Source organism: Streptomyces sp. NPDC086554, assembly GCF_040686095.1.
Lineage (GTDB): Bacteria > Actinomycetota > Actinomycetes > Streptomycetales > Streptomycetaceae > Streptomyces.
On the sequence record NZ_JBFBJK010000014.1, the window covers coordinates 1 to 111678 of the forward strand.

The window sequence follows — 111678 nt, forward strand, 5'->3', positions numbered from 1 at the left end:
GCGCCCACATCACCCACACCCACTCCTGCCCCCCTTACCCCCGTCGCCTCGCCCCGACCGAGAAGTCGGGGCGAGGCGACGGGCTTGTGGTGTCACAGCGGACGGTGTGGCGCTGGCTGGCGGTGGCCGGCCAGTCGGGGCGCACCGAACCTGTTGCGCGGCAAGGCGGGTTCGTGTTCACGGATGAGTGGTGGGCCCGTCTCGAACAGCTGGGTGGGAATGTCGCGGAGTGGCACCGCCAGCTGACCCGGGACCAAAGCCCTGCTGTGCTGGGGCGGTTGCCGTCGTTGGCGACGATGCACCGGGCCCTACGTGAACACCTGCGGGCGGGCCGGGGATGACCCCGCTTCGGTGTCGTCATGACGTTGTGTCACCGTGACGCCACAAGCGTGACACCACAAGCCCGTCGCCTCGCCCCGACTTCTCGGTCGGGGCGAGGCGACGGGCTTCAGGCGCTCAGGAGTGGTTGTCGTTCATGTCGCCGACCGAAAAGTCCACGGACCCGTTTCCGTTGTCATCACCGATCGGTGCCAGCTGGCTCTGGCCGGCTGCGGTCGTGCCGGCCGCCGCGGTGGCGGTGGCTGCCGAGCCCAGCAGAGCGAGCGCGGCCAGGCCGAGAGCGGTGACGGAAAGACGGATGCGCATTTTTCCTCCAGTTGAGAGAGCGGTTGATCTCTCTAAGTACGATTGCCGGGCATACCGTTCGCCGCAAAGATTAGAGATCCATTCGGGTGGCGGGGCGGGGTGTCGGCCCGCAGTTCCTTGACATCGGGCCTGAAGACCACTCGTGAGCCGGGGTGGCTGAGCCGCCCGGGCTGCTTTGGTCCCACGTCGGCGTGCAGCAGGCTGTGGTCCGAGTAGTGGGAGGGACGCACACCGTGCTCGAGCCGGTCGAAGCCCCGCAGAAAGATGTAGTCGAACTTGGTGTGCCAATCGGTGGTCGTCTCGCAGATGCCGGTGGCCGAGGGACCGCACTCGGGGTCCACGTCCGTGGCCAGGCCCCACATCCCGGTGAGCTCGGGGGCATCCGGCACCGCGTTGAAGTCGCCAAGAACGATCGAGCGGTCGTGCCGGGCGACCTCCTTCGCGAGTACGCCGACCTGTTCCGCCCGGACCGCTTCCTGGTGTCGATGGGCCAGGTGCGTGTTGAAGACCCGGACGGGCCGGCCGTCCACGAGGGTGGTCACGGCCATGTACCCGCGATCCTCGGAGCCGCCGTCGGGGTATTCCACGCTCGCACGGTCCGTCATCGGTGCCGCCGAGAGGACCGCCTGGCCAAAGCCCCCCGGGCTCCACGGCAGTCCCCCGCAGCGGCCCCAGTCGCGCAGCACCGACCCGTACTCGACGTGGTAGACCAGCCCGTACTGGTACTGCAGGTGATCCCGGATCCTCTCGACGTCCCGCACGCACGCTTCCTGCAGGCCGACGACCTGCGGCGCGTACGTGGCGATCTCCGCCGCCCGGCCGACGTTCTGCCCGCTTCCGTTGCAGGGATTGCAGATGTTCCACGTCATGACCCGGTTCGGCACGACCTCTTCGGGGGCGCCGGCCGGCAGCGGCTTGGCCGTGTGGGCACCGTTGGGTGCACTGGGGCCGAGGAGCGCCGCGCAGGTCACGATCACGGCGCCCGAGAGTAACCGCGCCCCGGTTCCGCTCACCATCGCCTCCTCCAAGAACCACTGTCATGATCCTGCCATCGATCACTCGACCGCGGCACCGGCCAACGCCCAGACCGGGAACCTCTCGCAGAAGGCGTGCCACAAGCTGAAGTAGGCGGCATACGAAAAAGGGGCCCGCCGTCCACCGGACAGCGAGCCCCCTTTCGTACACGGACGCGGGTCAGCCGGACCCCACAAAGATGACGAGCATCAGCCAGACGACCGGAGCCGTCGGCAGCAGGGAGTCGAGGCGGTCCATGATGCCGCCGTGGCCCGGGAGCAGCGTGCCCATGTCCTTGATCCCGAGGTCCCGCTTGATCATCGACTCGCCCAGGTCGCCGAGCGTCGCGCTCGCGGCGACCGCGAAGCCGATGAGCAGCCCCTGCCACCAAGTGCCGCCGTCGATCAGGAACTCCATGCACAGCGCGCCGGCCGCCATCGCGAACGTCACGGCGCCGACCAGGCCCTCGCGGGTCTTGCCGGGGCTGATGCGCGGCGCCAGCTTGTGCTTGCCGAAGCGCCAGCCGATCGCGTACGCCCCGGTGTCGCTGACCACGGTCAGGAGCAGGAACGTGAGTACCCGCTGCGGGCCGTCGTCCGCGGTGAGCATCAGCGCCACGAACGTGGCGAGGAACGGGACGTAGAACGCGGCGAAGACGCCCGCGGTGACGTCCTTCAGATAGCCCTCGGGCGGTTCGGTCATCCGCCAGACGAGCACCGCGAGCGCGGTGAGCGCCATCGCGACCCAGGCGCCCTCGGCCCCGCGGACGTATCCGGCGACGACCATCGCAGCGCCGCCCACCGCGAGCGGCACGAGCGGCGCCTTGATGCCCTTGCGCTCCTCGAGCCGCGAGGTGAGCTCCCAGAGGCCGACCACCACGGCGACCGCTATGACCCCGATGAACACGGCCTTCACGATGAAGAGCGACGCGACGATCACCGCGCCGAGCCCCACACCGACTCCTATGGCCGCCCCTAGGTCACGGCCCGCGCTCTTCTTCTGCTGCGCCTGAGGCGCACGAGGCGCTTCGGGGGCGGGCTGTGGTGCGTTGGGCATGGGCTCCTGGGGTACATCAGGCACGTCGGGCACGATGGGCATGGGCTGCGTCTCTGCTGGATACAGGGCGTCATGCGCATCGTACGCGGGACCTGCCGGGGCAGCCCCTTGAGCAGGGCCCTGGTCGGGCGGCCCCCAGTACCCGGCTCTGGGAGGCGCCCCCCAGGAAGACTCGTTCACGGATCGGATTCCTCAGTCCTCAGACCCGAGCACTCAGACCTCGAGCAGCTCGGCTTCCTTGTGCTTGAGCAGCTCGTCCACCTGGGCGACGTACTTCGCGGTGGTGTCGTCGAGCTCCTTCTCCGCGCGACGGCCCTCGTCCTCGCCGATGTCGCCGTCCTTGATCGCCTTGTCGATCGCTTCCTTGGCCTTGCGGCGGATGGAGCGGATCGAGATCTTGGAGTCCTCGGCCTTGGTCTTGGCGACCTTGATGTACTCCTTGCGGCGGTCCTGCGTCAGCTCCGGGAAGGTCACCCGGATGATGTTGCCGTCATTGCTCGGGTTGACGCCGAGGTCGGAGTCGCGGATCGCCTGCTCGATGTTGCGCAGCGCGCTCTTGTCGAACGGGGTCACCACGGCCATCCGCGGCTCGGGCACCGAGAACGAGGCCAGCTGATTGATCGGCGTCAGGGCGCCGTAGTAGTCGGCCACGATCTTGTTGAACATCGCCGGGTGCGCACGGCCTGTGCGAATCGCGGCGAAGTCCTCCTTGGCGACCACGACGGCCTTCTCCATCTTCTCCTCGGCCTCGAGGAGGGTCTCTTCGATCACCACTTGCTCCTGCGTTTGTGAGTGGGCTGGGGGCGCCCCCACACGGTGAAGTAGGGGGAGTCCATGGGGCGTCGGCTGCGTCGCGTCTCTTTCCCTGCACCGTGTCCGACCGGCAGGGCTTTGTCCATCCCTCGGGGGACGTGCCTGGGTCAGACCCGGGTGCCGTGGTCACCCACGAGTGTGCCGATCTTCTCACCCTTGACGGCACGGGCGATATTGCCTGCGGAGAGCAACTCGAAGACGAGGATGGGCAGCTTGTTGTCCCGGCACAGCGTGATCGCGGTCATGTCGGCGACCTTCAGGTCGCGGGTGATGACCTCGCCGTAGCCGAGCGCGTCGTACTTCACCGCGTCGGGGTTGGTCTTCGGGTCGGAGTCGTAGACCCCGTCGACGCCGTTCTTGCCCATGAGCAGGGCCTCGGCGTCGATCTCCAGGGCGCGCTGCGCGGCCGTGGTGTCGGTGGAGAAGTACGGCATACCCATGCCGGCGCCGAAGATGACGACACGGCCCTTCTCCAGGTGCCTTACGGCGCGCAGCGGGATGTACGGCTCCGCGACCTGCCCCATCGTGATGGCGGTCTGCACGCGGCAGTCGATGCCTTCCTTCTCCAGGAAGTCCTGTAGGGCAAGGCAGTTCATGACCGTGCCGAGCATGCCCATGTAGTCGGAGCGGGCCCGGTCCATGCCGCGCTGCTGCAGCTCGGCGCCGCGGAAGAAGTTGCCGCCGCCGATGACGGCCGCGATCTGGGCTCCGTCACGTACGACGGCCGCGATCTCCTTGGCGATCGCGTGCACGACATCGGGGTCGACGCCAAGGCCGCCCCCGCCGGCGAATGCCTCGCCGGAGAGCTTCAGCAGGAAACGACCGGCGACTTTGCCGTCGTCACTCTTTGTGTCGGCCTTGGTGGTCATGGAGTTCTCGCTTCTTTTTGCTCGGCGCACATACGAAGAAGGCCACTGCCGGTGGGGTGTTGTTCGCATCCCATGCTCGGCAATGGCCTCCTCGTCAGATCTGCGGTCGTACGTCGCGTACTGCGTGCGGTACGCGGGCGACCGCTGTCGACCCTAGCGGGGTCTACCGTCGATCGCGGTACGGACTCAGATGCCGACCTTGATGCGCGAGAAGCGCTTCAGGGTGACACCGGCCTCGTCCAGAACCTTCTGAACGGACTTCTTGTTGTCGAGCGCGTACGGCTGACCGAGGAGGGTGGCCTCCTTGAAGAAGCCGTTGACGCGACCCTCGACGATCTTGGGCAGCGCGGCCTCGGGCTTGCCCTCGGCGCGGGTGGTCTCCTCGGCGACGCGGCGCTCGGACTCGACGACCTCGGCCGGGACGTCCTCGCGGGAGAGGTACTTCGGCGCGAAGGCGGCGATGTGCTGGGCGATGCCCTTGGCCAGGTCGGCGTCGGCCTTGTCCAGCTCGACCAGGACACCGATCTGCGGGGGCAGGTCGGGCATGGTGCGGTGCATGTACGCGGTGACGAAGGCGCCCGAGAACTGCGCGAAGCGGTCCAGGACGATCTTCTCGCCGAGGTTGGCGTTGGCCTCGTCGACGTACGCCTGGACGGTCTTGCCGGCCTCGATCTCGGACGCGAGCAGCGCCTCGATGTCGGCGGGGGACGTCTTGGCGATGTGCGCGGCCAGCGAGTTCGCGACGGCCTGGAACTTCTCGCCCTTGGCGACGAAGTCCGTCTCGCACTTCAGCTCGACGATGACGCCGGAGGTGTTGTCGTCGGCGATGAGGGAGACGACGGCGCCGTTCTCGGCGGAGCGGCCCTCGCGCTTGGCGACGCCCTTCTGGCCCTTGATGCGCAGGGCTTCGACGGCCTTGTCGACGCTGCCGTCGGCCTCGTCGAGCGCCTTCTTGCAGTCCATCATGCCGGCGCCCGTGAGCTCGCGGAGCTTCTTGACGTCAGCGGCGGTGTAGTTCGCCATGATCCTGAAATTCTCTCTCGAAGTCTGAAAGATCTACGGGTGAACGGCGGGGGCCGGACCGGCCCCCGCCGTCAACTACCGAACCTGTGAAGGTCAGGCCTGCTCGGCGTCCGCGGCCGGGGCCTCGGCGGCCGCCTCGGCGACGGGGGCCTCGGCCTGCTCGGCGTCGGCGACCTTCTCCGTCTCGGCAGAGGTCTGGACCTCGGCCTCGGCGGCCTTCTCGTCCTTCTTGTCACCCTCGAGCAGGTCGCGCTCCCACTCGGCGAGCGGCTCGCCCTGGGCCTTCTCGCCCGGCTTCGAGTCACCGGTGGCGACACCGGAACGGGCGATGAGGCCCTCGGCGACGGCGTCGGCGATCACGCGGGTGAGCAGCGTGACGGAGCGGATCGCGTCGTCGTTGCCCGGGATCTTGTAGTCGACCTCGTCGGGGTCACAGTTCGTGTCGAGGATCGCGACGACCGGGATGTTGAGCTTCCGGGCCTCGCCGACAGCGATGTGCTCCTTCTTGGTGTCCACGATCCAGACGGCGCTGGGCACCTTGGACATCTCGCGGATACCGCCGAGGGTCTTCTCCAGCTTGGCCTTCTCGCGGGAGAGGACGAGCAGCTCCTTCTTGGTGAGGCCGGACGCGGCCACATCCTCGAAGTCGATCTGCTCGAGCTCCTTCAGGCGCTGCAGGCGCTTGTAGACGGTCGAGAAGTTGGTGAGCATGCCGCCCAGCCAGCGCTGGTTGACGTAGGGCATGCCGACGCGGGTGGCCTGCTCTGCGATGGCCTCCTGCGCCTGCTTCTTCGTGCCGACGAACATGACCGTGCCGCCGTGGGCGACGGTCTCCTTGACGAACTCGTAGGCGCGGTCGATGTACGACAGCGACTGGAGCAGGTCGATGATGTAGATGCCGTTGCGCTCCGTGAAGATGAAGCGCTTCATCTTCGGGTTCCAACGACGGGTCTGGTGACCGAAGTGGACGCCGCTTTCCAGCAGCTCCCGCATCGTGACGACGGCCATGGCCGTACTCCTTGGTGTTCTCGGTTGTGCCGCGTCCGCCGGACGGCGGTCGCGCCTGACGCCCGCGATGCGCCGTGCCGCAAAGGACCGAGAGGCGCTGGCACCTGGCTTTTCATGGCCTGGTGTCGGGGCGTGCGAAGTCGACCCGGTGACCCGGATCGCCACAAGAAGTGTACGGGACCCGCGAGGTAGCGGGTGACGCCGCTGTCCACAACCGGCTGGTCGTCCACAGATCCGGTCCAAGATCCCTGCGGAGGGGCCCGGCGCGGGACGGTTCTCGTATGTCTCACATGCGACGAGAGATGCGCCTGGCGGCGCTGGTGGTGGTACTGATCACGGCGGCGGTGCTCCCTGCTGCGGCCCGGGAGCCGGTGCCGAGGGTGGGCGGCACCTGGCCCGTGGGAGTGCGACCTTTGATCGTACGGGGCTGGGAGCCCCCGGCGACCGCGTACGGCCGTGGCCACCGGGGCGTGGACCTCGCCGCACCCCCGGGCGCACCGGTCCACGCGGCCGCCCCCGGAACGGTGGCCTTCGCCGGGCGGGTGGCGGGCCGTGGCGTGATCTCGGTGGACCTGACCGGCACGGGCGATCCACCACTGCGTACGACCTATGAACCCGTGCGGGCAGAGGTCAGGAAGGGCGACTCCATCGCCATGGGCGCCCCTCTGGGCACCCTGGAACTCCCCACCGGCCACTGCCGACCAAGTTGCCTTCACTGGGGGCTGCGCAGAGGGAAGACCTACCTGAACCCACTGACGCTGCTGCCACCGTGGCTACTGCGCAGGGCTCCTTCACGGCTGTTGCCGGTGACGGGGGTGCCACTTTCGCCGACGCCGCCCCCGTTGCGGGCAGGCGCTCCGCACGGCGACATCCCACCCAGGCCGTCCCCGTTGCGGGCAGGCGTTCCACACGCCGACACCCCACCCAGGCCGCACGCGTTGTGGGCAGGCGTTCCGCAGGGCGAGTGGGGTCTCCCCCTGCTCGAGCGAAGCCGAGAGCTTGGAGTGGGGTCTCCCCTGCTCGAGCGGAGCCGAGAGCTTGGGGAAGGGTGGGCACAACGCCCCGCTGCCGGGTGCCGACCGGCGAGGCCTCAGCCCCGAACGCCCCGCAGGGCCATGGCAACGGCCGCCTCGGTAATGGCCGACGGATCCTCCGCGGCCCCCAGCTCGATCCGCCGGACAGCCGCGTCCACCACGCCCTGGAGCAGCATCGCCGCAAGGCGAGGCTCCGCATGGCCCAGCGAGGCCAGAGCCTCGCCGATCATCGTGACAAGCCCTCCGTGCGCAGCACGGATCTTCTCCCGCGCCCCGGCGTCCAGCTCGGCCGCGGAGATCGCGACAACGGCCCGGTGCCTCCGGTCCCCGACCAGATCCAGCTGCCTCCGCACATACGCCTCGACCTTGCCCTCGGCCGACTCCGCCCGCTCCATCGCCGCCGAAACCTCCGCCGCCCAGACGGGAAAGTCGACCTCGCAGAGCTCTTCGACAACCGCGGCCCGCGACCGGAAGTACTCGTACACGGAGGACCGGGCGAGCCCGGTGCGCTCGGCGAGGGCGGGGAAGGTCAGCGCCTCCGTACCGCCTTCGGACAGCAGGGACCGCGCGGCGTCCAGGAGGGCGCCGCGCTGCATCGACCGGTGCTCGGCCACAGAGGCCGCTCGAATCCTTGGCACACGTCCACTCTACGGACGCGATCGCCGACACGGGAGTCCATCCGCCCCGGAGAGCCCGCTGCCCGCCCCGCGCGACGCAGCCGACGGCAGGACCGATTCAGCGTGCTCAGCGGCCGAAACTCGCCAGCTTCGCCCGCAGCTGGAGCACGGACTTCGTATGGATCTGGCTGACCCGGCTCTCCGTCACGCCGAGCACATTGCCGATCTCGGCGAGCGTGAGCCCCTCGTAGTAGTAGAGCGTGACGACGGTCTTCTCGCGCTCCGGCAACGTATTGATCGCCCGCGCGAGAAGGCGCCGCAGCTCTCGGTCCTCCGCGACCTCGACGGGGTTGTCTGCAGCGGTGTCCTCGAGCGTGTCCATCAGGCTCAGCCGGTTGCCGCCCTCGCCGCCCACATGCAGCAGCTCTTCGAGGGCCACCACGTTCGCCAGCGACAACTGGCTGAAAACCGCGTGCAGTTCCTCCAGCGCAATCCCCATCTCATGGGCGACCTCGTTCTCCGACGGCGTACGCCGCAACTGCGCCTCGAGCGTGGCGTAGGCCCGCTCGACATTGCGCGCCTTCTGCCGCACGGACCGGGGAATCCAGTCCAGCGCCCGGAGTTCGTCGATCATCGCGCCACGGATCCGGGTGATCGCATACGTCTCGAACTTGATGGACCGCTCGATGTCGAACTTCTCGATCGCGTCGATGAGCCCGAACACCCCGGACGAGACGAAGTCCGCCTGCTCGACATTGGGCGGAAGGCCGACACTCACCCGGCCCGCGACGTACTTCACCAGGGGTGAGTAGTGCAGGATCAGTTGCTCGCGCAGCCGGCCGTCCCCCGTCTCCTTGTACGACCGCCACAGCTCGTCCAGCGACGAGGGTGCGGGGGGCCGCTCCCGCTCGCCGCTACGGGCGGCGGGGGGAACTGCCGCCCGGTCGGACCCTGAGGTGTGCTGGGGCATTCGTCGCCTTGAGCCGTTCTGCCGTGTACTGGTTGAGTCGCTCGGACCCGTGAGGTGAACGTGCGTGAAGTGAATGAGGTTGTCCGTCTGGTCGCCTGTGAGTGTCCGTCCGCGCCGGAATCCTTGTGAGCGTAGCGTGACTGGAGTGTCGCAGTGCGCGAAGAGTAGGGGATCGCGCGTACGCAGATACGTTCCGCTTGACGCCCCGGAGAGTCCCCCTCATCGCAATGCGTGACGACCCCGGAGCGCCAACTGCGTGAATTCCCAAGGCCATCGAGGGTTCATCCGGACGGCCGAACACGTTCCGTCACGATCCCCCTCCCTTCGAGAAGACCGACACAATCGCCTGGCGTGTCAACTGCCAACCATCGCCGTGTCGTTCGACGAACCCCAGTGAGCGCAACTCGTACAGCCGACCGACAACCTCGTCCACCGCCGTGCCCGCGCCCAGCGCGATCTCCCGCGCCGCCGCGCTCCCCCGGGCGGGCAGCGCGGCCAGGACGCGCGCGGCCTGCGGGGCGAGCAGATCGCGCGGCACCACGGGGCCGCGCCGCTGCGGCGCCACGTCGCCCATGTCCCCCACCAGCTCGACGACTTCCGCGGCGTCGGTCACCAGAACACCCTCGCCGCGCAGGAGTTCATGCACCCCCGCCGAGAGGCCGCTGGTGGCGGGTCCCGGCACCCCCATCGTGTGGCGGCCCAGCTCCTGGGCGCAGCGCGCCGTGACGAGCGCGCCGCTGCGGTACGCCGCCTCGACGACGACGCTGCCCCGGGTGAGCGCGGCGATCACCCGGTTCCGGAGAATGAACCTGCTCGGCGTCGGATGATCCCCGGGCGGCAACTCCCCGACCACAAGGCCCTGTTCCGCGATCCGCCCGATCAACTCGGCATGCCCGCGCGGATAGGGCCGGTCCACCCCGCACGCGAGCACTGCCACCGTGGCACCGCCCGCGCCGAGCGCACCCCGATGCGCCGCACCGTCCACCCCGTAGGCCCCGCCCGAGACGACGACCCAGCCCCGCTCGGCGAGCCCCGCGCCGAGGCCGGCCGCCATGTGTGCGCCGTACTCCGTGCAGGCCCGCGCGCCCACCACGGCCACCGAACGCAGCGCCCATATCCGCAGGCTGGGCCGCCCCCGCACCCAGAGCCCGACCGGTCTGGCGTCCCCGAGGTCGTCCAACTGCACGGGCCACTCCGCCTCCCCCGGACAGACGAACCGCACCCCTGCGTCCTGTGCCACCGCCAGGTCCCGCGCCGGTCTCGCCCGCTCGGCGCGGGCCCGCAGCCCTTCCCACCGCGCCGGTGTCACACCGTCAAGACGCTCCTCCCCCTCCTCCTCGACGAGCCGCCGCACCACTTCGATGGCCCCGGCCTCCCGCAGCCACCGCCCACCCACCTCGTCCCCCGGTTCAAGAATCCGGGTCAGGGCGGCCCTGGCCAGACGCTCCTCGTCCGAGGCGGATCCGGACGTCATGTCAGCGCCCCGATCGCCATCGGTACGCCCCGCGACACCCCCGTACGCAGCTGCAGCGCCAGGCCCACGTCCTGTGCGCAGGGCCGGTCGCGGCCCCCGAGGTCCGCGACGGTCCAGGCGACCCGCAGCACACGGTCGAGCCCCCGGGCGGTCAGGAAGCCGCGCTCCAGGTCCACTTCGGCCGCGTCCAGGGCGCCCGGCTCGGCGGGCCACCGCGTCCGCAGCGCGTGTCCGGGGACCTCGCTGTTCGTCCGCCAGCCGGTGCCGACGAGCCGGGCCGCCGCTCTCTCCCTGGCGGTGCGCACCCGGTCCGCGACGGTCTGTGTGGAGTCGCCCCGCGTGCCGTACCCGGACAGTTCGGATCGCGTGACGGGCTCCACCTCGACCTTCAGGTCGATCCGGTCGAGCAGCGGCCCCGACAGCCGCGCCTGGTAGCGGCGGACCGCGGCCGCCGGGCATTCGCAGCCGTCGCCCAGCAGGGTGTGCCTGCCGCACGGACAAGGGTTGGCCGCAAGGACCATCAGGAACTTCGCGGGCAGCCGCACCACCCCCGCGCTGCGGGCGATCACCACATGGCCCGCTTCGAGGGGCTGACGCAGGGAATCCAGCGTCTGGCTGCTGAATTCCGGCGCCTCGTCGAGGAAGAGCACCCCACGGTGAGCCAACGACACCGCCCCCGGCCGTGCGATCCCCTTGCCGCCGCCCACCAGCGACTGCATCGTCGCGGAGTGGTGCGGCGCGCAGTACGGCGCGATGTCCACCAGCGGCTTGCCCGGTGGCAGCATGCCCGCCACCGAGTGGACGGCGGTCACCTCCAGGGACTCCTCGCGGGTGAGCCGGGGCAGGATCGCAGGCAGCCGCTCGGCGAGCATCGTCTTCCCGGCGCCCGGCGGCCCCTGCAGGAAGAGGTGGTGCGCCCCCGCTGCCGCCACCTCCACGGCGGTCCGTGCCGACACCTGGCCGACCACGTCCGCCAGGTCCAGCGCATGGGCGTCTTCAAAGCCGCCGCTGAGCCCCGTCCCGACCCCCGTTCCGGGCACGCAGAGCCCGGCGAGCAGTGGGTCGGGACGCCCCGGCTCGTCCGGCTCCTCCTCCGGCACCGGCTCATCGGTCAGCACGGCGATGAGCTGCCGCAGGCTGCGCACCCCGAGCACCGAGATGCCCGGCACCAGCGCCGCCTCGGCCGCCGTGCAGTCCGGGACGACGACCTGCTCATAGCCCGCGTCGGCCGCCGCGAGGACCGCCGGCAGCACCCCGCGCACCGGCCGCACCCGCCCGTCGAGCCCCAGCTCGCCGATCATCACGATGTCGGCGAGCACCCGGGGATCGATCCGCTCCGCGGCCCCGAGCACGGCACAGGCCACGGCCAGGTCGAATCCACTGCCACCCTTCGGCACCGACGCCGGGCTGAGCCCCACCGTGAGCTTCTTCTGGGGCCACTCACCCCCCGAGTTCACCACCGCGGCCCTGACGCGGTCCTTGCTCTCCGTCAGGCTCTTGTCGGGGAGCCCGACCAGTGTGAACGCCGCGACGCCGGGCTCCAGATCGGCCTGCACCTCGACGACCACGCCCTCGACGCCCACCAGCGCCACGGAACAGGTACGCGCGAATCCCATCAGGCCACCCCCCGCGCGTGCTCCACGACAGGGGCGCCACGCCGCGGGATGAGCACGCCGACGAGGTCGATCCGGACTCCGCCCGACGGTGGGCCGCCGCGCTCCTCGATCCAGCGCTCGGCCAGGCGCCGCAGCCGCTCCGCCTTGGCGCGGCCCACGGCTTCCATCGGATGCTGATAGATCGCCGAGCCCGCCAGGCCCGCCCTGCGCGTCTTGACCTCACAGACGACGAGCGCATCGCCGTCCATGGCCACGATGTCGATCTCGCCGGTCCTGCCGCCACGCCAGTTGCGCTCCAGAACCGTCATTCCGGCTTCACCGAGCCGCCGCGCGGCCAGTTCTTCGCCGTACCGCCCGAGTGCCCCCCGTGCGTTCATGTCGGCACCACCTCCGACACCCACATTGAGGCCCGGTCCCGAGCCTTGTGGATCTTGGTGGACGACTCACGCGTTGTGGATAACCCGCTCACTCGATGCGGTGAACCCAGAGCCGGTCAGAGCCGGTCACACGGGCCCGGGGCGGGGCGACCTCAGCCGCCCGGCAGCTCGAGATCGCTCTTGTTGAGCTCCTCGATGTTTACGTCCTTGAACGTGAGCACCCGCACCTGCTTCACGAAACGTGCGGGCCTGTACATGTCCCACACCCAGGCATCCGCCATGGACACCTCGAAAAAGACCTCACCCTGGACCGAGTGCACCTGCATCTCGTAGTCATTGGTGAGGTAGAAGCGCCGTTCGGTCTCGATCACATATTTGAACAGACCGACGACATCGCGGTACTCCCGGTAGAGCTTCAGCTCCATCTCGGTCTCGTACTTCTCGAGGTCCTCGGCGCTCATGGCATGTTCCCCTTCAGCCTTGCGTCCCCCTATTGTGCGTCAGCCCCCTGAGCCCCTACACGATTTCCGTGTCGAGGATCTCGGGCCTGCCCGGAGGACCCTCGTCGAGCAGCCTGCGAAGCAGCTCGGCGAGCCTGGTCGGATACACCGTCTCATGTGCCTCGGTCAGTTCCTGGCACGTCCACCAACGCGCTCCGGCCACACTCCGCTGTTCAAGCTCCGTCAACCCTGTGGCCCTGGTCGCCGTCTGTGACGTACGAGCCAGGAAGTACCGCTCGTCCTGGTCCCAGCGCCGTCCGGCGAAGGGAAAGGAGCAGATCCGCTGCCACAGGGCGGGGCCGAGCTCGACCTCGGTGATGCCCGTCTCTTCCATCAGTTCACGCAGCGCGGCCTGTTCATGCGTCTCGTCGCCCTCCAGACCGCCGCCGGGCGTGAACCACCAGTCGTCGGCCGGATTCCCCGGCTCGTGCCCGTGCAGCAGCAGGATCCGGTCCTGCGGGTCAAGCAGCACGACCCGGGCGACCTTGCGCGGCGGCCGCGCCGTCCGCTCAGCCGACATGGGCCGCCTCTTCCGAACGGCCACGGCTGCGCGCCCGCCCGCGGCCAAGCCGCTTGGCCACCGGCCCGTATGCGGCGCCGCCCAGGACGAGGACCGCACCGGACACCACGGCGATCACCATCAGCCGCAGCGGGCCCGGATCGGAGATGCCGCCCGACATGTCCGCGAAGCCGTCGGGGCGCTCCAGCATCCCGAACTTGCCCATCGGCCAGGCCACCGCGTCGACCCGCCCCTCCACCGCGCCGCGCGGCACGGAGCCGCGGTTGGAGTCGCCCAGGTGCACGCTGGAGTCCAGGGAGCCGCTGCGCTCGTCGCCGAGCAGGAAGAGATGGCCCTTGGGCACGGTCGTGGCGGGGATCCCGGTGGCCGCGGCCCCCTTGCCGTCCGGGAGATACGGTTCTGCGACCTGCTTGCCGTTGACCATCAGCTTGCCGTCCGTGCAGCAGGAGATCCGGTCGCCGCCGACACCGACCACGCGCTTGACCATCGGCAGGTCGCCCCAGCTCGCCTGCCGGAAGACGACGACGTCACCGCGGCGCACCTCGCTCCCGTCGATCCGCTGTGCGAGGACCCGGTCACCCGCGCCGATCGTCGGCGTCATCGACCCGGTGGGCACGGTGTAGGGCTGGTAGACGACGGCGCCCCACACGAAGCCGCCGAGGAAGAGCACACAGCCGAGGGCCACGGCCAGTCCCGACAGCACGCTGCCGAGCCGCCCGCGGCCCTCGTCCGTACGTTGTGTCCTGCTCATCCCAGTGCTCCCCCATGTCGGAGACGACCTCGCGCCCCTACGAACAGGAGCACGGAAGATCAGCGATCTGGGACGGCACCCTACCCGGCGGTACCTCCGCCAGAAACCCTCGCGCTGCCAGCGGCGGCCGCCGTGAGACGGCGCCTGCGCCACAGCACGACCGGCACGGCACCCGCGAGCCCGAGGGCACCCGGTGCGGCGCTCAGCGCGGCGCTGATGCCCGGCTGGTCGAAGGTGTCCGGCTTGGGCAGCGTCGCCCAGCGGGTGGGCGGCCAGGCGATCACGATGGCACGGCCCACGACGTTGTCCACGGGGACGGCGCCGCCGCCCGGCTGGTTCTGGTGGTAGCGGGAGTCCAGCGAGTTCTGCCGGTGGTCGCCCATGACCCAGATCTTGCCCGCGGGCACGGTGACCTTGAACTGGCCGCCCTGGTCGTCGACGCTGCACGGGGTGTTGCCCTCGAAGACGTACGGCTCGTTCAGCGCCTTGCCGTTGACCTTCACCGGCCCTGTGCCCTTGCACTCCACCGTGTCGCCGCCGACCCCGATGACCCGCTTGATCAGGTCCTTCTCGTCGGCGGACGGCATCAGGCCGACCCAGCCGAGAACCCGCTGGATCGCGTTCGGGTCGGGGGTCGGTTCGCCGTCGAGCCAGTGACCGGGGTCCCTGAAGACGACGACCTCGCCGCGCTCGGGCTCCGAGCCGAACCACGGTGTCAGCTTGTCGACCAGGACCCGGTCGCCCTGCTGCAGGGTGTTCTGCATCGAGTCCGAGGGGATCGAGAACGCCTGCACCAGGAAGGTCTTGATCACCAGCGCCAGGATCAGCGCGATGCCGATGAGGAGCGGCAGCTCCTTCCAGAAGGAGCGGGGTTTCTTGGCTCCCTTGGCCGGCTTCCCGGCCGGATCGCCGGGTGCGGGCTTGTCGCCCGCGGTCTCACTTCCGGGGTTCACGCCGTCCGCTGCGGCCTCGACCTCCGGCTCGTCTGATCGCCCTGGCTGTTCCTCGGGCCCACCGTGTCCGGACCGTGTGCCGACCGCCACATCCCCCACATCCACTCCTCAGTCCGTGCCGCTGCCTGCCCCATATGCGATGCAGGCCCACCACTCCCATAACGAGCGGGAGTTCCGCAGGGGTCGGGAGTCCGGTCAATCCGTATCGATCGCCAGGAACCACCCTATGCGACGGTCCGAGGGCCACGTCCGATCCCGCAGGCGCGTCGGGCACCGACGCGTATGTCTCCGGCTCCTCCAGCTTGCGCCAGTGGTCGAAGGGCCAGGCGATGACGAGTGCGCGCCCGACCACGCTCTCCTCGGAGACGGTGCCGCTGAACTTCTCTGTGCGGTGGAAGCGGGAGTCCGCCGAGTCCGAGCGGTGGTCTCCCATGACGAAGAGACGCCCCTCGGGGACCTTCACCTCGAACTCGAAGGACGACGGCTCGTCCTTGTCCTCGGGGTGGATGTACGGCTCGGTGAGCGGCACCCCGTTGACGGTGACCTTGCCGTCCTTGTCACAGCACTTCACGGTGTCGCCACCGACGCCGACCACGCGCTTAATGAGGTCCCGTTCGTTGTCGGAGGGCAGCAGACCGATGAAGGTCAGGCCCTCCTTGATCTGCTTGACGCCTACGGGGTCGTCCTTCTTCTTGCCCTTCTCGTCCTCGAGCCAGCCCCCGGGGTCCTCGAAGACGACGACGTCGCCGCGCTCCGGCTTGGCGCCGAACCACGGGGTGAGCTTGTCGACGAGTACCCGGTCGCCGATCTTGATCGTCTGCTCCATCGAGCCCGACGGGATCACGAAGGCCTGCACCAGGAAGGTCTTCAGGACCAGGGCTATGAGGAGCGCGACGCCTATGAGGAGAGGTATCTCCTTGATCGCCGAGCGCTGCCTGCGCCGCTTGACCTTCTTGGCCAGCTTGCGCCGCTCGGCCCTTCCGGGCAGTACGGGGCCGCTGGTGGGCCGGGATCCGGTGGGCAGCCGGGTGTCGGCCCGGTGGCTGGCGCGTGTGCGTCCGCGGTTACCCATGCGCGCCGCCTGGTGCCGGCACGCGCGCGTAGCCGCCGGGACGCTCCAGGGAGGTCCAGCGTCCGATGGGCCAGGCGATCCAGTCCGCTCTGCCGATGACGGAGTCGACGGGGATCATTCCGCCACCGGGCTGCCCCAAGTGGTCGCGGGAGTCACGGGAGTCGCTGCGGTGGTCCCCGAGAAGGAACAGACTGTCCTCGGGTACGACGACGTCGAAGGGCACCTTGGAGGGGGCGTCCCCCGGATACAGGTACGGCTCGTCGACGGGTTCGCCGTTCACCTTGATCCTCCCCCGCTTGTCGCAGCAGACCACGCGGTCTCCCCCCACTCCTGCGACCCGCTTGATGTAGTCGGCATCTCCGAAGTAGCCGCTGCCGTCGAAGACGACAGCGTCACCCCGCTGCGGCTCGGAACCGAAACGGTACGCCAACTTGTTGACGAGTACCCGGTCTCCGACCCGGAACGCGGGCTCCATCGAGCGGCTGGGGATCTGGAACGGCTGCACCACAAAGGCACTGACGAGCAGCAGGAACACCGTGCAGATCAGCAGCGTGAGGGTGGCTCTGCCGCCGGGCAGCCGGGCGACGAACGACATAAAAACGGAGCGCGACCGTTCCTCCGCCCCCGCGGACTCCCCGACGCGCTCGGCGTCCTGGGAATCGGTGGGTGGGGAGGAGCGGTCGCGCTCCGTGTGCTGTGCTTCGGTGTCCATCGGAGCCAGATGCTATCCGGCTCCGATGTGAACCAGCGCGCTAGCTCAGCTGTCGCGCTTCTCCTTGATCTTCGCGGCCTTGCCGCGCAGGTCACGGAGGTAGTACAGCTTCGCGCGACGCACGTCACCGCGGGTGACGAGCTCGATCTTCTCGACGATCGGGGTGTGCACCGGGAAGGTGCGCTCGACGCCGACGGAGAAGGAGACCTTGCGGACCGTGAAGGTCTCGCGCACGCCGGCACCCTGGCGACGGATGACTACGCCCTTGAACTGCTGCACACGGGAGCGGTTGCCCTCGATGACGCGCACGTGGACGTTGACGGTGTCGCCCGGACGGAAGGCCGGGACGTCGGTGCGCAGCGAAGCGCTGTCGACGGAGTCGAGCAGGTTAGCCATGATCGTCTGCTTTCTTCACTGATGCCACAGGTCATCAGCGGGATATTCGTGATGAGGATTCGATAGCTGATCGCGTCGGGCGGGCGTCTGGACCATCCCCGCGTGGGCGGGGAGCAAGCTGTGGTCGTTCCCCCTGTGGCAGGGGCGCACGCTGGACGTACAGCAGCGGCCTATTCTTCCACGGCCTCGGGGTGTCGCCCAAATCGGCCGTCGGGACCGGGCCGCCAGCCCAGGATGCTGAGCATTTCGCGGTCCTTCTTGTCGAAGGCCGCGGGGTCGCAACGCTCGATCAGATCAGGCCTGTTGCGGGTCGTGCGGCGCAGCGCCTCGTCCCTGCGCCAGCGCGCGATCTTGCCGTGGTGGCCGCTGAGCAGCACGTCCGGGATGCCCTGGCCGCGCCACTCGGGGGGCTTCGTGTAGACGGGCCCTTCGAGGAGGTTCGCCATGGCGCCGGGGGCGAAGGAGTCGTCGCGGTGGGACTCGGCGTTGCCCAGGACGCCGGGCAGCAGCCGGGCCACGGCCTCGGTGACGACCAGGACGGCCGCCTCGCCGCCCGCGAGGACGTAGTCGCCGATCGAGACCTCGTAGACGGGCATCCGGGTCGCGTACTCGTCGATGACGCGGCGGTCGATGCCCTCGTAGCGCGCGGGCGTGAAGACCAGCCAGGGCCGCTCGGAGAGCTCGACGGCCAGTTCCTGGGTGAAGGGGCGCCCGCTGGGCGTGGGGACGACCAGGACGGGGCCGTGGGCGCCCGCCTCGTACCCGTCGGCGAGCGCGTCGTCGAGGGCCGCGCCCCAGGGCTCGGTCTTCATGACCATGCCGGGGCCGCCGCCGTAGGGGGTGTCGTCGACCGTGTTGTGCCGGTCGTACGTCCACTCCCTGAGGTCGTGCACGTTCACGTCGAGCTGTCCACGCGCGCGTGCCTTGCCGACGAGGGAGACGTTCAGGGGTTCCAGGTACTCGGGGAAGATCGTGACGACGTCGAGCCGCATCAGGCGTCGCCCTCCGGGGCGGCCTCGGCGTCCCGCGCCGAAGCGATCTCCGCGCGGTCGTCGATCAAGCCGGGCGGCGGGTCGATGATCGCCCGCTGCTCCTCCAGGTCGATCTCGGTGACGATCTCCTCCACGAAGGGGATCATCACCTCGCTGCCGTCGGGCCGCTCGACGATGAAGAGGTCCTGCGAGGGCAGGTGCGAGATCTCGGTGATCCGGCCGACCTCGAGCCCTTCCTTGGTGACGACGTCGAGGTCCATCAGCTGGTGGTCGTAGTACTCGTCCTCGTCCTCCGGAAGCTCCTCCGGATCGACCTCGGCGATCAGCAGCGTGTTGCGCAGCGCCTCGGCGCCCGTGCGGTCGCGTACGCCCTCGAAGCGCAGCAGCAGACGGCCGCTGTGCACCCGGCCGGTCTCGATGGTCAGCGGCCCCGTGGAAGCGGGGTCGGTGGCGAGGACGGCGCCGGGCCCGAGCCGCAGTTCCGGCTCGTCCGTGCGCACCTCGACGGTGACCTCACCCTTGATGCCGTGGGCGCGGCCGATCCGCGCGACTACCAGCTGCACTGCTCTCTCTCCTGTCGTGTGCCCACGGCGTTCCTCCGTCGGCGGCTACAAACGACTACGGGCCGGGGAAGGCCCAGAAGCCCTCCCCGGCCCGTGCCGGTGCTGCGTGCGGTTCAGTGAACCTGGTCCACGTCGACGAGGTCGACGCGGACACCGCGGCCGCCGATGGCGCCCACGACGGTCCGCAGAGCCCGCGCGGTGCGGCCGTTGCGGCCGATCACCTTGCCGAGGTCATCGGGGTGCACCCGGACCTCCAGAACGCGCCCACGGCGCAGGTTGCGCGAGGCGACCTGCACGTCGTCGGGGTTGTCGACGATGCCCTTCACGAGGTGCTCGAGAGCCTCCTCGAGCATGCTCAGGCCTCGGTCGACTCGGTGGACGTGGCCTTCTCGGCCTCGTCCGCCTTCTTGTCAGCCTTCTTGGCCTTCTGGGTGATGGCCTCACCCTTGGCGTCGTCGCCCTCGAGGCCCTTGGTGAAGGCCTCGAACGCGGCGCGCTTGTCCTTGGGCTCGGCGACGAGCAGCGGCGCCGGGGCCGGCAGGCCCTTGTGCTTCTGCCAGTCACCGGTGAGCTTCAGGATCGCCATGACCGGCTCGGTCGGCTGAGCGCCGACGGAGAGCCAGTACTGCGCGCGCTCCGAGTCGACCTCGATGCGCGAGGGGTTCTGCACCGGGTGGTACAGGCCGATCTCCTCGATGGCCCGGCCGTCACGGCGGGTACGGGAGTCGGCGACGACGATGCGGTAGTGAGGCGAACGGATCTTGCCCAGACGCTTCAGCTTGATCTTGACTGCCACTGGAGTGGTGTCTCCTGGTCTTGACGTGGTTGGGCACAACGAGATGCCACGTGGGGTTGCGGTACTCGGGGTGCCCGATGGACGCGTCAGCCGGAGGCGAGAGGGTTCCTATGCGGCTGTCGAGTACAGCTAGCCATTGTGCCATACGCCTCCGGGGCGACCGAACCTGGTCGGCCGTCCCGGTCCAGCTCAGTCGCGTCAGCCGGCGGCGGCGCCGACCACTTCCGGGATGCGGAAGGGCTTGCCGCAGCCGCCGCAGACGATGGGCGCCTGGGCGAGCACCGACGGGACCACGCGCACGTTGCGCCCGCAGTCGCAGACCGCCTTGACGCGGACTCCGCCTCCGGAGGAGCCGTGCCGGGCGGCCGGGCCGCGGAAGCTGCGCGCCGTGTCGGCGGCCGTCGCCGCGGTGTGCGCCTTGAGGGCACGCTGCAGGCGCTCGATCGTCGGGCGGTAGCGCTTGCGCGCCTCGGGGTTGAGCGTGACCAGCGAGAAGCCGCTGCTCGGGTGCGGCTCCTCGGGATGGTCGAGGCCCAGCTCCTCGGCGACCGCGAGGAATCTGCGGTTGTGATAGCGGCCCGCACGTGAGGTGTCGCGTACGCCGCGTGACGCGGCGATGCCATGGACTGCCTCATGGAGCAGTCGCTCGAAGGAGAGCTCGGCGCCGCAGGCGGACGACGATTCTCCGATCAGGGATTCGGGCGCGGCAAGATCTGGCAGCTCGGGGTGGTGCCGCTGAATGTCGGCCCACGCCTGTGCCAGCTCTGCGGCGAGAACAGGTGGTGTCGTGCTCACGTCGTGAACAACGAGCCGGGGTGCCCAGGGGTTCCATTCCGGGGCATCCCAAATATTTTGCACGTACCCGTCAGTTGCCATTGATGCGTCCGGACGAGGGCGGGTGCGCTGATCTGCGGAGAAGCCTCGCAGCTCACAACAAGCTGGTACGTAGTAGCGCGTACGCCCCGGCGCGTAGAACAGATCCGCACGCCGGGGCTGTTGTCGCCCCTGGGGGCGTACGAGCCGGAAGCGTGCGCTCAGTAGGCGCGGGCCACGACAGCGACGTTACCGGGCGCGTCATCGGCGTCCGGCACCGCCCCGTCCTCCGCGACCAGACACCGTACGGAGACGGAGTGCTCGGCGAGTTCGGCCTCGCCCTGCGGACCGAGCGCGGCCCACGGGATGCGGGCCCAGCCTCCGGCGGCAGCGGCCTCCACGGCCTGGTCGACGGTGGTGACGTCCGAGGTGCGGGACTCGCGGCGCTCACGGGCCTGGGCCAGGAGCAGCTTCTGGTCCTCTTCGAGGACGGTGGGCAGCAGCGCGGTCAGGGCGTCGATCGCGACCGGTTCCTTGCCGCCGGCGATGCGGCGGGCCACCATCGCCGTGCCGTTCTCCAGGTCGCGCGGGCCGACCTCGACGCGGACCGGCACCCCCTTGAGCTCCCAGTCGACGGCGCGGCGCCCGAAGGGCGTGTCCGTGCGGTCGTCGACCTGGACGCGCATGCCCGCCGCCTTGAGGCGGTCGCCGATCTCACGGACGTTGGCGAGCACCGCGTCGTCGCCCTTGATGGCGAGGACGACCACCTGGACGGGCGCCAGGCGGGGCGGCACCCGCAGGCCGTTGTCGTCGCCGTGCATCATCACCAGGGCGCCGACCATCCGTGTCGTACTGCCCCAGGAGGTCTGCCAGACGAGCTCCTGCTTGCCTTCCTTGGACAGGTACCGGGTGTGGAAGGCCTTGGCGAAGTTCTGGCCGAGCTCGTGGCTCGTGCCCAGCTGGAGGGCCTTCCCGTCGCCCATCATGCCTTCGAGGGTGAGCGTGTTGATGGCGCCTGCGAAGCGCTCCTGGGCGGTCTTGCGGCCCAGGACGAAGTCCATCGCCAGGACCTCGCGCATGAAGTCCCCGTAGACGTGCTCGTGGATGCGGGCGGCGAAGTCGCGTGCTTCCTCCTGCGTCGCGTGGGCGGTGTGGCCCTCCTGCCAGAGGAACTCCGACGTGCGCAGGAAGAGCCGGGGCCGCAGCTCCCAACGGACCACGTTCGCCCACTGGTTGATCAGGAGCGGCAGGTCGCGGTAGCTCTGCACCCACTTGGAGAAGTACTCGTTGACGATCGTCTCGGAGGTGGGGCGGACGACGACCGGCTCCTCCAGCTCCTTGCCGCCGCCATGCGTGACGACGGCCAGTTCGGGGGCGAAGCCCTCGACGTGCTGGGCCTCCCGGGTCAGGTACGACTGGGGGATGAAGAGCGGGAAGTACGCGTTCTGGGTACCCGTCTCCTTGATGCGGGCGTCCATGTCCTGCTGCATGCGCTCCCACAGGCCGTAGCCGTACGGTCGGATCACCATGGTGCCGCGCACCGGCCCGTTGTCGGCCAGCTCGGCCTTGTTGATCAGATCCTGGTACCAGCGCGGAAAGTCTTCCGCCCGGGGCGTGAGAACGGGTGCTTTGGCCATGGCGCGCATGGTACGGCGGAGCCTCCCGGAGGGCGCGGAATTTACGGCTCCAGGGGGCGCACGACGGTGGCACGCAAGCATTGCCACACAACCCCTGGACGCAACGACGGATGCGGAGTTCTCTGGCATACGGGGGGAGTGCGAGCGCACTGCACGGGGGCGGACGAACCGTTGGAATACGACACTCCAGTAACTCTCGGCGGATTGGGGCGCTTTCGATGACACCTACACTCGCGCAGCCGCGCCGTCCCCGCGCGAGCACGACCCCCCGCGTGGACCGGTGCGCACGCGCGCGTGACTGGGCGGAGATCCAGGAACGGATGCTGGTTCCGCTCTATGAAGCGGTGTACGAACGACTCGAAGTGGGCGGCGAAACCCGGCTCCTCGGCCTCGGCTGCGGCTCCGGACTCGCCCTCCTGATGGCCGCCTCACGCGGCGCGGCCGTCACCGGGGTCGACCCGTCCGCGCCCGAGCGGCTCGCCCTCGCGCGCGAACGCCTGCTGCCCGACGCGGCCTTGGGCACACGCCCGCAGGGCGACACCCGCCTCGTCGAGGGCGGCCCCGCCGACGTGTCGGGGCCTGACGTGCCCGCGTACAACCTGGTGACCGCGTTCCAGCCGATCGGCTGTATGGCGGGCGACTCCGAGGGCCTCTCCGCCCTCCTGGAGGCCGCCGCGCCGCTCGCCGGGCACGGCACGCCCGTGGTGCTGGCCGGCTGGGGTCCGCCGGAGCGCTGCACGACCTCTTCGGTACTGAAGGTGGCGACCAAGCTCGCCGACCCTCTCCGTAGTACGGGGAGTTGGCGCCCCGCGCTCCGGGACGACCTGGAGGAGGTGGCCCAGCGGGCCGGGCTCAGGCCGGATGGTTCGGGCCGTGTCGCGTGCCCCTTCGGGTACGCGGACACCGAGAGCGCGGTCCGCGGCCTGCTGTCGACGGGCCTGTTCGACGCGGCGGTGGGCGCGACCGATCAGGCGCAGGTCGAGAAGGAAGTGACGGAGGCGCTGCATCCGCATCAGCGGCGGGACGGGACGGTGTGGATGCCCAATGTGTTCCGGTACCTGATCGCGCGTACGCCCTAGCCCAGAGCGTCCTGGAGCCGCTCGAGGAGGACCCTGGCCGCAGGGCCCGCCGGTCCGTCCGTGCGCCAGGCGAGCGCGATCCGGCCACGCGGCCGCGGCTCCGTGATCTCCAGGGTACGCAGCCCGTACGCGGCTGCCGTACGGGGCTCCAGCGCCGGGAGCACGGCCACGCCAAGACCGCGGACGACGAGTTGTACGAGCACCTGCGGCGCCGCCGCCTCGAAGGCGATGCGGGGCCGCACGCCGGCCTGCGCGCAGGCGCGGTCGAGCACCCCGCGAAGGCCGGTGCCCCGCGGCAGACTGATCAGCGGCCTGTCCCGGAGCTCCGCCAGCGGAACAGTCGTACGGCCCTCGGGGGTGAGCAGCGGGTCGCCCGGGAGCACGACGGCGACCAGGGGTTCGTCGATCACGAGCCGGAGGGAGACACCCGGCGGCGGCTCCTCGTCCGCCAGGCCGAGCAGGGCGATGTCGAGTTCCCCGCGGCGCAGCGCGGCGAGCATCCGGTCCGAGGTGTCCTCGGTGAGGGCGATCTCGACATCCGGGTGGGCATCGTGGAAGTCGGCGAGCACGGAGACCACGTCGAACTCGTGGGTGGCCGCGCCGGACACGAGGCCGACCGTGACCTGGCCGCGCAGCAGTCCGGTGAACGCGTCCGCGGTGTGCCGCATCCCCTCGGCGGCGGCGAGCGCGGCCCGCGCGAAGGGCAGAACGGCCGCCCCCACCTCCGTGAGGGTCACCGCACGTCCCGAGCGGTCCAGGAGGGGCTGCCCGAGCTCTCGCTCCAGTTGCCGGATCTGGGCGCTCACCCCCGGCTGGGCCAGATGCAGACGGGCCGCGGCGCGGGTGAAGTTGGCCTCCTCGACCACGGCCACGAAGTACTGCAGCTGCCGGAGTTCCATAACTGAGCATGCTAGCCGCGAGAAGATCCAGCTCTTGGACTTCTGGCGGAACGCTCGCGACCCTGGAGGCGTGGACATCAGAACCGCCATCGCCGCCGAACGCCGAGACCTCGCCGACCTGCTCGACGACCTGCCGTCACCGCGCTGGGACGCGCCGACCCTGTGCGCGGGGTGGCGGGTGCGGGAGGTCGCGGCGCACATGTCGCTGGGTTTCCGGTACTCGCTCCCCAGGACCCTGGCCGAGCTCGTCAAGGCGCGCGGCAGCCTGCACCAGATGACCGACCGCTGCGCCCGCAAGGACGCCGCCGCCTTCTCCACCCGGCAGCTCGCCGCGTTCCTCAGGGACAACGCGGAGCACCCCTGGCAGCCGCCCACCGCCGGGATCGAGGGGGCTCTGGGGCACGACGTGGTCCACGGCCTCGACATCTCGGTCGCCCTGGGGCTCGACCGCAGGGTGCCCCTGGACCGCGTACGCATCCTTCTTAAGAAGGTCACGCCCAAGAGCACCAAGTTCTTCGGGGCGGACGTCGGAGGGGTCGAACTGCGCGCCGACGACCTCGACTGGAGCTACGGCAGCGGCACTCCGCTGACCGGCGCCGCGCAGGACCTTCTGCTGGTCCTGTACGGCAGGAAGCTCCCCCCGGGCCATCTCCGGGGAGAGCTCGAGTCCCGCTTCGCCACCGAGCAGGCCTAGTCGGCGTCCTTGGTGAGCCGTGTGATGCCGGCGACCCGGTAGGCGGCCGCCTCCTCCAGGGTCTCGTTCGCGAGCAGTGCCTCGGCCAGGGCGTCCAATTGGTCGCGGTGGTCCCGGAGTTGGCGGCACGCGCTCTCGTAGCACTCGTCGACGATGCGGCGCATCTCGTGGTCGATCACGTCGAGGGTGCCCGGGGCCGCCGCGAGTCCGTAGGGCTGCTGGCTGTCGTTCGGCAGGGCCGAAAGACGCCCCACGCGCTCGCTCATGCCCCAGCGGGCGACCATGCCGCGGGCGATGTTGGTGACCTGTTCGAGGTCGCTCTCGGCGCCCGTCGTGATGACACCGAAGACGACGTACTCGGCCGCCATGCCGCCCAGCGCACCCACGATGCGGCCGCGCAGATACTTCTCCGTGTACGCGTACTTGTCGGCGTCCGGGGTCGACAGGGTGACGCCGAGGGCGCGTCCCCGGGGCACGATCGTGATCTTCCGTACCGGGTCGGCGCCCGGCTGCAGCATGCCGAGGAGCGCGTGGCCGCTCTCGTGGAACGCCGTGCGCCGCCGCTCCTCGTCGGGCATGACCAGCGGCCGCTCGGCGCCCAGCTGCACCTTCTCCAAGGCCTCGGAGAGGTCGGCATTGGTGACCTTCTTCTGCTTGCGCTTGACGGCGAGCAGGGCGGCTTCGTTGGCGAGGTTGGCGAGCTCCGCACCGGTCATCCCCGGTGTCGTACGGGCGACTTGAGCGAGGTCGGCGTCGTCCGCCAGCGGGATGTCACGGGTGTGGATCTTGAGGATGGCCTCGCGGCCGCCGCGGTCGGGCGGGCTGACCGTGACGACCCGGTCGAAGCGGCCCGGCCGGGTCAGGGCGGGGTCGAGGATGTCGGCACGGTTGGTGGCCGCGAGGACGATCACGCCCTCGGAGCCCGAGAAACCATCCATCTCGGTGAGGATCTGGTTCAGCGTCTGCTCGCGCTCGTCGTGACCGCCCATGCCGCTGCCGCCGCCGCGCGCCCGCCCGATGGTGTCGATCTCGTCGATGAAGATGATGGACGGCGCTACCTTCCGGGCCTCGGCGAAGAGTTCGCGTACGCGCGATGCGCCGACGCCCACGATCATCTCGATGAACTCCGAGGCGGACGCCGAGAAGAAGGGCACCCCTGCCTCACCGGCCACGGCCCGCGCGAGGAGCGTCTTGCCCGTGCCCGGAAGACCCGCGAGCAGCACGCCGCGCGGCATCTTCGCGCCCATGGTGCGATAGGCCTCGGGGTTCTTCAGGAAGTCGACGACATCGCTGAGCTCGCCCTCGACCTCGTCGATGCCCGCCACGTCGTCGAAGGTGGTGCGCTTCTCGCCGGCCTCGAGCTCCACAGGCTTCGGCGGCGCCTTCCGCCCGAGCATGCCGCCCGCGCCGCCCATGCCCGAGCGCATGCGCCGCGCGATGAAGATCCACAGGACGACGAGCAGCAGCATCGGTGCGAGCGAGATGAGCAGGTTCGAAAGGAAGCTGCGCTCCTGGACGACGGGCTCGGCGGTGACGGTGACGTCGTGCTCGGTCAGCTCGTCCCAGAGCTTGTCGTCGGCGAAGGCGGGCCGCTGGGTGGTGAATTTGGTGTACTTCCCCTTCTCGTCGCCCGGCTTCTCCTGCTCCTTCTTGAGCTGACCCTGGATCGCATCGCCCTTGGCGTAGATCTTTGTGACGTTCCCGGAGTCGACCTGCTTGCTGAACTCCGTGTACGAGATCGTCGGCTCGTCGCCCTCGTTGAAGAAGGAGAGGACGAGGTTGGCGATGAGATAGACGATGAGCGCGGTGAGGATGAGCCCGCCCCACCCGCCCGGCATCTTCTTCTTGGGCGGCGGCTTGGGCTCGGGCGGGGGCGCGCCCTCGGAGCGCCAAGGCTTGTCGGGCGCCCGGCGCGGCGGCACAGGGTTGCTCATATCCGGACGTTACGACACAAACAGGGGCCGGGCACCCGCTCCGAAAACGCCTGAGGCGCCCCTCTCCGAAGAGGGGCGCCTCAGGCGGCGTACGACATACGAGGCGTCAGCCCATGAACTTCTTGAACTCGTCCGGAAGCTCGAAGTCCTTGCCCTGCTGTCCCGCGGGGAGACCGAAGGCGCCGCCCTCCTGAGCCGCCTGCTCGCGGCGGGCCGCGTCCTCCAGCTCCTGCTGCTTGCGCTTCATCGGGTTGCCGGAGCGCTGCTTGCCCTTGGCCTGCTTCTGCTTCTTCTTCTGCTTGCCGGCGCCGCCACCCATGCCCGGCATCCCTGGCATGCCCGGCATTCCGCCGCCCTGGGCCATCCGCGACATCATCTTGCGCGCCTCGAAGAACCGCTCGACCAGGTTCTTGACGGCGCTGACCTCGACGCCGGAACCCTTGGCGATACGGGCCCGACGCGAGCCGTTGATGATCGTCGCGTCCTGCCGCTCGGCGGGCGTCATGGACTTGATGATCGCGGCGGTCCGGTCGACGTCCCGCTCATCCAGATTGTTGATCTGGTCCTTGATCTGCCCCATGCCGGGCATCATGCCGAGCAGCTTGCTGATGCTGCCCATCTTCCTGACCTGCTCCATCTGGGCCAGGAAGTCGTCGAGCGTGAAGTCCTTGCCCTTGCTGCTCGCCAGCTTGGAGGCCATCTTCTCGGCCTCTTGCTGCGAGAAGGTCTGCTCGGCCTTCTCGATGAGCGTGAGCATGTCGCCCATGCCGAGGATGCGGGACGCCATGCGGTCCGGGTGGAACGCGTCGAAGTCGTCCAGCTTCTCGCCGTTCGAGGCGAACATGATCTGGCGACCCGTGACCTGCGCGATCGACAGCGCGGCACCACCACGGGCGTCACCGTCGAGCTTCGAGAGCACGACACCGTCGAAGCCGACGCCGTCGCGGAAGGCCTCCGCCGTGTTGACGGCGTCCTGGCCGATCATCGCGTCGACGACGAAGAGGACCTCGTCGGGGCTGACGGCGTCGCGGATGTCCGCGGCCTGCTCCATCAGCTCCTGGTCGATGCCGAGGCGTCCCGCGGTGTCGACGATGACCACGTCGAACTGCTTGGACCTGGCGAACTCCACGGAGTCCTTGGCGACCTGCACCGGGTCGCCCACGCCGTTGCCCGGCTGAGGCGCGTAGACGCCGACGCCGGCGCGCTCGGCGACCACGGAGAGCTGGTTCACGGCGTTCGGGCGCTGGAGGTCACACGCCACGAGCAGCGGCGCGTGGCCCTGGCTCTTCAGCCAGAGGCCGAGCTTTCCGGCGAGGGTGGTCTTACCGGCACCCTGCAGACCCGCGAGCATGATCACCGTGGGCGGGTTCTTGGCGAACCGCAGGCGTCGCGTCTCGCCACCCAGGATGCCAATGAGCTCCTCATTGACGATCTTGATGACCTGCTGGGCGGGGTTGAGCGCCTGGGAGACCTCGGTTCCGGCGGCGCGCTCCTTGACCTGCTTGATGAAGGCACGGACGACGGGCAGCGCGACATCCGCCTCGAGCAGGGCGATGCGGATCTCGCGGGCCGTGGCGTCGATGTCCGCCTCGGACAGGCGGCCCTTGCCCCGGAGGTTCTTGAATGTCGCTGCGAGGCGGTCGGAGAGAGTATCGAACACGGCGGTCGCGAATCCTCGGGTCGAAGGGGACAGGTCGCCCTCCAGGGTATCTGCTGGGCGCCGGGCGCTGCTGCGTGCATGCAGGTCTACGCTTTTGCCCCTATTCCGGGCGCCGGGAGGGTACGCGCATGCCCGCGGCGGGGGCTTTGCGCCGGACGGCGGCCGCGGGCCGTGACTCCCGGACGAACAGGCCTTTCCCGCCCACCCGCCCGATTACCCCGCAGCGGGGGGCCGTCGCCGGGGCAAGTGGAAGGGGGCCGCCGCATGAGGTGGCCCCGGCGCCCCCTACCCCCGCAACGCCTCCTCCACCGCTCGGGCCACCCCCGCCGCCCGCTCCCCCGTCAGCGGCGCCCGCGTCCGCTCCCCCTCGCCGCCGGTGACGTAGAACGCGTCCACCGCGTTCGCGCCCAGGGTGGAAACGTGGGCGCTGCGGACCACGACCCCCGCCGATTCCAGGGCGCGGCCGATGCGGTGCAGGAGGCCCGGGGCGTCCTGGGCCCGTACCTCGATGACCGTGGCAAGACGGGAGGCCGCCGGGGCCACCGTCACCCGGGGCGGCGGGGCCACCGTCCCCCGGCGGCGCGGGTACGCCGCGTCCCGCTCCGCGAGGCGGCCCGCGATGTCGAGGGAACCGTCGAGCGCCCGCACCAGATCCGCCCGCAGTCGCGCGGCCTGCGGCAGGGATCCGTACTCCGTCGCCACCCGCCAGTTCAGGAGGAGGACGGAGTCGTCGCCGGTGGGCAGCCCCACCTCCCGGAACTCCGCCGTGCGCACCGCGAGCCGGTGCATCGCTAGGACGCCCGCGACCGCCGAGAGCACCCCGGCCTGTTCCGGCACCGCGATGACCAGCTCCACGCCCAGGGGTTCAGGGTCCTCCGTAGGACCCGCCTCCCCCGCGGCCCCTTCCGTCTGCGCCCGCAGCGCGAGCACCGGCCCACCCGTACGGAACGCCTCCACCGCAAGCCGCTCCTGCTCGGCCGTGGGCGCCGCGTCCTCGGCCGACGACCCCGCGGGCTCGTCCCCCGAAAGGACCCCCGCGACCCGCTTCACCAGGTCCGCGACGAGCGACCCCCGCCACGCCGACCAGGCTGCGGGCCCCGTGGCCAGCGCGTCCGCCTCGGTCAGCGCGTGCAGCAGCTCCAGCGTCCCCGCCGACCCCACCGCATCGGCCACCGAACGCACGGTCGCCGGATCATCGAGGTCACGCCGCGTGGCCGTCTCGACAAGCAGCAGGTGATGCCGCACCAGCGTCGCGAGCACCGCCACATCCGCCCGGTCGAACCCGATCCGGGCGGCGACATCCCGGGCGATGATCTCCCCGGCCACCGAGTGGTCCCCCGGCCACCCCTTGCCGATGTCGTGCAGAAGCCCCGCGACAAGGAGCAGGTCGGGCCGCCCCACCCGCCGCGTCAGATCGGCGGCCCGCACGGCGGTCTCCACCAGATGCCGGTCGACGGTCCAGGTGTGCACGGCGTTCCGCTGAGGCCTGCACCGCACCCGCTCCCAGTCCGGAAGCAGCCGCGTGATCAGCCCTTCGGCCTCCAGCGCCTCCCATACCTCGACGGTCGGCCGCCCCGCGCCGAGGAGCGTCACCAGCTGCTCCCGCGCCTCGGCGGGCCACGGCGTGGGCAGCGGCCGCACCGCGGCGGCCATCCGGCGCACCGCGTGCAGCGACAACGGCAGCCCGGCCTGGGCCGCGGCCGCCGCCGCCCGCAGCGGAAGCACCGGGTCGCGCTCGGGCCGGGCCGCCCGCGCGAGGACCACTTCCCCGTCCTGCTCGACGACCCCCTCGGCCAGCGGCGACCGCTCGGCCACCGCCGCCCCCTTGCCGCCCCCGAGCATGGCCCGCAGCCGGGGCCGCACGGACCGGGACCGCAGCACCCTGCCCACCTCGCGCCACGTCACGTCACTGGCGTACGAAACGGTGCGCGCGGCCTCGTACACCTGCCGCAGCAAGGTGTCGGCGTCCAACAGGCCCAATTCCGCGGCGACTTGGTCCTGTTCCTGCAGGGCGAGCCGGTCCGTGGCCCGCCCCGTGGTCAGATGCAGCGCGTCCCGCACGTCGAGCAACCGCCGCCGCGCATCGGCAAGACCTTCCCGAGGTGCGTCCGCAAGCCACGACGCGGCGACGGCCCGCAGCGCGGTCGCGTCGCGCAGGCCACCCCTGGCCTCCTTCAGGTCCGGCTCCAGGAGATAGCTCAACTCCCCCTGCCGCTCGGCCCGTTCCTCGCACAGCTCGCGCAGCTCCGGCAGCCGCTTGGGCGCGAGGTTGCGCCAGTCGGCGAGCACGGCCGTGCGAAGGCCGGCCGTCAGACCCAGGTCACCCGCGATGTGCCGCGCGTCGAGCAGCCCCAGCTGCACCTTCAGATCCTCGCCTGCGGTCTTGCGCGCCTCCACCGGCGTACGCACGGAGTGATCGAGCGCGAGCCCGAGGTCCCAGACGGGGTACCAGATGCGGTCCGCGAGGGACGCCACCTCGCCGGCGTCCGCGCTGCCGTCGTGCAGGAGCAGCAGATCGAGATCGCTGCGCGGCGAGAGCTCGCCACGGCCGTAGCCCCCCACGGCGACCAGGGACGTCCCCTTCGGCGCGCCCGCGGCCGTGAAGAGCCCGGTCAGCCAGTCGTCGGTGAGGTCGGCGAGGGCCGAACGGCGCGGCGGCCCGGACTGCGCCTCTCCTTGGAGGAGGCGCAGCCGGGCCGCCGCGTAGCCGCTGGGGCCGGAGTCTTCCGAATCCGATTCGGTTCGTACGTCCACACTCGTCACCCAGCAGCTCCTGTCAGTCCCGCTCAGTTCCGCTCAGTCGGCCGGTTTGCGTCACAGCGCGTCGGGTCCGCGCTCGCCGGTCCGCACCCGGACGGCCGTCTCGACCGGGATGCTCCAGACCTTGCCGTCCCCGATCTTGCCGGTTCGGGCGGCCTTCACCACGACATCCACGAGCTGTTCGGCGTCGTCGTCCTCCACGAGGACCTCGATCCGGATCTTCGGTACGAGATCGACGGTGTACTCCGCGCCGCGGTAGACCTCGGTGTGACCGCGCTGGCGGCCGTAACCGCTGGCCTCGGTGACGGTCAGACCCTGGACTCCGAAGGCCTGGAGGGCTTCCTTGATCTCGTCGAGCCGGTGCGGCTTGACGACCGCGGTGATGAGCTTCATGCGTCCACCCTCTTGTTCTTGTCGGTCGCAGCCTTCGCGGCCTCCTGGACCGGGGCCTGCGCAGCTGCGCTGCGGGTGGCGGTGCCGCCGCCCGCGCCGCTGAAGTCGTACGCGGTCTCGGCGTGCTGCACCTGGTCGATGCCGGAGACTTCCTCGTCCTCGCTGACCCGCATCCCGATGGTCTTGTCGACCAGGAAGGCGAGGATCGCGGAGGCGATCAGGGAGTACGCGAGGACGGCGCCGACACCCGCGGCCTGCTTGCCCAGTTGTTCGAGGCCGCCGCCGTAGAAGAGGCCCTTGGCGTCGGACTGGACGCCGCCGGTGGCGAAGAAGCCGACCAGGAGCGAGCCCGCGATACCACCGACGAGGTGGACACCGACGACGTCGAGGGAGTCGTCGTAGCCGAACTTGAACTTCAGGCCGACGGCCATGGCGCAGAGCAGACCGGCGATGGCGCCGATGGCGATCGCGCCGAGCGGCGAGCAGGAGCCGCCGGACGGGGTGATGGCGACGAGACCGGCGACGGCACCCGATGCCGCGCCCAGCGTAGTGAACGCGCCGTGCCGGATCTTCTCGTAGGCGAGCCAGGCCAGCATGGCCGCGGCGGTGGCGACCTGCGTGTTCAGGAACATCATCGCGCCGACGCCGTCGTCGTTGCCCAGCCACGATCCGGCGTTGAAGCCGAACCACCCGAACCACAGCAGACCGGCGCCGAGCATGACGAGCGGCAGGCTGTGCGGCCGCATCGGGTCCTTCTTGAAGCCGACGCGCTTGCCGATGACGAGGATCACGCCGAGCGCAGCGGCACCGGCGTTGATGTGCACGGCCGTACCGCCGGCGAAGTCGATGACGCCGAGCTCGAAGGCCCAGCCGCCGGTGCCCCACACCCAGTGCGCGACCGGGAAGTAGACGACGGTGGCCCACAGCGCGACGAACAGCGCCCAGGCGGTGAACTTCACGCGGTCCGCGAGCGCACCGCTGATCAGCGCGGGCGTGATGATCGCGAACATCAGCTGGAAGACCGCGAAGACGAACACGGGGATGGTGTAGCCGTCCCACAGCTCGTTGAGCCCTATGCCGCTCAGTCCGACGTAGTCGGACGACCAGCCGAAGAGGCTGCCGTGGTCGGTGCCGAACGCGATGGAGAAGCCGTACAGCACCCAGAGGATGGTGACGATCCCCAGGCTGATGAAGCTCATCATCAGCATGTTCAGGGTGCTCTTGACGCGGACCATGCCTCCGTAGAAGAAGGCGAGTCCTGGTGTCATGAGCATCACCAGGGCGGAACAGATGAGCATGAACCCGGTGTTGGCGGCAGACAGCTCGTCTGCGGCGATCGTGATGCCTGGGGGCATCGGCGTCTCCTCGTCGTCGTATGCGGCCCGTGCGGGAGGGCGGTACGGGGTGGGCCGTTATGCGCCACGAGATTGGCGCAGCGCCGTTTCGTGGGGCGCCCCTCGATGTTTCGCACCGGTGACGAAGAGGTCGTGCGTGTTACGCGTCCATGAACTGCCGGGTGGCGCGGGGCGCGGACTCATACCCTGCGACAACACACAGAACCGGCCGCGACGGCCATCCGATTGACCTGGCGTGGGGGAGCCGAGTCGGGCTGTTCGGGATGGTCCTGCCGCGGCCGGAGCCTTGCGGGCGCCGTCAGACCGCCTCCGCGGTTTCCGGCATGTCCACGGCGAGCCGCTCGGTCAGGCGGACGACCTCGGCGACGTCCCCGAAGTCCCGCACGGCGGTGTCCACAGTCTTGCGAAGGCGGGTGTTGACCCGCTCGGAGCGGACCTTCTTGGCGATGTCCAGGGCCTGCCCCGCAAGCTCCGTGCTCTGCTCGGGCTCGCGCTGGAGCAGGTGGACCGTGGCCATGCCGATCAGGTTCAGGGCGTACGAACGCTGGTGCTCGGCGTCCTTGCCGAAGAGGTCGACGGCACGCTCCATGACGGGCTCGGCGAGCGAGGCGTAGGTGGGGCTGCGGCCCGCGACATAGGCCAGGTCACGGAACGAGTGGGCGTTCTCGCCGTTCAGCTCGGCCTCGGAGAAGAAGCGGATCCAGTCCGCCTCGGGCTCGTCGAACTCCTCGGCGTCGGCGAAGGTGTCCTCGGCCATCCGCACGGCCCGCTTGCACTTGCCGGGCTGGCCCATGCTGGCGTAGGCGCGGGCCTCCATCGCATACAGCATGGCCTGGGTGCGCGGGCTCGCGCAGTCGCGGCTGCCGTACTGCGCGAGGTGGATGAGTTCGAGCGCGTCGTCGGGCCTGCCGAGGTGGATCATCTGGCGGCTCATGCTGGAGAGGATGTACGAACCGAGGGGCTTCTCGCCCGCTTCCTTGGCGGCGTGCAGCGCCAGGACGAAGTACTTCTGGGCGGTGGGCTGAAGCCCCACGTCGTAGCTCATCCACCCGGCGAGTTCGGCCAGCTCGCCGGCGACCTTGAAGAGCCGCTTGGCGGTGGCATCGGGCTGAGGCTCCTGCAACAGGTCCGTCACCTCGTGCAGTTGGCCGACGACGGCCTTGCGCCGGAGCCCTCCCCCGCACTGGGCGTCCCACTGGCGGAACATCACCGTCGTGGACTCAAGCAGATCGAGCTCCGGTTTCGAGAGACGCCCCGGCCTGCGCGTCGGCGCGGCCGGCTCGGGGTCGCCGGACGGCGCGGTCGGCCCGGGGACCAGCCAGCGCTGCATGGGCTCGATGAGGGCGGGGCCCGCGGAGAGCGCGAGCGAGGTGCCGAGGAAGCCGCGCCGGGCCAGCATCAGGTCGCTGCGCGAGAACTCACTGATCAGCGCGACGGTCTGGGGTCCTGTCCAGGGCAGGTCGACGCCGGACACGGAGGGCGACTGGTGCGCGGCCCGCAGACCGAGGTCCTCGACCGCCACCACACAGCCGAACCGCTCGGAGAACAGCTCGGAGAGGATGCGGGGAATGGGCTCGCGGGGATTCTCGCCGTCCAGCCAGCGGCGTACGCGTGAGGTGTCGGTGGAGATGTGATGCGCGCCCAACTGCCGCGCCCTGCGGTTCACTTGGCGCGCGAGCTCGCCCTTCGACCAGCCGCTGCGCACGAACCAGGAGTTGAGCAGTTCGTTTGGGCGCTTCTCAGCGTTCGCACCACTTCCGCCATTGCCGGCCACTGGAACGCCCCCATTCCTCAAGACACTTGCACGGTCCACGCCAAGCCCTACCAGAATGCCGCGCGATGCGGCCCTCCGTCCGGAGAACGTCACCCATCGAACAGGAAACCGACTTGCCTCCGGCATACCCACGAGTGCATGAGCCTCAGGGCTTGTGTACTGAAAGTAATCCTACGATCACCCCTCCGGCGAGGGCGATCGCGGAAACGCCACCATTCGCCACCCCTTCGAATGAACTCCCCGCCCGCTACAAGCGATTGACTTGACAGTGGACGACCGACAGTGGGCGGAACGGAGCACTTAGGGGCGCGAATGACAGAGCGCACCACCCCTTGACCATCGGGTGCCACCCGAAAACAGAGGGTCACGATCCGATTCCGTCACGTAACCGCGCTGCGCTCGACCCGTTGGAGGGGGCATGGGCTTCACGATCGGCGGCATCCGGGGGACCAGAGAACCCCGCACCGGTTCACGGCGGCGCGGCCGCGCGTCGGACTGCACCGCGGTGGCCGAGTACACCGGACTCTGGGGATGGGCGGCGGTCCCCGGAGCGCGCGCACTGGACGGCCGCTGCTCCTGCGGCGCGGCCGACTGCCCGTCGCCCGGCGCCCACCCCCTGGACTTCGCGCCCGAGGTCCCCGCCGGGGCGCGGCTCGACGAAGTCACGGAAGCCTGGGCACAGTTCCCCGGCGCCGCCGTGCTGCTGCCTGTGGGGCGCGCCTTCGACGTGATCGAGGTGGCCGAGACCGCGGGCCGCCGGGCCCTGGTCCGCCTGGAGCGCATGGGCCTCCCGCTCGGCCCGGTGTCGGCGACCCCGGACGGCCGCGCGCACTTCTTCGTGGCCCCCGGCGCCGCCGCCGAACTCCCCCAGCTGCTCTACCGCATGGGCTGGGACGACACCGACATCGACCTGCACGGCCGGGGCCCCGGCAGCCACATCACGGCCCCGCCGTCCGACCACGCGGGCCTCGGCCCGGTCCGCTGGCTGCGCGCGCCGGACCTGGACTCGGCAACGCATCCGCCGCAGGCACGGCTGGTCCTCGGGACCTTGGCGTACGTGGCCCATCGCTCGCCGGCGTAGTCACCGCCCGCACACGGAAGTGCCCCACCCCGGCTGCACCCTGGGGTGGGGCATTTCTTCACGGGCGGTTCGCAGGCGCCCCGTAAGGGGCGCGGGGAACTGCGCGACCAGCCCCCACTCACCCGCAGGCAGTAGACCGCCCAACCAGCGGAGCGCCTACTCGCCGATCAACGCATCCACAAAAGCCTCAGGCTCAAACGGCGCCAGATCGTCCGCACCCTCACCAAGCCCCACCAACTTCACCGGCACCCCAAGCTCCCGCTGAACGGCAACAACGATTCCGCCCTTGGCGGTGCCATCCAGCTTCGTCAGGACGATGCCGGTGATGTCGACGACCTCGGCGAAGACCCGCGCCTGCACCAGGCCGTTCTGCCCGGTCGTGGCGTCCAGGACGAGCAGGACCTCGTCCAGCGGCGCGTGCTTCTCGACGACGCGCTTGACCTTGCCGAGCTCGTCCATCAGGCCGGTCTTGGTGTGCAGCCGGCCCGCGGTGTCGATGAGGACGACATCGGCGCCCTCCGCGATGCCCTCCTTGACCGCGTCGAAGGCGATCGACGCGGGGTCGCCGCCCTCGGGACCGCGCACGGTGCGGGCGCCGACGCGCTCGCCCCAGGTCTGCAGCTGGTCGGCGGCGGCCGCGCGGAAGGTGTCCGCCGCGCCGAGGACGACCGAGCGGCCGTCGGCGACGAGGACGCGGGCGAGCTTGCCGGTCGTGGTGGTCTTGCCGGTGCCGTTCACGCCGACGACCATCACGATGCCCGGTGTCTCCAGGCCCGACTCGGTCTTCACGGCGCGGTCGAAGTCGGTGCCTTCACCCGTTCCGAGCAGTGCGATGAGTTCCTCGCGCAGCAGAGCGCGGAGCTCGTCCGGGGTGCGGGTGCCGAGCACGCGGACGCGCTCGCGGAGCCGCTCGACCAGTTCCTGGGTGGGGGCGACGCCGACGTCGGCGGTGAGGAGCGTGTCCTCGATCTCCTCCCAGGTCTCCTCGTCCAGGTTGTCGCGGGAGAGGAGCGTGAGCAGCCCCTTGCCGAGCGCGTTCTGCGAGCGGGAGAGCCTGGTGCGCAGGCGGACCAGGCGACCTGCGGTGGGCTCCGGGGTCTCGATCTCCGGGGCGGCCTCGGGGGCCTCCTCGGTGATCACCGGCGCCTCGGCTCCGGCGCCCGGGAGTTCCACCTCCTCGATCGTGCGGCGCGGTTCGTCGCGCGGCGGCTCGGCCTCGTCGCCAACCTGCGGTTCGGCGGGAGGGGCGGTGATGGTGGGCGTGGTCGACGGGGCCTGCGGCGGCAGCTGCTTCTTCTTGCGGCTGCCGATCACGAGCCCGCCGAGCGCGCCGATCACGACCACGGCGATGACTACAGCAAGGATGACGATTTCCATAACTCACCCAGTATCAGCCATGGGGGCAACAGGGGCCCAGGCTGTAGCTTCCTCCAAAGAACATAAGCTCATAGAGGGCACTACTCGGACTAAAGTACGATGGAGCTCTCCGTATCAACGCGCGTAGAGTCCTTGCGATCACCCCCACGGACGGCTCGCAGCGTTGCGATCCGAGCGAGAGGCACGGAACCACCCCCATGAGCACCACCGCCGAAAACGAAGGCGCCCTGGAGACACGCGGCCTCGAGCCCGTCCCCGACTCCGAGCGCACGGGCCGCACCCGCGAGCTGTTCCCCACCTGGGTCGCGGCCAACATCAGCGTCCTGCTGCTCACCATGGGCGCGGGCCTCATCGTGACCAATGGCCTCAACTTCTGGCAGGCCCTGGTCGTCGCCCTCGTGTCCCCCGTTCTCAGCTACGGCATGGTCGGGCTGATCTCCATCGCGGGCAAGCGCGGCGGCTCCCCGGGCATGACGCTCTCGCGCGCGGTCTTCGGCCAGCGCGGCAACCTCTTCCCGGGCTCCCTGATCTGGATCGCCCGCTGGGGCTGGGAGACGATCAACGCGGTCACGGGCGCGTACGCGATCATCGTCGTCCTGGACATCTGCTTCGGCGTGAAGTCCAGCACCTGGCTGACGGTCGTCACGCTGATCGCTTTCGTCGCCGGTACGTTCGTCATCAGTGGCCTCGGCCGCAAGGTGCTGCACATCTGCAACACCTGGGCGACGTACCTCTTCGGCGCGTTCAGCGTCCTCGTACTGATCTACCTCATCGCCAACACCCCGTGGTCGGACGTCTTCTCCGAGTCGGCGGGCTCCACCGCTGCGATGGTCGCGGGCGTCGGCGTGATCGCCGCCGGTGGCATCAGCTGGGTCCCCACCGGACCGGACTTCACCCGCTACCTGCCGCGCACGGCCTCCAACAAGGCACTCGTCGGCAACGCGATCGGTGGCGCCGGCATCGTCGTCGTACCGATGGTCCTGATGGGCGCCGTCATGGCGGTCAGCACACCGTCCCTGTCGTCGGCCGCCGACCCGGTCTCCTTCCTCGGCGAGCTGCTCCCGACGTGGATCGCGGTGCCGTACCTGGTGATGGCCCTGATCGGCATGCTGCTCATCAACTCGATGTCGATGTACTCCGCGGGCTTCACCGCCATGACCCTCGGCATCAAGGTCCCGCGCACCTGGGCCGTGAGCATCAACGCCATCATCAGCCTGATCTTCGGCTACCTGCTGATGAACGTGGCCAGCAGCTTCATGGGCTCGTTCATCTCCTTCCTCACGCTGCTCGCGGTCGCGTTCTCCGCCTGGATCGGCGTCTTCGGCATCGACATGCTGCGCCGCACGACGTACGACGGCGAGGCGCTGATGGACACCAAGCGCACCAGCGCCTACTGGTACAAGGCCGGCTTCGCCTGGCAGGCCATGACCGCGTGGGCGATCGCCCTGGTGATGGGCCTGCTCTTCACGAAGGTCGACTGGTTCAGCGGCCCGCTCGCCACCTCCTGGGTCGGCCGCAACGGCCTGGGCTGGCTGGCCACGATCATCATCGCGGCCGTCCTGTACGCGGTCCTTCCGCGCACCCCGGCCGTCGAGACCTCCGGCGGCAAGGGCGACGACACCGAGCTGGTCACCGCCTGATCCGGAGCAACTCCCGCCGGACACTGTTCATCTGACACCACGTCAACTACCGTCCCCCTTCGCCGCCCATGGTGAAGGGGGACGTTCCGTATGCCCGTCACAGTCGTCCGTTTCAACCTCGTCGATCCCGCGGCCACACCCGGCTCGCTGAGCGAACGCTACAAAGCCGCCCTGGAGATGGCCGCGTACGCGGATGACCGGGGCATCTCCACCGTGCAGACCGAGGAGCACCACGGCGTCGCCAACAACTGGCTGCCCTCGCCGTTCACGTTCGCAGGCGCGGTGTTCGGCGCGACCCGCCGCATCGCGGTCACCGTCTCCGCGATCATCGGCCCGCTGCACGATCCGCTGCGCCTCGCCGAGGACATCGCCGTACTCGATCTGCTGAGCGGCGGCCGCCTGGTGACGGTGGCGGGGATCGGCTACCGGCCCGAGGAGTACGCGGCGTTCGGCGTCGAATGGAAGCGGCGCGGCAAGCTCCAGGACGAGCTGCTCGAGACGCTGTTGCAGGCGTGGACGGGCGAGCCCTTCGAGTTTCGCGGCCGCACCGTGCGCGTCACCCCGCGTCCGCACACGCAGCCCCACCCGATGCTCCTGGTCGGCGGCTCCTCGCAGGCGGCGGCCAGGCGCGCGGCCCGGCTCGGCCTGCCGTTCTTCCCGAGCGCCCATCTGCCGGACCTTGAGGCGTACTACAACGAACGCCTCGCGGAGTACGGCACCGAGGGCTGGACGATGATGCCCGCCGCCGAGACCCCGCTCCTGCACATCGCCGACGACCCCGACCGCACCTGGGCCGAGCATGGCGAGCACTTCCTGCACGAGGCCCGCACCTACGCCTCCTGGCAGTCCAAGGACATCCGCTCGGCCGTGAAGTCCGCCGCCACCACGGTCGAGGAGCTGCGCGCCGAGGGCGTCTACCGCGTCCTCACGCCCGACGAGTGCGTGGCGTACGTGCAGGGCGGCGCCGCCCATCTCGTACTGCATCCGCTCTCCGGCGGGATGCCGGTCGACGAGGGATGGCGCAGCCTGCACCACTTCTGCGAAAACGTACTGCCCCGGCTCAAGGAATAGGTCCTTGAACCGGGGCAGCTTCCTCAGAGGAGGGGCAGCGGGGATTAGCCCATCTCCTCCAGGGTCTTGCCCTTCGTCTCCTTGACGAACTTCATGACGAAGGGGATCGAGAGCGCCGCGAAGGCGCCGTAGATGACGTACGAGCCGGTCAGGCTCCACTCGGACATGCTCGGGAACGTCTTGGTGATCGCGAAGTTGGCGAGCCACTGTGCGGATGCGGCGACACCGAGTGCGGCGGCACGGATCCGGTTCGGGAAGATCTCACCAAGCAGCACCCAGACCACCACGCCCCAGGAGAGGGCGAAGAAGAGCACGAAGAGGTTGGCGGCGATGATCGCGGTCAGACCCTGCGCGTCCGGCAGCGAGACGGTGTCACCGGAACCGGTCCGGTACGAGAAGGCCCACGCCATGGTGAAGAGCGCGAGAGCCATACCGGCGGACCCGATCAGGGCAAGCGGCTTGCGGCCGATCCGGTCGACGAAGATCATCGCGATGACCGTACCGACGATGTTCACGATCGACGTCTCGAACGAGTACAGGAACGAGCTGCTCGGGTCATGCCCGATCGACTGCCACAGCTGGTTCGAGTAGTAGAAGATCACGTTGATGCCGACGAGCTGCTGGAACACCGAGAGGCCGATGCCGATCCAGACGATCGGCAGGAACCCGACCTTGCCGAGCAGGTCCTTGAACGAGGGCTTGTGCTCCCGGCGCATGCCCTCCTTGATCTCGAGGACGCGCGCGTCCAGGTCGATCTTGTGGCCCTCGACCTCGCCGAGCACCTTCTTGGCCTCGGCCTCACGGCCGACCTCGACCAGGAAGCGCGGCGACTCGGGGATGACGAAGGAGAGCAGGCCGTAGAGGACGGCCGGGATGACCATGATGCCGAGCATCAGCTGCCAGGCCTCGAGGCCCATCAGCCGGCCGCGCTGGTCGTCGTCCGCCAGCCTCAGGATGCCGTAGTTGACCAGCTGGGAGACGGCGATGCCGATGACGATCGCGGCCTGCTGGAAGGAGGCGAGGCGGCCGCGGTACGCGGGCGGTGCGACCTCGGCGATGTAGGCCGGGCCGATGACGGAGGCCATGCCGATGCCGATACCGCCGATGAAGCGCCACATCGTCAGGTCCCAGGCCGCGAACGGCAGGGCGGAACCGACGGCGCTCGCCGCGAAGAGGACGGCGGCGATCTGCATGCAGCGGATGCGGCCGATGCGGTCGGCGATGCGCCCGGCGACCGCGGCACCGACGGCACAGCCGAGCAGCGCGGTGGCGATGATCCAGCCGAGCGTGTTGGCGTCGACGTCGAAGCGGTCCTGGATGGCGACGGTCGCGCCGTTGATCACCGAGCTGTCGTAGCCGAAGAGGAAGCCACCCATCGCGGCTGCCGCCGTGATGAAGATGACGTGGCCGAGATGATCCGGCTTGGCCTCTCTGCCTTCGGGCTGCGGCGCCTTCGTTGTGCTGGTCACATGGACTCCTCGTGCCACCGGCTGCACTGCCGGGGGTGGGGGCGAGCACTTCAAGTGGCGCACAACTTCACGCCGCCCACCACCTGAAGGTAAAAGCAACGTTGCAGAGACTATGCCTTCAAGTTTCGAAGTCAATACCTGGGTTCCTGTGAACTTCAGGCACGCGTGAGGTGAGCTTCGTTCAAGTCTTGAATGAGTGAAGGGAGGGTTACGGCGGGCTAACGAAGCCGCTGACTGATCACCTTTGAGACGCCGTCGCCCTGCATGGACACGCCGTAGAGCGCGTCCGCGACCTCCATCGTCCGCTTCTGGTGCGTGATCACGATGAGCTGCGAGGCCTCCTGCAGCTCCTCCATGATGCGGATGAGGCGCTGCAGGTTGGTGTCGTCGAGCGCGGCCTCGACCTCGTCCATCACATAGAAGGGGCTGGGCCGCGCTTTGAAGATCGAAACGAGCAGCGCCACGGCGGTCAGCGACCGCTCACCACCCGAAAGCAGCGAGAGCCGCTTGACCTTCTTGCCCGGCGGACGCGCCTCGACATCGACACCGGTGGCGAGCATGTTGTCGGGATCGGTGAGGATCAGCCGTCCCTCACCGCCCGGGAAGAGGCGCGAGAAGACGCCTTCGAACTCCCGGGCCGTGTCCCGGTAGGCCTCGGTGAAGACCTGCTCGACGCGCTCGTCGACCTCCTTCACCACCTGCAGGAGATCGGTGCGCGTCTTCTTCAGGTCCTCGAGCTGCTCGCTCAGGAACTTATGGCGTTCCTCCAACGCCGCGAACTCCTCAAGAGCCAGCGGGTTCACCTTCCCGAGCTGCTGATACGCCCGTTCGGCTGACTTCAGCCGCTTCTCCTGCTCGCCACGGACGTACGGAACGGGCTTGTTGCGCGGGTGCTCCGGGTCCTCGGGGAGTTCCTCGCCCTCGGCCGGCGGCGAGGGCGGCACGAGCTGGTCGGGGCCGTAGTCGGCGACGAGGCCTGCCGGCTCGACGCCGAGCTCCTCGAGCGCCTTGGCCTCCAACTGCTCGATCCGCATGCGCTTCTCGGCGCCGAGCACCTCGCCCCGGTGCACCGAGTCCGTCAGCTTGTCCAGCTCCGCCTTGAGGTCACGGCCCTGGTTCCGCTCGGCAACAAGGTCCCGCTCCCGGACCTCCTTGGCGCGCTCGGCGGCTCCGCGCTCCTCATCGGCCCGTGCGAGAGAGACCTCGACGTGCGCGAGCAGCTGCCGGGCACCGCGCGCGACGGCGTCGGCGACCGCCGCCTCATGCCGCATCCGGGCCTTGCGCTGCTCGGCACGCGCGCGTGCCTCGCGTTCGCCGCGCGCGGCCCGGTCGAGCGAATCGGCACGGCCCGCAAGACCCTTGACCCGCTCCTCATGCGTACGGACCTGAAGCCTGGCCTCCATCTCGGTCTGCCGGGCATTGGCTCCGTCGGCGGCGAGCCGGTCACGCACGGCGGTGTCGGGCTCCTCCTCGGCCGGTGCCTCCTCGGCGACGAGCAGCCGCTCGGCCAGCTCCTCGGCCTCCTCGACCGCCTTGTCCAGCGCGTCCTGCGCCTTGGCCGCGGCGGCGGCACTGCGCTCGGCCTCACCGGCGGCGCCGCGCGCCTGCCCGGCGAGCGCACCGAGCTGCTGGGCCACGGACGACTTCTCCCGGTCGGCGGCGCGCCTGCGCTCCCCCAACTCCTCGACGAGCGCGGCCACTTCCTTGCGCCGCTCACCCGCGATGTGCTGTTCGTCGGCGAGCCGCTCACAGGCCGTGCCGAGCTCGGCGAGTTCGGCCGCGGCCTCGTCGACGGACGCCTGCACCTCCAGGAGGCTGGGCGCACCCGCGGACCCGCCCTGCGCGAAGTGCGCCCCGAGCAGGTCGCCTTCGGTGGTGACCGCGGTCAACTCGGGCCGCGCGTAGACGAGATCCTCGGCGTCCTCGAGCGTCCCCACCGCCACCACGCCCCGCAGCAGCCGCCGCACGGCGGGCATCAACTCATCGGGCCCGCGCACCAGTTCAGCGACGAAGGGCGGGCCTTGGGCGGATGCGGACCGTGCGTCACCGGGGGCGCCGCCGGGCTGAGCGGGCAGAGTCTGCGCTCGGGCGCTGCTGCCGGGAGCCTCCGGGCCACGTCGACCCGCATCATCCGACTCGGCGTCATCGCCAAGCGCCTCCGCGCCGCCTCCGTCGGCCTGCACACCGCCACCGGGCACCGCCGCACCACGCCGGCCCGCACCGCCCGACTCCCCACCGCCCAACCCGACGCCATCACCAAGCGCCTGCGCACTGCCACCACCGGCCCGCACACCGCCACCGGGCACCTCCGCACGCCGACGACCCGCACCGCCCGACTCCGCGCCGCGCGCGCCCGCCGAGCCGTCGTATCCTCCGTCCCACGCGTCCGGCGCCCCCGCCAGCAACAGCGCGGCCCGGCCGCCGTCCTGTTTCCGCAGCAGCCGGATCGCCTCCGCAGCCGAGGCGGGCGTGCTCACGGCAATCGCGTCCGCAGCGGCACCGAAGGCGGCGGCGACCGCAACCTCGTACCCCGGAGCGATCGTGAGCAGCTCGGCCGCGGGTCCAAGGAGCCCGGCGATCCGGTCCTTGGCGGCGAGCAGCGCCCCCGTGCCGTCCTTGCGGCGAAGACCGAGCGCGAGCGCATCGTGCCGGGCGGCGACCGCGGCCCGCTTACGTTCGGCCGCGGTGGCGGCCTCCCGCGCGGCGGTGAGCGCGGCCTCGGCATCGGCGAGGGAACGCTTCGCCTCGTCGTGCCGCCCGGCGAGCTCCGCGTCACCGGCGTCAAGACCGTCGACCTCCGCCTTGAGCTGCTCGTACTCCTCCTGGGCGGCGACGGCGCGCTCCCCCGCCTCGTCGCGGGCCACGGCGAGCCGGTCGATCTCGGCCTGCGCGGAGCCCGCCCGCGAACGCGCCGCGTTGACCTGGCCGTTCAGCCGCGCGAGCCCCTCGCGCCGGTCGGCGATGGCCCGCGCCACGTCCTTGAGGCGACGCTCCTCGACCGCCAACTCCCGCTCAAGATCGGCACGGTGGCCCACCGTGTCCTCAAGCGCGTGCTCCGCCGCTTCGAGCGCCGCCTCCAGCTCCGCCTCCTGCTCGCGGATCCGCGCGGCCTCGCGCTCCATGTCCTCGGGGTCACGGCCACGGCGCTCCTCCGGCGGCGCTGCGGTCGCGCTCTTGACCCGGGCGTCGGCGAGGGAGACCGTGCCGCGCACCCGCTCGGCCAGCTGCGACAGCTCGTACCACGTCTGCTGCGCCTGCTGGAGCCGCGGCGTGAGACGCCGCACCTCGTCTTCGAGCTCGGCCTCGCGCTGCAGCGCCTTCTTCAGCTCGGCCTCGGCGGCGTCCTTGCGCTGCTTGAGCGCCGCCTCGTCCGCCACTTCGGTCTGGAGCGCCGCTCTGAGTCGTACGAGATCGTCGGCGAGGAGCCGCAGCCGGGCATCGCGCAGATCGGCCTGGATGACGGCGGCCCGCCGGGCGACGGCCGCCTGCCGCCCCAGGGGCTTGAGCTGGCGCCGCAGTTCGTCGGTGAGGTCCTGGACGCGGGCGAGGTTGGCCTGCATCGCGTCGAGCTTGCGCAGCGCCTTCTCTTTGCGCTTGCGGTGCTTGAGGACGCCCGCGGCCTCCTCGATGAAGGCCCTGCGCCCCATCGGGTCGGCGTGCAGCACCCCGTCGAGCTGGCCCTGCCCGACGATGACGTGCATCTCGCGGCCGATGCCCGAGTCGGAGAGCAGCTCCTGGATGTCGAGGAGCCGGCAGGTGTCCCCGTTGATCTGGTACTCGCTGCCGCCGTTGCGGAACATGATCCGCGTGATGGTGACTTCCGCGTACTCGATGGGAAGCGCACCGTCGGAGTTGTCGATGGTGAGGGACACCTCGGCGCGGCCGAGCGGCGGCCGCCCGGTGGTGCCGGCGAAGATGACGTCCTCCATCTTGCCGCCGCGCAGCGACTTGGCACCCTGCTCGCCCATGACCCAGCTCAGCGCGTCCACGACATTGGACTTGCCTGAGCCGTTGGGTCCGACGACGCAGGTGATGCCCGGCTCGAACTTCAGCGTCGTGGCCGACGCGAAGGATTTGAAACCGCGCAGGGTGAGGGCCTTGAGGTGCACGCCGCTGGACTCTACCTTTCACTGACCGTTTCACCCATGAAGATGCAGGGCACATCAGACGGTAAAGGAACCGGGCGACACGGGGGCAAGAAAGAAGGGACGCCGAAGCGTCCCTTGCAGATCTGGACAATCGATCTGAACAAGCGGCTGACATGGGCAGCCCGACCACGTGCGTTAGCAGGCAACTCACAAAGCGGAAAGCGCGTGGCGCACAATGATCATTACGCCAATGATCTTTACGCAGCACCTTGCGAGGACAGACGCCTTTACTGAGGTGGCAGTGGTCAGGTGAGCGCAGGCTCCGCCTGGGGTACGTCGATGCTCTCCAGGAGCGATTCGTGAGAAGCGGCAGCCGCGAGCGCGTCGTTCTCGGCCTGGATCTTCACGAGCTCAGATTCCAGGTCCTGGACGCGCTGCTGGAGCCGTCGCATCTCGGCGAGAAGTCGCGGGTCGGAACCGCCGACGTAACCGAGAAGCGCCTTTGCCATGATGGATGGTCCTCCACAATGAGTGACCGACCGAAGCGGTGTGGGTCGTGAGGGAATCGCACCCGCGGTGCTTGGCACTCGTTGTTCCTGCTGGTCTTGCTGGCCGTTCTCACATGCCAAACAGCTAAGGTGCGCGGGGCTTCCAGAGTCTCACCAAAAAGTTTGACGGTCAACACGATCACGCCCCGTATTGGCGGGCAACCCGGGGGCATCTCGCCGTCAAAACTGCGGCGCTGCCTCTGCTGCGGGGCCCTGAGGGCGTGTCGATCATCCTTACTTGCGGAGCCTGCCACGACAAGGGGTTCTTGGCAACCACCAGGTCTTTCCTGCCCCCGGCAGTTGCCTTGGGCACTCCTGGGCGGGCCCTCCCTTCCAGTCTCCGTCAGCGAATCGCGAACGTCTCGTAGATGCCGCGCGGGGTGTCCCAGATCTCAGTGACTCCGTCGACCCGGCCGGGAGTGTCGCCGTCCCGCAGCCAGTCGAGCAGCTCCTGGGCGCCCGCTCGGGGACCCTCGGCGACCACTTGTACGCGGCCGTCCTCCAGATTGAGAGCAAAACCACTCAGGCCGCCGATCTCCAGCGCCCGCGCCCGCGTGAACCAGCGGAAACCCACGCCCTGCACCCGGCCGCGCACCCAGGCGGTGAGTCTGACTTCTTCGTTCATGGGTGCACGCTAACCGGCCAATTGCTCTCGGAGCACTTCGCCCCCATGCGCCATCGCGTACAGTCCCGACTCGATGAGCCTCACTCGTATGAGTGAGTCACGTTGACCGCTAGGACGAGGAAGGCCAGAGATGGGACGCCACCGACGCTCCGGCGCAGGGGGAGCCGCCACCGGCCGCGCCACTGGGGCACCCGCCCCGTACGCCGACGACCACGCGGGCGCCCCCGAGCCCCGCACCGCCGCCGTGTCGCACCGCCGCAAGGGCCGTGTGGCCGCACCGGTGCGCACCGGCCTGCTCGGCGTGTCCGCCGCCGTCGCGATGGGTGCCGTGGCGATCGCCTCCGGCCTGGTCCCCGGCTCCGACAACTACTCGCTGGGCGGTGGCGGCGACTCCAACAAGGTGCGTTCCGCCAGCTCCCCCACCGGGGTGGCGGCACAGGGCGGCGCGGACGCCGATGCCGACGCAGGACGCGAGTCGACCGCACCGAGCCGAGGCACGGACCGCTCCGAAGCGCCGGACCCGTCCCCCTCGCAGTCCACCGGGACGCCCTCGCAGAAGCCGTCCGAGAAGCCGTCGTCCCAGGCGCCGAAGCCGAAGCCGGAGCCGGAAGAGAAGACGAAGGCACCGAGCCCCTCGCGCACCGCCCCACAGAAGCCGAAGGCGCCGCCGGCGCCGGCGCCGAGCTCGAAGTCGCCGTCCGCGGAGGCCACGGCCGAGGCCGAGGTGCTCACCCTCGTCAATGAGGAGCGGGCCAAGGCGGGCTGCTCCCCCGTGCGCGCGGACGACTCGCTGGCCTCGCTGGCCGGTGACTTCAGTTCGGACATGGCCACCCGCGACTTCTTCGACCACACCGACCTGGACGGCGCGACCCCGTGGGACCGCGCCGAGAAGGCCGGGATAGCGAATCTGGGCGGCGAGAACATCGCGCGCGGCCAGGCCAACGCCCAGTCCGTGATGGACGCCTGGATGAACAGCGCCGGCCACCGCGCCAACATCCTCAACTGTGACTACAAGACCCTGGGCGTCGGCGCGCACTTCGCGCCGGGCGGCCCTTGGTGGACGCAGGACTTCGGCTTCTAGACCCCGGCTTCCGGGACGCGAGAGCACTAACTTTTCGTTAGCGCAAACCTGAGGTTTGCGCTGCGCACGAGTAGGCTGTCTGCATGGATGCGACCACCCGGACCGAAGACGCCCCGACCCCGGACATGGCGTACGACGTGTTCTCCAAGCAGTGCCCGTCGCGCGGCACGCTGGAGCACGTCACGGGACGCTGGGGCGCGCTCACCCTGGGCGCGCTGCACGACGGCACGTTCCGTTTCAACGAACTGCGCCGCCGCGTCGACGGCGTGAGCGAGAAGATGCTGTCCCAGACACTGCACGCGCTGGAGCGCGACGGCCTGGTGCACCGCGAGGCGCAGCCCACCAACCCGCCGCGCGTGGACTATGAACTCACCCCGCTGGGACGGGAGTTCGCGCAGCGCCTGATGACCCTCGTGCACTACATGGAGGGCCGGATGGACGACGTACTGGTGGCGCGGGAGCGTTACGACGCGGAGCGCGGGGGCCGCTGACAGCGCGGGCAGAAGTAGCTGGAGCGGTTCATCCAGGGGCGCCGGCGCATGGCCGTGCCACAGCGGCGGCACGGCTCGTCCTCACGGCCGTAGGCGTCGAGCGACCGCTCGAAGTAGCCGGACTCGCCGTTCACATTCACGTACAGGCTGTCGAAGCTGGTGCCGCCGACGGCCAGCGCCTCGTTCATCACATCCCGTACGTGGCCCAGGAGTTCGGCCGTGCGCGGCCGGGTGAACGTGGCGGTCGGGCGCTCGTAGTGCAGCTTCGCGCGCCAAAGGGCCTCGTCCGCGTAGATGTTGCCGACCCCGCTGATCAACGACTGGTCGAGCAGGGCGCGTTTGATCGTCGTACGACGTCGGCGCAGCGCGGCGTGGAAGGCCGCGTCGTCGAACTGCGGGTCGAGGGGATCGCGTGCGATGTGCGCGATGACGTCGGGCAGTCCGTCGGGGGTGTTCTCGTGCAGCGAGAGCCCGCCGAAGGTGCGCTGGTCGACGAAGCGCAGCTCGGTGCCGAGCACGTCGGCGAACCGCATCCGGATCCTCAAGTGCTTCTCGTCGGGCGCCTCTTGAGGCTGTACGAGCAACTGCCCGCTCATGCCGAGATGGGCGAGGATCGAGGTGCCGCTGTCCTCGAGGGGCAGCCAGAGATACTTGCCGCGCCGCATCGCCGTACCGACGCGCTGCCCCTTGAGCCGGTGCGCGAAGTCCTCCCCGCCCGCGAGATGCCGCCGCACGGCACGGGGATGCAGCACCTCGACCTCGATGACGGTGCGATGAGCCACCCAGCGTTCGAGCCCGCGCCTGACGACTTCGACTTCGGGGAGCTCGGGCACGGGGCTTGTCCATTTCGGCGTAACGGGCGAGTGGGCGGGAAAAGGCTGGTGCCGGCCACCTGAAAGGCGACCGGCACCGAAAACGGTGGAACAGAGGTCAGACGGAGGGTGCGTCCGCAACCCCGTCAGCAGAGGCGGCAGCCGCCTCCGCCTTGATCCGCTCATCCGCGGCGGCGCGAATCTCACGCCACGCCGACTCCGCGGCCTGCTGCTCCGCTTCCTTTTTGCTGCGGCCGGTGCCGGTGCCGTACGAGACGCCTCCGACGCGGGCGGCAGCAGTAAAGGTCTTCTCGTGGTCCGGGCCGCTCTCCGTGACGAGGTACTCGGGCACGCCGAGGCTCTCGGTGGCGGTGAGCTCCTGGAGGCTGGTTTTCCAGTCCAGGCCCGCGCCCAGGTTCGAGGACTTCTCGATCAGCGGGTCGAAGAGCCGGTGCACCAGCTCGCCCGCCGCGTCCAGACCCTGGTCCAGATAGACCGCGCCGATCACCGCTTCAAGGGTGTCGGCGAGGATGGATGCCTTGTCCCGGCCACCCGTGCCCTCTTCACCGCGGCCGAGCCGGATGAAGGAGCCGAGGTCGAGGCCGCGACTGACCTCCGCAAGCGCACGCGAATTGACCACCGCGGCCCGCAACTTGGCCAGCTGGCCTTCGGGCAGGTCGGGGTGGGTGCGATAGAGCGTGTCCGTGACGACGAGGCCGAGCACCGAGTCCCCGAGGAACTCGAGCCGCTCGTTCGTCGGCAGGCCGCCGTTCTCGTACGCGTACGAACGGTGGGTCAGCGCACGCACCAGAAGGGCGGACTCGAGTTGGTACCCGAGCCGCCCTTCCAAAAGCGTGTGGGACGAGGCCGTGTTGTTGTCCGCCTGCTTCTTGGCGTTTGCAGCCTTTTCAGCGTTGGCGTCTTCCGCCGTTTTATGGCTAGACACGGTGCCTCTCACCAGCCGCTCAGACCTCGAGGACCTGGCGCTTGTTGTACGTGCCGCAGCTCGGGCACGCGATGTGCTGGAGCTTCGGCTCCTGGCAACGCTCACACGAAACCAGGGTGGGGACCGCAGCCTTCCACTGCGACCGGCGGTGGCGCGTGTTGCTGCGCGACATCTTCCGCTTCGGAACAGCCACGGCTACTTCTCCTGCTTCTCGTCGACGCCAGCTTCGGCGCCGCTCATCTCGTCCTTCTCGCCGTCCTGGATGGTCCCGGCGAGTCCCTGCAGTGCCGCCCAACGAATGTCGACGGCGTCATGGTGGTGGTCCGGGTCGTCCGCGAGCCGCGCTCCGCACTGGGAACACAGGCCCGGACAGTCGTCCTGGCACACCGGCTGCATCGGCAGTGCGAGCACCACCGCATCACGCAGCACAGGCTCGAGGTCGAACATGCCGTCCTCGAGATAGAGCCTGTCCTCATCTTCCTCGGCGTCGTCGGCCGGTTCCGCTGCGCGGCCCCGGTCGTCGGCGTCAGGGTACGAGAACATCTCCTGGAAATCCGCGTCGACCTCAAGGGTCAGCGGCTCCAGACACCTTACGCACTCCCCCTCGGCCGATGCACGGGCGGTGCCTGTGACAAGCACCCCTTCCATGACCGACTCCAGGCGGATCTTCAGCTCGACCGGGGCGCCTTCCGGCACTCCGATGACCCCTTCGATGCCGAAGGTCGCCGGCGAACCGGGAGCTTCGACGGAACGGGTCAGCCGCTGCAGCGCACCGGGACGCCGACCCAGCTCGTGTGTGTCGAACACGAGAGGGTTTCGGTGGTCAAGGCGAGCACTCAGGGCTTTTCCTGCTTTCAGATCCTGGAAGTTCAAGGGCCGCCCTGTCCGCGAGAGTCAGGTGCTCTCCCACAAGCCGGGCAGCCTGGATCGCGGACGTACGCGCGACCGAAGAGCCAGGATACTGGACCATTCGCTCTCGGCCCAATCCGGTACTAGCGACCCTGTTCGTACTGGCGCAGCTGCTCCGCGGTGATCATGCCGGTGTCGAAGAGGCTGGCCTCCTCCAGCACCGCGGGTGCCTCGTACTGAGGCTGCTCGTAGCCCTGCTGCGGGTAGCCGTACGGATCCTGCTGCTGGTAGCCGTACGGGTCCTGCTGGGCGTACTGCTGCTGGTACGCGTACTGGTCCTGCTGCTGATACGCGTAGGGGTCCGGCTCCTGCTGGGCGGCCGGGGCGTAGGGCTGCTGGGCCGGGATCTGGGGGGCCGCGGGGGGCTGCTGCGGAGGCGCGGGCGTCGCGGCGGCCGCCATGGGTCCTGCGAGGTCCGCCAGGTACTCGGCGTCGGTGGTGTGCGCCTGGGAGGCGCCGTCGCCCTGCACGAGGCCGCCGAGCTCGTCGGCGGGTGCCCGGCCGTGCAGCGTCTGGCGGCCGCGGCCGACCGCCTCCAGGGTCTTGGCGAGTACCGCCTCGAAGGCGCCGAGCTTGGCGTCCACGTACGCGTCGGCGTCCCGGCGGAGCGTCTCGGGGTCGAGGCTGCGCTGCGGGGCGTCCTCGTCCTCGTAACCCTGCTCGTCGAGGCCGGGCCCCGTGCCGAGGAGCTTCTCGCGGCCGCGGCCGACCGAGCCGAGGGTCTTGGTGAGGACGACCTCGAAGTTGGCGAGCTTGCTGTCCACGTAGTCGTCGGCCTCGACGCGGACCTCTTCGGCGGCCTGGCGGGCCTCGGCGAGGATGCGGGACGCCTCGCCCTGGGAGTTGCGGGCGACCTCCGTGTCGGAGATCAGCGAGCCGCGTTCGGCGTGCGCCGTCTCGATGATCCGCTCGGCCTCCTGGCGGGCCTGCTCGACCAGCTGCTCACGGCCGCCGATCAGCTCCTGGGCCTGGGCGAGGGAGCCGGGCAGGGCCTGGCGCACCTCTTCGAGCATCGAGAGCAGATCGGCGCGGTTGACCACGCACGAGGCCGACATGGGCATGGACCGGGCGCTGCCGATCGCCTCGACGATCTCGTCGATCTTCTTCTGCACGTCCACCGTGTGCTCGCCACTCTCTACAGCTTGTTGGGAGACGGACGGGAAGACTGTAGCCCTTGATCAGCCTTTGGCGAGGCGCTTGTTGAGGGCTTCGAACACCAGCGGGGGGACCAGGTGCGCGACGTCGCCGCCCCACGCCGCGACCTCCTTGACGAGCGAGGAGGACAGGAAGCTGTAGGTGGGGTTGGTGGGCACGAAGAGCGTCTCGACACCCGAGAGGCCGTTGTTCATCTGGGCCATCTGCAGTTCGTAGTCGAAGTCGCTGACCGCGCGCAGGCCCTTGACGATGGCCGGGATGTCCCGCTGCTTGCAGAAGTCGACGAGGAGGCCGTGGAAGGACTCGACCTCGACGTTCCCGAAGTCGGCTGTGACCTCGCGGATCATCTCGATCCGCTCCTCGACGGAGAAGAGGCCCTTCTTCGACTGATTGATCATCACCGCGACGTGCACCACGTCGTACAGCTTGGAGGCGCGGGCGATGATGTCGAGGTGTCCATTGGTGATGGGGTCGAATGACCCCGGACAGACGGCGCGGCGCAACTGAAGTCCCTCGCTCTCCGGTCCGGTCATGGCGCGATCACTGAGTCGTCGCACGTAGAGGCGGCGCGACCGTACCAAAACGTGCCTTCGCCGTAGCGACGGGACCTCAGTGCTTCGAAACCGTCGGGCCAGCCGAATTCTCCGCCTCTGGTACTGCGTTCAACGGTGACGAGCGCATCGTCCGTGAGCCAGCCTTCCGCGCGGAGTGTGAGGAGGATCTCGCGAAGATCGTCGTCGGTGACCGCGTACGGCGGGTCGAGAAACACCAGGTCGTACGGGGTTCCGGGAGTGCCGCCCTGGACGATCTGGGCCGCTTTGCCCGCCCTGACCTCGGCGCCGGGCAGGCCCAGCGCCTTCACGTTCTCCCTGATGGTGCGCACCGCGCGGGCGTCCGCCTCGACGAGCAGGGTGTGGGCCGCGCCTCGGGAGAGCGCTTCGAGGCCGACGGCGCCGGACCCGGCGTACAGGTCGAGGACGCGTGCGCCGTCGAGCGTGCCCTGGAAGGCCTGCCAGGTGGAGAACAGGCCCTCGCGCGCGCGGTCCGACGTGGGCCGTGTGCCGTTTCCTGGCGGGACGGCGAGGCGGCGTCCGCCGGCCGTACCGGCGATCACGCGGGTCATCTGAGTCCTTGTCGGTGTACGTACGGGATGGTGCCGTCCCAGTGTCTCAGCCGACGCCCCATGACCGCCGCTCAGCCCTTGTCGAGGTACTGCTCGCGCTCGGCGTCGAGCAGCGCGTCCAGGGCGGTGCGCAGCGCGGGCAGCCGCTCCAGGTCCGGGTCCTTGGAGACGACCGAGACGGCTTCCTCGCGGGCCTCCGCGATGATCTCCTCGTCCTCGATGACGGCGAGCATGCGCAGGCTGGAGCGGACACCCGACTGCGCCTGGCCAAGGACGTCGCCCTCGCGGCGCTGCTCCAGGTCGATGCGGGAGAGCTCGAAGCCGTCGAGCGTCGAGGCGACGGCGCCCAGGCGGGCGCGGGCGGGGCTCGCCTCGGGCATGTCGGTGACCAGGAGGCACAGGCCCGGGGCCGAACCTCGTCCGACACGTCCGCGCAGCTGGTGCAGCTGAGATACGCCGAAGCGGTCAGCGTCCATGATCACCATGGCGGTGGCGTTCGGGACGTTCACGCCGACCTCGATGACCGTCGTGGCGACAAGGACCTGGGTCTCGCCCGCGGCGAAGCGGCGCATCACCGCGTCCTTGTCGTCGGGCTGCATACGGCCGTGCAGGATCTCCACCTTGAGGCCTTGGAGGGGCCCCTGGGCCAGCTGCTCGGCGACCTCGATGACGGCGAGCGGGGGCCGCTTCTCGGCCTCGTCCTCGGCGGACCTCTTCTTCGCGCTCTTCTTGTCGTCCTCCTCGTCCCCGATGCGCGGGCAGACCACGTACGCCTGGTGGCCGCTCTCCACCTCCTCGCGCACGCGCTCCCACGCGCGGGCGAGGAAGTGCGGCTTGTCCTGGGCGGGGACGACATGGCTGGCGATCGGCGAGCGGCCCGCGGGGAGCTGGTCGAGGACCGAGGTCTCCAGGTCACCGAAGACGGTCATCGCGACCGTGCGCGGAATGGGCGTGGCCGTCATGACCAGGAGGTGCGGGGGCTGCTTGCCCTTGCCGCGCAGGGCGTCGCGCTGCTCGACCCCGAAGCGGTGCTGTTCGTCGACGACGACCAGGCCCAGGTCGTGGAACTGGACCTTGTCCTCGATCAACGCGTGCGTGCCGATGACGATCCCGGCCTCGCCCGTGACCAGGTCGAGCAGCGCCTGCCGACGCCCGGCCGCGCCCATGGAGCCGGTGAGCAGCGTGACCTTGGTGGCCTGCTCGGAGCCGCCCAGCATGCCGCCCTCGGCCAGCTCGCCCATCATCTCGACGATCGAGCGGTGGTGCTGCTGGGCGAGGACTTCGGTGGGCGCGAGCATCGCGGCCTGGCCCCCCGCGTCGACGACGGCGAGCATGGCGCGCAGGGCGACCATCGTGTTGTGCGTCACCGTGAAGTTGTCGGTGACGTAGGCACGGCTCGGATGCGCGACGCTGATGCACTGGACCGGTTTCCGACCGACGAACTCGACGCTGCGGATTCCCCGTCGGAAGGTGTTGTACTTCGGCCGCACACACACTCGTTCCGCCTTGCGCGTGAGCCGGAAGGGGGCGTACTCGTCGGGCAAGGCGATCGACACGTTGAAGGCCGTCTTCTTCGGCAGCACCCTTGCCCGGCCGCCCAGCGACCGCACGAGCCATGCAACATCTTCAGCAAGCCTGAGCGAGGCCGAGCACAACGAAATACTCAGCCCGTCCGATTGAATCGTGCCGTCTGTGTCCAGAAGCCCTTGGAGGAGCGCCAGCCGATTCTTGATCGACGCATTCTTGAACGCATCGGGGATGAACTTGTCGTGTGATGTCAGGCCCCACAGTCCCAGGTCCCGCAGCGTCTGAATGACAGGGTTGCGGACTCCTCCTGGCCGGTGAGCAGCAGCGTCGTGAATCTCGTCGTCGATCGTGGATAGCCGCAGATTGTGCCTGAAGGAGCCGCCCCCCAGCAGCAGCCCGAAAAAGTAGGGGTCGAGAGGCGGCGCTACGTCACCTCCGAGATCGGCTGGTGTCGCAGCGGGGAGATACCACTTCGAGGATCCGTTCGGCTCGAGCAGGTCCAGGCGGATTTCCCGGGTCGTCATGATCTTGGGCGGCTGGCCGCGATGCCAGCCACAGCTCGTACCGACGATCCAGAGGTGCTCGTCATCGCACTCCACGGAGCTGTCGTCCGACAGAGTCATGCGCCACACGTCGCGCTCACCTTGCGGAAAGACGCCCTCGACCACGGCGATCTCGCCCGAGGGCACGACGACGGATTCGCCTTCCCGGATGTCACCCATAGGCCGGAAGCCGTCCGGCGTAAGGACCAGCGAATCAAGCGGCTGAGCCTTGCCGGAACCCACCTCTCCCTGGAGGAGGCGGTGCATCGGGTGTTCGGTCGCCAGGTCGTCGAAGATCTCCTTGGAGACCTTCTCCTGGCCCTCGGTGAGCGTGAACGGCAGCTTGGCGTCGAAGGCGTCGAGCAGGCCGCCCTCGCTCGGCCTGCGGGCGATCGCGGGCAGTTGCGCGTCCGCGTACCGCCGCCTGGCCAGGGCCACCTGGAGGACGAAGGCCTCGTCCCACTTCAGGCGGTCGCGGGCGGAGGCGATGTCCGCCTTCGAGTGCGGCCGGTGGATCTTCAGGAGCGCCTCGGGGAGCGGGATGAGCCCCCGGCCGTCCCGGAGCGAGGGCGGCAGCGGATCGACGGCCTCCTGGGCGCTGGGCAGCACCGCGTCCACCGACTTGGCGATCTTCCAGGACTCCAGCTTGGCGGTGGCCGGATAGATCGGGATGAGCGCGCCCGCCCAGGAATCGACCGCGTCGACCGCGTCATCTGTGTCGCCCCGCAGCAGTTCGTACGCGGGATGGGCGAGCTGCATCTTGCGGTTGAAGACGGACACCTTGCCCGCGAACATCGCGCGTGTGCCCGGCAGCAGGTCCTTGTGCGGCTTGTGGATGCCCCGGCCGAAGAAGACCAGCTGGAGCTGGCCGCTGCCGTCGGTGATCGTCACTTCGAGGCGCTGGCCGCTGCCCCCGTTGAATCTCAGGACGCGGGCGGTCGCGACCTGGGCGACCACCGTGACGTGCTCGTCGAGCGGCAGTTCGGCGAGTCGGGTGAGCTCGCCCCGCTCCGCGTACCTGCGCGGGTAGTGGTGCAGCAGGTCGCCGACGGTGTGCAGGTCGAGGTGCTCGGCCATCACCTTCGCGGTGGGAGGACCGACCACTTTCTTCAGGGGTTCTTCGAGCGCGGGCACGAGATCCATTGCACACCACGCCACTGACAATCCGGCGTACGTCTCCCGAATCCGCCTCCGGGCGAGGGCGCCACGGGTCGGCTACTCGACGCCGATCAGCAGCAGCGCCGATTGGCGTCCGCCGCGGTAGACCACCGTGTCGACGGCGAGATGGGCCTCGCGCACATGCTTCTCCAGCTCGTCGGCGAGGCTGTCGGGCACGCTCTCGCCGAGCACCAGCGTGACCATCTCGCCGCCCGCGGCCAGCATCCGGTCAAGGACGGTCCGCGCGGTGTCGGTCGTCTCGTCGCCGATCACCGCGACATCGCCGTCGATCAGGCCGAGGACGTCCCCGGCCTGGCAGATGCCGGCCATGGTCCAGGACTGCCGCTCGGCGACGGCCAGTTCGCCGTACCGGGTCGCGCCGGCCGCCGAGGTCATGGCGACGACGTCCTCGTCGAAGCGGCGGTCCGGTTCGTGCACGGCCAGGGCCGCGATGCCCTGGACCGCGGAGCGGGTGGGGATCAGCGCGACGCGTACGCCCTCCGTGCGGGCCTGCTCGGCGGCGGCCGCCGCGGTGTGGCGCAGCTCGGCGTCGTTCGGCAGGAGCACCACCTCGCGCGCGTGGGCCCGCCGGATCGCCTCCACGAGCTCCCCGCTGGCGGGCGGCTCCCCGGGACGCGTGAGCACCGTGGTCGCCCCGGCCTCTGTGTAGAGACCCGCAAGACCCTCGCCCGGTACGACCGCGACGATCGCGCGCTGCGTACGTTCCCGCTCCCCGGGCGGCTGCGCGGCGCCTGCGGTGTGCGCGTCGCCCGCTCCGAAGTGGGTGATGCGGATGCGGTGGGGCCGCCCCGCCTCGACGCCCGCCTCGACCGCGGCCCCCGCGTCGTCGACATGGACGTGCACGTTCCACAGGCCGTCGCCGCCGACGACGACGAGCGAGTCGCCAAGTCCGTCGAGCCGCGTCCGCAGGCGCCCTACGGCCGTGTCGTCCGCCTCCAGGAGGTAGATCACCTCGAAGGCCGGGCCCGCCTCGTCGGCCGCGGTGTCCGCGCACTCGACGGGCTCCACGCGCGCGTGCCCGCTCGCGGCCGCCTTCAGGAGCACCGTCTCCCCGGAGAGGGCCCCGACCAGCGCCCCGAGCACCGCCACGAGCCCGCGCCCTCCGGCGTCCACCACTCCGGCCCTGCCCAGGACCGCGAGCTGCCCGGTCGTCGCGTCCAGCGCCCGGCAGGCACCGTCGTACGCCGCCCGCGCCACCGCCCCGCAGTCGCCGCCCGCACCGGATGCCGAGTCCGCCGCCGCGGTGGCCACCGTGAGGACGGTTCCCTCGACGGGGTGCGCGACCGCCTGGTAGGCGGATTCGGCCGCACGCCGCAGCGCGACCGCCAGCGTCGGCCCGTCCGCGTGATCCGGGTCACGGCGGTCCCCCGTGTCGGCACCGAGCACCTGCGCCATCCCGCGCAGCAGCTGCGAAAGGATCGTGCCCGAGTTGCCGCGGGCCCCGATGAGGGCGCCGTGCGCCATCGCCCGCATGGCCTCGGCCAGCGAGGGGCGGGCTGGCTCCAGGCCCGTGAACACCGCGTCGACCGCGCGGGACGCCGATTCCACGGTCAGGTAGAGGTTCGTTCCGGTGTCCCCGTCCGCGACCGGGTAGACGTTGATCGCGTCGATCTCCTCGCGGGCCCTTCCCAGGGCGTCCAGAGCGAGGCGGCACCAGGCTCGCACCGCGACGGCGTCGACGTTCTGCGGCACCTGCTGGCCTCCTCTAAGGCATCCGGAATGGACGCAGCGTAGACCCCGACGAGCGCAGACGGCGGGCGGGTCAGGGGTGGGCCCGAGGCGGGGCCCGGGCGAGACATGGTAGTTTCGTTCTACCGAAGCAGTCGTTGTATGCTGCTCCGGTTGCCCGATACCCATCGGGCCATTCCTCCTGGCAACGCCACCCACGATCATTGCACTGATCCCGGCATGCCGGGTTTAACCGTAAGTGCATCTGAAGTCTTGGAGTGACCCGTGGCTGCCAACTGCGACGTCTGCGGCAAGGGGCCGAGCTTCGGCAACAACATCTCGCACTCTCACCGCCGCACGTCCCGTCGCTGGAACCCGAACATCCAGCGCGTTCGTGCCATGGTCAGCGGGACGCCGAAGCGGCTCAACGCCTGCACCTCGTGCATCAAGGCCGGCAAGGTCTCGCGCTGACGCAAGTAAGCGCGGCCACCTAGCTGGTTGCTGAAAAGAGCCGGTCCCCTTCGGGGGACCGGCTCTTTCGTATGTCCACACTCCGTATGTCCACACTCTTTCGTAGGCCCACAAGGACCTACCGCCCCCTGAACCGCCACCCATGATCCACGGGCCCGATCCCGCCGCCGAGCGGGAACCCGGCCGCGATCGCCCCCGTGACGTACTCCTTCGCCGCCGTAACCGCCTCCGGCACGGACAGCCCCTTCGCCAGGTGCGAGGCGATCGCACTGGCGAGCGTGCAGCCGGTGCCGTGCGTGTGGCGGTTGTCGTGCCGCGGCGCGCGCAGCCAGTGCTCTTCGGATCCGTCGGTGAGCAGGTCCACCGCGTCGCCCCGCAGATGGCCGCCCTTGATGAGCGCCCACCGCGGGCCGTACGCGAGGAGCGCCGCCGCCGCCCGCCGCATCCCGTCCTCCGACTCCACGTGAATGCCCGTCAGTTGGGCGACCTCGTCGAGATTCGGCGTCGCGACCGTGGCGACCGGGAGCAGTTTCGTACGCACCGAATCGAGCGCCGACGCGGCGAGCAGCGAGTCACCGTGCTTGGAGACGCCGACCGGGTCGACGACCGCGGGGGCGTCCGTGCCCGCGAGCAACTCGGCCACCGTCTCGACCAGTTCGGCCGATGCGAGCATGCCGGTCTTCACGGCCTGTACGCCGATGTCGTCGACGACGCTGCGGTACTGGGCCCGCACCGCCTCCACCGGCAGCTCCCAAAAGCCCTGCACGCCAAGGGAGTTCTGCGCGGTGACGGCCGTGACGACGCTCATGCCGTGGGTGCCGAGCGCCAGCATCGTCTTCAGGTCGGCCTGGATGCCCGCGCCGCCGCCGGAGTCGGAGCCGGCGACGGTCAGGACACGAGGGGGCCGTGAAAGCACCGTCATGGTCAGTCCTCGAGGTTGTCGCCGAAGTGGTCCCAGCCCTTGCTGGTCCACGGGGCGCCGTCCACGGTCACCTGGGGCAGCGCCGAGGGGTTGAGGACCTCGCCGATGACCTTCCAGCGGGCGGGCAGCTTCACGTCCGCTGGGAACGTCGCCACGATCGCGTGGTCCTCGCCGCCGTTGAGCACCCACTGCAGCGGGTCGACACCGACGGCCTGCCCGATGTCGTTCATCTGCGAGGGCACGTCGACGTCTCCGGAGCGGATGTCGATGCGTACCTTGCTCGCCTCGGCGATGTGCCCGAGGTCGGCGATGAGTCCGTCGCTCACGTCCGTCATGGAGGTCGCGCCGAGCCCGGCGGCCGCGGGGCCCGCGTGGTACGGCGGCTCGGGCCTGCGGTGGGCCTCCACGAAGGCGCGCGGCGAGCGGAAGCCGCGCGAGAGCACCGCGTGCCCGGCGGCGGACCAGCCCAACCAGCCCGTGACGGCGACGACATCGCCGGGCTGAGCGCCCGCACGCGTCACCGGCTCGTGGTTGCGCAGATCGCCGAGGGCCGTGATCGCGACGGTGATCGTGTCGCCGCGTACGACATCTCCGCCCACGACGGCCGCGCCCGCGACCTGGCACTCGTCCCGCAGGCCGTCCATCAGCTCGGTGGCCCAGCTCGCGGGAAGTTCGGCGGGGACGACAAGGCCGAGGAGCAGAGCGGTCGGCACGGCACCCATGGCAGCGATGTCGGCCAAATTCTGCGCGGCGGCCTTGCGGCCCACGTCGTACGCGGTGGACCAGTCGCGACGGAAGTGCCGCCCCTCCAGGAGAATGTCGGTGCTCGCCACGACCCTGCGGTCGGGGGCGGACACGACGGCGGCGTCATCGCCCGGACCGAGCCGGACGGCCGGGGTGGAGGTGAGCCGCGAGGTGAGTTCCCTGATGAGCCCGAACTCCCCCAACTCGCCGACGGTTCCCTTCACCGGGACTCACCATGCCCTTTCACGCTGCTCGGCTTGCGGTCGCGAGCCGTCACTGTCATAGGTACGGTCGAGATGACCGTCAACTTCGGTTGTCCGTCCACCGCGCTGTGCGCGCCACAGCTCCCCCGGGTCTCCCCGCGAGAAGCGGCGACGCGGTACCGTGGCGTCCCTTCTCCCCACATGATCCTCGTGGCCGCCCTGGAGGTTCCGTGGTACAGGCGTACATCCTGATCCAAACAGAGGTCGGCAAGGCGTCGACCGTCGCCGAGCTGATCGGCAAGATCCCAGGAGTGATCCAGGCCGAGGACGTGACCGGACCCTACGATGTCATCGTGCGCGCGCAGGCGGACACGGTGGACGAACTCGGCCGCATGGTGGTCGCCAAAGTCCAGCAAGTGGACGGCATCACGCGGACCCTGACCTGCCCGGTCGTGCACTTGTAGCCCCCGTCTACCCTTGGCCGGTGAAGATTTCCCGTCGCCGGCGCCGTTACCTCGTCTCGAGCCCCGCACTCGCACTCCTGATCGCGACCGCGGGCTGCTCCCAAGCAGACGAAGCGGCGAAGGCCACGGTTCCCACCCCGGACACCGAGGTCGCCGAACTGTGCCGGAACCTGGACAAACAGCTTCCGGAGAAGGTGGACGGTCTGGTGCGCGCCGATCCCGAGCCGAAGTCGGCGCTGACCGCCGGGTGGGGAGACCCGGCGATCATACTGCGCTGCGGTGTCCCCCGGCCGCCGAAGATGAACGACGCCGAGGCGGACGGTGTGACGGTGAACGGCGTCAACTGGCTGCTCGAGGAGCAGGACGACGGCTCGTTCCGTTTCACCTCCACGCTGCGCAAGGCGTACGTGGAGGTCACCCTGCCCGAGGAACGCACAGGGGGCGGCGTGAGCCCGCTGACGGACTTCGCCGCCCCCGTGAAGAAGACGGTCCCCAAGGGGATCGCGTAACGCCCCCAGGGGCTAGCGCAGGCCCGTCGAGCGGTGCAGCGCGGCCTGGATGAGGCGGTCCACCAGCTCGGGGTAGCTGACGCCGCTCGCCTCCCACATCTGCGGGTACATCGAGATGGGCGTGAAGCCCGGCATCGTGTTGATCTCGTTGATCACGAACTGCCCGTCCTCGGTGAGGAAGAAGTCCGCGCGCACCAGGCCCTCGCAGGACGTGGCCTCGAAGGCGTCGACCGCGAGCCGCTGGATCTCGGCGGTCTGCTCGGGCGTCAGCGGGGCCGGCACGATCCCGGGCGTCGAGTCGATGTACTTCGCCTCGAAGTCGTAGTAGTCGTGCGACTGCACGGGCGGGATCTCGGCGGGCACGCTCGCGCGCGGGCCGTCCTCGAACTCCAGGACCCCGCACTCGATCTCGCGGCCGCGAAGCAGCGACTCGACGAGGATCTTGGGGTCGTGGCGCCGGGCCTCCTCGATCGCCTCGTCGAGGCCTTCGAAGGAGTCGACCTTCGTGATGCCCATCGAGGAGCCGCCGCGGGCGGGCTTGATGAACAGCGGCCAGCCGTGCTCGCCTGCGAACTCCGCGATCTTCTTGCGGGCGGCCTGCTCGTCGCGGTCCCACTCGCGCGGCCGGATCACCAGGTACGGGCCGACGGGAAGACCGAAGGAGATGAAGACCCGCTTCATGTACTCCTTGTCCTGGCCGACGGCCGACGCGAGCACACCGGCGCCCACGTAGGGCACTCCGGAGAGCTCAAGGAGCCCTTGGAGGGTGCCGTCCTCGCCGTACGGACCGTGCAGCATCGGGAAGACGACGTCGACCTCACCGAGCGCCTTGGGCACGGAGCCGGGCTCGCTGTAGACGACCTCGCGGTTGCCGGGGTCCAGGGGCAGGACGACGGCGCCCTCGGCCGACTCGGCGAGCTCGGCGACGTTGGGCACCTTGCGGTCGGTGATCGCCATGCGCTCGGGCTCGTCGGCGGTCAGCGCCCAGCGGCCGTCCGTCGTAATGCCGATGGGCAGGACGTCGTACTTGGTGCGGTCGATGGCACGCAGTACGGCGCCCGCCGTGACGACCGAGATGCCGTGCTCCGAACTGCGGCCGCCGAACACGACGGCCACACGCGGCTTGCGGAGCGGCAGCTCAGAGCTCTGCTCGGGGCGCGCCTTGGGGCTCTGGGGGAGGTTCTCGCTGCTCATATCGGCTTGAGCGTACCCGCTGGTCTGACGAGAGTCAGCGGCGCTCGGGCTTGGCGCTGCGCGACATCAGCTCCTTGAGGGCGACCACCGGCGGCGTGCCCTCGTGCACGATGCCCACGACGGTCTCCGTGATCGGCATGTCGACGCCGTGCCGACGGGCCAGATCCAGCACCGACTCACAGGACTTGACGCCCTCGGCGGTCTGCTTGGTGACCGCGATGGTCTCCTCCAGGGTCATGCCCTTGCCGAGGTTGGTGCCGAAGGTGTGATTGCGCGAGAGCGGCGACGAGCAGGTCGCCACCAGGTCGCCCAGGCCCGCGAGTCCGGAGAACGTCAGCGGGTCGGCGCCCATCGCCAGGCCGAGCCGTGTGGTCTCGGCGAGGCCTCGGGTGATGAGCGAGCCCTTGGCGTTGTCGCCGAGGCCCATGCCGTCGGCGATGCCGACGGCGAGCCCGATGACGTTCTTCACGGCGCCGCCGAGCTCGCAGCCCACGACATCCGTGTTCGTGTACGGGCGGAAGTACGGGGTGTGGCAGGCCGCCTGGAGGCGTTGCGCGATCGATTCGTCGCGGCAGGCGACCACGGCGGCGGCGGGCTGCCTGGCGGCGATCTCGCGGGCCAGGTTGGGTCCGGTGACGACGGCGATGCGGTCGGCCGCGACCTTCGTGACGTCCTCGATGACCTCGCTCATCCGCATCGCGGAGCCGAGTTCGACGCCCTTCATGAGGGAGACGAGCACCGTGTCGGGGGCGAGCAGCGGCGCCCACTCGGCGAGGTTCCCGCGCAGCGTCTGCGAGGGCACGGCGAGCACGGTGAAGTCGGCGCCGGCCGCGGCCTGTGCCGGGTCGGTGGTCGCCCTGAGGTTCGCCGGGAGTTCGACATCGGGGAGGTAGTCCGGGTTGCGGCGCGAGGAGTTGACGGCGTCGGCCAGTTCGGCGCGACGTGCCCACAGGGTGACGTCGCACCCCGCGTCGGCGAGCACCATGCCGAAGGCCGTACCCCAAGAGCCCGTTCCGAAGACGGCGGCCTTCACGGGGTTCGTCACTTGCTGTCCTCCGGGGTGCTCTCGGGTGCGGTCCTGCCGGTGCGGCCGGTCGCCTTGCGTCGTTGTGCGAGCCGCGCCTTGCGCGGGTCGTAGGGGGTCTCGGGAGCCTTCTCCCCCCGGATCTCCTCAAGGAGTTCGGTGACCGCGGCCATGATGGTCTCGGTCACCGCCCGCAGGACCTCGGGGGTGGGCTCCTGGTCGTAGAAGCGCGAGAGGTCGACCGGCTTGCCCGCCAGGACCTGGAGCTTCTTGCGGGGAAAGAGGCTGAGCTTCTTGCTGTACGGGGGAAGCGCGAGGTTGGCACCCCACTGCGCGACCGGGATCACCGGGCACTTGGTCTCCAGAGCGACCCGCGCGGCACCGGACTTGGCCGTCATCGGCCACATCTCGGGGTCCCTGGTGAGGGTGCCTTCGGGGTAGAACGCGACGCATTCGCCGCGCTCGATCGCGCCGACCGCGGCACGGAAGGCGTCGAGCGCGTTCGTGGTCTCGCGGTAGACCGGGATCTGTCCCGTGCCCTTCATGACCTTGCCGACGAAGCCGTCCTTGAAAAGGCCGTCCTTTGCCAGGAATCGCGGCACTCGTCCGGTGTTGTACTGAAAGTGCGCGTACGAGAGCGGGTCGATATACGAGTTGTGATTCACGGCGGTGATGAATCCGCCGTCGGCCGGAATGTGTTCCATTCCACGCCAGTCCCGCTTGAACAGAACCACCAGCGGCGGTTTAGCGATGACCGCCGCCAGGCGGTACCAGAAGCCGATTCTGCGGCGGGACACTCGGACACCTTCCTCCATGAACCTGGGCGGCCGCACAAGTGTCGCCCCAGGCTGCCTGTCTGTCGAGAACACCGTACGCCCGCCCCACTGGGCGAGCCCCCCAGCAGGTCACAATGGGCCCGACGCGAAGGACGGAGCCGCCCCCTTGCTGTGGACCCTGGTCATACCCCTCAAGCCGCTGGCGCGCGCCAAGAGCAGGCTGGCCGACACCGCGGGCGACCGGCTGCGCCCGGGGCTCGCGCTCGCCTTCGCCCAGGACACCGTTGCCGCCGCGACGGCCTGCGCGGCGGTGCGGGATGTGGTGGTCGTCACGGGCGACGTCCGCGCCGGGCGCGAGCTGGCGGCCCTGGGGGCCCGGATCGTGCGGGACGAGCCGGTGGGTGGCCTCAACGCCGCCCTGGCGCACGGGGCATCGGCCGTGCGCGCCGAGCGGCCCGCGGCGGCCGTCGCGGCGCTCAATGCCGATCTGCCCGCACTGCGCCCACTGGAATTGGCCCGGGTCCTCGACGACGCGGGGCAATTTCCCCGCGCATTCCTTCCTGATGCCGCAGGAATCGGGACGACGTTGCTGTCCGCCGCACCGGGAACGGAATTGCACCCCGCATTCGGCACGGCGTCCCGTTCCCGCCACACGGCTTCGGGGGCGGTGGAACTCCCGCTCGCCGGCGTCGATTCCGTACGCCAGGACGTGGACACCGGCGACGATCTGCGGGCCGCGCTCGCGCTCGGCGTCGGACCGCGCACCGCGTCGGCCGCCGCCCGACTGCTGATCGCCGACTGAGTACGCTGCCTCCATGCAGGCGACCGCGTACACGTACGACCCCGAGACCCACAGCGGCAGCGTGCTGCTCGACGACGGCACTCCGGTGCCCTTCGATCCCCCGGCGTTCGACGCGGGCGGCCTGCGGCTGCTCAGGCCCGGGCAGCGGGTCCGGATCGAGGTCGAGGGAGCAGGCGAGCAGCGGCGCATCACCCTGGTGACGCTCCAGACCTTCTGAACCGTCCGAGCGGACCCCGCACACGCCGCGGGCCGGGCTCCCTGCGGGGAGCCCGGCCCGGCGCGTGAGTGCCCTCGTGCCTCTTACTTCTTGCGGGCGGTCGCCTTCTTGGCGGTGGTCTTGCGCGCCGTCGACTTCTTCGCGGGCGCCTTCTTGGCGGTGGCCTTCTTGGCCGGCGCGGTCTTCTTCGCCGTGGCCTTCTTCGCCGGCGCGGCCTTCTTCGCCGTCGTCTTCTTGGCCGTGGCCTTCTTGGCCGTCGCCGCCTTCTTGGCGGTGGTCTTCTTCGCCGTGGTCTTCTTCGCCGTCGTCTTCTTCGCGGTGGCCTTCTTGGCGGTGGCGGCCTTCTTCGCCGTCGCCTTCTTGGCGGTGGCCTTCTTGGCCGCTGCCTTCTTGACCGTCGCCGAAGCACCGCCGGTCAGGCTGCCCTTGGGCGCCTTCTTGACCGCGACATCGTTCTTCGGGAGCTTCTTCGAGCCGCTGACCAGGTCCTTGAAGCCCTGACCCGCACGGAAGCGCGGAACCGAGGTCTTCTTGACCCGAACACGCTCCCCGGTCTGCGGGTTGCGGGCGTAACGGGCCGGACGGTCGACCTTCTCGAACGAGCCGAATCCGGTGACCGAAACGCGGTCTCCGCTGACCACGGCACGGACGACTGCGTCCAGAACCGCGTCCACAGCGTCGGCGGCCTGCTGACGGCCACCTACCTTGTCGGCAATCGCTTCTACGAGCTGCGCCTTGTTCACGTCTTCCCCTTCGGAGACATCGCCCGAGCGTATTCGCCAGGCTTTTTCGCACGTTAGGCAGATATATACCGCAAATCAAACACGAAACGGGCTAATCACCCTTGTGCCGCAACGAACTCGGCTGTCCATGAGTTGCTCGAAGGCTCCTCGAAGGTCCGTTGAGCCTTGTCGCTCAGCCGTCTTCGGGGAATCGGCCCTCTTCAACCTCGTCGAGGGACTCCATCAATCGCTCCAGACGCCTTGCCGCATCGGCGAGATCGTGTTTGGCCGCGGCCGTAATGACCAGCAGCTTCCGGGTCAGCGCCATCCGTACGCCCTCCGGGACTTGCAGTGCACGCACCCTCGAGTGCGCTTCCTTCAGTTGGTCCGCAACAAGCCCGTAGAGCTCGAGTTGGCTGTCACGTCCCATGCACCGATTGTGCCATCTGGGGCGAGTTGTCGCCTCCGCAGGGGGTAACTACCCACATCCGGCGCCCTCCTGAGGGTACCCGGTCGGACTGAGTACAAGGGGATTTCAAGCCTCTTCTGCCTTCCGTGTCAAGGGAGTTGAGACCACCCGTTCAGGTCATCGGGCACCTCGCGGAGGCGCACACAGAAGTACCCCCAACCGTCCACGATTGGGGGTACGTCAGGGTGTTGCGGAGGTGTCAGACCTGCACGGTCCGCGGCTTGTACGCGGGGCGCCCGGACTCGTACGCGGCGATGTCCGGCTCGTTCTGCAGCGTGATGCTGATGTCGTCCAGGCCGTTCAGGAGGCGCCAGCGGGCGTTCTCGTCGAGCTCGAAGTCGGCAGTGACACCCTCGGCGCGCACCTGGCGATCCTGCAGGTCAACGGTGACTTCGGCCTGCGGGTCGGCCTCCGTCAGCGCCCAGAGCGCGTCCACGACCTTCTGGTCGAGTACGACGGTGAGCAGGCCGTTCTTCAGGGAGTTGCCGCGGAAGATGTCGGCGAAGCGCGAGGAGATGACGGCCTTGAAGCCGTAGTTCTGCAGCGCCCACACGGCGTGCTCGCGGGAGGAGCCCGTTCCGAAATCGGGACCGGCGACCAGGACCGTGGCGCCCTGGCGTTCGGGCCTGTTCAGGACGAACTCGCCGTCCTTGCGCCAGGCCTCGAAGAGCCCGTCCTCGAACCCGTCCCGGGTGACCTTCTTCAGCCAGTGGGCGGGGATGATCTGGTCGGTGTCGACGTTGCTGCGGCGCAGCGGGACGGCCCGGCCGGTGTGCGTGGTGAAGGCTTCCATGGTTCTCAGACTCCGGCGGTCGCGGGGGTGTCGGACAGGTCCGCGGGCGAGGCGAGATGGCCGGTGACCGCGGTGGCGGCGGCGACCTGCGGGGAGACCAGGTGGGTGCGGCCGCCCTTGCCCTGCCTGCCCTCGAAGTTGCGGTTCGACGTGGACGCCGAGCGCTCACCGGGGGCCAGTTGGTCGGGATTCATGCCCAGGCACATCGAGCAGCCCGCGTGCCGCCATTCGGCGCCCGCGGCGGTGAAGACCTTGTCCAGGCCCTCGTCGATGGCCTGCAGGGCGACCCGGACCGAGCCGGGGACGACCAGCATCCGTACGCCGTCGGCGACTTTGCGTCCCTCGACGATGGAGGCCGCCGCACGCAGGTCCTCGATACGGCCGTTGGTGCAGGAACCTACGAAGACGGTGTCGACCTTGATGTCGCGCAGCGGCTGCCCTGCGCTCAACCCCATGTATTCCAGGGCCTTTTCGGCGGCGTTGCGCTCCGACTCGTCTTCGTACGAAGCCGGATCGGGGACCTGCGCGGAGAGCGGTGCGCCCTGACCCGGGTTGGTGCCCCAGGTGACGAACGGCGAGAGCGAGGCGGCGTCGATGTAGACCTCGGCGTCGAAGACCGCGTCCTCGTCCGTCTTCAGGGTCTTCCAGTACGCGACCGCAGCGTCCCAGTCCGCGCCCTGCGGGGCGTGGGCGCGGCCCTCGATGTAGTCGAAGGTGGTCTTGTCAGGGGCGATCATGCCCGCGCGGGCACCGGCCTCGATCGACATGTTGCAGATGGTCATGCGGGCTTCCATCGACAGCTTCTCGATGGCGGAGCCGCGGTACTCCAGGACGTAGCCCTGGCCGCCGCCGGTGCCGATCTTGGCGATGATGGCGAGGATCAGGTCCTTGGCGGTGACGCCGTCGGGCAGCTCGCCGTCGACCGTGATGGCCATGGTCTTCGGGGGCGCCATCGGCAGCGTCTGGGTGGCCAGGACGTGCTCGACCTGGGAGGTGCCGATGCCGAACGCCAGGGCGCCGAAGGCACCGTGCGTGGAGGTGTGGGAGTCGCCGCAGACCACGGTGGTGCCCGGCTGGGTCAGGCCCAGCTGCGGTCCCACCACGTGGACGACGCCCTGCTCGACGTCGCCGAGCGAGTGCAGCCGTACGCCGAACTCCGCGCAGTTCTTGCGCAGCGTCTCCAACTGGGCCCGCGAGACCGGGTCCGCGATGGGCTTGTCGATGTCGAGGGTCGGGGTGTTGTGATCCTCGGTCGCGATGGTGAGGTCGAGCCGCCGCACGGGACGGCCGGCCTGACGGAGGCCGTCGAAGGCCTGCGGGCTCGTCACCTCGTGCAGCAGGTGCAGATCGATGAAGAGGAGGTCGGGCTCGCCTTCGGCGCGCCGGACGACGTGGTCGTCCCAGACCTTCTCCGCGAGTGTCCTACCCATCGCTTTCCCTCCGACCGGCTGTCTTGGGCCGGCCCAACTAGAGAATTGTTCGCCCACGCACGTACCCCTCGTGCCGCGCCTGAGCCGCGTGTCCGTTGGTCCGCGGACCGCACGTACAGAGTGACGTGTTCCATGGAAAATTGAACTTGCGTTTCACAGAGTGAGACGCGAGTATCGACGCATGGACAACTCTAGCGGCGTCGGCGTTCTCGACAAGGCGGCTCTCGTGTTGAGCGCCCTGGAGTCCGGTCCGGCCACCCTCGCGGGGTTGGTCGCGGCCACCGGACTCGCACGACCCACGGCACATCGCCTCGCCGTGGCACTGGAACACCACCGGATGGTGGCGCGGGACATGCAGGGCCGTTTCATTCTCGGCCCGCGCCTCGCGGAACTCGCGGCGGCGGCCGGCGAGGACCGTCTGCTCGCCACGGCGGGCCCGGTCCTCACGCATCTGCGTGACGTCACGGGCGAGAGTGCGCAGCTCTACCGCCGCCAGGGCGACATGCGCATCTGCGTCGCGGCCGCCGAGCGCCTCTCGGGCCTGCGGGACACGGTCCCGGTCGGCTCGACGCTCACCATGAAGGCCGGCTCGTCGGCACAGATCCTGATGGCCTGGGAGGAGCCGGAGCGCCTGCACCGCGGCCTCCAGGGCGCGCGTTTCACGGCCACGGCCCTTTCGGGCGTACGCCGCCGGGGCTGGGCCCAGTCGATCGGCGAGCGGGAGCCGGGCGTCGCGTCCGTCTCCGCGCCCGTGCGCGGCCCGTCGAACCGCGTGGTCGCCGCCGTCTCGGTCTCCGGACCGATCGAGCGCCTGACCCGCCACCCGGGCCGGATGCACGCCCAGGCGGTCATCGACGCGGCAGGACGCCTCTCCGAGGCGCTGCGCCGCACCGGCTGACCCGCCGGACGCTTTCACCGACGTACACAGCCGGAGGGACCGCCTCAACGCCGCGGCGGCCCCTCCGGCTGTGCTGTTGTGTCCCTGCGGCCTCTCAGGCCGCCTTGAGGCGGTCGGTGGCGCGGTCTCCCCGCCGGCCGACCGGCACCACGCCGATGGCCTTGCCCAGGCCGAACTCCGGCATGTTCACGTACACCGCCTCATGGGCGCCGGCCGGCACGACGTACATCTCGTGCCAGAAGCCGACCTTGCCCTTGCCCTCCCGCATCCTGCGGTTGAAGGCCGCCCAGGCGGGCCGGTGCTCCTTGCCCTGGTCCGACGCGTAGGCGAGCAGCTTCTCCGGCGACTCCCAGTACTGCACGACGTACAGCAGGCGCGGAGCTCCGAACAGCAGCTGGTATCCCAGCATGCCGATCCCCCGGTCCTGTGACAGCTCCTTGAGCATGCGCGGCATCGCCCGGAAGACGGGCCACCAGCTGCGCACGGCACGGAAGTTGTTGACGCGCATCCCGATGGTGAAGACGGTCACGCCGCCCTGCGCATCGGCCGTCATGCGCCCCTCGATCGGCTTGCCGCTCATGATGGGTCCCCCTTCGGAGATCTTTGGATAGCGTCGCTATCCATGATTGGATAGTGCCACTCACCAAGTGAAGGCGCAAGGCGTGGAGAGGAACGAGCCGATGAGACTGGCGGAGCTGAGCACGCGCAGCGGGGTCTCGACGGCCACGATCAAGTACTACTTGCGCGAGGGACTGCTGCCGCCGGGCCGCCGGGTCACGGCGACGCAGTCCGCGTACGACGAGAGTCATCTGCAGCGGCTGCGCCTCGTCCGGGCGCTCGTCCAGGTGGGCCGGGTGCCGATCGCGTCGGCCCGCGAGGTGCTCACCGCCCTGGAGGACGAGTCCCTGGATCACAACTCCCGCCTGGGCACGGCGGTATGGGCACTGCCGCACGGCCCGGAGGCCACCGAGGGCGATCCGGCGACGGACGCGGCCCGGCACACCGTCGACATGCTGCTCCGGCGGCTCGGCTGGGCGAACGCCCAGGCGTACGGGGCGGATTCGCCGGCGTACCGGATGCTGGTGACGGCGGTCGGCACGCTGTCCCGGCTCGGATACCCGTGCGCCGTCGACGACTTGGCACCCTACGCGCGCTCCGCCGACCAACTGGCGGTCACCGACCTGGACTTGGTGGAGCGCTACGAATCGCCCGACGAGCAGTTGGAGGCGGCTGTCGCGCTCACCGTCCTGTACGAGCCGGTGCTGCTGAGCTTGCGCAGGATGGCGCAGGCAGAGGAGTCCAACCGGCGCTACGGCCAGGGGAGTTCGGAGGCGTGACACGGAAACGACGAAGGGGCCCTCCCTTGCGGGAAGGCCCCTCCACTCGCGTACCCCCGACCGGATTCGAACCGGCGCTACCGCCTTGAGAGGGCGGCGTGCTAGGCCGCTACACAACGGGGGCTAGCTTGTTCTGCTGTACTGCGCTGGGCTACCAGGACTCGAACCTAGAACAACGGAACCAGAAACCGTCGTGTTGCCAATTACACCATAGCCCACTGGTCTAGACCAGCTAGACCTTGCGTACCCCCGACCGGATTCGAACCGGCGCTACCGCCTTGAGAGGGCGGCGTGCTAGGCCGCTACACAACGGGGGCCCTAGCGATCCTGCATCGGTAGCAGTGGGTGCGACCCGGACTGCTTCCATGGGAAGGATCTGTACCCCCGACCGGATTCGAACCGGCGCTACTGCCTTGAGAGGGCAGCGTGCTAGGCCGCTACACAACGGGGGCGTTGCAGATAAGCTCTGCGAGCTGGCCTACCAGGACTCGAACCTAGACTAACGGAACCAGAAACCGTCGTGCTGCCAATTACACCATAGGCCATCGAGACGCAACCCCTTGCGGGAGCTTTGCTTCGACTTGCGCTTCCCTGCCGGACCTTTCGGCCTTCTCGGGCGGCGCAGGAAGAACATTACCCGAAGGTGGACGGCGCTCCAAAACGGGTATCGGCGCGGAGCAGCGGCGGCAGCTCGGTGAGCCGCGTGATGCGGTGGACGCCCGACGGGCCTTCCTGGGCTGCGCTGTTGCGGTCGAGCCAGATCCCGACGAGACCCGCGTCCCGCGCGCCCCTGGCGTCGATCTCCGGCTGGTCCCCTACGTAGGCGATCTCCTCGGGCGCAAGACCCATCGTCGTACAGACCGCGTGGAAGGCCTCGGCCGCGGGCTTGGAGACGCCTAGTTCGGCGGCGCACAGGACGGACTCGAAGCGGTCGCGCACGCCCAGGATGCGCAGCTTGCGGTCCTGGACGACCAGGGCGGAGTTGGAGAGGACGGCGTGGCGGTAGTCGTCGGCGAGGGCGTCAAGGACGGGCAGGGTGTCGGGGAAGAGGGCCCAGGCGGATTCGTAGTGGCCCACATAGCGGTCGAACCATGCGTCGGCGTCCGCGTCGTCCAGGGCGGGTGTGTCGAGGAACTCGCGCACCCGGTCGCGGCGCTGGTCCTGGAAGTCCCGCAGGCCCTCGCTGAAGCGCGCCCAGTGGCGGTGGGTGATCTCACGCCAGAGCGTCAGCGCGCGCTCGGCCGACCCGAACCGCTGCAGGAGTCCCTCGGCGGCGAGGTGCGCGTGCATGCCGGTGGAGTCGGCCTGCGCGTAATCGAAGATCGTGTCATCTACGTCCCAGACCACGGCTTTGATCGGCATGCTCTGAACCTACGCGAAGGGCCCGGGAGCCGTGGTGGCTTCCGGGCCCTTCGGGGTGGTGCGGGTCAGGCGGCGAGCTTCGCCAGGGCCGCGTCGATGCGGGTCAGCGAGCGCTCCTTGCCCAGGATCTCCAGGGACTCGAAGAGCGGCAGGCCGACCGTGCGGCCCGTGACGGCCACGCGGACCGGGGCCTGGGCCTTGCCGAGCTTCAGGCCGTGCTCCTCGCCGGCGGCCAGGACGGCCTCCTTGAGGGACTCGGGGGAGGTCCAGTCGGCGGCATCGAGCTTGGCGCGGGCCGTCGTCAGGAGCGCGGCCGGGTCGCCCTTGCCCATGGCCTTCGTCCAGGACGCCTCGTCCTCGACGGGCGCTTCGAGGAAGAGGAAGTCGACGTTCTCCGTGATCTCGGAGAGCACCTTGATACGGGTCTGGGCGTGCGGGGCGATGGCCTCCCAGGCCGCCTGGTCGAACGCCTCGGGGGCCCAGTTGGCGTGCGGAGCCTTCAGCCAGGGCTCGCAGGCCGCGGCGAAGGTCTTCACGTCCAGCATGCGGATGTGGTCCGCGTTGATCGCCTCGGCCTTCTTCAGGTCGAAGCGGGCCGGGTTGGCGTTCACGTCCGCGAGGTCGAACCTGGCGACCATGTCGGAGATCGAGAAGACGTCCTGGTCCGCGGAGAACGACCAGCCCAGGAGGGAGAGATAGTTGAGCAGGCCCTCCGGGAGGAAACCGCGCTCCCTGTAGAGGTTGAGCGACGCCTGGGGGTCGCGCTTGCTCAGCTTCTTGTTGCCCTCGCCCATCACGTACGGGAGGTGGCCGAACTCGGGGGTCGTCTTCGCGATGCCGAGCTCGATCAGGGCCTTGTAGAGGGCGATCTGGCGGGGCGTGGAGGAGAGCAGGTCCTCGCCGCGCAGGACGTGGGTGATCTCCATCAGGGCGTCGTCGACCGGGTTGACGAGCGTGTAGAGCGGGGCGCCGTTCGCGCGGACGATGCCGTAGTCCGTGACGTTCTCCGCCTGGACCGTGATCTCGCCGCGGACCAGGTCCGTGAAGGTCGTCGCCTCGTCGGGCATCCGGAAGCGCACGATGTGGCTGCGCCCCTCGGCCTCGTACGCCTGCTTCTGCTCGGCGGTGAGGTCGCGGCAGTGGCCGTCGTAGCCGGACGGCTTACCGGCGGCGCGGGCGGCCTCGCGGCGGGTGTCCAGCTCTTCGGTGGTGCAGTAGCAGGGGTAGGCGTAGCCGCCGTCGATCAGCTTGGCCGCGACGTCCTGGTAGATGTCCATGCGCTGCGACTGCCGGTACGGCTCGTGCGGGCCGCCGACCTCGGGGCCCTCGTCCCAGTCGAAGCCCAGCCAGCGCATCGAGTCCAGGAGCTGCTCGTAGGACTCCTCGGAGTCGCGAGCCGCGTCGGTGTCCTCGATGCGGAAGACCAGGGCGCCCTCGTTGTGCCGGGCGAACGCCCAGTTGAAGAGGGCGGTGCGGACCAGGCCCACGTGGGGGTTGCCGGTCGGGGAGGGACAGAAACGTACGCGTACGTTCGTCGCGTTAGCCACGCTTGATCACCTTGTTGGTGAGAGTGCCGATGCGTTCGATGGTGACGGCGACCTCGTCGCCGACGTTGAGGGGGCCGACCCCTGCCGGGGTGCCCGTGAGGATGACGTCGCCGGGGAGCAGCGTCATGGCCTCGGTGATGTTCACGATCAGGTCCTCGATGGAGTGGACCATCTCGCTGGTGCGGCCGAGCTGACGCTGCTCGCCGTTGACCGTGCACTGGATCGTGAGGTCGTTGGCGGCGGTCAGGTCGATGTCCGTCTCCACCCAGGGGCCGAGCGGGCAGGCGCTGTCGAAGCCCTTGGCGCGGGCCCACTGCTTCTCACGACGCTGCACGTCACGGGCCGTGACGTCGTTGGCGCAGGTGTAGCCGAAGATCACGTCCTTGACGCGTTCGCGCGGCACCTCGCGGCACATGCGGCCGATGACCACGGCCAGCTCGGCCTCGTGGTGCAGTTCCTCGGAGAAGGGCGGGTACGCGATGGCGTCGCCGGAGCCGATCATCGAGGTCGCGGGCTTGAAGAAGGCGAACGGGACGTCCGGGACCTCGTGGCCGAGTTCCTTGGCGTGCTCGCCGTAGTTGCGGCCGAACGCCACGATCTTGTGACCGATGACGGGGGGCAGCAGCCGGACCTTGCCGAGCGGGACCTTGACACCGCTCAGCTCGAACTCGGCGACGTACGGGCTGCCCTTGATGATGTCGACGACGAGCTCGTCGGGCTTGTCACCCTCGACCGCGCCGAAGGCGACGTTGCCGTCGATGGAGAACCTGGCGATGCGCACGTGAGCCTTGGCCCCTTGCTGAAAGTGGGTGGAGTCTGACGCTCCAGGCTAACGGGAGGGGTCGGCTTCGCGCGTCAGCCCGCGACCGGCGTCGGCTGCTCCGGCGCGTCCATGAGGATCGTGCGCTTCGGGTTGGCCGTCTGCGTCGGCAGTTCCAGCGCGTGCTCCGGCTGCTCGGGGGCGGCCTGGAACTCGTCGGCGTCCGTGAGGTGGGCCAGGGTGGTGCGGCGCGGGTTGGCTATGTTGCGGAACATTGCCGACTTCACAGTCTTCATCTGTTGTTCAGGCCTTGTCAGTTGGGGCGTCGCGGGGTGGACGCGGGTTGTCGGATTCGCCATCCCTGTAAAGCGTCAGGCTAAACATCCAATTCCCGGCCAAAGTCCTTTTGAGGCCATGATCTTGATGTGAGTTTGCTCACGAGCTAGCGGGCAAAAGGGTCAATTCAGGCCCGTGAAGGCCTTGTTGGAATCGGACATTCAGTCATTGAAGCCACCATTCCGCTCCCGATCATGAAGACTGGGACACCCCCCACCCGTAGGCGTTTCGCCGGTGATGGGGCGTTTTGACCCGGATAATTTTCTACATCTCGTGACCCGTCACTCACGCCGTGTCACGGAGGTCACGGCGCGATACACGGGCCTTGTTGGAGATCCTGCACTGTGCTGGAATTCCCGGGACCGCCGCGGGATCGAACCGGCGCGCAGGGGCGCAACGCAGCGCCGAGTGGCGGCGGGAAAGGGGAGCAGCGCCGGTCACTCACGACCACCATGGGGCGCTCAGTGCCCCACGACGCCGACACCGTCCGTCCGTTCATGCGGAAGGACGCCTGGTCCAGAGGTTGCGACGCTAGTGCAGGGACGTTTCAAGAGGGATGGCAGCGGCGCTGCGGCAGAGCCGGAGCGCGGCGGAACCGACCGCGGCTCCTCGGCCCAGCACGCCCAGAACAGCGGACCTGTGGTGTCCGGCGACAGCGGCCAGGGCGCCGCACGCGCAGCGGGTGGCGGCAGTCTGCCCCCGGCCGCGGCGAAGGCGAGCGGTCCTTCGGGCGGGAAGGCGGGCGGCAAGACGCCCAGCGGGCCCGGCTCGCGAATAGCCCTGCGCAACTGGCGCATCTCCACCCGCCTCGTCTCGCTGCTCGCGCTCCCCGTGATCACCGCGACCTCTCTCGGCGCGCTTCGTATCAACGAGTCGATGGACGAGATCCAGCAGCTCGACAACATGAAGCTGCTGACCGACATGACCAAGCAGGCCACCGAGCTGGCCTCCGCGCTCCAGGAGGAGCGCGACCGCTCGGCAGGCCCCCTCGCGCACGGCGCGAAGTCCTCGGACTACGTGGTCAAGGGCGCCCGGCAGAAGACCGACCGCGCGTACAACCGCTTCCTCCAGGGGACGCAGGACCTCGACGACACCGAGGGCGACAAGGGTCTGCTCGGCGTCCGGGCGAACACCGTCGAGATCACCCAGCAGCTTCAGAAGATCAACGACGTACGCAAGAACGCGTACAAGGATCCGACCTCGACGTCCCAGACGGTCGACGCCTACAGCCAGCTCATCGAGCAGCTGCTCGCGCTCTCCTCGGACATGGCGCAGGCGACCAGCAACCCGGACATGATCCAGCGCACCCGCGCCCTGACGGCCTTCTCCTCCGCCAAGGAGTACGCCTCGGTGCAGCGCGCGATCATCGCGGCCGCGCTGCCGGCGGGCGACTCCCAGTTCGGCAAGATCTCCGAGACCGACCGGCGCTACGGCTTCTCCGCGCTCGACAAGGAGAACTCCGAGCTCGATGCCTTCAAGGGCATCTACGCGGGCAACCCCGACGAGCTCACCAAGCCCATCGACGGCGGCAACGCCTCCATCAAGGGCGCCGACTCCTACGCCAAGCGTGTGCTTGAGCAGGAGGGCGGCATCAAGCTTCAGGACAAGCGGTCGTACAAGGACTGGGTCGACAACGACACCACCAAGATCGACGCGATGTCCAAGATCGAGCTCACGCTGCTCAACGAGATGGAGCAGAAGGCCCGCGAGCTGCGCAACGAGTCCGAGCAGACGGCCATCCTCAACGGTGCGCTGATCCTGATCGTGCTCGGTGTCTCGCTCGTCGGCGCCTTCGTCGTGGCCCGGTCCATGATCCGCTCGCTGCGGCGTCTGCAGGACACCGCGACCAAGGTCGCCCAGGACCGCCTGCCCGAGCTGGTCAAGCAGCTCTCGGAGTCGGACCCGCAGGACGTCGACACCTCCGTCGAGTCCGTCGGTGTGCACTCCCGGGACGAGATCGGCCAGGTGGCCGCGGCCTTCGACGACGTGCACCGCGAGGCCGTCCGCCTCGCCGCCGAGCAGGCCCTCCTCCGGGGCAACGTCAACGCGATGTTCACCAACCTCTCGCGCCGCTCGCAGGGTCTTATCCAGCGTCAGCTGTCGCTGATTTCCGAGCTGGAGTCGCGTGAGGCCGACCCCGATCAGCTCTCCTCGCTCTTCAAGCTCGACCACCTCGCGACCCGCATGCGCCGTAACGGCGAGAACCTGCTGGTTCTCGCCGGTGAAGAGCCCGGTCGCCGGTGGACCCGGCCCGTCCCGCTCGTCGACGTGCTCCGCGCCGCCGCTTCCGAGGTGGAGCAGTACGAGCGCATCGAGCTCGCCTCGGTGCCGACCACCGAGGTCGCGGGCCGCGTCGTCAACGACCTCGTGCACCTGCTCGCCGAGCTGCTCGAGAACGCCACCTCCTTCTCGTCGCCGCAGACGAAGGTCAAGGTCACCGGTCACGCGCTGCCCGACGGCCGGGTCCTTATCGAGATCCACGACACCGGTATCGGTCTGTCGCCGGAGGACCTCGCCGCGATCAATGAGCGGCTCGCCTCGCCGCCCACCGTGGACGTCTCGGTCTCGCGCCGCATGGGTCTGTTCGTGGTCGGCCGTCTCTCGCAGCGTCACGGCATCCGTATTCAGCTCCGTCCGTCCGACTCCGGTGGTACGACCGCGCTGGTCATGCTGCCCGTCGATGTCGCCCAGGGCGGCAAGAAGGCTCCGGGCAAGCCCGGTGGCCCCGGCCAGGTCGGTGGCCCGGCCGCGGCGCAGGCCGCCGGTGGTGTCGCGGCCGCGCGTCGCGGTGTCGGCGGCGGGAACGGCGGACCCGGCTCGGCAGGACCTGCGGGTTCCGCCGGACGGCTCGGTGCCGGTGCGCCGCGTGGCCAGGTCACGGGAACGGGGCCGCGGGCCGCGCTGCCGTCGCGGGACTCGGGTCCGGGCCAGGCGTCCGGCCAGGGTCAGGGCCAGGGGCCGCGTACCGGATCGCCTTCGGCTCCGGTGGGGCAGACGGGTTCCCAGCAGGGCGCCGGTGGCGGTGGCAGCCTCTTCGGGGGCAGGCCGGACGCCGGCCGTGGCGCGGGATCGGCGCCGCAGCCTCCCGTACCCCAGCAGCGTACGAATCCGGTGAACGCCGCGGGGAACGCTCCGGCGAACGCCTCGAACGACGCCGGTGACCAGGGCCGCAGGCCCCAGCTGCCGCCGCGCGGCGGTCCGCGTGCCGAGCTTCCCGGTGGCAACCCGCAGCCGCGCGTGCCCAGTTGGAGCGACGAGAACGCGCAGCCGCAGGTCTCGCGCGAGCCGTTCGACACCCCGCGCGGTCACGAAGAGCCGGAGTCCACGGGTCAGTTCGCCCAGCCGGCGGCCGGTGGCGCGATGCAGGGTCCCGGTTCGACCGCGGAGTTCGCGCGTCCCGACTTCAACGGGCCGCCGCCCGGCGCCGGTTCGCCGCCCGACGCGGGCCAGCAGGGTCAGCAGAACCAGCAGGACACCGGTCAGTTCGTGCGTCCCGATGTCTTCGGTGGCCAGGACTCCTCCGGCACGGGTCAGTTCGAGCGGCCCGGCACCAGTGCGCCGCGCCGCGGTCCGGGTCAGGGCGGTCCCGGTCAGGGCAGCGGTCAGCTCGGCGTTCCGCCGCGGTCTTCGCAGTCCCAGCGGCCTCAGCCGCCGCAGCAGCCGCAGTTGCCCGCCCGGTCGCAGCAGCCTCAGCAGCCCGTGCAGCCCCAGCAGCCCGACGAGCTGCCGCCCGCAGGTCCCGGCGACGGCCGCACCCCGCTGTTCGACACGCTGGAGACCAACTGGTTCAAGCAGCAGCAGGAGCAGCAGGCCCAGCGGTCCGGTGGCGCCCCGCAGTCCGGTGGCAACCGTCCCGCCGAGCCCGCCGCCCCCGAGCAGCCGCGGCGCCCCCAGCGCCCGCAGCCCTCGTCGCCGCCGCCCTCGCGGCCGCAGGCCCAGCAGCCGCAGTCTCCGGCCGGTCCCCCACGACCGGCCGCCGCACCCGCCGCCGGCCAGGCAGGCGGTACCGGCAACAACGCCAACGTCACGAACGGCAGCAGCGCCGCCTGGCGCAGCTCGCCGAACGACGAACTCGGCCGCCAGGCCGAGCGCGTCCGGCAGCCGTCCGCCGGTGGCGTCACCACATCCGGCCTGCCGCGCCGCGTCCCGCGAGCCAACCTCGTCGCGGGCACGGCACAGCAGCAGCAGGACAGCACAGGTCCGCAGGTCTCGCGTGCGCCCGACGACGTACGCGGCAGGCTGACCAATCTCCGTCGGGGCATCCAGCAGGGCCGCCAGGCCGGTACCGGCCAGACCGGCAGCTTCCCCACTCACCAGCAGGAGCGTTAGTTGAGTCCGATGAGCCAGGCGGCACAGAACCTGAACTGGTTGATCACCAACTTCGTGGACAACACCCCCGGGGTGTCCCACACCGTCGTGGTGTCCGCGGACGGACTGCTTCTGGCGATGTCCGAAGGCTTCCCGCGCGACCGCGCCGACCAGCTCGCCGCGGTGGCCTCGGGGCTCACCTCACTGACCGCAGGCGCCTCCCGGATCTTCGAGGGCGGCACCGTCACCCAGACCGTGGTCGAGATGGAGCGGGGGTTCCTTTTCATCATGTCCGTGTCCGACGGTTCGTCGCTGGCCGTGCTCGCGCACCCCGAGTGCGACATCGGCCTCGTCGGCTACGAGATGGCGCTGCTCGTCGACCGTGCGGGCGCTGTCCTCACCCCCGACCTCCGCGCCGAACTGCAGGGCAGCCTGCTCCACTAGATCTCCCCATCGGCCGCCCCACCGACCGAACGTACTGACCGACCGTCCGGCCGCCACTGGTGCCCCCCACCGGCTCTATTCGACGGCACGCAGACCACCTGCTGTCCCGCCCGGAGGATCCATGACCCCGCCCAACGCCTCTCACGACCCGTACGGCTCGCAAGCCTCGTACGGCATGGAAGGCGACCAGCCGCTGGTACGTCCTTACGCGATGACCGGCGGCCGGACCAGGCCCCGCTACCAGCTCGCGATAGAGGCGCTGGTGAGCACGACGGCCGACCCGGCCCAGCTGATGGGGCTGCTCCCCGAGCACCAGCGGATCTGCCACCTGTGCCGCGAGGTCAAGTCGGTGGCCGAGGTCTCGGCGCTGCTCTCCATGCCGCTCGGCGTGGCCCGCATCCTCGTGGCCGACCTGGCCGAGGCCGGGCTCGTCGCCATTCACCAGCCCGGCGGCGACGAGAACGCCGGCGGTCAGCCTGACGTGACACTGCTCGAAAGGGTGCTCAGTGGACTTCGCAAGCTCTAGCAGCGGCGGAGGCCGTTCCACCACTTCCGCGAAGATCGTGGTGGCGGGCGGCTTCGGCGTGGGCAAGACCACGTTCGTCGGGGCGGTCTCTGAGATCAACCCGCTGCGCACCGAGGCCGTCATGACGTCCGCGTCCGCGGGCATCGACGACCTCACCCACACCGGGGACAAGACGACGACGACCGTCGCCATGGACTTCGGCCGCATCACCCTGGACCAGGACCTGATCCTGTACCTCTTCGGTACGCCCGGTCAGGACCGCTTCTGGTTCATGTGGGACGACCTCGTACGCGGCGCGATCGGCGCCGTGGTGCTCGTGGACACCCGTCGTCTCGCCGACTGTTTTCCGGCCGTCGACTACTTCGAGAACAGTGGCCTGCCGTTCGTCATCGCCCTCAACGGCTTCGACGGACATCAGCCCTACACCCCCGACGAAGTGCGCGAAGCCCTGCAGATCGGCCCCGCGACACCCATCATCACGACCGACGCGCGACACCGTGCGGACGCAAAGAGCGGCCTGATCACGCTGGTCGAGCACGCACTTATGGCACGACTCAAGTAGACGAGGGGATACGGCAGTTGCCGTAGATTCAACAGAGCGGTCTGTGTCTTTTGACACCACTGGCCGCTCTGTTCATAACGTTTCGACAGAGAATTCGCCGGGCGCCACCACGCGTCGCGGTCATCTGGTGTCGCTGCGCTCACAAGAGCCCCGCCTTTTGGCGGGGCTCGCTCTTTTTGACCGTTTTATCTGAGGCTTACACCACTCGGAACTTCCGCTTCCCACTGTTTGGAAGAGGACCCCCTGACGTGCTGGAATGCGCTGAACTGCCCAGTAGCACGGGCCTTGGAGACGACAGCGGGGCCGATGCGGGCCCCGCCGCCGAGAGGTTGTTGGTCGAGTGAGGCGAAGCAAGACGAGCCCCGCACCGCCGCAGACGCGGGACACGCGGGGCAACTTCACCCCGCCGCCGCGGACAGCGGCGTCCCCCACAGATGTGCAGGGCCATGAACCGCCGGCCCCCTCCGGCGGCAGAATGTCCCCGCGCAACTGGCGCGTGCCGACCCGCCTGAACGCGATCCTCCTCATACCCGTGCTTGTCGGCCTCGTCATGGGCGGCTTCCAGGTCAAGGCGTCGATCGACACCTGGAGCGAAGCTCAGGACGCCGAGCACACGGCCGTCCTGGTGCGTGCCTCGCTCGACTACGGCAACCGCCTCATCGAAGAGCGCGACATCTCCGCGGCACCGCTGCTGCGCGGCAAGAAGAACGACCCCGCCGTCGTCAAGGCCCGCAAGGCCACCGACGCGGCCAAGGCCGAGTTCGACGCCGCCGCCGAGAACATGCCCCAGAAGGAAGGCCTCAAGCGCCGCCTCGACGGCTTCCACAAGGTGGAGCCGGGTCTGCAGGCGCTGCGCCAGGCCGCGTACACCTCCAAGCTCTCCGGTTCGAAGACCGAAGAGGGCTACGTCGCCATCCAGCACCCGCTGATGGAGTTCGCCAACGAGCTGGGTCTCGGCACCGGAAACATCACCAGCTACGGCCGCACCGTCTACGCCATCTCGCTGACCAAGGCCGCGCTCTCCCTCGAGCGCTCCATCGGTACGCACCTGATGGTCAAGCCCGGCCCCACCGCTTCGTCCTTCGCCACGCAGCGCACCTCGCTCGCCTCGTACGCCTACCTCGAGCGCATCGCCATCGAGGAGTACCGGGGCGGTGGCACCCCCGAGGACCTCGCCAAGCTCGAGGCCGCGAAGAAGAAGCTGCAGGCCGACGGCGAGAAGCAGGCCAAGCAGGCCGCCGCCGCCGCGAAGGCCAAGGGCGAGACCTTCGTCCCGCCGCCGTCCCCCGAGAAGATGGTCGCGGGCATCGCGGGCATGCCGAGCACGCAGCCCAGCGCCCGCCTCGCGCTCGCCCAGAAGGGCATCACCGCCGAGGCCTGGTGGGCCACCACCACCGCCAAGTTCGACGCGTACCGGACCATCGAGTCCGACCTCGCCGACAAGGCCGTGAGCGAGGCGTCGGACATCGCCGACAACGCCCAGCGCAACGCGTACATCACCGGCGCCATCGTGGTCGTCGCGCTGCTCGCCGCGTTCATCCTGGCCGGGCTCATGGCCCGCCAGATGTCCCGCGCGATGCGCCAGCTGCGGACCGCCGCCTTCGGCATCGCCGAGCAGCGCCTTCCGATGCTGGTCGACCAGCTCTCGCGTACGGACCCGGGCCGCGTCGACACCCGCGTACAGGCCATCCCGATCAACTCCACGGACGAGATCGGCGAGGTGGCCCGCGCCTTCGACCAGGTGCACCGCGAGGCCGTGCGGCTCGCCGCCGAGCAGGCGCTGCTCCGTGGCAACATCAACGCGATCTTCACCAACCTCTCGCGCCGCAACCAGTCGCTGATCGAGGGCCAGCTGACCCTCATCACCGACCTGGAGAACAACGAGGCCGACCCGGACCAGCTGGAGAGCCTCTTCCGCCTGGACCACCTGGCGACCCGTATGCGACGCAACGGCGAGAACCTCCTGGTCCTCTCCGGCGAGGAGCCGGGCCGCCGCTGGGACCAGCCGGTCCCGCTGGTCGACGTGCTGCGCGCCGCCTCCTCAGAGGTGGAGCAGTACGAGCGCATCGAGCTGTCCGGTGTACCGGAGGCCGAGATCCACGGCCTCGCCGTGACCGACCTCGTGCACCTGCTCGCCGAGCTTCTGGAGAACGCCACCACGTTCTCCTCGCCGCAGACCAAGGTCCGCGTCACCGCGACCCGTCTGCCCGACGGCCGCGTCATGGTCGAGATCCACGACAAGGGCATCGGCCTCACCGCCGAGGACTTCGCGGACATCAACCACAAGCTGGCCAACCCGCCGACGGTGGACGCCGCGATCTCGCAGCGCATGGGCCTGTTCGTGGTCGGCCGCCTCTCGGACCGGCACGGCATCCGTGTCCAGCTGCGCCCCTCAGGCGAGCAGGCCGGTACGACCTCGCTGGTCATGCTCCCGGACGGGATCACGCACGGTGGCGGTGGCGAACACCAGCTGCCCGAGTCCGAGTTCACGGTCTCCTCGATCATGCCGGAGCAGCAGGCTCCGGAGCCGCAGGCCTTCAACCACCAGCCGATGCGTACGGCCGCGGAGCTGGGCTTCGACGACAGCCGCTACGGCGCCGACAACGGCGAGGCCCCGGAGCTCGACCCGGTGGGCCGCTCGCTGATGCGTGAGGAGCGGCGTGCCGCTCTGGAGGCGCAGGCGCAGTCCGACGGTGGCCGTCCGCTCTTCCGCGACGAGATCGAGCCGCAGCAGGGCTTCGACCAGCAGGGCGGATTCGATACCGGATACGACCAGCAGGCACCGGCGTACGACGAGTACAACCAGGGCGCGCAGGCCCCGCAGTCGTACGAAGAGCCGTACTATCCGGCGCAGGACGGCTACCAGGACGCCCCCTATACGGAGGCGGGTCACAACGATCAAGCCGCCCGTACGGGTGTCGTCTCCGAGCCCTTCGCCGCCTACCCGGACCGTTCTCACCAGGACGACTGGCCGTCGCGTGACGGACACGAGAACAACTCGGGCGGGTATCGGGACCAGTACGCTCCGGAAGCGGAATCTGGTCCGGCGGCTCCCCTGAACGGCGGGGAGCGCGTAGGCTTCGAGCGTCCCGGACCGGCCCCCTCCACCGTCCACGACACCACCGCTGCGGGTCTTCCGCGCCGCGGCTCGACCGGCGCCACCGGCAACGGCAGCGCTCCGGCCCCGGCCCCGGCCGAAGACGCGTTCGGCAACAACGACAGCAACTGGCGTTCGTCCAACGACGACCGCTGGCAGCGCGCCGAGCAGCTGAAGGAGCCCAAGGCGGGTGGGGTCACCCCGTCCGGACTCCCGAAGCGGGTGCCCAAGGCCAATCTGGTCGAGGGCACGGCGGAACAGACCCCACAGGGCGGCCCCCAGGTCTCCCGCGACCCCGAGGACGTACGGGGCAGGCTGAGCAACCTGCGCCGGGGCGTCCAGCGGGGACGCAGCGCAGGCAGTGACACGAATGGCCAGGACACCGGTAATCACCGCGGTCCTGACAGCACCTACAACCAGGAGCGTTAGTGTGAGCCCGATGAGCCAGGCGGCGCAGAACCTGAACTGGTTGATCACCAACTTCGTGGACAACACCCCCGGGGTGTCCCACACCGTGGTGGTCTCCGCCGACGGACTCCTTCTGGCGATGTCCGAAGGCTTCCCCCGCGACCGGGCCGACCAGCTCGCGGCCGTCGCATCCGGTCTGACCTCCCTCACCGCCGGGGCCTCCCGGATCTTCGAGGGCGGTTCCGTGACCCAGACCGTTGTGGAGATGGAGCGAGGATTTCTCTTCCTTATGTCCATCTCCGACGGCTCCTCGCTGGCCGTACTGGCCCACCCGGATGCGGACATCGGTCTCATTGGGTACGAGATGGCGCTTCTTGTCGACCGCGCCGGCACCGTGCTCACGCCCGACCTGCGTGCGGAGCTGCAGGGGAGCCTTCTCAACTAATAGACGGACGGTGCGTTCACGCGTCCCGTGGCCGTAAGGTTTCGGGACGCGGCTCCAGAATGATGGTGCCCGGCACAGTCGGAGGAGGAGTACGTGGCAGGCTCAGGAACACCCCCGGACGGATCGTCATCGGCCAACTGGTCGTCTGGCCACGGCCAGGCACAGGGGCCGCACGACGGGGCGCCGAACCGGTACAACTTCCCCTCCGCGCCCAGTCAGCACCGCGCGCCGTACCGGCAGCCGCAGCAGCCGGGCCCTCGCCAGAACCCGTACGAGCAGCCCCACACACCCAGGATCCAGCCAGTGCAACCACAGCGACGCGCGCCTGAAGCGGCGCCCGCAGGTTCTGCGAGCAACCCTCTGGTGCGCCCGTACGCCATGACGGGCGGCCGGACCAGGCCCCGCTACCAGCTCGCCATCGAGGCGCTGGTGCACACCACCGCACAACCGCACCAGTTGCAGGGCCAGTTGCCCGAGCATCAGCGCATCTGCAACTTGTGCCGCGAAATCAAGTCAGTGGCCGAGATCTCGGCACTGCTCACCATCCCCCTCGGCGTCGCCCGGATCCTCGTAGCCGACCTGGCCGAGGCCGGACTTGTCGCCATCCACCAGCCGGGCGGCGACGAGTCCGCCGGCGGCCAGCCAGACGTGACACTGCTCGAAAGGGTGCTCAGTGGACTTCGCAAGCTCTAGCGGCGGAGCAACAGCCCGCTCCACCACTTCCGCGAAAATCGTGGTGGCGGGCGGCTTCGGCGTGGGCAAGACCACGTTCGTCGGGGCGGTCTCTGAGATCAACCCGCTGCGCACCGAGGCCGTCATGACGTCCGCGTCCGCGGGCATCGACGACCTCACCCACACCGGAGACAAGACGACCACCACGGTCGCCATGGACTTCGGCCGCATCACCCTGGACCAGGACCTGATCCTGTACCTCTTCGGTACGCCCGGTCAGGACCGCTTCTGGTTCATGTGGGACGACCTCGTACGCGGCGCGATCGGCGCTGTCGTCCTGGTCGACACGAGGAGGCTCGCCGACTGCTTCCCCGCCGTCGACTACTTCGAGAACTCCGGTCTTCCCTTCGTGATCGCCCTCAACGGCTTCGACGGCCACCAGCCGTACAACCCCGAAGAGGTCCGCGAGGCGCTCCAGATCGGCCCCGACACCCCGATCATCACCACCGACGCGCGGCACCGCGCGGACGCGAAGAGCGCGCTGATCACGCTTGTTGAGCATGCGTTGATGGCTCGGCTGCGTTAGCGGTCCTTGCCTGTACGTCGATGGGCCTCGCACCGTTACGTCGGTGCGGGGCCCTTGCGTTTCCCGCCCACCCACCCGTTTACCCGGCAACGCAAAGGGCCCGTACTCAGCGGAGTACGGGCCCTGAAGCGTGTGTCAGGCGGTGAGGCTAGCCCTGCCAGCTGTGCGGGGCTCGGAAGCCCGGGGTGCGCTCCAAGCGGCGCCAGCCGGCCTTGTCGCGGCCGCGGCGGGCAGGGGCGGCGGGCTGTGCGGCGGCGCGGGCCAGCAGGATCGCCGTGATGGCGGCGACCTCTTCCGGCTCGGCGTGCCCCTTCTCGACGCGGATGTCGGGGGTAGTCATGTGCAGCGTTCTCCTTGTGGGCTACTGCAGGATTACTGCGGGGGGTTGCCGTGCTTGCGCGACGGCAGGTCGGCGTGCTTGTTGCGGAGCATCGCGAGGGAGCTGATGAGGACCTCGCGGGTGGCGGCGGGGTCGATCACGTCGTCGACCAGGCCTCGCTCCGCGGCGTAGTAGGGGTGCATCAGCTCGGCCTTGTACTCCTTGACCATGCGCGCACGCATCGCCTCGGGGTCCTCGGCGGCCGCGATCTGCCGGCGGAAGATGACGTTGGCGGCACCTTCGGCGCCCATCACCGCGATCTCGTTGGTCGGCCAGGCGTAGGTGAGGTCCGCGCCGATGGACTGGCTGTCCATCACGATGTAGGCACCTCCGTACGCCTTGCGCAGGATCAGCGAGATCCGCGGCACCGTCGCGTTGCAGTAGGCGTAGAGCAGCTTCGCGCCGTGCCGGATGATCCCGCCGTGCTCCTGATCGACACCCGGAAGGAAGCCGGGGACGTCCAGAAGCGTCACGATCGGGATATTGAAAGCGTCGCACATCTGGACAAAGCGGGCGGCCTTCTCCGAGGCCTCGATGTCCAGGACACCCGCCAGGGACTGCGGCTGGTTGGCGACGATGCCCACCACCTTGCCGTCCAGACGGGCGAGCGCGCAGATGATGTTGCGGGCCCAGCGCTCGTGGACCTCCAGGTAGTCGCCGTCGTCGACGAGCTCCTCGATGACCTTGGCCATGTCGTACGGACGGTTGCCGTCCGCCGGGACCAGGTCGAGGAGGACATCGCTGCGGCGGTCCGCCGGGTCGTCCGACTCGTGCGCCGGCGGGTTCTCGCGGTTGTTGGAGGGCAGCATCGCGATGAGGTAGCGCACCTCGGCGAGGCAGGTCTCCTCGTCGTCGTACGCGAAGTGGCAGACGCCCGACGTCTCGGCGTGCACGTCCGCGCCGCCCAGACCGTTCTGGGAGATCTCCTCACCGGTCACCGCACGCACCACGTCCGGTCCGGTGATGAACATCTGCGAGGTCTCGCGGACCATGAAGACAAAGTCCGTCAGGGCCGGGGAGTAGGCGGCGCCGCCCGCGCACGGGCCCAGCATCACGCTGATCTGCGGGATGACGCCCGACGCCTTGGTGTTGCGCTGGAAGATGCCGCCGTACCCGGCGAGCGCGGAGACGCCCTCCTGGATACGGGCGCCGGCGCCGTCGTTCAGGGAGACCAGCGGGGCACCGGCCGCGATGGCCATGTCCATGATCTTGTGGATCTTGGTGGCGTGCGCCTCGCCGAGCGCGCCGCCGAAGATACGGAAGTCGTGGGCGTACACGAAGACCGTGCGCCCTTCCACCGTGCCCCAGCCGGTGATGACACCGTCGGTGTACGGCTTCTTGGCCTCCAGGCCGAACCCGGTCGCCCGGTGCCGGCGCAACTGCTCGACCTCTTGGAACGAACCCGCGTCGAGCAGCAGCTCGATCCGCTCGCGCGCGGTCAGCTTGCCCTTGGCGTGCTGGGCCTTCGTCGCCTTCTCGCTCGGTCCGCGCAGCGCCTCGGCACGGATCGCGTGCAGTTCGGCCACGCGCCCACGCGCGTCGGTGGGCTCGCCTTCGGGAGAAGCGGTGTCGTCCAAAACGGTCATGTAGTGACCTTACGAAGCGCACCCATAAAAACGGACCGTCGACTCTGCACAGTCTCCGGCCCGTTTTCCTGGCACCCCCGAACAGAACCTCACTCCCGTGCGCCCGAAGTGACTGCTCAGAGCCATGTTCAGCTGTAGGGATTCCACAAAGCGCTACGTGAGAGACACCTCACAGGCGACGAAAATACGCCCCGGACCCGGGAGCCGCCATCAGCTCCCGCAGTGGAACCGCGCCTCCCCCCAGTCTGCTTGATCATTGCCGGGTCCGTCACCGCCGTCCTTCTCCGCCCCGTCGGCCGCCACGCTGAACTGCACGCTCCCCCGCATCCCCTGCGAGTCGTCCTGGCCGACCTGCGCCGTGAAGGACGTCGATCGCGTACGTCACCTTTGAACTCAGCTTGTACGTCCGGTACTTGGCGTCTGCGGGCGGAGTGACCTGCCAGGTGGCGGTGACCTCGTTCTTCACGCCCGGTTCAAGGGTTTCCGCCTTGCTGGCGAGGCCGAGCGTCGCGCACGCGGGCTTCTCCGTCGCCGGACCCAGGTCGGTCACCTTGAGGTTGTCCAGGGCCAGGTCGGCGGTCTCGGCCGCGTCGTCGCGCATCCGCAGGCCCACCCAGGTGCCGCCGCAGCCCGCCGTGACGGTCTGCTCGAAGTGGCCCGTCGTGCGCTGCTCGCCGAGCGCGGTGCGGCGCGTCTCCACCGAGTCCGGTTTGCCGTCCGCGGCGATCCTGTCGTACCCGGTGACCCAGTCGAAGGAGTCGGCGTGGCTCGCCTGGTAGTCGTAACTGACCTTGCAGGAGCGCCCGTTGGTGAGGGGGACGGTCGCGGGGGTGGTGCGGGTACACGAGGCCGTTGTTGCCCTCGTGCGTCTTCAGGGAGCGCGCGCCGTCGAGGACGTCGTCGATGAGCTTTCCGTTCCAGCCGGACTGGGTGTACGGGGCGTGCCTGAGCGCGATATGGGTGCGCGGGTCCGTCACCCCTCCCCCGCTGCGACGACGCGTACGTCGGCGATCCGCACCCGGGCCGTCGAGCCGCCGGCGGCCTCGGCCGTCAGGGTCGCCGTGCCGCTCGCCGGTGCGGTGAAGTCGACCTTGGCGCGCTGCAGAGAACCGCGGGGCGGAAGTCCAAGGGGCGGGGCGCCTGCACCCACCATGGCGTCGACCTCGGTAAGTGACCTCACGAGCACGCTCCGCTCTCTGTTGAATATTGAACAGAATGGGGTTACAGTCAATCTCGTTGAACATTCAACAGATACATCCCCGTAGCTCGCAGCTCGGCTTCACCGCCCGCAGCTCGTCCCCAAGGAGCAGTCATGGGTCTCTTCGGCCGCAAGAACGACACCGCCACGGCGCCCGCCCCGGTCAACCCGGAGCTTGCCGCCCTGACCGGCGACTACACGATCGACGCCTCGCACACGACCATCGGCTTCGTCGCCCGGCACGCCATGGTCACGAACGTCAAGGGCTCGTTCACGGACCTCTCCGGCGCGCTGCACCTGGACGGCGCGGACCCGTCCCGCTCGACGGCCTCCATCGACATCAAGATGGAGAGCATCGAGACCGGCAGCGCCGACCGTGACGGCCACCTGAAGAGCTCGGACTTCTTCAAGATCGACGAGTTCCCGGAGATGACGTTCCGGTCCACCAAGGCGGAGGCCCTCGGGGGCGACGACTACCGCATCACCGGTGACCTGACGATCCTCGGCACCACCAAGCAGATCTCCATCGACCTGGAGTTCAACGGCGCGGCCACCGACCCGTTCGGGAACGAGCGCGTCGGCTTCGAGGGCAAGTCGGAGATCCTCCGCTCCGAGTGGGGCCTCACCTGGAACGCGGCTCTGGAGACGGGCGGGGTGCTGGTCTCCGACAAGATCAAGCTGAACTTCGACATCTCCGCCATCAAGAACGCCGCCTGACAGGGGCTTTCAGCCTGACAGGGCCTTGGCCTGACCGGGCTTTTCAGCCCTCCACGAGCGCGCCCGCCCTCCACCCCCGTAACGGGAGGGCGGGCGCTCGGCGTATTCGGACGGGCCCTGTGTGTGCTCTCCGACTCCTTCGATACGGTTCGGGCCGTGCCCGAGTTTCTGCAGCAACTGCCCGCCCTCATAGGCGTGATCGTCGGCGCCCTCGGTTCGTACGTGGCCATCATGCGCGGCGACCGCGTGCGCTTTCAGCGGGAGCAGGCCGCCCGATGGGAGGAGCGGCGGCTCACCGTCTACACCGAGTACGCCCGGGTCCTGAAGCAGACGGTGACCCTCACCTACCGCGTATCGGCCCACCACGGCAACGACCCGCATCCGCACCCCATGTCCCCCGCCGAAGCGGAGCCCCACCTGGCCGAGGCTGCCAGTGCCCGCGACCCGGCCGGCGAGGCGCTGCTGATGCTCGGCACGCCGGAGGTGGTGGCCACGGCACGGGTCTGGGTCCTGACGGTGGTCGACATGGAGCGCTTCATGCGCGAGGGCACCCGGGATCCCGACGCGTGGGCGCGGCTGCTCGACCGCCAGCGCAGCACGCGCGAGGAGTACTACGCGGCGGTCCGGCGCGACCTGGCGCTCCCGCCGGGGCATTCGGGGCGGTGGCAGGTGACGCCGTCCCGGGCCGAATGAGCGCGATCGTCGACTGAACGCGGTCTTCGACCGAACCCGGCCCGGGATTGAACACATCCGCCAACTCCCGTGTTGTGTCCGCCTGTTGGCCTGTCGATGCCCAGCTAGTGAACGTATCCTCCGCACATGACGGCCAACGGGGCGCAAGACCCGTCAGCGCAGGACCCATCCGGAGACACGCCCGGGGACCCATCCGGAGACACGTCCTCGCGGGGCACCACCCGGCGCGCGGCGCCGGCCTGGCTTTCGGGTGTCGCCACGTCGGTGAAGGCGCGCCTGGCGGACAACACCTCGATGCTCGCCCTGATGATCTTCATCAATCTCGTCGTCATCCTCGCGGGGGCCGCCATCTGGTACCGGCTCGGCGGGGACCCCGCCGTGATCGGCGTGGTGGCGGGGGCGTTGCTGGCCTTCGTCGCCGGCATGCTGTCGCTGATCCGCGCCCGCGACAAGGACACCGAGGAGCTGCCTCTCTACCCGCCCCTGATGCTGGCGGTGGTCCCGCTGGCGGTGCTTGTCGTGGGGCTCACTTCGTGGGGGGCGTGGGCGTATCTGGACAGCCGTCCGGTCCAGCTCACCCATGAGTTCTCCCTGGAGCCCGAGGGGCCCGTCGAACGGGGCAGGACGGTGACCGCTTCCGCGCACACCGACCGCCCCAAGCCGGTCCTCACGATCACCTTCTCCGTGTCCGAGTACGACCCCGAGTCACCGGTCTGCGCCCCGAACACGCAGCTGACCGTGGTCCCGCGGTCGGGCACCGGCCGGCACCGCCCGCAGACGAAACCGGCGGGCGAGGAGTTCAGGTTCGACCTGGGCGACGGCGTCAAGGACATCCGCCTCTCGGTCGAGGCGGCGGCGGAACGCAACTGCAAGCTGGACCTGAAGATCGACTCGGCCCAACTGGACGACTGATGACGACCGACGACCACTGACCCGACGACTGACGACCGACGACCGACGACCGACGACTGGGGACGCCCCATGAAGCGCTCACACCGGACCCGCGCCCGCCGTTCCGCGCTCGCGGTGACCGCCTTCCTGCTGGTGGCGGTGACGGCCTGCGGCGACGACGGGGACGAGGAGCCGTCGCTGCTCGACGGCACGGTGCACATCGGCGCGGCGTTCGACCAGCCGGGGTTCAGCCTGCACGCCAACCACACCGACCGCGGGTTCGAGGTGGACCTGGCCGCCCACCTGGGCAAGGAGCTCGGGTTCACCGTCCGGTTCCAGGACGTGCCGACCGGCCGGCGCGAGCAGGAGCTCGACCAGGGCGCGGCGACGCTGGTGATCGCCACGTACTCCATAACTCCCGCACGCGAGAAGGAGGTCGACTTCGTCGGCCCTTACCTCAACACCCAACAGGGCTTCCTGGTGCGGAAGAACTACAACAAGATCAAGAAAGAGAAGGACGTCCAGGACAAACTCATCTGCACGGTCGAGGGATCGACGTCGGCGCGGGCGGACCTGCCGCCGCGCACCACGATCCGCGAGGAGGCGGACTTCTCGACCTGTGTGTCCAAGCTCCAACAGGGCAATGTCGACGCGGTGTTCACCGATGAGGCGCTCCTGTACGGATACGTGGAGCAGCAGAAGAGGAGCAAGGTGCCGCTGAAGGTCGTCCCCGATGTCGCGTTCGGGCTCACCAATCGGTACGGCATCGGGCTGCAGAAGGGCCACACCGAAGACTGCGAGAAGCTGCTCGCCGCCGTGCGGGACTATCTCAACGAGGAGTGGGCCAACGACATCAAGACGCAGTTGCCCGCCCTGGTCGACACGTATCCCGGCGACTGGCAGAACCGCTTCAAGCCGGACACGGGGGATCTGAACACGTACTCCTCCTGCAAGGCACCGGAGTAGGCCGGGCCGCCCCGGCCCCTTGCGCTGGAGGGCGCTCCAACTCCTACGGTCGCCCGCATGACGACTCGGCTACGGCAGCACAAGATCGGCAGCGGATTCGACGCGTCAAGCACGGCGGACGACGTACTCGACGGAATCAGCCTCCTGGGCAGGACGGCGCTGGTCACCGGCGGCTACTCGGGGCTCGGCCTGGAGATCACGCGGGCGCTGAGCCGCGCGGGCGCGCACGTCGTCGTCCCGGCGCGCAGGCCCGCCACGGCGCGGGATGCGCTGCGCGGCGTGCCGCGGGTGGAGGTACGGGCGCTGGACCTGGCGGACCTGGAGAGCGTCCGGAGGTTCGCGGACCACTTCCTGGAGACGGACGACGGCAAGCTCGACATCCTCATCAACAACGCGGGCATCATGGCGTGCCCGGAGACCCGCGTGGGCCCGGACGGCGCCTGGGAGGCGCACTTCGCGATCAACCACCTGGGCCACTTCGCACTCACCAACCACCTCTATCCGGCGCTGAGTTCAGGCGAGGCGGCCCGCGTGGTGTCCGTGTCCTCCGCCAGCCACTTCCTCTCCGACATCCGCTGGGAAGACCCGCACTTCGCCCACGAGAGCTACGACCGCCGGCTGGCCTACGCCCAGTCGAAAACGGCGAACGCACTCTTCGCCGTACACCTGAACTCCCTCCACGACACGACCGGCATCGGCCCCCGAGCCTTCGCCGTACACCCCGGCAGCATCCTGACTCCCCTCCAGCGCCACATCCCCCGCGAAGAGCAGATCGCCCAGGGCTGGATCACCCCCGACGGCACACCGGCCCCCGGCTTCAAGACCCCGGCGCAGGGCGCGGCAACGGCGCTCTGGGCGGCGACGTCACCCCTCCTGGACGCCCACGGCGGCGCGTACTGCCAGGACTGCGACATCGCGGAGCCCGCGACGACGCAGGACATGCTGATCGGCGGAGTGAAACCGTGGGCGACGGACCCGGATGCGGCGACCCGCCTGTGGCAACTGTCCGCGGAGCTCACGGGGTTGGGCACGCACGCTCTCCGGGCGAGGACGTAAATCTGCTGCGGCCGCACCCCCGAGCGGGCACGATGGCTGCCATGTGGACCACCATCACCGCGTACGAGAACACCCCCGGCCGCCCGCACCCCATGGCCGCCCTCCGCGCTTGACTGCGTGAGCGCGGCATCGACTGGATGCCCCTCGCGCCGGAAGACATCTACTGGGACCACATGTGCGGCCGGGGCCCGGACGGCCACTGGCACGGCTCCTTCGCGGTCCATGTCCGCTCGTCAGCCCTGCGACCCCTCGGCCTGCACCCGGACCAGCCCACGTCGAAGGCGGTCGGGCCTTCGCCTCCCGGGTGGTGGCATGCGGCGGCCGATCGGCGGCGCGACTAGGATCAAGTGCCGCCGGGGCAACGGGAGTCGAGCATGACGCGGGGGGGGCGGGGTGTCGTGACCACGGGCGACCACATCGACTTCAGCCGGAGCACGTTCCAGGGCGACGCAATCGGCAAGGTGGTGTACCCGCAGTACGGCCCCGCACCCACCGCGACCTCCGCCCTGCCCTCCCCACCGGCCGCCTTCATAGGTCTGAGCGGCGTCGGCAAGACCGCGCCGGCCGTCCACACGGCGTACATCGCACGGGAACGCGGCTGGTTCCCCGGCGGCGCGGGCGAGCGAGTCGAGCAGGAAGGACTTGCCCTGCCGCCGCCGGAAGTGCACTTCCCTTAACGAATCCCCTTACGCGTAAGGCTGTTCGACAAGATCGCCTCCGTCAACGGTCCAAGGACCTCCGGCGGCAACGCATGCCCCATGCCCGGGATCTCCGTCAGGCGTGCGCCCGCGATCACCTGGGCCAGGTGCTGGGGGTGCGGGGGCGGGAACACCGGTTCTGCCGTGGCGGAGATGATCAGGGTGGGGATCTGCGTGGTGGCCAGTTCCTCGGTGCGGAGCATGTTCGCGTCGTCCGCCCTCGCGTGGGCCGTCGAGGCCACGTGGGTGCCGGTGTGGTTGATGATCCTGCGCTCCAGGGCGCGGAAGTAGTCGGCGTCAAAGGGGAGTTCGGTGCCGTTCAGGGCCTGCCAGTGTTCCGCCCTGCGGTCCAGTTCCGCCTCCAGGCCCTTGTCCTCGACCGGGCGTGACCACAGGTCCAGGATCTGGGGGGAGATGCCGGGGAGCTCGGGTACGGGGGTCTCGGTTCCGTCCGCGGCCCGGTACGGGGTGGTGCTCAGCGCGCAGGTGCCGATCAGCGTCGCGCTCAGTACGCGTTCGGGGTGGTCCGCCAGGACCAGCTGCGTCAGCATGCCGCCGAGCGACATGCCCACCAGGTGGGCCCGCTCGATGCCCAGGCCGTCCAGGACCGATATCGCGTCCTGCGCCAAGTCCGTTACGGGGTACGGGCGTTCGTCGAAGGTGGAGGTCGAGCGGCCCGTGTCCCGGTGGTCGTAGCGGATCACCTGGTGGTGGGCCGCCAGCGCTTCGACCAGGGGGTCGGGCCAGCCGAGCCCCGAGGCCTGCGCGCCCATGATCAGGAGCAGCGCGGGGGCGTCGGGCGCGCCCCGCCGTTCAGTCCACAGCCGCACGCCGGGGGCGACGTCCACGTACTGCTCCTGGGTCTGGGGGGTCGATTCCTTCATGGGGACTCCAGTGCTAGCCGTGACGGTACGAGACGTATCGTCTCGCTGAAGTGGCGTCGCGTCAAGCGGTAGGTCAAGGGGGAAGCGGTCCCGGCCCCTTGCGTCGGCCCCCTCAGCCCTCCGTCAGCCGCGCCAAGTACTCGTCCACCAGCGCGATCTGCCGCTCGGCCGGGAACTCCCCCGGCGCGAACAGCGCCTGGACCACCAGGCCGAGCACGAAACTCTGGGCCGCCGCCGCCACATCCGCTGCCGGTGGAGCCTGCGGCAGTTCGCCCAGGGCTTGGGCCTCCGCGATGTGCTCGGTCATCCGCTCGCGGCCCAGGCGGTAGCGCGCCGCGTGCTCCTCCGCCAGTTCCGGGTCGGAGAGCGCCACGTCCCAGGAGCCCACCCAGATGCGGTTGCTCGCCGCGCCCTCCGCGTCCAGGGGAAGGATGTCCAGGAGCCGGGCCCGCAGCATCACCAGGCCCGACGCCGCACCGGCCTGTTCCGCCGCAGGGCGGGCGCGTTGCGCTGACCGGCGGTCGAGCACCTCCAAGGCGTGGCGCACCAGGGCCCGCTTGCTCGGGAAGTAGTGCGTCAGGAGGCCGGTGGTCGCCCCCATCTCCGTGGCCACCGCGCGCAGCGTGAGGCCACCGAAGCCGCGCGCCGCAAGAACCCGCCACACCGCCTGGGAGACCTCGGTCCGGCGGGCGTCATGGTCTCCACGGGCTGGCGTCATACCCGGTAGGGTACATACCCAACGTTCGTTACGTACCTCTGTGCCTCGTACCCGTACCTCGTACCTAGGACCCGCCATGTACGCCATACCGCTGACCGAGAGTGCCGAGCTCCGCCTCCTGGAGCCCTGGCAGGCCGACGAGTTCCTCGCCCACATCGACCGGGCCCGCCCGCACACCGACCCGTGGATCCCGTGGGCCACACGCTCCACCGATGCGGAATCCGCCCGCGCCACGCTCCAGGTCTTCGCGGACAAGCAGGCCAACGACGCCGGGCGGATCTACGGGATCTGGCTGGACGGCACCCTGGTCGGCGGCGTGATGTTCGTGCAGTTCGACGCCGAGCGCGGCAACTGCGAGATCGGCGTGTGGACGGAACCCGCGGGCGAGGGCCGCGGGCTGATCAGTGCGGGCGTACGGCATTTGATCGCGTACGCCTTCGGTGAGCGCGGGATGCACCGGATCGAGTGGTGGAACAGCGCGGGCAACACCCGCAGCAGGGCCGTCGCCCAGCGGATGGGCATGCACCTGGACGGCACCCTGCGGGACCAGTCCTTGTACCGCGGGGTCCGGCACGACATGGAGGTCTGGTCGCTGCTCGCGCACGAGTGGCGCGGCGGCGAGACCGAGCCCGAAGCCGCCTAGAACCCGCCCCCGAAATCGCCGCCCCCACCGAAGTCCCCGCCCCCGCCGAAGTCTCCGCCGCCCCCGAAGTCCCCGGGGTCGAAGTCCGACCCGGAGTAGTCGCCGCCGTCGTAGCCGGAGCCCGCCCCGAAGTCGCCGTACCCGGAGCCGTAGTCCGCCGCGTACGCGGGGCTCGCCATCATGCTGCCCAGCATCGTGCCGATGAGCAGGCCCGGCAGGATGCCGCCGCCGAAGTAGCCGCCTGCCCAGGGGCCGTAGGCGGGGCCCGCCTCCCAGTAGGGGCGGCGCTCTCCGGAGTCCGTGGCGACCGTGCGGGCCAGCGGTTCCTCGCCGTCGGCGAGGCGGGTGGCGTCGGCGAGGCACACCGGGACGGAGCGCTCGGCGCCGCCCGGCGGTGCCCACTGGGCGTCCTTGACCGAGGGGCCGTGCCGGGGGTCGAAGAAGCAGGGGGCGCGGCGCTCCGGCAGTGGCCTGCCCTCACGGCGCGCGGCCAGCAGAGCGAGCGAGAAGCGGCCGTCCTCCAGTGCCTGGGTGACGCCGCGGACCTCCTCGGGGCGCTCCGCCGCCGCCATGTAGGACTTGGCCTTCTCGTACGAGTCAAGGGCCCGTTCGTAGTCCGCGCGCATCGTGTCGTCCGCGCCCGCCTCTGCGGGGTGGAAGTCGAGGCGGTCGAGCTCTTCGCCGTACGCCGTGATGTCCTCGTCGACCACGACCCGCAGCTTCTCCAGGGCCGCCCGCTGCTCGTCCGCCTTGCGCCGGCGGTTCCTGCTGACGACCGCGTACGTCGCACCGGCACCGGCCACGAGCACCACACCGACGCCGATCAGGGCGCCCACGGGAACGCCGTCGTCGGAGCCTGTTCCGGCCCAGGAGGACGGTGCCGTGCCGTTCGCGTCCTTGATGGCCTGGTCGACGAAGGCGTTGAGCTGGGTCTTGGTGTTGGTCTCGTCGCCGTAGGTCTGCACGAGGTTGGAGATCTCGTTGTTGTTCAGGACCTGCGGGTCGGCCTTGGCGTCGAACTTGTCGCCGAGCCTGATGGCGTAGGCACCCGTCACCCCGGTCTCGGTCCGGAGGTCGCGGAAGAGGTCCTGCTGGGGGAAGTCGGCGGGCAGCACCGCCACGAAGACCGGCTTGTCGGCATCCTCGATCTTGTTCGCGAGGGCGTCCGCATCGGCCCCGGACAGCTGGTCCGAGGCGGCCGGATCGACGTACACCGGGCTCTTCTCCCAGGCCTCCGCGATCACCGGGACGCTCGTGGCCGCCGCGGCTCCGGGCGCGGCCGTCAGCGACACGGCCCCCAGGGAGACGAGAAGGCCGGACAACGCGACAAAAATGCGCTTCGTCCCATTCTTCCTCATACTTCGAAGCTAACTCAGCCGGGCCCCGGACGGACGTCCGGAGCCCGACTGTTTTCACTTCGTCATAGCTTGTTCGTCAGCGCTTGGATGAGACCGCATCTCACTCCACGGGCGTGACGCCCGCCCGCAGCAGTCCGAAGGTGTACGCGTCCTCGAGCGCCTGCCACGACGCCGCGATCACGTTCTCCGCCACGCCCACCGTCGACCACTCCCCCTCACCGTCGCTGGTGGAGATCAGTACGCGGGTCGTGGAGGACGTGCCGTGCTTGCCCTCCAGGATGCGGACCTTGTAGTCGACCAGCTCCATCTTGGCGAGCTGGGGGTAGATCCGCTCGAGCCCGACCCGCAGCGCACGGTCGAGGGCGTTGACCGGGCCGTTGCCCTCCGCCGTGGCGACGATGCGCTCGCCCTTGGCCCACAGCTTCACCGTCGCCTCGTTGGCGTGCGTGCCGTCGGGCCGGTCCTCGACGATGCCTCGCCAGGACTCGACGCGGAAGTAGCGCCGGGGCCTGCCCTCCGCCTCCTCGCGCAGGAGCAGCTCGAAGGACGCGTCGGCGGCCTCGTACGTGTACCCCTGGAGCTCGCGCTCCTTGACCCGCTCCACGACCCGGCCGACCAACTCGCGGTCGTCGCCCAGGTCGACCCCGAGCTCCTTGCCCTTGAGCTCGATGGAGGCGCGGCCCGCCATGTCGGAGACCAGCATGCGGATCCGGTTGCCCACCAGGTCCGGGGCGATGTGCTGGTAGAGGTCCGGGTCGACCTTGATCGCGGAGGCGTGCAGGCCCGCCTTGTGGGCGAAGGCCGAGACGCCGACGTACGGCTGGTGCGTGGAGGGGGTGAGGTTGACGACCTCGGCGATGGCGTGCGAGACGCGGGTCATCTCGGTCAGCGCGCCATCGGGCAGCACCTTCTTGCCGTACTTCAGCTCCAGGGCGCCGACCACGGGGAAGAGGTTGGCGTTGCCGACGCGCTCGCCGTAGCCGTTGGCCGTGCACTGGACGTGGGTCGCGCCCGCGTCCACGGCGGCCAGGGTGTTGGCGACGGCGCAGCCCGTGTCGTCCTGGGCGTGGATGCCGAGCCGGGCGCCGGTGTCGGCGATGACGGTCGCCACGATCGCCTGGATCTGCGCGGGGAGCATGCCGCCGTTGGTGTCGCACAGGACGACGACGTCGGCGCCGGCCTCGGCGGCGGTGCGTACGACGGACTTGGCGTACTCGGGGTTGGCGCGGTAGCCGTCGAAGAAGTGCTCGCAGTCGACGAAGACGCGCCGCCCCTGGGAGACGAGGTAGGAGACGGTGTCACGCACCATCTCCAGGTTCTCCTCAAGCGTGGTGCGCAGGGCGAGCTCGACGTGCCGGTCGTGGGATTTGGCGACGAGCGTGATGACGGGGGCGCCGGAGTCGAGGAGTGCGTTGACCTGCGGGTCCTCGGCGGCCTTGGCCCCCGCGCGGCGGGTGGCGCCGAAGGCGACGAGCTGGGCGTGCCGGAAGTCGATCTCTTGCTGTGCGCGGGCGAAGAACTCGGTGTCGCGGGGGTTGGCACCCGGCCAGCCGCCCTCGATGAAGCCCACGCCGAAGTCGTCCAGGTGCCGGGCAATGGTCAGCTTGTCCGCGACGGTCAGGTTGATTCCCTCGCGCTGCGCGCCGTCGCGCAGCGTGGTGTCAAAGACGTGGAACGCATCGTCGGGTGTGCTGGTTTCCGTCATGCTGATCTGGCTCCTGTGTCGGATCTCGGTCTACCGGAATGACCGGCTCCACCGCCTCAATGATCCCTCGCGCTCCGCGTCCGGCTGCAGTTGGGCCAGGAAACGAAAAAACCCCTCGTGGGTACGAGAGGTTTGCGCGCGGGTCTGAAGACGACGGTGTCCGCCCGTACATGGTGGTACGAGACGGTCACTGCGGACCGGCGCGCCTGCTGCCAATAATCATGGCGAACGAGAGCACGGAGGCAGCCTGCCACAGCCCGCACACACCCCGCTGCCCCGTCTCACGATGCGGGCGGACGTGGACGGGCCGGTGCGGGCGGCCCGTGGCCGGACACCACCCGCACCGGTGAAGAGAGTCAGCGCATGTGGCGTACGAAGATGTCGTAGCCGTCGTTCGTGTCGCCGCTCAGCAGGGTCGCGTCGGCGGAGTAGAAGGCGATCCGCCCGCCGCTCGCCGAGATGGCGCCGGGGGCGACCTTGGCCGATGCCGTGCCGCCCGTGGTGTCCGGGCTGATCAGCGTGGTCGTGCCGGTCTTCAGGTCCCGCAGGTAGGCGGGCCACTCCTTGCCGTACTCGGAGCCCGGCTCGGCAAGCTCCGTCATGAAGGTGAGCAGGCGGCCGTTCGCGCTGATCGCGGGCGAGCGGGTGTAGGCCTCGCCGGGGCCGCCCTGGGTGCCGTGGATCCGCTGGTTCTTCCCGGTGGCGATGTCGTGCACGAAGACGTTCCAGGCGGCGTCGTTGTCGTCGGGGACGAGATGCGTGTCGCGCGACTCGAAGACGACCTTGCGGCCGTCACCGCTGATCGACGGTTCGAGGGACTCCTTCTCGGTCTCCGATCCGTCGTACGAGCGGTCCACCTCGGTCAGCTCGCCGGTCGTGCGGTCGCGCAGCCACACATCGCTCCAGTCGTCGCCGCGCGGACCGTTGGTGTAGTTGCGGGCGTAGACCACGCGGCTGCCGTCGTCGCTGACGGTCGCCGAGTGCGAGGCGCGCGGCTCCCAGGTGTCGTTCGGCTGGCTGATCCGCTCGGTGGTGCCGGTCCTGCGGTCGCGCAGGAAGACGGTGCTGCCGTCGTCGCGGTGATCGGTGTCGAAGACGGCGTACCGGGCGTCGGCGCTCAGCGAGACGCCGCCCGCGCCGGTGCCGTCGAAGCCGTCGGGCAGCTCGACGTCGAGGCGCTCGGTCTTCTTGGTCCTGCGGTCGTAGAGCCGGACGTCGGAGTCCGAGTAGTTGCCCGCGGGCGAGGAGAGGAACGCGACGTAGCGGCCGTCTGCGCTCAGGGACGCGCCCCTGACCTCGCGGCCCTCAAGGGCGAGGCGTTCCGTCTTTCCGGTGCGCAGATCGCGTACGAAGATGTCGCGGAGCCCGTTGGTGTCGCCTGCGGTCAGGTCGGTGGCCTCGGAGTCGAAGGCCGCGTACCGGCCGTCCCTGCTGAGGGCCGCCCCCGATGAGCGGTCATTGGCCGCCTTGCCGTCCGCCGTGACGCTGACGCCCTCCGTGCGGGGCGCGGCGTCGGCGCCGGGTGCGGCGAAGGCGGCGGGCAGGGTGGTGACGGTGACCGCGGCGACGACGGCCACTGCGGTGAGCGCGATGCGCTTGCGGTGGTTCCCGGACATGGTCAAGTCCCCCGTGGTTTCTCGTGGTTGGTGGTTCATTTGCTTGGCCTGAGGTGGCGATCGCGCCGCCGTCGGCGCTCACCTCGCGGTCCGCAGAAAGACGTCCGACACTCCGTTGGTGTCGTCCGGCACCAGATCGGGTGACGCCGCTGCGAAGGCCACGACGGTGCCGTCGTGGTTGACCGAGGGCTCACCCGCCGCGAGGCCGTTGCGGCCGCCCATGCGGTCGACGCTGATCAACTGGGTCTTCCCTGTGGCCAGTTCGAGTCCCTGTCGTTCCCCCCCCGGCCCGGCACCGAGGGCACACGGGGATACAAGCGCACCCTCAGGCTCTGCGCAATCCGCTGGATTGCGTACAACCTGGACGGGGGGCTAGGCGTCCGTGGGGGCCAGCGCGTCGTCCAGGAACTCCCGTACGTGCGCGAGGATCTGGTCCCGGCCCGTGCCCCGAAGTCCGATCGCCACGTGGATGGAGAACCCGTCGAGCAGCGCACGCAGCCGGGCCGCGAACCGGTCGGGGTCCAGCGCCCCGAACTCGCCACGCGACACGCCCTCGGCGAGCAGCGCCACCAGGTCGCGGTGCCAGGCGCTCTCGATGGCGACCTGCCGGTCGCGCTCGTCCTCGTCGGCGTTCAGGGAGCGGTTCCAGACCTCGAGCCAGAGCGTCCAGTGGGGGTCGCCGGGGGCGTCGGGGACGTACAGATCCACGTATGCGTCGAGCCGCTCGCGGGCCGTGCCGCGGCGGGCGAGCAGCCGGCCGCGCTCGGCGCCGAGCGCGGACTCGCTCCACTCCAGGGTGCGCAGGAGCAGCTCGTCCTTGGTGCGGAAGTAGTAGAGGAGGTGGCCGCTGCTCATGCCGACCTCGCGGCCGAGCGCGGCCATGGTCAGTTTCTCCAGGCCGCGCTCGGCGATCATCTCCATGGCCGCGGCGAGGACGTCCTCGCGCGGCGGTGCGTTCTTGCGCGCACGGGCTGTCCCGGCCATGGGGTACTCCTAGATCACACCTTCGGCTGCTGCTGGGTGATGCAGTGGATGCCACCACCCCCGGCAAAGATCGTACGGGCGTCCACGAGTGTCACCGTCCGGTCGGGGAAGAGACGGCGGAAGATGCCCGCCGCGATCTCGTCGTTCGGGTCGCCGAAGGAGCACAGGACGACGCCGCCGTTGCAGATGTAGTGGTTGATGTAGGAGTAGTCGACCCAGCCCTCGTCGTCCGCGAGGACGGTCGGCGCGGGCACCTCGACGATCTCCAGGGTGCGGCCACGCGCGTCCGTCTGCCCCCGCAGGATCCCGATGATCTCCTTGCTGACCTCGAAGTCGGGGTGGGCGGGGTCCTGCTGCGTGTGCACGAGAACCACGCCGGGCGCGGCGAACGCGGCGACGATGTCGACATGGCCGCGGGTGCCGAAGGTGCCGTAGTCGCCGGTCAGGCCGCGCGGCAGCCAGATGGCCTTCGTGGTTCCGATGCGGGCGTGGATCGCCTCCTCGGCCTGCTCGCGGGTCAGGCCGGGGTTGCGGCCCGGGTCGAGCTGGACCGTGTCGGTGAGCAGGACAGTGCCCTCGCCGTCGACGTGGATGCCGCCGCCCTCGTTGACCAGCGGCGAGGAGTGCACCGGCACGCCCGCGATGTCGGCGATGTGCCGCGCGATCTTCGAGTCGTGCTCCCAGCGGGCCCAGTCCTGGCCGCCCCAGCCGTTGAACACCCAGTCCACGGCGGCCAGTCGGTCACCGTCGCGGACGAAGGTGGGGCCGATGTCGCGCATCCACGCGTCGTCCAGGTCGCGCTCCACCAGCTCTATGTCCACGCCGAGCAGTGCGCGTGCGGACTCGCTCTGGCCGGTGCCGACGACCATGGTGACGGGCTCGAAGCGGCGCACCGCGCGGGCCACGTTCGCCCAGGCCGTGCGGCCCTCGGCCAGCTCCTCGTCGTTGGTGAAAGTGGGGTTGGGGCCCGGCCACGCCATCCAGGTGCGCTCGTGCGGGGCCCACTCGGCGGGCATACGGAAAGTCATCGCGGGGTCCTCACAGGAGTCACAGGAAGTACAGGCGGTTGAGGGAGACCGAGTCGGCGGGCTCGGAGCGGACCGGGTCGCCGTCGAGCGTGACCAGGCCGGAGCGCTGGTCGACGTCCACGGCGCCGGTGCGGGAGTTGAGGCGCAGATCGGCGGGGCCGATGCCGCGGGTGCCGCGGACAGCGACGCGGCGGCGCCGGGTGAGCATCTTGTCGTTGCCCTGGTCGACAGCGGCCTGGGCGACGAAGGCCACCGAAATGTCGGCGGGCGTCGCGCCGTGAGCCCCGAACAGCGGGCCCAGGACGAGGGGTTCGCAGGTGTCCGTCGCGGCGTTCGGGTCGCCCACGACGCCGTACGCGGGGAAGCCGGACTTGAGGACGAGCTGCGGCTTGGCGCCGAAGAACTCGGGGCGCCACAGCACGATGTCGGCGAGCTTGCCGACCTCGATGGATCCGACCTCGTGGGCCAGGCCGTGCGCGATGGCGGGGTTGATGGTCAGCTTGGCCATGTAGCGCAGGACGCGCGCGTTGTCCACGTCGGCTTCGTCCCCGCCGTCGCCGTCCATGGGGCCGAGCTCGGCCTTCATCTTCCCGGCCATCGCGAAGGTACGGCGTACGGTCTCACCGGCCCGCCCCATGCCCTGCGCGTCGGACGAGGTGATGCCGATGGCGCCCAGGTCGTGCAGCACGTCCTCGGCACCCATCGTCCCGGCACGGATTCGGTCGCGGGCCATGTGGGCGTCGCCCGGCAGGTCCGTCTTCAGATCGTGGACGGAGACGATCATCCCGTAGTGCTCGGCGACGGCGTCCCGCCCAAAAGGCAGGGTCGGATTGGTGGAAGACCCGATGACGTTCGGGACGCCCGCCATCTTCAGGACGTTCGGCACATGACCGCCACCGCAGCCCTCGATGTGGAAGGCGTGAATCGTCCGCCCTTCCAACACCTTCAGGGTGTCCTCGACCGACAGACACTCGTTCAACCCGTCGCTGTGCAGGGCGACTTGGACGTCATGCTCCTCAGCGACCCGCAACGCCGTATCCAGGGCGCGGGTGTGCGCGCCCATGTCCTCGTGCACCTTGAAGCCGGACGCGCCGCCCTCGGCGAGCGCCTCGACCAGCGGGGCGTCGTGCGAGGACGAACCCCGGCCCAGGAAGCCGATGTTGACCGGCCAGGCGTCGAAGGCGTTGAACGCGTGCCGCAGCGCCCAGGGCGAGTTGACCCCGACACCCCACACAGGACCGAACTCCTGGCCGATGATCGTGGTGACACCGGAGGCCAGCGAGGCCTCCATGATGCGCGGCGACAGCAGGTGGACGTGCGTGTCCACGGCTCCGGCGGTGGCGATGAGCCCCTCGCCGGACACGATGGACGTACCCGTGCCGACGACGACGTCGACCCCGTCGAGCGTGTCCGGATTTCCCGCTCGCCCGATGGCGTGGATACGGCCTTCCCTGATGCCGATGGACACCTTGCGGATGCCCTGCACGGCGTCGATCACCAGGACGTTGCTGATCACGACGTCGCAGGTCTCGCGGACCGCCGCGGCCTTCAGGTGCAGTCCGTCGCGGGCGGTCTTGCCGAACCCCGCGAGGAATTCGTCGCCGTACTTCTGCGCGTCGGACTCCACACGGACGGTCAGGCCCGAGTCACCGAGCCGGACCCGGTCGCCCGCGCGGGGCCCGTGGGTGGAGGCGTACGCGTACGGATCGATGTTCTGTCCGGTCATCGGTCAGCTCCCAGGTAGCCGCAGGCCCCGGCCCTGCGCAGGGCCTCTTCCTTCGCGCCGGGCGCATCAAGGGCGCCGTCCACCAGTCCGGCGAAGCCGATCGCGACACGGTCGCCGCCGATCGGCACGAGCCCCACGTCGACGCTCTCGCCGGGCCCGAAGCGCACGGACGACCCGGCGGGGACCGCGAGCCGCATGCCGTACGCGGCCGAGCGGTCGAAGTCGAGCCGGGGGTTGGCCTCGAAGAGGTGGAAGTGCGAGGTGACGGAGACGGGCACGGTGGCGGTGTTGTGCACGGTCAGCGTCACGGCGGGGGTGAGCTCCGCGTGCTCGGGCCCGGGCAGCAGCGCGCCGGGCGCCTCGCTCCCCAGACCCGCGCCGATCGGCTGGGACACGACAGCGAGCCGGGAGCCGTCGTCGAAGACGGCCTCCACATGCACCTCGGTCACCACGTCCGCCACACCCGGCAGCACGTCGTCGGGGCCGAGGACCGCCCGCGCGTGTTCGATGGCCTCGGCGAGTCTGGCCCCGTCGCGGGCCGCCTCGCACACCGTGTCCGCGATCAGCGCGGTCGCCTCGGGGACGTTGAGCTTGAGGCCGCGCGCCTTGCGGGCCCTGGCGAGCTCGGCGGCCCCGAAGAGCAGCAGCCGGTCGCGTTCCGTGGGGGTAAGTCGCACGACACCACACCTCCGTCTTTAGAGCATCACTCTAACCATGAGATTCATTGCACGGAAGCATTGACGTCCGAGCTTGACTCAGTTCACATAGAGCGGCACTCAAACAGTCGAACGGCGACCCTGTGTGCGCAGGCCGCCACCCTCGAGCGTCAGGGGCACCCTCATGCCGATAGAACAGCGCGGAGTCGACACCATCCCGGACGGGGAACGCACCAGCGGTCCTCGTGATCTCATCTCGATCCTGCTCGGATCCAATCTCTGCCTCGGAGTGATCATCTTCGGGTGGCTGCCGGTCTCGTTCGGCCTGGGCTGGTGGGCCTCGGTCAGCGCGGTGGTGGCGGGCACGGTGATCGGCACGGCACTGACCGCGCCGCTCGCCCTCGTCTCGCTCCGCACCGGTACGAACCTGTCCACGTCCTCCGGGGCCCAGTTCGGCGTGCGCGGCCGCCTGGTCGGCTCGATCGTGGGCCTGCTGCTCTCCCTCGGCTACACCGCGCTGACGATCTGGATCGGCGGCGACGTCATGGTCGGCACGCTGCACCGGCTCGTCGGCCTTCCGGTCGGCGGCCTCTCGTACGGAATCGTGTACGCGCTGCTCGCCGCGGCCACCGTGGCGGGCGCGATCTACGGCTACCGGGTGCTGCTGCGGCTCTCCCGCATCCTGGCGGTGGGCATGACCGCCCTCCTGATCCTCGGGACCGTGGCCTTCGCCCCCGACTTCACCACCTCGGCGCTCCCCGACGCGGGCGGCTACCTGCTCGGCTCCTTCTGGCCGACCTGGCTCCTGGCGCTGGTGGCGGCGGGCCTCTCAGGACCCATCGCCTTCATCACCCTCCTCGGCGACTACACCCGCTACATCTCCCCCGAGCGGCACAGCTCGCGCTCGGTGCTGCGGGCGGCATGGGTCGGCCTGCTCGCCGGGCTTCTGGTGCCACAGCTCTTCGGTACGTTCACGGCGTACGCGGCGCGGGCGGCGCTCGACTACGCGGGGCCGCTGGTGTCCGCGTCCCCCGGCTGGTACCTGATCCCACTCCTGCTTGCCGCGTCCGCGGGATCGGTCGGCAACGCGGGTCTGATGCTGTACTCGATGGGCCTCGACCTGGACGCGATCCTGCCGCGGGCGTCCCGCGCCCGGGCCACGTACACGGTCGCCGTCGTCGCGACGGCGTGCGTCTTCGTGGGCCACTTCGCGTGGGAGGCGGCGGACGCGATGACGTCCTTCGTCCTGCTCCTCACGGCGATCGGTACGCCGTGGGCCGTGATCACCCTCATCGGCTTCGCCCGCTGCGGGGGCGTCTACGACGCGGACGCCCTCCAGGTCTTCAACCGCCGATCCAAGGGCGGGAGTTACTGGTACAGCTCCGGCTGGAACATCCCGGCGACGGCGTCCTGGGCGCTGGGCGCGGCGGTCGGCGTTGCCGCGGTCGCCCTCCCCACGTACGAGGGCCCGCTGCTGCCCCTGACGGGCGGGGTGGACTGCAGCTTCCTGCTGTCGGGGGTGGTGGGCGGCCTGGCATACCTCGCCCTGGAACGCCGCCCGCAGGGAGCGCCCCAAAGGGGCGCGGGGAACTGCGCGACCGGCCAAGACGAACCCGCAGCCGAGAACGCACCGGCAAAAGCCTGAACACGAAAGCGGGGCCCGGCGAATTATCGCCGGGCCCCGCTTCACGTACCGCTAAGCCCTCAGCCGAGATCATGCATCCAGCCGTGCTGGTCCTTCGACGTACCCCGCTGAATGTCAAGGAGCGCCTCACGCAGCTTCATCGTGACCTCACCCGGCTGCCCTCCACTCTGCTCCCACTCCCCCGACCGGCACTTGACCGTCCCGACAGGGGTGATCACCGCGGCCGTGCCGCAGGCGAAGACCTCCGTCAGGGTGCCGTCCGACGAGTCCGCCTGCCACTGGTCGATGGAGACCCGCGCCTCCTCCGACTCGTAGCCGAGGTCACGGGCGACCGTGAGGAGCGAGTCACGGGTGATGCCGGCGAGGAGCGAGCCCGTCAGCGTCGGGGTGACGATCTTGGGCTTCTCATTGGACGCAGCGCCGTACACGAAGTACAGGTTCATGCCGCCGAGCTCTTCTACCCACTTGTGCTCGACCGCGTCGAGGTACGCGACCTGGTCGCAGCCCTTCTCCGCGGCCTCGGCCTGCGCGAGCAGCGACGCCGCGTAGTTGCCGCCGGTCTTGGCGTCGCCCACGCCGCCGGGGACGGCGCGCACGCGGTCCTCGGAGAGCCAGATCGAGACGGGCTTGACCCCGCCGGGGAAGTACGCGCCCGCGGGCGAGGCGATGACGATGAAGAGGTACTCGTTGGCGGGCTTCACGCCAAGACCGACCTCGGTCGCGATCATGAAGGGGCGCAGGTAGAGGGACTCCTCGCCGCCGTGCGCCGGCACCCAGTCCTTGTCCTGCTTGACCAGCGCGTCGCACGCCTCGATGAACGTCTCGACGGGCAGCTCCGGCATCGCGAGCCGGCGCGCGGACGCCTGGAAGCGGCGGGCGTTGGCGTCGGGGCGGAAGGAGGCCACCGTGCCGTCGGGCTGACGGTAGGCCTTGAGGCCCTCGAAGATCTCCTGGGCGTAGTGCAGGACGTTCGTCGCCGGGTCGAGGGCGAGCGGGCCGTACGGAACGAGCTGGCCGTCGTGCCAGCCGCGGCCCTCCGTCCACTTGATCGTCACCATGTGATCGGTGAAGCGGCGGCCGAACCCGGGGTTGGCCAGGATCGCCTCGCGCTCCGCTGTGGACAGCGGGTTCGAGGAGGGCTTGAGCTCGATGGTCGGCGTCGTCGTCATGAGTGCTTCGTCCTTCACGGTGTGATGGTGACGGACCGCGCTCACGTCTGTACTTCCGGTACTAGGACGTCCGAGCTTCCCTGCATTCCGCGGCCCCACGTTCGATTATCGCTCGCGGGAACCGGTGGAAGGAACAGCGTGTTTGCGGCCCAGGGGTCGATGGTGGCACCCGGAGCCGCATACGAGAAGCCGCCGGGTGTCCGATGTGGACCCGGCGGCTTCTCGTCGATGGTGAGTGAGCTGCCGGGTCAGCCGGCTACTCGTACGGCGAGCGCGTCGCCGATCTGGTCCGTCGTGCGGGCCGAGTCGCCGCGCTCGGCCAGGTCGGCGGAGACGGCGGTCTCGATGCGGGCGGCCTCGTCCTCGTACCCGAGGTGCCGCAGGAGCAGCGCGACCGACAGGACGGTGGCCGACGGGTCGGCCTTGCCCTGGCCCGCGATGTCCGGGGCCGAGCCGTGCACGGGCTCGAACATCGAGGGGAACTCACGCGCCGGGTTGATGTTCCCGGACGCCGCGACGCCGATGCCGCCGGAGACGGCCGCCGCGAGGTCGGTGATGATGTCGCCGAAAAGGTTGTCGGTGACGATCACGTCGAACCGCGCGGGGTCGGTGACGAGGAAGATCGTCGCCGCGTCCACGTGCAGGTAGTCGGTGGTGACCTCGGGGAACTCCTCGGCCACCTTGTTGAAGACGTTCGTCCAGAGGTGACCCGCGTACGCGAGGACGTTGTTCTTGTGGACCAGCGTCAGCTTCTTGCGCGGGCGTGCCTGTGCGCGGGCGAAGGCGTCACGGACCACGCGCTCGACACCGAAGGCGGTGTTCACGGAGACCTCGGTGGCGACCTCGTGCTCGGTGCCCTGGCGGATGGTGCCGCCGTTGCCCGTGTAGGGGCCCTCGGTTCCTTCGCGTACGACGATGAAGTCGATCTCCGGCTGTCCCGCGAGCGGGGTGGAGACGCCCGGAAGGAGCTTGGACGGCCGCAGGTTGACGTGGTGGTCGAAGAGGAAGCGGAGCTTCAGCAGGAAGCCGCGCTCCAGGACGCCGGACGGGACCGAGGGGTCGCCGATCGCGCCGAGGAGGATCGCGTCGTACTGCTTGAGGGCTGCCACGTCGGCGTCGGTGAGGGTCTCACCGGTGGCGTGGTAGCGCTTGGCGCCGAAGTCGAACTCCTTGGTCTCCAGCTTCACATCCTGCGGGAGGACGGCGCCTAGGACCTTGAGCCCCTGGGCCACGACTTCCTGGCCGATTCCATCACCGGGGATCACTGCGAGATTGATGCTGCGAGAACTTGCCGACATGCGGGCAGCCTACGCTTCGTCCCAGGGGATGACACTCGCAGTCCGGCATGCGGACACTCCTGGTCACGCCACGGGGGCGCCATGACATGGACACCCTCTCTTCACCTTCAGGTCTGGCGGGAGTTGGAAGTTACTGGGAAGTTCTGTCGACATGACTGCACCTTCCAGGGGGACACCCCCCGGACCCCCCACCCCCAATGTCGGCATACCGGAGCAGCTCGCCTCCGAGATGAGCATGCCGGAGCAGCACGAGTACCTGCGCAAGAAGTTCTCCCGCCGCAAGGTCCTTGCCAGTTCGTTCGCCACGGCCGGCACGGTCGGCGGCATCGGCCTGCTCGCGGGCAGCTCGGGCAGCGCTTACGGCGAGGGCACTTCGGCCTCCCGCCCGCTCGTCGCGGCGTCCGCGCCCGTCAAGGTCGACGGCAAGCTGGTGGCGCCCTTCGGCAGGCATCTCGCCTTCGGGGCCGACCCGAAGACCCAGATGCGCGTCTCCTGGCAGGTGCCGTTCGCCGTCAAGTCCCCTTATCTGCGGGTGGGGTTGAAGCCCTGGGAGCTGAGCCAGAAGGTCGAGGCGGAGGTGCGCGACCTGCACACCCCGTCCCTGTCGAAGAAGCTGCCCGCGGTCGAGCAGTACTACCTGCACGCGGCGCTCGACGGCCTGAAGCCCGGCACGACGTACTACTACGGCGTCGGGCACGACGGCTTCGATCCCGCGTCGCCGGAGCGGATGGCGACGATCGGCTCCTTCCGCACGGCCCCGGCCAAGGCGGAGAAGTTCGTCTTCACGGCCTTCGGCGACCAGGGCGTGAGCTATGACGCGCTCGCCAACGACCAGTTGATCCTGGGCCAGAACCCGTCCTTCCATCTGCACGCGGGCGACATCTGCTACGCGGACAGCACTGGACACGGGAAAGAGTCCGACACGTACGACGCACGCGTCTGGGACACCTTCCTCGCACAGACGGAGTCCGTGGCGAAGTCCGTCCCGTGGATGGTGACGACCGGCAACCACGACATGGAGGCCTGGTACTCGCCGAACGGCTACGGCGGCCAGTCCGCCCGCTGGTCGCTGCCCGAGAACGGCTTCGACGCATCGAGCGCGCCCGGCGTCTACTCCTTCACGTACGGCAATGTCGGCGTCGTCGCGCTCGACGCGAACGACGTCTCGTACGAGATCCCCGCCAACAAGGGCTACACGGACGGCAAGCAGACCGCCTGGCTGGACAAGCGCCTCGCCGCACTGCGGGCGGACGACTCCATCGACTTCATCGTGGTCTTCTTCCACCACTGCATGTACTCGACGGCGACCCACGCGTCGGACGGCGGGGTGCGCGACGCGTGGCTCGAACTGTTCACCAAGCACCAGGTGGACCTGGTGATCAACGGCCACAACCACGTCTACGAGCGCACGGACGCGGTCAAGGGCGGCGAGGTCGGCAAGCCCGTGCCGGTCGGCGCGACGACCGATCCGACGCGCGACGGCATCGTGTACGTCACCGCGGGCGGCGCGGGCAAGGACCTGTACAGCTTCGGCCCCGGGGTGAAGGACAGCTACGAGGGGAACGTCGACGACCGCGATTCGATCCTGTCGTTCCACTGGACGAAGCTGCGCCTCCCGGACCCGGACACGGTGGAGTGGTCACGGGTGCGGTATACCGGCTTCTCGTTCCTCGCGGTGGAGGTGACGGCCGGAGCGAGCCCGAAGCTGACGGTCTCGGCGCTCGCCGAGAGCGGGGAGCGCGTGGACCATTTCGAGGTGGTACGAGGACGCTCGGGTCAGTGACCCGTCGCGCCGCCGTTGTCCCTGCGGTCGAGGGCTCGTTGCAGGGCGGCGGCGGCGTTCTTGCGCTCGGACTCGTTCGTGCGGCGGGCGGCGTGGCGGACTCGGCGTGCGGTCGTCTCGGCCATGGGAGGTCCACTCCTTGAGGGAAGGCA

General features: G+C 69.7%; 108 protein-coding genes, 5 tRNA genes and 3 pseudogenes. 35 read left to right on the plus strand and 81 right to left on the minus strand.

The genetic code is table 11. The annotated features are described in order from the left end of the window. A pseudogene (locus AB0O76_RS23285) lies at positions 1-341 on the plus strand (hypothetical protein); the annotation flags it as partial. A gap of 115 nt (positions 342-456) precedes the next feature. On the opposite strand, the gene AB0O76_RS23290 reads toward AB0O76_RS23285, so the two are convergent. The 7 genes from AB0O76_RS23290 to rpsB form a co-directional block, all read right to left on the minus strand. After that, complete coding sequence (locus AB0O76_RS23290; RefSeq protein ID WP_365494471.1) at positions 457-645, minus strand: hypothetical protein; 189 nt, start codon at positions 643-645, stop codon at positions 457-459. Between the two features lie 32 nt (positions 646-677). Continuing rightward, complete coding sequence (locus AB0O76_RS23295; protein ID WP_365494474.1) at positions 678-1661, minus strand: endonuclease/exonuclease/phosphatase family protein; 984 nt, start codon at positions 1659-1661, stop codon at positions 678-680. A gap of 178 nt (positions 1662-1839) precedes the next feature. Then, positions 1840-2895 carry a phosphatidate cytidylyltransferase gene (locus AB0O76_RS23300; RefSeq protein ID WP_365494477.1) on the minus strand — a complete coding sequence of 352 codons (1056 nt, stop codon included), beginning with the start codon at positions 2893-2895 and terminating at the stop codon, positions 1840-1842. Between the two features lie 33 nt (positions 2896-2928). Continuing rightward, positions 2929-3486, minus strand: coding sequence for a ribosome recycling factor (frr, locus tag AB0O76_RS23305; RefSeq protein ID WP_127829926.1), 558 nt, complete (start codon positions 3484-3486; stop codon positions 2929-2931). Positions 3487-3635: 149 nt separating this feature from the next. Beyond that, on the minus strand, positions 3636-4397 hold the full coding sequence (gene pyrH / locus AB0O76_RS23310) for a UMP kinase (RefSeq protein ID WP_266871130.1): 762 nt from the start codon (positions 4395-4397) through the stop codon (positions 3636-3638). Positions 4398-4583: 186 nt separating this feature from the next. Beyond that, the gene (gene tsf / locus AB0O76_RS23315; RefSeq protein WP_266871129.1) at positions 4584-5420 is read right to left on the minus strand and encodes a translation elongation factor Ts; all 837 of its coding nucleotides are present in this window, start codon (positions 5418-5420) and stop codon (positions 4584-4586) included. Between the two features lie 93 nt (positions 5421-5513). Next, positions 5514-6428: a 30S ribosomal protein S2 gene (rpsB, locus tag AB0O76_RS23320; RefSeq protein WP_365494482.1), complete on the minus strand. Its 915-nt coding sequence runs from the start codon at positions 6426-6428 to the stop codon at positions 5514-5516. A gap of 371 nt (positions 6429-6799) precedes the next feature. Here rpsB and AB0O76_RS23325 point away from each other — a divergent pair. Next, a pseudogene (locus tag AB0O76_RS23325) lies at positions 6800-7252 on the plus strand (M23 family metallopeptidase); the annotation flags it as partial. 266 nt (positions 7253-7518) lie between these two features. Here the strand turns inward: AB0O76_RS23325 and AB0O76_RS23330 are convergent. From AB0O76_RS23330 to proS, 18 genes are all read right to left on the minus strand, one after another. Further along, positions 7519-8076: a TetR/AcrR family transcriptional regulator gene (locus AB0O76_RS23330; protein ID WP_266873145.1), complete on the minus strand. Its 558-nt coding sequence runs from the start codon at positions 8074-8076 to the stop codon at positions 7519-7521. A gap of 130 nt (positions 8077-8206) precedes the next feature. Next, positions 8207-9049, minus strand: a complete 843-nt coding sequence (gene whiG / locus AB0O76_RS23335; protein WP_365494485.1) for an RNA polymerase sigma factor WhiG — start codon at positions 9047-9049, stop codon at positions 8207-8209. A gap of 307 nt (positions 9050-9356) precedes the next feature. Beyond that, entirely contained in the window at positions 9357-10523 is a 1167-nt protein-coding gene (dprA, locus tag AB0O76_RS23340; protein WP_365494488.1) for a DNA-processing protein DprA, read from the minus strand. Beyond that, complete coding sequence (locus tag AB0O76_RS23345; RefSeq protein WP_365494491.1) at positions 10520-12139, minus strand: YifB family Mg chelatase-like AAA ATPase; 1620 nt, start codon at positions 12137-12139, stop codon at positions 10520-10522. Before AB0O76_RS23345 ends, dprA begins: the two co-directional genes overlap by 4 nt. Continuing rightward, complete coding sequence (locus AB0O76_RS23350; RefSeq protein WP_365494494.1) at positions 12139-12516, minus strand: YraN family protein; 378 nt, start codon at positions 12514-12516, stop codon at positions 12139-12141. Before AB0O76_RS23350 ends, AB0O76_RS23345 begins: the two co-directional genes overlap by 1 nt. A gap of 152 nt (positions 12517-12668) precedes the next feature. Continuing rightward, positions 12669-12977, minus strand: a complete 309-nt coding sequence (locus tag AB0O76_RS23355; protein WP_003965949.1) for a DUF2469 domain-containing protein — start codon at positions 12975-12977, stop codon at positions 12669-12671. A gap of 55 nt (positions 12978-13032) precedes the next feature. Continuing rightward, positions 13033-13536 carry an NUDIX hydrolase gene (locus AB0O76_RS23360; protein ID WP_365494497.1) on the minus strand — a complete coding sequence of 168 codons (504 nt, stop codon included), beginning with the start codon at positions 13534-13536 and terminating at the stop codon, positions 13033-13035. Continuing rightward, entirely contained in the window at positions 13526-14287 is a 762-nt protein-coding gene (lepB, locus tag AB0O76_RS23365) for a signal peptidase I (RefSeq protein ID WP_365494500.1), read from the minus strand. Before lepB (AB0O76_RS23365) ends, AB0O76_RS23360 begins: the two co-directional genes overlap by 11 nt. 80 nt (positions 14288-14367) lie before the next feature. After that, the gene (gene lepB, locus AB0O76_RS23370) at positions 14368-15339 is read right to left on the minus strand and encodes a signal peptidase I (protein WP_365494503.1); all 972 of its coding nucleotides are present in this window, start codon (positions 15337-15339) and stop codon (positions 14368-14370) included. Further along, entirely contained in the window at positions 15224-16312 is a 1089-nt protein-coding gene (lepB, locus tag AB0O76_RS23375) for a signal peptidase I (RefSeq protein ID WP_365494506.1), read from the minus strand. The genes lepB (AB0O76_RS23370) and lepB (AB0O76_RS23375) overlap by 116 nt, the downstream gene beginning before the upstream one ends. Then, on the minus strand, positions 16305-17024 hold the full coding sequence (lepB, locus tag AB0O76_RS23380) for a signal peptidase I (protein WP_365494509.1): 720 nt from the start codon (positions 17022-17024) through the stop codon (positions 16305-16307). Before lepB (AB0O76_RS23380) ends, lepB (AB0O76_RS23375) begins: the two co-directional genes overlap by 8 nt. A 45-nt stretch (positions 17025-17069) precedes the next feature. Next, positions 17070-17420 carry a 50S ribosomal protein L19 gene (rplS, locus tag AB0O76_RS23385; RefSeq protein ID WP_135334711.1) on the minus strand — a complete coding sequence of 117 codons (351 nt, stop codon included), beginning with the start codon at positions 17418-17420 and terminating at the stop codon, positions 17070-17072. Between the two features lie 170 nt (positions 17421-17590). Continuing rightward, on the minus strand, positions 17591-18412 hold the full coding sequence (gene trmD / locus AB0O76_RS23390; protein ID WP_365494513.1) for a tRNA (guanosine(37)-N1)-methyltransferase TrmD: 822 nt from the start codon (positions 18410-18412) through the stop codon (positions 17591-17593). Next, a complete protein-coding gene (gene rimM / locus AB0O76_RS23395) occupies positions 18412-18975 on the minus strand; it encodes a ribosome maturation factor RimM (RefSeq protein ID WP_135334709.1) in 564 nt (187 codons plus the stop codon). Before rimM ends, trmD begins: the two co-directional genes overlap by 1 nt. A 113-nt stretch (positions 18976-19088) precedes the next feature. Continuing rightward, positions 19089-19328: an RNA-binding protein gene (locus AB0O76_RS23400; RefSeq protein WP_030361979.1), complete on the minus strand. Its 240-nt coding sequence runs from the start codon at positions 19326-19328 to the stop codon at positions 19089-19091. Positions 19329-19330: 2 nt separating this feature from the next. After that, positions 19331-19771: a 30S ribosomal protein S16 gene (gene rpsP / locus AB0O76_RS23405; RefSeq protein WP_365494517.1), complete on the minus strand. Its 441-nt coding sequence runs from the start codon at positions 19769-19771 to the stop codon at positions 19331-19333. Positions 19772-19969: 198 nt separating this feature from the next. Further along, entirely contained in the window at positions 19970-20566 is a 597-nt protein-coding gene (locus AB0O76_RS23410) for a hypothetical protein (protein ID WP_365494520.1), read from the minus strand. Positions 20567-20805: 239 nt separating this feature from the next. Then, positions 20806-22221 (minus strand): proline--tRNA ligase, encoded by a 1416-nt coding sequence (proS, locus tag AB0O76_RS23415; protein WP_365494523.1) that lies wholly within the window; start codon positions 22219-22221, stop codon positions 20806-20808. Positions 22222-22493: 272 nt separating this feature from the next. Between proS and AB0O76_RS23420 the strand changes: the two genes are divergently transcribed. After that, positions 22494-23300 (plus strand): SAM-dependent methyltransferase, encoded by an 807-nt coding sequence (locus tag AB0O76_RS23420; protein ID WP_365494526.1) that lies wholly within the window; start codon positions 22494-22496, stop codon positions 23298-23300. Here AB0O76_RS23420 and AB0O76_RS23425 read toward each other — a convergent pair. Further along, on the minus strand, positions 23297-24199 hold the full coding sequence (locus AB0O76_RS23425) for a LysR family transcriptional regulator (protein WP_365494529.1): 903 nt from the start codon (positions 24197-24199) through the stop codon (positions 23297-23299). The genes AB0O76_RS23420 and AB0O76_RS23425 overlap by 4 nt on opposite strands. A 70-nt stretch (positions 24200-24269) precedes the next feature. On the opposite strand from AB0O76_RS23425, the gene AB0O76_RS23430 reads away from it, so the two are divergent. Beyond that, positions 24270-24893 carry a maleylpyruvate isomerase family mycothiol-dependent enzyme gene (locus AB0O76_RS23430; RefSeq protein ID WP_365494532.1) on the plus strand — a complete coding sequence of 208 codons (624 nt, stop codon included), beginning with the start codon at positions 24270-24272 and terminating at the stop codon, positions 24891-24893. On the opposite strand, the gene ftsH is transcribed toward AB0O76_RS23430, so the two are convergent. The 6 genes from ftsH to AB0O76_RS23460 form a co-directional block, all read right to left on the minus strand. Continuing rightward, complete coding sequence (gene ftsH / locus AB0O76_RS23435; protein WP_365494535.1) at positions 24890-26827, minus strand: ATP-dependent zinc metalloprotease FtsH; 1938 nt, start codon at positions 26825-26827, stop codon at positions 24890-24892. The genes AB0O76_RS23430 and ftsH overlap by 4 nt on opposite strands. Before the next feature lie 106 nt (positions 26828-26933). Continuing rightward, the gene (gene ffh / locus AB0O76_RS23440; RefSeq protein ID WP_365494538.1) at positions 26934-28487 is read right to left on the minus strand and encodes a signal recognition particle protein; all 1554 of its coding nucleotides are present in this window, start codon (positions 28485-28487) and stop codon (positions 26934-26936) included. A 285-nt stretch (positions 28488-28772) separates the two neighbouring features. Continuing rightward, positions 28773-31250 (minus strand): [protein-PII] uridylyltransferase, encoded by a 2478-nt coding sequence (locus AB0O76_RS23445; protein WP_365494541.1) that lies wholly within the window; start codon positions 31248-31250, stop codon positions 28773-28775. 51 nt (positions 31251-31301) lie between these two features. Then, entirely contained in the window at positions 31302-31640 is a 339-nt protein-coding gene (locus AB0O76_RS23450; protein WP_135333252.1) for a P-II family nitrogen regulator, read from the minus strand. Further along, on the minus strand, positions 31637-32995 hold the full coding sequence (locus AB0O76_RS23455; RefSeq protein ID WP_365494546.1) for an ammonium transporter: 1359 nt from the start codon (positions 32993-32995) through the stop codon (positions 31637-31639). The genes AB0O76_RS23450 and AB0O76_RS23455 overlap by 4 nt, the downstream gene beginning before the upstream one ends. A 298-nt stretch (positions 32996-33293) precedes the next feature. Further along, complete coding sequence (locus AB0O76_RS23460) at positions 33294-34769, minus strand: hypothetical protein (protein WP_365494548.1); 1476 nt, start codon at positions 34767-34769, stop codon at positions 33294-33296. 418 nt (positions 34770-35187) lie between these two features. On the opposite strand from AB0O76_RS23460, the gene AB0O76_RS23465 reads away from it, so the two are divergent. Next, entirely contained in the window at positions 35188-35850 is a 663-nt protein-coding gene (locus AB0O76_RS23465; RefSeq protein WP_365494551.1) for a bifunctional DNA primase/polymerase, read from the plus strand. A gap of 156 nt (positions 35851-36006) precedes the next feature. Here the strand turns inward: AB0O76_RS23465 and ftsY are convergent, their stop codons facing one another. Continuing rightward, a complete protein-coding gene (ftsY, locus tag AB0O76_RS23470) occupies positions 36007-37227 on the minus strand; it encodes a signal recognition particle-docking protein FtsY (RefSeq protein WP_365494554.1) in 1221 nt (406 codons plus the stop codon). 197 nt (positions 37228-37424) lie between these two features. Between ftsY and AB0O76_RS23475 the strand changes: the two genes are divergently transcribed. Both AB0O76_RS23475 and AB0O76_RS23480 read left to right on the plus strand, forming a co-directional pair. Next, positions 37425-38867 carry a cytosine permease gene (locus tag AB0O76_RS23475; RefSeq protein ID WP_365494557.1) on the plus strand — a complete coding sequence of 481 codons (1443 nt, stop codon included), beginning with the start codon at positions 37425-37427 and terminating at the stop codon, positions 38865-38867. Positions 38868-38957: 90 nt separating this feature from the next. Further along, entirely contained in the window at positions 38958-39938 is a 981-nt protein-coding gene (locus AB0O76_RS23480) for an LLM class flavin-dependent oxidoreductase (protein WP_365494559.1), read from the plus strand. A 44-nt stretch (positions 39939-39982) separates the two neighbouring features. Here AB0O76_RS23480 and AB0O76_RS23485 read toward each other — a convergent pair whose 3' ends face one another. Together AB0O76_RS23485 and AB0O76_RS23490 are read right to left on the minus strand one after the other, a co-directional pair. After that, positions 39983-41407 carry a sugar porter family MFS transporter gene (locus AB0O76_RS23485; RefSeq protein ID WP_365494562.1) on the minus strand — a complete coding sequence of 475 codons (1425 nt, stop codon included), beginning with the start codon at positions 41405-41407 and terminating at the stop codon, positions 39983-39985. 218 nt (positions 41408-41625) lie between these two features. After that, entirely contained in the window at positions 41626-45516 is a 3891-nt protein-coding gene (locus AB0O76_RS23490; RefSeq protein ID WP_365494565.1) for an AAA family ATPase, read from the minus strand. Positions 45517-45552: 36 nt separating this feature from the next. On the opposite strand from AB0O76_RS23490, the gene AB0O76_RS23495 reads away from it, so the two are divergent. Next, entirely contained in the window at positions 45553-45789 is a 237-nt protein-coding gene (locus AB0O76_RS23495) for a hypothetical protein (protein WP_365494568.1), read from the plus strand. A gap of 11 nt (positions 45790-45800) precedes the next feature. Here the strand turns inward: AB0O76_RS23495 and AB0O76_RS23500 are convergent, their stop codons facing one another. Together AB0O76_RS23500 and AB0O76_RS23505 are read right to left on the minus strand one after the other, a co-directional pair. Next, on the minus strand, positions 45801-46004 hold the full coding sequence (locus AB0O76_RS23500; RefSeq protein WP_135333243.1) for a hypothetical protein: 204 nt from the start codon (positions 46002-46004) through the stop codon (positions 45801-45803). Positions 46005-46386: 382 nt separating this feature from the next. Continuing rightward, positions 46387-46668 (minus strand): acylphosphatase, encoded by a 282-nt coding sequence (locus tag AB0O76_RS23505; protein ID WP_266871097.1) that lies wholly within the window; start codon positions 46666-46668, stop codon positions 46387-46389. A 130-nt stretch (positions 46669-46798) separates the two neighbouring features. Between AB0O76_RS23505 and AB0O76_RS23510 the strand changes: the two genes are divergently transcribed. Both AB0O76_RS23510 and AB0O76_RS23515 read left to right on the plus strand, forming a co-directional pair. Further along, complete coding sequence (locus AB0O76_RS23510) at positions 46799-47749, plus strand: CAP domain-containing protein (protein ID WP_365494572.1); 951 nt, start codon at positions 46799-46801, stop codon at positions 47747-47749. 83 nt (positions 47750-47832) lie between these two features. Further along, complete coding sequence (locus tag AB0O76_RS23515; RefSeq protein WP_365494575.1) at positions 47833-48240, plus strand: helix-turn-helix domain-containing protein; 408 nt, start codon at positions 47833-47835, stop codon at positions 48238-48240. Here the strand turns inward: AB0O76_RS23515 and mutM are convergent. The 9 genes from mutM to AB0O76_RS23560 all read right to left on the minus strand — a co-directional run bounded on the left by mutM (position 48213) and on the right by AB0O76_RS23560 (position 58125). After that, positions 48213-49073 (minus strand): bifunctional DNA-formamidopyrimidine glycosylase/DNA-(apurinic or apyrimidinic site) lyase, encoded by an 861-nt coding sequence (mutM, locus tag AB0O76_RS23520; RefSeq protein WP_365494578.1) that lies wholly within the window; start codon positions 49071-49073, stop codon positions 48213-48215. The two genes, AB0O76_RS23515 and mutM, sit on opposite strands and share 28 nt — an antisense overlap. A gap of 97 nt (positions 49074-49170) precedes the next feature. Continuing rightward, complete coding sequence (rnc, locus tag AB0O76_RS23525) at positions 49171-50010, minus strand: ribonuclease III (protein WP_365494581.1); 840 nt, start codon at positions 50008-50010, stop codon at positions 49171-49173. A 7-nt stretch (positions 50011-50017) separates the two neighbouring features. Continuing rightward, positions 50018-50191 carry a 50S ribosomal protein L32 gene (rpmF, locus tag AB0O76_RS23530; protein ID WP_003965982.1) on the minus strand — a complete coding sequence of 58 codons (174 nt, stop codon included), beginning with the start codon at positions 50189-50191 and terminating at the stop codon, positions 50018-50020. A 2-nt stretch (positions 50192-50193) separates the two neighbouring features. Then, a complete protein-coding gene (locus AB0O76_RS23535; protein WP_365495015.1) occupies positions 50194-50838 on the minus strand; it encodes a DUF177 domain-containing protein in 645 nt (214 codons plus the stop codon). Between the two features lie 152 nt (positions 50839-50990). Next, positions 50991-52025, minus strand: a complete 1035-nt coding sequence (locus AB0O76_RS23540; protein WP_365494584.1) for a cell division initiation protein — start codon at positions 52023-52025, stop codon at positions 50991-50993. A 60-nt stretch (positions 52026-52085) separates the two neighbouring features. Then, positions 52086-52565 carry a pantetheine-phosphate adenylyltransferase gene (gene coaD / locus AB0O76_RS23545; protein ID WP_365495018.1) on the minus strand — a complete coding sequence of 160 codons (480 nt, stop codon included), beginning with the start codon at positions 52563-52565 and terminating at the stop codon, positions 52086-52088. A gap of 26 nt (positions 52566-52591) precedes the next feature. Beyond that, a complete protein-coding gene (gene rsmD / locus AB0O76_RS23550; RefSeq protein WP_365494587.1) occupies positions 52592-53185 on the minus strand; it encodes a 16S rRNA (guanine(966)-N(2))-methyltransferase RsmD in 594 nt (197 codons plus the stop codon). 71 nt (positions 53186-53256) lie between these two features. Beyond that, complete coding sequence (locus AB0O76_RS23555) at positions 53257-56397, minus strand: helicase-related protein (protein ID WP_365494590.1); 3141 nt, start codon at positions 56395-56397, stop codon at positions 53257-53259. 72 nt (positions 56398-56469) lie between these two features. Continuing rightward, positions 56470-58125 (minus strand): DAK2 domain-containing protein, encoded by a 1656-nt coding sequence (locus tag AB0O76_RS23560; protein WP_365494593.1) that lies wholly within the window; start codon positions 58123-58125, stop codon positions 56470-56472. Between the two features lie 261 nt (positions 58126-58386). On the opposite strand from AB0O76_RS23560, the gene rpmB reads away from it, so the two are divergent. Further along, entirely contained in the window at positions 58387-58572 is a 186-nt protein-coding gene (gene rpmB / locus AB0O76_RS23565; protein WP_135330749.1) for a 50S ribosomal protein L28, read from the plus strand. A gap of 118 nt (positions 58573-58690) precedes the next feature. Here rpmB and thiD read toward each other — a convergent pair whose 3' ends face one another. Further along, entirely contained in the window at positions 58691-59494 is an 804-nt protein-coding gene (gene thiD, locus AB0O76_RS23570) for a bifunctional hydroxymethylpyrimidine kinase/phosphomethylpyrimidine kinase (protein WP_365494596.1), read from the minus strand. A 2-nt stretch (positions 59495-59496) separates the two neighbouring features. Beyond that, entirely contained in the window at positions 59497-60462 is a 966-nt protein-coding gene (locus tag AB0O76_RS23575) for a thiamine-phosphate kinase (RefSeq protein WP_365494599.1), read from the minus strand. Positions 60463-60671: 209 nt separating this feature from the next. Here AB0O76_RS23575 and AB0O76_RS23580 point away from each other — a divergent pair, with 209 nt between their 5' ends. After that, positions 60672-60905, plus strand: coding sequence for an Lrp/AsnC ligand binding domain-containing protein (locus tag AB0O76_RS23580; RefSeq protein WP_016642988.1), 234 nt, complete (start codon positions 60672-60674; stop codon positions 60903-60905). Between the two features lie 26 nt (positions 60906-60931). Further along, positions 60932-61414: a DUF3515 domain-containing protein gene (locus AB0O76_RS23585; RefSeq protein WP_365495021.1), complete on the plus strand. Its 483-nt coding sequence runs from the start codon at positions 60932-60934 to the stop codon at positions 61412-61414. Between the two features lie 12 nt (positions 61415-61426). Here the strand turns inward: AB0O76_RS23585 and AB0O76_RS23590 are convergent, their stop codons facing one another. The 3 genes from AB0O76_RS23590 to AB0O76_RS23600 are packed head-to-tail and all read right to left on the minus strand — an operon-like array spanning position 61427 to position 64429. Then, positions 61427-62608, minus strand: coding sequence for a D-alanine--D-alanine ligase family protein (locus tag AB0O76_RS23590; RefSeq protein ID WP_365494602.1), 1182 nt, complete (start codon positions 62606-62608; stop codon positions 61427-61429). A 34-nt stretch (positions 62609-62642) separates the two neighbouring features. After that, positions 62643-63653, minus strand: a complete 1011-nt coding sequence (locus AB0O76_RS23595) for an NAD(P)H-dependent glycerol-3-phosphate dehydrogenase (protein WP_365494605.1) — start codon at positions 63651-63653, stop codon at positions 62643-62645. Next, positions 63650-64429 (minus strand): lysophospholipid acyltransferase family protein, encoded by a 780-nt coding sequence (locus AB0O76_RS23600; RefSeq protein WP_365494608.1) that lies wholly within the window; start codon positions 64427-64429, stop codon positions 63650-63652. The genes AB0O76_RS23595 and AB0O76_RS23600 overlap by 4 nt, the downstream gene beginning before the upstream one ends. A 145-nt stretch (positions 64430-64574) precedes the next feature. Between AB0O76_RS23600 and cofC the strand changes: the two genes are divergently transcribed. Both cofC and AB0O76_RS23610 read left to right on the plus strand, forming a co-directional pair. Continuing rightward, positions 64575-65210: a 2-phospho-L-lactate guanylyltransferase gene (gene cofC / locus AB0O76_RS23605; protein WP_365494611.1), complete on the plus strand. Its 636-nt coding sequence runs from the start codon at positions 64575-64577 to the stop codon at positions 65208-65210. Between the two features lie 13 nt (positions 65211-65223). Beyond that, complete coding sequence (locus AB0O76_RS23610; RefSeq protein WP_365494614.1) at positions 65224-65427, plus strand: hypothetical protein; 204 nt, start codon at positions 65224-65226, stop codon at positions 65425-65427. Between the two features lie 83 nt (positions 65428-65510). Here the strand turns inward: AB0O76_RS23610 and AB0O76_RS23615 are convergent, their stop codons facing one another. From AB0O76_RS23615 to leuC, 4 genes are all read right to left on the minus strand, one after another. After that, positions 65511-66170 (minus strand): HU family DNA-binding protein, encoded by a 660-nt coding sequence (locus AB0O76_RS23615; protein ID WP_266871079.1) that lies wholly within the window; start codon positions 66168-66170, stop codon positions 65511-65513. A 172-nt stretch (positions 66171-66342) separates the two neighbouring features. Further along, complete coding sequence (locus AB0O76_RS23620; protein WP_365494618.1) at positions 66343-66579, minus strand: hypothetical protein; 237 nt, start codon at positions 66577-66579, stop codon at positions 66343-66345. Between the two features lie 238 nt (positions 66580-66817). Next, positions 66818-67411 (minus strand): 3-isopropylmalate dehydratase small subunit, encoded by a 594-nt coding sequence (gene leuD / locus AB0O76_RS23625; RefSeq protein ID WP_365494621.1) that lies wholly within the window; start codon positions 67409-67411, stop codon positions 66818-66820. Positions 67412-67416: 5 nt separating this feature from the next. Further along, positions 67417-68841: a 3-isopropylmalate dehydratase large subunit gene (leuC, locus tag AB0O76_RS23630; RefSeq protein ID WP_365494624.1), complete on the minus strand. Its 1425-nt coding sequence runs from the start codon at positions 68839-68841 to the stop codon at positions 67417-67419. A 181-nt stretch (positions 68842-69022) separates the two neighbouring features. Between leuC and ndgR the strand changes: the two genes are divergently transcribed. Beyond that, entirely contained in the window at positions 69023-69739 is a 717-nt protein-coding gene (gene ndgR, locus AB0O76_RS23635) for an IclR family transcriptional regulator NdgR (RefSeq protein WP_010984119.1), read from the plus strand. A gap of 94 nt (positions 69740-69833) precedes the next feature. Here the strand turns inward: ndgR and AB0O76_RS23640 are convergent, their stop codons facing one another. Beyond that, on the minus strand, positions 69834-70319 hold the full coding sequence (locus tag AB0O76_RS23640) for a DUF4188 domain-containing protein (RefSeq protein WP_365494627.1): 486 nt from the start codon (positions 70317-70319) through the stop codon (positions 69834-69836). A gap of 100 nt (positions 70320-70419) precedes the next feature. On the opposite strand from AB0O76_RS23640, the gene AB0O76_RS23645 reads away from it, so the two are divergent. Continuing rightward, positions 70420-71076, plus strand: a complete 657-nt coding sequence (locus tag AB0O76_RS23645) for a MerR family transcriptional regulator (protein WP_365494630.1) — start codon at positions 70420-70422, stop codon at positions 71074-71076. A gap of 51 nt (positions 71077-71127) precedes the next feature. Here the strand turns inward: AB0O76_RS23645 and AB0O76_RS23650 are convergent. The 9 genes from AB0O76_RS23650 to AB0O76_RS23690 all read right to left on the minus strand — a co-directional run bounded on the left by AB0O76_RS23650 (position 71128) and on the right by AB0O76_RS23690 (position 75020). Then, positions 71128-71200, minus strand: a tRNA-Glu gene (locus tag AB0O76_RS23650). 22 nt (positions 71201-71222) lie between these two features. Then, positions 71223-71294: transfer RNA gene (locus tag AB0O76_RS23655), tRNA-Gln, on the minus strand. A gap of 26 nt (positions 71295-71320) precedes the next feature. After that, positions 71321-71393 (minus strand) — tRNA-Glu (locus AB0O76_RS23660). A gap of 62 nt (positions 71394-71455) precedes the next feature. Then, a tRNA-Glu gene (locus AB0O76_RS23665) sits at positions 71456-71528 on the minus strand. 21 nt (positions 71529-71549) lie between these two features. Continuing rightward, a tRNA-Gln gene (locus AB0O76_RS23670) sits at positions 71550-71621 on the minus strand. Between the two features lie 88 nt (positions 71622-71709). Then, entirely contained in the window at positions 71710-72438 is a 729-nt protein-coding gene (locus tag AB0O76_RS23675) for an HAD family hydrolase (RefSeq protein ID WP_365494633.1), read from the minus strand. A gap of 65 nt (positions 72439-72503) precedes the next feature. Further along, complete coding sequence (gene gltX, locus AB0O76_RS23680; protein WP_365494636.1) at positions 72504-73985, minus strand: glutamate--tRNA ligase; 1482 nt, start codon at positions 73983-73985, stop codon at positions 72504-72506. Next, positions 73978-74766 (minus strand): fumarylacetoacetate hydrolase family protein, encoded by a 789-nt coding sequence (locus AB0O76_RS23685; protein ID WP_365494639.1) that lies wholly within the window; start codon positions 74764-74766, stop codon positions 73978-73980. Before AB0O76_RS23685 ends, gltX begins: the two co-directional genes overlap by 8 nt. 74 nt (positions 74767-74840) lie before the next feature. Beyond that, positions 74841-75020, minus strand: coding sequence for a hypothetical protein (locus AB0O76_RS23690; protein WP_365494642.1), 180 nt, complete (start codon positions 75018-75020; stop codon positions 74841-74843). A gap of 595 nt (positions 75021-75615) precedes the next feature. Here AB0O76_RS23690 and AB0O76_RS23695 point away from each other — a divergent pair. The 8 genes from AB0O76_RS23695 to AB0O76_RS23730 all read left to right on the plus strand — a co-directional run bounded on the left by AB0O76_RS23695 (position 75616) and on the right by AB0O76_RS23730 (position 86129). Then, complete coding sequence (locus tag AB0O76_RS23695; RefSeq protein ID WP_365494645.1) at positions 75616-79410, plus strand: nitrate- and nitrite sensing domain-containing protein; 3795 nt, start codon at positions 75616-75618, stop codon at positions 79408-79410. A gap of 9 nt (positions 79411-79419) precedes the next feature. Next, positions 79420-79833, plus strand: coding sequence for a roadblock/LC7 domain-containing protein (locus AB0O76_RS23700; protein ID WP_030787430.1), 414 nt, complete (start codon positions 79420-79422; stop codon positions 79831-79833). 121 nt (positions 79834-79954) lie between these two features. Next, positions 79955-80359 carry a DUF742 domain-containing protein gene (locus AB0O76_RS23705; RefSeq protein WP_135330730.1) on the plus strand — a complete coding sequence of 135 codons (405 nt, stop codon included), beginning with the start codon at positions 79955-79957 and terminating at the stop codon, positions 80357-80359. After that, the gene (locus AB0O76_RS23710; protein WP_365494648.1) at positions 80340-80921 is read left to right on the plus strand and encodes an ATP/GTP-binding protein; all 582 of its coding nucleotides are present in this window, start codon (positions 80340-80342) and stop codon (positions 80919-80921) included. The genes AB0O76_RS23705 and AB0O76_RS23710 overlap by 20 nt, the downstream gene beginning before the upstream one ends. A 475-nt stretch (positions 80922-81396) precedes the next feature. Beyond that, positions 81397-84447, plus strand: a complete 3051-nt coding sequence (locus AB0O76_RS23715) for a nitrate- and nitrite sensing domain-containing protein (RefSeq protein WP_365494651.1) — start codon at positions 81397-81399, stop codon at positions 84445-84447. 10 nt (positions 84448-84457) lie between these two features. Next, entirely contained in the window at positions 84458-84871 is a 414-nt protein-coding gene (locus AB0O76_RS23720) for a roadblock/LC7 domain-containing protein (protein ID WP_135330751.1), read from the plus strand. A gap of 93 nt (positions 84872-84964) precedes the next feature. Continuing rightward, the gene (locus AB0O76_RS23725; protein WP_365494653.1) at positions 84965-85564 is read left to right on the plus strand and encodes a DUF742 domain-containing protein; all 600 of its coding nucleotides are present in this window, start codon (positions 84965-84967) and stop codon (positions 85562-85564) included. Further along, positions 85545-86129, plus strand: a complete 585-nt coding sequence (locus AB0O76_RS23730) for an ATP/GTP-binding protein (RefSeq protein ID WP_135330726.1) — start codon at positions 85545-85547, stop codon at positions 86127-86129. Before AB0O76_RS23725 ends, AB0O76_RS23730 begins: the two co-directional genes overlap by 20 nt. 148 nt (positions 86130-86277) lie before the next feature. On the opposite strand, the gene AB0O76_RS23735 is transcribed toward AB0O76_RS23730, so the two are convergent. The 3 genes and pseudogenes from AB0O76_RS23735 to AB0O76_RS23745 all read right to left on the minus strand — a co-directional run. Then, positions 86278-86469, minus strand: coding sequence for an acyl-CoA carboxylase subunit epsilon (locus AB0O76_RS23735; protein ID WP_055564440.1), 192 nt, complete (start codon positions 86467-86469; stop codon positions 86278-86280). Positions 86470-86501: 32 nt separating this feature from the next. After that, positions 86502-88094, minus strand: coding sequence for an acyl-CoA carboxylase subunit beta (locus AB0O76_RS23740; RefSeq protein ID WP_365494657.1), 1593 nt, complete (start codon positions 88092-88094; stop codon positions 86502-86504). A 210-nt stretch (positions 88095-88304) separates the two neighbouring features. Further along, positions 88305-89205 (minus strand): annotated as a pseudogene (locus AB0O76_RS23745) (NPCBM/NEW2 domain-containing protein); the annotation flags it as partial. Between the two features lie 201 nt (positions 89206-89406). On the opposite strand from AB0O76_RS23745, the gene AB0O76_RS23750 reads away from it, so the two are divergent. From AB0O76_RS23750 to AB0O76_RS23780, 7 genes are all read left to right on the plus strand, one after another. After that, a complete protein-coding gene (locus tag AB0O76_RS23750) occupies positions 89407-90009 on the plus strand; it encodes a YceI family protein (protein WP_365494660.1) in 603 nt (200 codons plus the stop codon). Positions 90010-90165: 156 nt separating this feature from the next. Beyond that, a complete protein-coding gene (locus tag AB0O76_RS23755) occupies positions 90166-90702 on the plus strand; it encodes a hypothetical protein (protein WP_365494663.1) in 537 nt (178 codons plus the stop codon). 126 nt (positions 90703-90828) lie between these two features. Further along, positions 90829-91614: a hypothetical protein gene (locus AB0O76_RS23760; protein ID WP_365494666.1), complete on the plus strand. Its 786-nt coding sequence runs from the start codon at positions 90829-90831 to the stop codon at positions 91612-91614. Between the two features lie 69 nt (positions 91615-91683). Continuing rightward, on the plus strand, positions 91684-92559 hold the full coding sequence (locus AB0O76_RS23765; RefSeq protein ID WP_365494669.1) for a transporter substrate-binding domain-containing protein: 876 nt from the start codon (positions 91684-91686) through the stop codon (positions 92557-92559). A 57-nt stretch (positions 92560-92616) separates the two neighbouring features. Next, positions 92617-93615, plus strand: coding sequence for an SDR family NAD(P)-dependent oxidoreductase (locus AB0O76_RS23770; RefSeq protein ID WP_365494672.1), 999 nt, complete (start codon positions 92617-92619; stop codon positions 93613-93615). 137 nt (positions 93616-93752) lie between these two features. Beyond that, entirely contained in the window at positions 93753-93956 is a 204-nt protein-coding gene (locus tag AB0O76_RS23775; protein ID WP_365494675.1) for a hypothetical protein, read from the plus strand. A 33-nt stretch (positions 93957-93989) separates the two neighbouring features. Next, on the plus strand, positions 93990-94292 hold the full coding sequence (locus tag AB0O76_RS23780) for a hypothetical protein (protein ID WP_365494678.1): 303 nt from the start codon (positions 93990-93992) through the stop codon (positions 94290-94292). On the opposite strand, the gene AB0O76_RS23785 is transcribed toward AB0O76_RS23780, so the two are convergent. Next, positions 94289-95197 (minus strand): alpha/beta hydrolase, encoded by a 909-nt coding sequence (locus AB0O76_RS23785; protein ID WP_365494681.1) that lies wholly within the window; start codon positions 95195-95197, stop codon positions 94289-94291. The genes AB0O76_RS23780 and AB0O76_RS23785 overlap by 4 nt on opposite strands. A gap of 112 nt (positions 95198-95309) precedes the next feature. Beyond that, positions 95310-95915: a TetR family transcriptional regulator C-terminal domain-containing protein gene (locus AB0O76_RS23790; protein WP_365494684.1), complete on the minus strand. Its 606-nt coding sequence runs from the start codon at positions 95913-95915 to the stop codon at positions 95310-95312. 76 nt (positions 95916-95991) lie between these two features. Here AB0O76_RS23790 and AB0O76_RS23795 point away from each other — a divergent pair, with 76 nt between their 5' ends. Further along, on the plus strand, positions 95992-96558 hold the full coding sequence (locus tag AB0O76_RS23795; protein ID WP_365494687.1) for a GNAT family protein: 567 nt from the start codon (positions 95992-95994) through the stop codon (positions 96556-96558). On the opposite strand, the gene AB0O76_RS23800 is transcribed toward AB0O76_RS23795, so the two are convergent. The 8 genes from AB0O76_RS23800 to ureA all read right to left on the minus strand — a co-directional run bounded on the left by AB0O76_RS23800 (position 96555) and on the right by ureA (position 105652). Next, complete coding sequence (locus AB0O76_RS23800) at positions 96555-97916, minus strand: hypothetical protein (RefSeq protein WP_365494689.1); 1362 nt, start codon at positions 97914-97916, stop codon at positions 96555-96557. The genes AB0O76_RS23795 and AB0O76_RS23800 overlap by 4 nt on opposite strands. A 100-nt stretch (positions 97917-98016) precedes the next feature. After that, a complete protein-coding gene (gene cimA / locus AB0O76_RS23805) occupies positions 98017-99621 on the minus strand; it encodes a citramalate synthase (protein WP_365494692.1) in 1605 nt (534 codons plus the stop codon). Between the two features lie 356 nt (positions 99622-99977). Beyond that, positions 99978-101237: a hypothetical protein gene (locus AB0O76_RS23810; protein WP_365494695.1), complete on the minus strand. Its 1260-nt coding sequence runs from the start codon at positions 101235-101237 to the stop codon at positions 99978-99980. A 78-nt stretch (positions 101238-101315) separates the two neighbouring features. Beyond that, positions 101316-101477 (minus strand): hypothetical protein, encoded by a 162-nt coding sequence (locus tag AB0O76_RS23815; RefSeq protein ID WP_365494698.1) that lies wholly within the window; start codon positions 101475-101477, stop codon positions 101316-101318. 132 nt (positions 101478-101609) lie between these two features. Next, on the minus strand, positions 101610-102221 hold the full coding sequence (locus tag AB0O76_RS23820) for a TetR/AcrR family transcriptional regulator (RefSeq protein ID WP_365494701.1): 612 nt from the start codon (positions 102219-102221) through the stop codon (positions 101610-101612). 14 nt (positions 102222-102235) lie between these two features. Then, complete coding sequence (locus AB0O76_RS23825; protein ID WP_365494704.1) at positions 102236-103249, minus strand: agmatine deiminase family protein; 1014 nt, start codon at positions 103247-103249, stop codon at positions 102236-102238. A gap of 19 nt (positions 103250-103268) precedes the next feature. Then, a complete protein-coding gene (locus tag AB0O76_RS23830; RefSeq protein WP_365494707.1) occupies positions 103269-104975 on the minus strand; it encodes an urease subunit alpha in 1707 nt (568 codons plus the stop codon). After that, positions 104972-105652 (minus strand): urease subunit gamma, encoded by a 681-nt coding sequence (ureA, locus tag AB0O76_RS23835; protein WP_365494709.1) that lies wholly within the window; start codon positions 105650-105652, stop codon positions 104972-104974. The genes AB0O76_RS23830 and ureA overlap by 4 nt, the downstream gene beginning before the upstream one ends. A gap of 163 nt (positions 105653-105815) precedes the next feature. Between ureA and AB0O76_RS23840 the strand changes: the two genes are divergently transcribed. Beyond that, the gene (locus AB0O76_RS23840; RefSeq protein WP_365494712.1) at positions 105816-107276 is read left to right on the plus strand and encodes a cytosine permease; all 1461 of its coding nucleotides are present in this window, start codon (positions 105816-105818) and stop codon (positions 107274-107276) included. 59 nt (positions 107277-107335) lie between these two features. On the opposite strand, the gene AB0O76_RS23845 is transcribed toward AB0O76_RS23840, so the two are convergent. Next, positions 107336-108445, minus strand: a complete 1110-nt coding sequence (locus AB0O76_RS23845) for a branched-chain amino acid aminotransferase (RefSeq protein ID WP_365495023.1) — start codon at positions 108443-108445, stop codon at positions 107336-107338. 248 nt (positions 108446-108693) lie between these two features. Then, complete coding sequence (locus AB0O76_RS23850; RefSeq protein ID WP_365494715.1) at positions 108694-109743, minus strand: 3-isopropylmalate dehydrogenase; 1050 nt, start codon at positions 109741-109743, stop codon at positions 108694-108696. A gap of 151 nt (positions 109744-109894) precedes the next feature. Between AB0O76_RS23850 and AB0O76_RS23855 the strand changes: the two genes are divergently transcribed. Further along, a complete protein-coding gene (locus AB0O76_RS23855) occupies positions 109895-111526 on the plus strand; it encodes a metallophosphoesterase family protein (RefSeq protein WP_365494718.1) in 1632 nt (543 codons plus the stop codon). Here AB0O76_RS23855 and AB0O76_RS23860 read toward each other — a convergent pair. Next, complete coding sequence (locus AB0O76_RS23860; protein ID WP_365494721.1) at positions 111520-111651, minus strand: hypothetical protein; 132 nt, start codon at positions 111649-111651, stop codon at positions 111520-111522. The genes AB0O76_RS23855 and AB0O76_RS23860 overlap by 7 nt on opposite strands. Positions 111652-111678: the final 27 nt, after the last annotated feature.

What these genes read in the sequence shown, in the direction of transcription:
- AB0O76_RS23750 (WP_365494660.1), top strand. Translation starts at nt 89,407, where the DNA reads ATGGGTCTCTTCGGCCGCAAGAACGACACCGCCACGGCGCCCGCCCCG.
- lepB (WP_365494506.1), bottom strand. Translation starts at nt 16,312, where the DNA reads ATGGGTAACCGCGGACGCACACGCGCCAGCCACCGGGCCGACACCCGG.
- AB0O76_RS23740 (WP_365494657.1), bottom strand. Translation starts at nt 88,094, where the DNA reads ATGACCGTTTTGGACGACACCGCTTCTCCCGAAGGCGAGCCCACCGAC.
- rsmD (WP_365494587.1), bottom strand. Translation starts at nt 53,185, where the DNA reads ATGACCCGCGTGATCGCCGGTACGGCCGGCGGACGCCGCCTCGCCGTC.
- AB0O76_RS23715 (WP_365494651.1), top strand. Translation starts at nt 81,397, where the DNA reads ATGTCCCCGCGCAACTGGCGCGTGCCGACCCGCCTGAACGCGATCCTC.
- AB0O76_RS23355 (WP_003965949.1), bottom strand. Translation starts at nt 12,977, where the DNA reads ATGAGCGCCGAGGACCTCGAGAAGTACGAGACCGAGATGGAGCTGAAG.
- AB0O76_RS23795 (WP_365494687.1), top strand. Translation starts at nt 95,992, where the DNA reads ATGTACGCCATACCGCTGACCGAGAGTGCCGAGCTCCGCCTCCTGGAG.
- AB0O76_RS23760 (WP_365494666.1), top strand. Translation starts at nt 90,829, where the DNA reads ATGACGGCCAACGGGGCGCAAGACCCGTCAGCGCAGGACCCATCCGGA.
- AB0O76_RS23765 (WP_365494669.1), top strand. Translation starts at nt 91,684, where the DNA reads ATGAAGCGCTCACACCGGACCCGCGCCCGCCGTTCCGCGCTCGCGGTG.
- AB0O76_RS23700 (WP_030787430.1), top strand. Translation starts at nt 79,420, where the DNA reads ATGAGCCAGGCGGCACAGAACCTGAACTGGTTGATCACCAACTTCGTG.
- AB0O76_RS23500 (WP_135333243.1), bottom strand. Translation starts at nt 46,004, where the DNA reads ATGGCAAAGGCGCTTCTCGGTTACGTCGGCGGTTCCGACCCGCGACTT.
- leuC (WP_365494624.1), bottom strand. Translation starts at nt 68,841, where the DNA reads ATGGGTAGGACACTCGCGGAGAAGGTCTGGGACGACCACGTCGTCCGG.
- AB0O76_RS23785 (WP_365494681.1), bottom strand. Translation starts at nt 95,197, where the DNA reads ATGAAGGAATCGACCCCCCAGACCCAGGAGCAGTACGTGGACGTCGCC.
- rplS (WP_135334711.1), bottom strand. Translation starts at nt 17,420, where the DNA reads ATGGCTAACCTGCTCGACTCCGTCGACAGCGCTTCGCTGCGCACCGAC.
- AB0O76_RS23610 (WP_365494614.1), top strand. Translation starts at nt 65,224, where the DNA reads ATGCAGGCGACCGCGTACACGTACGACCCCGAGACCCACAGCGGCAGC.
- AB0O76_RS23295 (WP_365494474.1), bottom strand. Translation starts at nt 1,661, where the DNA reads ATGGTGAGCGGAACCGGGGCGCGGTTACTCTCGGGCGCCGTGATCGTG.
- AB0O76_RS23475 (WP_365494557.1), top strand. Translation starts at nt 37,425, where the DNA reads ATGAGCACCACCGCCGAAAACGAAGGCGCCCTGGAGACACGCGGCCTC.
- AB0O76_RS23620 (WP_365494618.1), bottom strand. Translation starts at nt 66,579, where the DNA reads ATGGGACGTGACAGCCAACTCGAGCTCTACGGGCTTGTTGCGGACCAA.
- ndgR (WP_010984119.1), top strand. Translation starts at nt 69,023, where the DNA reads ATGGACAACTCTAGCGGCGTCGGCGTTCTCGACAAGGCGGCTCTCGTG.
- AB0O76_RS23850 (WP_365494715.1), bottom strand. Translation starts at nt 109,743, where the DNA reads ATGTCGGCAAGTTCTCGCAGCATCAATCTCGCAGTGATCCCCGGTGAT.
- AB0O76_RS23510 (WP_365494572.1), top strand. Translation starts at nt 46,799, where the DNA reads ATGGGACGCCACCGACGCTCCGGCGCAGGGGGAGCCGCCACCGGCCGC.
- leuD (WP_365494621.1), bottom strand. Translation starts at nt 67,411, where the DNA reads ATGGAAGCCTTCACCACGCACACCGGCCGGGCCGTCCCGCTGCGCCGC.
- AB0O76_RS23820 (WP_365494701.1), bottom strand. Translation starts at nt 102,221, where the DNA reads ATGGCCGGGACAGCCCGTGCGCGCAAGAACGCACCGCCGCGCGAGGAC.
- AB0O76_RS23455 (WP_365494546.1), bottom strand. Translation starts at nt 32,995, where the DNA reads ATGCCCCCAGGCATCACGATCGCCGCAGACGAGCTGTCTGCCGCCAAC.
- AB0O76_RS23855 (WP_365494718.1), top strand. Translation starts at nt 109,895, where the DNA reads ATGACTGCACCTTCCAGGGGGACACCCCCCGGACCCCCCACCCCCAAT.
- whiG (WP_365494485.1), bottom strand. Translation starts at nt 9,049, where the DNA reads ATGCCCCAGCACACCTCAGGGTCCGACCGGGCGGCAGTTCCCCCCGCC.
- AB0O76_RS23840 (WP_365494712.1), top strand. Translation starts at nt 105,816, where the DNA reads ATGCCGATAGAACAGCGCGGAGTCGACACCATCCCGGACGGGGAACGC.
- trmD (WP_365494513.1), bottom strand. Translation starts at nt 18,412, where the DNA reads ATGCGGCTCGACGTCGTCACGATCTTCCCCGAGTACCTGGAACCCCTG.
- tsf (WP_266871129.1), bottom strand. Translation starts at nt 5,420, where the DNA reads ATGGCGAACTACACCGCCGCTGACGTCAAGAAGCTCCGCGAGCTCACG.
- AB0O76_RS23645 (WP_365494630.1), top strand. Translation starts at nt 70,420, where the DNA reads ATGAGACTGGCGGAGCTGAGCACGCGCAGCGGGGTCTCGACGGCCACG.
- AB0O76_RS23825 (WP_365494704.1), bottom strand. Translation starts at nt 103,249, where the DNA reads ATGACTTTCCGTATGCCCGCCGAGTGGGCCCCGCACGAGCGCACCTGG.
- AB0O76_RS23775 (WP_365494675.1), top strand. Translation starts at nt 93,753, where the DNA reads ATGCCCCTCGCGCCGGAAGACATCTACTGGGACCACATGTGCGGCCGG.
- AB0O76_RS23480 (WP_365494559.1), top strand. Translation starts at nt 38,958, where the DNA reads ATGCCCGTCACAGTCGTCCGTTTCAACCTCGTCGATCCCGCGGCCACA.
- ftsH (WP_365494535.1), bottom strand. Translation starts at nt 26,827, where the DNA reads ATGAGCAACCCTGTGCCGCCGCGCCGGGCGCCCGACAAGCCTTGGCGC.
- AB0O76_RS23425 (WP_365494529.1), bottom strand. Translation starts at nt 24,199, where the DNA reads ATGGAACTCCGGCAGCTGCAGTACTTCGTGGCCGTGGTCGAGGAGGCC.
- pyrH (WP_266871130.1), bottom strand. Translation starts at nt 4,397, where the DNA reads ATGACCACCAAGGCCGACACAAAGAGTGACGACGGCAAAGTCGCCGGT.
- AB0O76_RS23290 (WP_365494471.1), bottom strand. Translation starts at nt 645, where the DNA reads ATGCGCATCCGTCTTTCCGTCACCGCTCTCGGCCTGGCCGCGCTCGCT.
- AB0O76_RS23800 (WP_365494689.1), bottom strand. Translation starts at nt 97,916, where the DNA reads ATGAGGAAGAATGGGACGAAGCGCATTTTTGTCGCGTTGTCCGGCCTT.
- ftsY (WP_365494554.1), bottom strand. Translation starts at nt 37,227, where the DNA reads ATGGAAATCGTCATCCTTGCTGTAGTCATCGCCGTGGTCGTGATCGGC.
- lepB (WP_365494500.1), bottom strand. Translation starts at nt 14,287, where the DNA reads ATGAGCAGGACACAACGTACGGACGAGGGCCGCGGGCGGCTCGGCAGC.
- rpsB (WP_365494482.1), bottom strand. Translation starts at nt 6,428, where the DNA reads ATGGCCGTCGTCACGATGCGGGAGCTGCTGGAAAGCGGCGTCCACTTC.
- AB0O76_RS23465 (WP_365494551.1), top strand. Translation starts at nt 35,188, where the DNA reads ATGGGCTTCACGATCGGCGGCATCCGGGGGACCAGAGAACCCCGCACC.
- AB0O76_RS23845 (WP_365495023.1), bottom strand. Translation starts at nt 108,445, where the DNA reads ATGACGACGACGCCGACCATCGAGCTCAAGCCCTCCTCGAACCCGCTG.
- AB0O76_RS23360 (WP_365494497.1), bottom strand. Translation starts at nt 13,536, where the DNA reads ATGTCGGCTGAGCGGACGGCGCGGCCGCCGCGCAAGGTCGCCCGGGTC.
- AB0O76_RS23780 (WP_365494678.1), top strand. Translation starts at nt 93,990, where the DNA reads ATGACGCGGGGGGGGCGGGGTGTCGTGACCACGGGCGACCACATCGAC.
- cimA (WP_365494692.1), bottom strand. Translation starts at nt 99,621, where the DNA reads ATGACGGAAACCAGCACACCCGACGATGCGTTCCACGTCTTTGACACC.
- AB0O76_RS23400 (WP_030361979.1), bottom strand. Translation starts at nt 19,328, where the DNA reads ATGCTCGAGGAGGCTCTCGAGCACCTCGTGAAGGGCATCGTCGACAAC.
- AB0O76_RS23860 (WP_365494721.1), bottom strand. Translation starts at nt 111,651, where the DNA reads ATGGCCGAGACGACCGCACGCCGAGTCCGCCACGCCGCCCGCCGCACG.
- AB0O76_RS23770 (WP_365494672.1), top strand. Translation starts at nt 92,617, where the DNA reads ATGACGACTCGGCTACGGCAGCACAAGATCGGCAGCGGATTCGACGCG.
- AB0O76_RS23590 (WP_365494602.1), bottom strand. Translation starts at nt 62,608, where the DNA reads ATGAGCAGCGAGAACCTCCCCCAGAGCCCCAAGGCGCGCCCCGAGCAG.
- dprA (WP_365494488.1), bottom strand. Translation starts at nt 10,523, where the DNA reads ATGACGTCCGGATCCGCCTCGGACGAGGAGCGTCTGGCCAGGGCCGCC.
- AB0O76_RS23450 (WP_135333252.1), bottom strand. Translation starts at nt 31,640, where the DNA reads ATGAAGCTCATCACCGCGGTCGTCAAGCCGCACCGGCTCGACGAGATC.
- AB0O76_RS23515 (WP_365494575.1), top strand. Translation starts at nt 47,833, where the DNA reads ATGGATGCGACCACCCGGACCGAAGACGCCCCGACCCCGGACATGGCG.
- AB0O76_RS23350 (WP_365494494.1), bottom strand. Translation starts at nt 12,516, where the DNA reads ATGAACGCACGGGGGGCACTCGGGCGGTACGGCGAAGAACTGGCCGCG.
- AB0O76_RS23720 (WP_135330751.1), top strand. Translation starts at nt 84,458, where the DNA reads ATGAGCCAGGCGGCGCAGAACCTGAACTGGTTGATCACCAACTTCGTG.
- AB0O76_RS23790 (WP_365494684.1), bottom strand. Translation starts at nt 95,915, where the DNA reads ATGACGCCAGCCCGTGGAGACCATGACGCCCGCCGGACCGAGGTCTCC.
- AB0O76_RS23830 (WP_365494707.1), bottom strand. Translation starts at nt 104,975, where the DNA reads ATGACCGGACAGAACATCGATCCGTACGCGTACGCCTCCACCCACGGG.
- thiD (WP_365494596.1), bottom strand. Translation starts at nt 59,494, where the DNA reads ATGACGGTGCTTTCACGGCCCCCTCGTGTCCTGACCGTCGCCGGCTCC.
- AB0O76_RS23735 (WP_055564440.1), bottom strand. Translation starts at nt 86,469, where the DNA reads ATGACTACCCCCGACATCCGCGTCGAGAAGGGGCACGCCGAGCCGGAA.
- AB0O76_RS23705 (WP_135330730.1), top strand. Translation starts at nt 79,955, where the DNA reads ATGACCCCGCCCAACGCCTCTCACGACCCGTACGGCTCGCAAGCCTCG.
- lepB (WP_365494509.1), bottom strand. Translation starts at nt 17,024, where the DNA reads ATGGACACCGAAGCACAGCACACGGAGCGCGACCGCTCCTCCCCACCC.
- AB0O76_RS23495 (WP_365494568.1), top strand. Translation starts at nt 45,553, where the DNA reads ATGAAGATGCAGGGCACATCAGACGGTAAAGGAACCGGGCGACACGGG.
- AB0O76_RS23345 (WP_365494491.1), bottom strand. Translation starts at nt 12,139, where the DNA reads ATGGGATTCGCGCGTACCTGTTCCGTGGCGCTGGTGGGCGTCGAGGGC.
- AB0O76_RS23555 (WP_365494590.1), bottom strand. Translation starts at nt 56,397, where the DNA reads ATGGATCTCGTGCCCGCGCTCGAAGAACCCCTGAAGAAAGTGGTCGGT.
- AB0O76_RS23675 (WP_365494633.1), bottom strand. Translation starts at nt 72,438, where the DNA reads ATGCCGATCAAAGCCGTGGTCTGGGACGTAGATGACACGATCTTCGAT.
- AB0O76_RS23640 (WP_365494627.1), bottom strand. Translation starts at nt 70,319, where the DNA reads ATGAGCGGCAAGCCGATCGAGGGGCGCATGACGGCCGATGCGCAGGGC.
- AB0O76_RS23690 (WP_365494642.1), bottom strand. Translation starts at nt 75,020, where the DNA reads ATGTTCCGCAACATAGCCAACCCGCGCCGCACCACCCTGGCCCACCTC.
- proS (WP_365494523.1), bottom strand. Translation starts at nt 22,221, where the DNA reads ATGGCCAAAGCACCCGTTCTCACGCCCCGGGCGGAAGACTTTCCGCGC.
- AB0O76_RS23505 (WP_266871097.1), bottom strand. Translation starts at nt 46,668, where the DNA reads ATGAACGAAGAAGTCAGACTCACCGCCTGGGTGCGCGGCCGGGTGCAG.
- AB0O76_RS23810 (WP_365494695.1), bottom strand. Translation starts at nt 101,237, where the DNA reads ATGTCCGGGAACCACCGCAAGCGCATCGCGCTCACCGCAGTGGCCGTC.